The 103,519-nt window shown below is 70.1% G+C and carries 97 protein-coding genes, 1 tRNA gene and 1 pseudogene; 52 read left to right on the top strand and 47 right to left on the bottom strand.

Going from position 1 to position 103,519, the window contains the following annotated elements; translation table 11 throughout:
* The first annotated feature begins 214 nt into the window (after nt 1–214).
* From AB0B86_RS30330 to AB0B86_RS30320, 3 genes are all read left to right on the top strand, one after another.
* Complete coding sequence (locus AB0B86_RS30330) at nt 215–508, top strand: BON domain-containing protein (protein ID WP_357402417.1); 294 nt, start codon at nt 215–217, stop codon at nt 506–508.
* An 82-nt stretch (nt 509–590) separates the two neighbouring features.
* On the top strand, nt 591–1,904 hold the full coding sequence (locus tag AB0B86_RS30325) for a PQQ-dependent sugar dehydrogenase (RefSeq protein WP_357402359.1): 1,314 nt from the start codon (nt 591–593) through the stop codon (nt 1,902–1,904).
* Between the two features lie 221 nt (nt 1,905–2,125).
* A complete protein-coding gene (locus tag AB0B86_RS30320; protein ID WP_357402361.1) occupies nt 2,126–3,337 on the top strand; it encodes a DUF418 domain-containing protein in 1,212 nt (403 codons plus the stop codon).
* 5 nt (nt 3,338–3,342) lie between these two features.
* Here AB0B86_RS30320 and AB0B86_RS30315 read toward each other — a convergent pair whose 3' ends face one another.
* On the bottom strand, nt 3,343–4,131 hold the full coding sequence (locus AB0B86_RS30315) for a GNAT family N-acetyltransferase (RefSeq protein ID WP_357402363.1): 789 nt from the start codon (nt 4,129–4,131) through the stop codon (nt 3,343–3,345).
* Between the two features lie 120 nt (nt 4,132–4,251).
* Here AB0B86_RS30315 and AB0B86_RS30310 point away from each other — a divergent pair, with 120 nt between their 5' ends.
* Nucleotides 4,252–4,818 (top strand): hypothetical protein, encoded by a 567-nt coding sequence (locus AB0B86_RS30310; protein ID WP_357402365.1) that lies wholly within the window; start codon nt 4,252–4,254, stop codon nt 4,816–4,818.
* 115 nt (nt 4,819–4,933) lie between these two features.
* On the opposite strand, the gene AB0B86_RS30305 is transcribed toward AB0B86_RS30310, so the two are convergent.
* Nucleotides 4,934–5,431, bottom strand: a complete 498-nt coding sequence (locus AB0B86_RS30305) for an LURP-one-related family protein (protein WP_357402367.1) — start codon at nt 5,429–5,431, stop codon at nt 4,934–4,936.
* A gap of 337 nt (nt 5,432–5,768) precedes the next feature.
* Here AB0B86_RS30305 and zwf point away from each other — a divergent pair, with 337 nt between their 5' ends.
* The 3 genes from zwf (at nt 5,769) to AB0B86_RS30290 (ending at nt 10,057) form a co-directional block, all read left to right on the top strand.
* The gene (zwf, locus tag AB0B86_RS30300; RefSeq protein WP_357402369.1) at nt 5,769–7,262 is read left to right on the top strand and encodes a glucose-6-phosphate dehydrogenase; all 1,494 of its coding nucleotides are present in this window, start codon (nt 5,769–5,771) and stop codon (nt 7,260–7,262) included.
* 230 nt (nt 7,263–7,492) lie between these two features.
* Nucleotides 7,493–8,428 (top strand): aminoglycoside phosphotransferase family protein, encoded by a 936-nt coding sequence (locus AB0B86_RS30295; protein ID WP_357402419.1) that lies wholly within the window; start codon nt 7,493–7,495, stop codon nt 8,426–8,428.
* A gap of 99 nt (nt 8,429–8,527) precedes the next feature.
* Nucleotides 8,528–10,057 carry a hypothetical protein gene (locus tag AB0B86_RS30290; protein WP_357420274.1) on the top strand — a complete coding sequence of 510 codons (1,530 nt, stop codon included), beginning with the start codon at nt 8,528–8,530 and terminating at the stop codon, nt 10,055–10,057.
* Between the two features lie 121 nt (nt 10,058–10,178).
* On the opposite strand, the gene AB0B86_RS30285 is transcribed toward AB0B86_RS30290, so the two are convergent.
* Complete coding sequence (locus AB0B86_RS30285; protein ID WP_357402373.1) at nt 10,179–10,571, bottom strand: hypothetical protein; 393 nt, start codon at nt 10,569–10,571, stop codon at nt 10,179–10,181.
* A gap of 155 nt (nt 10,572–10,726) precedes the next feature.
* On the bottom strand, nt 10,727–11,461 hold the full coding sequence (locus AB0B86_RS30280) for a hypothetical protein (RefSeq protein WP_357402375.1): 735 nt from the start codon (nt 11,459–11,461) through the stop codon (nt 10,727–10,729).
* Between the two features lie 232 nt (nt 11,462–11,693).
* On the opposite strand from AB0B86_RS30280, the gene AB0B86_RS30275 reads away from it, so the two are divergent.
* From AB0B86_RS30275 to AB0B86_RS30265, 3 genes are all read left to right on the top strand, one after another.
* Nucleotides 11,694–12,080: a hypothetical protein gene (locus AB0B86_RS30275; RefSeq protein WP_357402377.1), complete on the top strand. Its 387-nt coding sequence runs from the start codon at nt 11,694–11,696 to the stop codon at nt 12,078–12,080.
* Nucleotides 12,081–12,088: 8 nt separating this feature from the next.
* Nucleotides 12,089–13,642, top strand: a complete 1,554-nt coding sequence (locus tag AB0B86_RS30270; protein WP_357402379.1) for a hypothetical protein — start codon at nt 12,089–12,091, stop codon at nt 13,640–13,642.
* Nucleotides 13,643–13,887: 245 nt separating this feature from the next.
* Nucleotides 13,888–14,682, top strand: a complete 795-nt coding sequence (locus tag AB0B86_RS30265) for an aminoglycoside adenylyltransferase domain-containing protein (RefSeq protein ID WP_357420273.1) — start codon at nt 13,888–13,890, stop codon at nt 14,680–14,682.
* A 200-nt stretch (nt 14,683–14,882) separates the two neighbouring features.
* Here AB0B86_RS30265 and AB0B86_RS30260 read toward each other — a convergent pair whose 3' ends face one another.
* The gene (locus AB0B86_RS30260; protein WP_357420272.1) at nt 14,883–15,038 is read right to left on the bottom strand and encodes a hypothetical protein; all 156 of its coding nucleotides are present in this window, start codon (nt 15,036–15,038) and stop codon (nt 14,883–14,885) included.
* 559 nt (nt 15,039–15,597) lie between these two features.
* Between AB0B86_RS30260 and AB0B86_RS30255 the strand changes: the two genes are divergently transcribed.
* The 3 genes from AB0B86_RS30255 (at nt 15,598) to AB0B86_RS30245 (ending at nt 19,431) form a co-directional block, all read left to right on the top strand.
* Complete coding sequence (locus AB0B86_RS30255) at nt 15,598–16,086, top strand: hypothetical protein (protein WP_357402385.1); 489 nt, start codon at nt 15,598–15,600, stop codon at nt 16,084–16,086.
* A gap of 1,151 nt (nt 16,087–17,237) precedes the next feature.
* Nucleotides 17,238–17,438, top strand: a complete 201-nt coding sequence (locus AB0B86_RS30250; RefSeq protein ID WP_357412136.1) for a hypothetical protein — start codon at nt 17,238–17,240, stop codon at nt 17,436–17,438.
* A gap of 880 nt (nt 17,439–18,318) precedes the next feature.
* A complete protein-coding gene (locus AB0B86_RS30245) occupies nt 18,319–19,431 on the top strand; it encodes a hypothetical protein (protein ID WP_357412135.1) in 1,113 nt (370 codons plus the stop codon).
* 18 nt (nt 19,432–19,449) lie between these two features.
* Here the strand turns inward: AB0B86_RS30245 and AB0B86_RS30240 are convergent, their stop codons facing one another.
* Entirely contained in the window at nt 19,450–20,292 is an 843-nt protein-coding gene (locus AB0B86_RS30240; RefSeq protein ID WP_357412134.1) for an aldo/keto reductase, read from the bottom strand.
* 587 nt (nt 20,293–20,879) lie between these two features.
* Between AB0B86_RS30240 and AB0B86_RS30235 the strand changes: the two genes are divergently transcribed.
* A complete protein-coding gene (locus AB0B86_RS30235) occupies nt 20,880–21,560 on the top strand; it encodes a TMEM175 family protein (protein WP_357420271.1) in 681 nt (226 codons plus the stop codon).
* 73 nt (nt 21,561–21,633) lie between these two features.
* The gene (locus AB0B86_RS30230) at nt 21,634–22,041 is read left to right on the top strand and encodes a DUF2267 domain-containing protein (protein ID WP_357412132.1); all 408 of its coding nucleotides are present in this window, start codon (nt 21,634–21,636) and stop codon (nt 22,039–22,041) included.
* Nucleotides 22,042–22,121: 80 nt separating this feature from the next.
* Here AB0B86_RS30230 and AB0B86_RS30225 read toward each other — a convergent pair whose 3' ends face one another.
* Complete coding sequence (locus AB0B86_RS30225; RefSeq protein ID WP_357420270.1) at nt 22,122–23,132, bottom strand: mechanosensitive ion channel domain-containing protein; 1,011 nt, start codon at nt 23,130–23,132, stop codon at nt 22,122–22,124.
* A gap of 235 nt (nt 23,133–23,367) precedes the next feature.
* Nucleotides 23,368–25,002, bottom strand: a complete 1,635-nt coding sequence (locus AB0B86_RS30220) for a hypothetical protein (RefSeq protein WP_357420269.1) — start codon at nt 25,000–25,002, stop codon at nt 23,368–23,370.
* Between the two features lie 998 nt (nt 25,003–26,000).
* Here AB0B86_RS30220 and AB0B86_RS30215 point away from each other — a divergent pair.
* Nucleotides 26,001–26,588 carry a hypothetical protein gene (locus tag AB0B86_RS30215; RefSeq protein WP_357420268.1) on the top strand — a complete coding sequence of 196 codons (588 nt, stop codon included), beginning with the start codon at nt 26,001–26,003 and terminating at the stop codon, nt 26,586–26,588.
* Between the two features lie 71 nt (nt 26,589–26,659).
* On the opposite strand, the gene AB0B86_RS30210 is transcribed toward AB0B86_RS30215, so the two are convergent.
* The 9 genes from AB0B86_RS30210 to AB0B86_RS30170 form a co-directional block, all read right to left on the bottom strand.
* Nucleotides 26,660–27,871 (bottom strand): helix-turn-helix domain-containing protein, encoded by a 1,212-nt coding sequence (locus AB0B86_RS30210; RefSeq protein ID WP_357420267.1) that lies wholly within the window; start codon nt 27,869–27,871, stop codon nt 26,660–26,662.
* Nucleotides 27,872–28,096: 225 nt separating this feature from the next.
* Nucleotides 28,097–28,912 (bottom strand): IclR family transcriptional regulator, encoded by an 816-nt coding sequence (locus tag AB0B86_RS30205; protein ID WP_357420266.1) that lies wholly within the window; start codon nt 28,910–28,912, stop codon nt 28,097–28,099.
* A complete protein-coding gene (gene pcaC / locus AB0B86_RS30200) occupies nt 28,909–29,289 on the bottom strand; it encodes a 4-carboxymuconolactone decarboxylase (protein ID WP_357412126.1) in 381 nt (126 codons plus the stop codon). The genes AB0B86_RS30205 and pcaC overlap by 4 nt, the downstream gene beginning before the upstream one ends.
* Nucleotides 29,286–30,065, bottom strand: coding sequence for a 3-oxoadipate enol-lactonase (gene pcaD / locus AB0B86_RS30195; RefSeq protein ID WP_357420265.1), 780 nt, complete (start codon nt 30,063–30,065; stop codon nt 29,286–29,288). The genes pcaC and pcaD overlap by 4 nt, the downstream gene beginning before the upstream one ends.
* Complete coding sequence (gene pcaB / locus AB0B86_RS30190; protein WP_357412124.1) at nt 30,062–31,402, bottom strand: 3-carboxy-cis,cis-muconate cycloisomerase; 1,341 nt, start codon at nt 31,400–31,402, stop codon at nt 30,062–30,064. Before pcaB ends, pcaD begins: the two co-directional genes overlap by 4 nt.
* Entirely contained in the window at nt 31,377–31,949 is a 573-nt protein-coding gene (pcaG, locus tag AB0B86_RS30185; RefSeq protein ID WP_357412123.1) for a protocatechuate 3,4-dioxygenase subunit alpha, read from the bottom strand. The genes pcaB and pcaG overlap by 26 nt, the downstream gene beginning before the upstream one ends.
* Entirely contained in the window at nt 31,942–32,691 is a 750-nt protein-coding gene (gene pcaH / locus AB0B86_RS30180) for a protocatechuate 3,4-dioxygenase subunit beta (RefSeq protein WP_357420264.1), read from the bottom strand. Before pcaH ends, pcaG begins: the two co-directional genes overlap by 8 nt.
* Nucleotides 32,688–33,458 carry a CoA-transferase gene (locus AB0B86_RS30175; RefSeq protein ID WP_357412121.1) on the bottom strand — a complete coding sequence of 257 codons (771 nt, stop codon included), beginning with the start codon at nt 33,456–33,458 and terminating at the stop codon, nt 32,688–32,690. The genes pcaH and AB0B86_RS30175 overlap by 4 nt, the downstream gene beginning before the upstream one ends.
* A gap of 26 nt (nt 33,459–33,484) precedes the next feature.
* Nucleotides 33,485–34,303 (bottom strand): CoA-transferase, encoded by an 819-nt coding sequence (locus AB0B86_RS30170; RefSeq protein WP_357412120.1) that lies wholly within the window; start codon nt 34,301–34,303, stop codon nt 33,485–33,487.
* 280 nt (nt 34,304–34,583) lie between these two features.
* Between AB0B86_RS30170 and AB0B86_RS30165 the strand changes: the two genes are divergently transcribed.
* The 7 genes from AB0B86_RS30165 (at nt 34,584) to AB0B86_RS30135 (ending at nt 41,852) form a co-directional block, all read left to right on the top strand.
* The gene (locus AB0B86_RS30165; protein WP_357420263.1) at nt 34,584–36,044 is read left to right on the top strand and encodes a benzaldehyde dehydrogenase; all 1,461 of its coding nucleotides are present in this window, start codon (nt 34,584–34,586) and stop codon (nt 36,042–36,044) included.
* 18 nt (nt 36,045–36,062) lie between these two features.
* Complete coding sequence (locus tag AB0B86_RS30160) at nt 36,063–37,244, top strand: 4-hydroxybenzoate 3-monooxygenase (RefSeq protein WP_357420262.1); 1,182 nt, start codon at nt 36,063–36,065, stop codon at nt 37,242–37,244.
* A gap of 208 nt (nt 37,245–37,452) precedes the next feature.
* Nucleotides 37,453–38,427, top strand: a complete 975-nt coding sequence (locus AB0B86_RS30155; protein WP_357412117.1) for an ABC transporter substrate-binding protein — start codon at nt 37,453–37,455, stop codon at nt 38,425–38,427.
* Between the two features lie 71 nt (nt 38,428–38,498).
* Entirely contained in the window at nt 38,499–39,299 is an 801-nt protein-coding gene (locus AB0B86_RS30150) for an ABC transporter permease (RefSeq protein ID WP_357412116.1), read from the top strand.
* Entirely contained in the window at nt 39,296–40,120 is an 825-nt protein-coding gene (locus AB0B86_RS30145) for an ABC transporter permease (protein WP_357412115.1), read from the top strand. The genes AB0B86_RS30150 and AB0B86_RS30145 overlap by 4 nt, the downstream gene beginning before the upstream one ends.
* Nucleotides 40,113–40,925 carry an ABC transporter ATP-binding protein gene (locus AB0B86_RS30140; protein ID WP_357420261.1) on the top strand — a complete coding sequence of 271 codons (813 nt, stop codon included), beginning with the start codon at nt 40,113–40,115 and terminating at the stop codon, nt 40,923–40,925. Before AB0B86_RS30145 ends, AB0B86_RS30140 begins: the two co-directional genes overlap by 8 nt.
* A 39-nt stretch (nt 40,926–40,964) precedes the next feature.
* On the top strand, nt 40,965–41,852 hold the full coding sequence (locus AB0B86_RS30135) for a PaaX family transcriptional regulator C-terminal domain-containing protein (RefSeq protein WP_357412113.1): 888 nt from the start codon (nt 40,965–40,967) through the stop codon (nt 41,850–41,852).
* On the opposite strand, the gene AB0B86_RS30130 is transcribed toward AB0B86_RS30135, so the two are convergent.
* The 9 genes from AB0B86_RS30130 to AB0B86_RS30090 all read right to left on the bottom strand — a co-directional run bounded on the left by AB0B86_RS30130 (nt 41,776) and on the right by AB0B86_RS30090 (nt 50,277).
* Nucleotides 41,776–43,305 carry a long-chain fatty acid--CoA ligase gene (locus AB0B86_RS30130; RefSeq protein WP_357420260.1) on the bottom strand — a complete coding sequence of 510 codons (1,530 nt, stop codon included), beginning with the start codon at nt 43,303–43,305 and terminating at the stop codon, nt 41,776–41,778. The genes AB0B86_RS30135 and AB0B86_RS30130 overlap by 77 nt on opposite strands.
* Before the next feature lie 55 nt (nt 43,306–43,360).
* On the bottom strand, nt 43,361–43,813 hold the full coding sequence (locus AB0B86_RS30125) for a MaoC family dehydratase (RefSeq protein WP_357420259.1): 453 nt from the start codon (nt 43,811–43,813) through the stop codon (nt 43,361–43,363).
* 17 nt (nt 43,814–43,830) lie between these two features.
* Nucleotides 43,831–44,712 (bottom strand): amidohydrolase family protein, encoded by an 882-nt coding sequence (locus AB0B86_RS30120; RefSeq protein ID WP_357412110.1) that lies wholly within the window; start codon nt 44,710–44,712, stop codon nt 43,831–43,833.
* Nucleotides 44,713–44,749: 37 nt separating this feature from the next.
* Nucleotides 44,750–45,676 carry an SDR family NAD(P)-dependent oxidoreductase gene (locus AB0B86_RS30115; protein ID WP_357412109.1) on the bottom strand — a complete coding sequence of 309 codons (927 nt, stop codon included), beginning with the start codon at nt 45,674–45,676 and terminating at the stop codon, nt 44,750–44,752.
* A gap of 112 nt (nt 45,677–45,788) precedes the next feature.
* Nucleotides 45,789–46,550: an IclR family transcriptional regulator gene (locus AB0B86_RS30110; protein ID WP_357412108.1), complete on the bottom strand. Its 762-nt coding sequence runs from the start codon at nt 46,548–46,550 to the stop codon at nt 45,789–45,791.
* Between the two features lie 30 nt (nt 46,551–46,580).
* A complete protein-coding gene (locus AB0B86_RS30105; RefSeq protein ID WP_357412107.1) occupies nt 46,581–47,534 on the bottom strand; it encodes a PDR/VanB family oxidoreductase in 954 nt (317 codons plus the stop codon).
* Complete coding sequence (locus AB0B86_RS30100) at nt 47,531–47,749, bottom strand: hypothetical protein (protein ID WP_357412106.1); 219 nt, start codon at nt 47,747–47,749, stop codon at nt 47,531–47,533. The genes AB0B86_RS30105 and AB0B86_RS30100 overlap by 4 nt, the downstream gene beginning before the upstream one ends.
* Complete coding sequence (locus AB0B86_RS30095) at nt 47,746–48,789, bottom strand: aromatic ring-hydroxylating dioxygenase subunit alpha (RefSeq protein ID WP_357412105.1); 1,044 nt, start codon at nt 48,787–48,789, stop codon at nt 47,746–47,748. Before AB0B86_RS30095 ends, AB0B86_RS30100 begins: the two co-directional genes overlap by 4 nt.
* A 444-nt stretch (nt 48,790–49,233) precedes the next feature.
* Nucleotides 49,234–50,277, bottom strand: coding sequence for a PQQ-binding-like beta-propeller repeat protein (locus tag AB0B86_RS30090; RefSeq protein ID WP_357420258.1), 1,044 nt, complete (start codon nt 50,275–50,277; stop codon nt 49,234–49,236).
* A gap of 3 nt (nt 50,278–50,280) precedes the next feature.
* Here AB0B86_RS30090 and AB0B86_RS30085 point away from each other — a divergent pair, with 3 nt between their 5' ends.
* Both AB0B86_RS30085 and AB0B86_RS30080 read left to right on the top strand, forming a co-directional pair.
* Nucleotides 50,281–50,484 (top strand): hypothetical protein, encoded by a 204-nt coding sequence (locus tag AB0B86_RS30085; protein ID WP_357412104.1) that lies wholly within the window; start codon nt 50,281–50,283, stop codon nt 50,482–50,484.
* A 179-nt stretch (nt 50,485–50,663) separates the two neighbouring features.
* Nucleotides 50,664–51,569 carry an FAD-dependent oxidoreductase gene (locus AB0B86_RS30080; protein WP_357420257.1) on the top strand — a complete coding sequence of 302 codons (906 nt, stop codon included), beginning with the start codon at nt 50,664–50,666 and terminating at the stop codon, nt 51,567–51,569.
* 562 nt (nt 51,570–52,131) lie between these two features.
* Here AB0B86_RS30080 and AB0B86_RS30075 read toward each other — a convergent pair.
* Nucleotides 52,132–52,539, bottom strand: a complete 408-nt coding sequence (locus tag AB0B86_RS30075) for a nitroreductase family deazaflavin-dependent oxidoreductase (protein ID WP_357412102.1) — start codon at nt 52,537–52,539, stop codon at nt 52,132–52,134.
* A gap of 223 nt (nt 52,540–52,762) precedes the next feature.
* On the opposite strand from AB0B86_RS30075, the gene AB0B86_RS30070 reads away from it, so the two are divergent.
* A complete protein-coding gene (locus tag AB0B86_RS30070) occupies nt 52,763–53,356 on the top strand; it encodes a DUF4240 domain-containing protein (protein WP_357412101.1) in 594 nt (197 codons plus the stop codon).
* Between the two features lie 219 nt (nt 53,357–53,575).
* Here the strand turns inward: AB0B86_RS30070 and AB0B86_RS30065 are convergent, their stop codons facing one another.
* Nucleotides 53,576–53,731 carry a hypothetical protein gene (locus tag AB0B86_RS30065; RefSeq protein WP_357412100.1) on the bottom strand — a complete coding sequence of 52 codons (156 nt, stop codon included), beginning with the start codon at nt 53,729–53,731 and terminating at the stop codon, nt 53,576–53,578.
* Between the two features lie 61 nt (nt 53,732–53,792).
* Nucleotides 53,793–54,296: a hypothetical protein gene (locus AB0B86_RS30060; RefSeq protein WP_357412099.1), complete on the bottom strand. Its 504-nt coding sequence runs from the start codon at nt 54,294–54,296 to the stop codon at nt 53,793–53,795.
* A gap of 344 nt (nt 54,297–54,640) precedes the next feature.
* Between AB0B86_RS30060 and AB0B86_RS30055 the strand changes: the two genes are divergently transcribed.
* Both AB0B86_RS30055 and AB0B86_RS30050 read left to right on the top strand, forming a co-directional pair.
* Nucleotides 54,641–55,552: a LysR family transcriptional regulator gene (locus AB0B86_RS30055; RefSeq protein ID WP_357412098.1), complete on the top strand. Its 912-nt coding sequence runs from the start codon at nt 54,641–54,643 to the stop codon at nt 55,550–55,552.
* Entirely contained in the window at nt 55,549–56,469 is a 921-nt protein-coding gene (locus AB0B86_RS30050; RefSeq protein ID WP_357412097.1) for a serine hydrolase, read from the top strand. The genes AB0B86_RS30055 and AB0B86_RS30050 overlap by 4 nt, the downstream gene beginning before the upstream one ends.
* Nucleotides 56,470–56,652: 183 nt before the next feature.
* On the opposite strand, the gene bla is transcribed toward AB0B86_RS30050, so the two are convergent.
* The 3 genes from bla to AB0B86_RS30035 form a co-directional block, all read right to left on the bottom strand.
* Entirely contained in the window at nt 56,653–57,558 is a 906-nt protein-coding gene (gene bla, locus AB0B86_RS30045; RefSeq protein WP_357412096.1) for a class A beta-lactamase, read from the bottom strand.
* Nucleotides 57,559–57,817: 259 nt separating this feature from the next.
* A complete protein-coding gene (locus AB0B86_RS30040) occupies nt 57,818–58,420 on the bottom strand; it encodes a response regulator transcription factor (protein ID WP_357412095.1) in 603 nt (200 codons plus the stop codon).
* Nucleotides 58,417–59,559, bottom strand: a complete 1,143-nt coding sequence (locus AB0B86_RS30035; protein WP_357420256.1) for a histidine kinase — start codon at nt 59,557–59,559, stop codon at nt 58,417–58,419. The genes AB0B86_RS30040 and AB0B86_RS30035 overlap by 4 nt, the downstream gene beginning before the upstream one ends.
* A gap of 107 nt (nt 59,560–59,666) precedes the next feature.
* Between AB0B86_RS30035 and AB0B86_RS30030 the strand changes: the two genes are divergently transcribed.
* Both AB0B86_RS30030 and AB0B86_RS30025 read left to right on the top strand, forming a co-directional pair.
* Entirely contained in the window at nt 59,667–60,548 is an 882-nt protein-coding gene (locus AB0B86_RS30030; RefSeq protein ID WP_357420255.1) for an ABC transporter ATP-binding protein, read from the top strand.
* Between the two features lie 27 nt (nt 60,549–60,575).
* Complete coding sequence (locus AB0B86_RS30025) at nt 60,576–61,295, top strand: ABC transporter permease (protein WP_357420254.1); 720 nt, start codon at nt 60,576–60,578, stop codon at nt 61,293–61,295.
* A 345-nt stretch (nt 61,296–61,640) separates the two neighbouring features.
* Here AB0B86_RS30025 and AB0B86_RS30020 read toward each other — a convergent pair whose 3' ends face one another.
* Nucleotides 61,641–62,624, bottom strand: a complete 984-nt coding sequence (locus tag AB0B86_RS30020; protein ID WP_357412091.1) for a YafY family protein — start codon at nt 62,622–62,624, stop codon at nt 61,641–61,643.
* Here AB0B86_RS30020 and AB0B86_RS30015 point away from each other — a divergent pair.
* From AB0B86_RS30015 to AB0B86_RS30005, 3 genes are all read left to right on the top strand, one after another.
* Nucleotides 62,623–62,931: a hypothetical protein gene (locus AB0B86_RS30015; RefSeq protein ID WP_357412090.1), complete on the top strand. Its 309-nt coding sequence runs from the start codon at nt 62,623–62,625 to the stop codon at nt 62,929–62,931. The two genes, AB0B86_RS30020 and AB0B86_RS30015, sit on opposite strands and share 2 nt — an antisense overlap.
* Before the next feature lie 54 nt (nt 62,932–62,985).
* On the top strand, nt 62,986–63,816 hold the full coding sequence (locus AB0B86_RS30010) for an NAD(P)H-binding protein (protein WP_357412089.1): 831 nt from the start codon (nt 62,986–62,988) through the stop codon (nt 63,814–63,816).
* 669 nt (nt 63,817–64,485) lie between these two features.
* Nucleotides 64,486–64,638 (top strand): hypothetical protein, encoded by a 153-nt coding sequence (locus AB0B86_RS30005; RefSeq protein ID WP_357412137.1) that lies wholly within the window; start codon nt 64,486–64,488, stop codon nt 64,636–64,638.
* Between the two features lie 80 nt (nt 64,639–64,718).
* On the opposite strand, the gene AB0B86_RS30000 is transcribed toward AB0B86_RS30005, so the two are convergent.
* Nucleotides 64,719–65,936 (bottom strand): cellulose binding domain-containing protein, encoded by a 1,218-nt coding sequence (locus tag AB0B86_RS30000; protein WP_357420253.1) that lies wholly within the window; start codon nt 65,934–65,936, stop codon nt 64,719–64,721.
* Here AB0B86_RS30000 and AB0B86_RS29995 point away from each other — a divergent pair.
* Complete coding sequence (locus AB0B86_RS29995; RefSeq protein WP_357412087.1) at nt 65,916–66,344, top strand: hypothetical protein; 429 nt, start codon at nt 65,916–65,918, stop codon at nt 66,342–66,344. The two genes, AB0B86_RS30000 and AB0B86_RS29995, sit on opposite strands and share 21 nt — an antisense overlap.
* Before the next feature lie 123 nt (nt 66,345–66,467).
* On the opposite strand, the gene AB0B86_RS29990 is transcribed toward AB0B86_RS29995, so the two are convergent.
* Nucleotides 66,468–66,665, bottom strand: a complete 198-nt coding sequence (locus AB0B86_RS29990; protein ID WP_357420252.1) for a hypothetical protein — start codon at nt 66,663–66,665, stop codon at nt 66,468–66,470.
* Between AB0B86_RS29990 and AB0B86_RS29985 the strand changes: the two genes are divergently transcribed.
* Entirely contained in the window at nt 66,660–67,334 is a 675-nt protein-coding gene (locus AB0B86_RS29985) for a hypothetical protein (RefSeq protein WP_357420251.1), read from the top strand. The two genes, AB0B86_RS29990 and AB0B86_RS29985, sit on opposite strands and share 6 nt — an antisense overlap.
* Before the next feature lie 183 nt (nt 67,335–67,517).
* On the top strand, nt 67,518–67,760 hold the full coding sequence (locus AB0B86_RS29980; RefSeq protein WP_357420250.1) for a hypothetical protein: 243 nt from the start codon (nt 67,518–67,520) through the stop codon (nt 67,758–67,760).
* Between the two features lie 610 nt (nt 67,761–68,370).
* Here AB0B86_RS29980 and AB0B86_RS29975 read toward each other — a convergent pair.
* Together AB0B86_RS29975 and AB0B86_RS29970 are read right to left on the bottom strand one after the other, a co-directional pair.
* Nucleotides 68,371–69,183 (bottom strand): hypothetical protein, encoded by an 813-nt coding sequence (locus AB0B86_RS29975; RefSeq protein ID WP_357420249.1) that lies wholly within the window; start codon nt 69,181–69,183, stop codon nt 68,371–68,373.
* Nucleotides 69,140–69,859: an SDR family oxidoreductase gene (locus AB0B86_RS29970; protein WP_357420248.1), complete on the bottom strand. Its 720-nt coding sequence runs from the start codon at nt 69,857–69,859 to the stop codon at nt 69,140–69,142. The genes AB0B86_RS29975 and AB0B86_RS29970 overlap by 44 nt, the downstream gene beginning before the upstream one ends.
* Nucleotides 69,860–70,030: 171 nt before the next feature.
* Here AB0B86_RS29970 and AB0B86_RS29965 point away from each other — a divergent pair, with 171 nt between their 5' ends.
* The 5 genes from AB0B86_RS29965 to AB0B86_RS29945 all read left to right on the top strand — a co-directional run bounded on the left by AB0B86_RS29965 (nt 70,031) and on the right by AB0B86_RS29945 (nt 74,390).
* Complete coding sequence (locus AB0B86_RS29965; protein WP_357407198.1) at nt 70,031–70,465, top strand: hypothetical protein; 435 nt, start codon at nt 70,031–70,033, stop codon at nt 70,463–70,465.
* A 135-nt stretch (nt 70,466–70,600) separates the two neighbouring features.
* Nucleotides 70,601–71,179 carry a hypothetical protein gene (locus tag AB0B86_RS29960; RefSeq protein ID WP_357407200.1) on the top strand — a complete coding sequence of 193 codons (579 nt, stop codon included), beginning with the start codon at nt 70,601–70,603 and terminating at the stop codon, nt 71,177–71,179.
* Nucleotides 71,180–71,785: 606 nt separating this feature from the next.
* Complete coding sequence (locus AB0B86_RS29955) at nt 71,786–72,658, top strand: SDR family NAD(P)-dependent oxidoreductase (protein WP_357407202.1); 873 nt, start codon at nt 71,786–71,788, stop codon at nt 72,656–72,658.
* 19 nt (nt 72,659–72,677) lie between these two features.
* Entirely contained in the window at nt 72,678–73,151 is a 474-nt protein-coding gene (locus AB0B86_RS29950) for a MerR family transcriptional regulator (RefSeq protein ID WP_357407204.1), read from the top strand.
* A gap of 150 nt (nt 73,152–73,301) precedes the next feature.
* Nucleotides 73,302–74,390: an epoxide hydrolase family protein gene (locus AB0B86_RS29945; protein WP_357420247.1), complete on the top strand. Its 1,089-nt coding sequence runs from the start codon at nt 73,302–73,304 to the stop codon at nt 74,388–74,390.
* A 237-nt stretch (nt 74,391–74,627) separates the two neighbouring features.
* Here AB0B86_RS29945 and AB0B86_RS29940 read toward each other — a convergent pair whose 3' ends face one another.
* Entirely contained in the window at nt 74,628–74,981 is a 354-nt protein-coding gene (locus AB0B86_RS29940; protein ID WP_357420246.1) for a helix-turn-helix domain-containing protein, read from the bottom strand.
* Nucleotides 74,982–75,078: 97 nt separating this feature from the next.
* Here AB0B86_RS29940 and AB0B86_RS29935 point away from each other — a divergent pair.
* Together AB0B86_RS29935 and AB0B86_RS29930 are read left to right on the top strand one after the other, a co-directional pair.
* Nucleotides 75,079–75,857 (top strand): annotated as a pseudogene (locus tag AB0B86_RS29935) (zinc-binding dehydrogenase).
* A 194-nt stretch (nt 75,858–76,051) separates the two neighbouring features.
* Complete coding sequence (locus AB0B86_RS29930; RefSeq protein ID WP_357407210.1) at nt 76,052–77,002, top strand: NADPH:quinone oxidoreductase family protein; 951 nt, start codon at nt 76,052–76,054, stop codon at nt 77,000–77,002.
* Between the two features lie 329 nt (nt 77,003–77,331).
* On the opposite strand, the gene AB0B86_RS29925 is transcribed toward AB0B86_RS29930, so the two are convergent.
* Nucleotides 77,332–77,418: transfer RNA gene (locus tag AB0B86_RS29925), tRNA-Leu, on the bottom strand.
* 232 nt (nt 77,419–77,650) lie between these two features.
* Here AB0B86_RS29925 and AB0B86_RS29920 point away from each other — a divergent pair.
* The 5 genes from AB0B86_RS29920 to AB0B86_RS29900 all read left to right on the top strand — a co-directional run bounded on the left by AB0B86_RS29920 (nt 77,651) and on the right by AB0B86_RS29900 (nt 87,733).
* Nucleotides 77,651–80,404, top strand: a complete 2,754-nt coding sequence (locus AB0B86_RS29920; protein WP_357407212.1) for a tetratricopeptide repeat protein — start codon at nt 77,651–77,653, stop codon at nt 80,402–80,404.
* A gap of 176 nt (nt 80,405–80,580) precedes the next feature.
* Complete coding sequence (locus AB0B86_RS29915) at nt 80,581–83,205, top strand: fibronectin type III domain-containing protein (protein WP_357420245.1); 2,625 nt, start codon at nt 80,581–80,583, stop codon at nt 83,203–83,205.
* A 27-nt stretch (nt 83,206–83,232) separates the two neighbouring features.
* Nucleotides 83,233–84,228, top strand: coding sequence for a MoxR family ATPase (locus tag AB0B86_RS29910; RefSeq protein ID WP_357407216.1), 996 nt, complete (start codon nt 83,233–83,235; stop codon nt 84,226–84,228).
* Between the two features lie 11 nt (nt 84,229–84,239).
* The gene (locus AB0B86_RS29905; protein ID WP_357420244.1) at nt 84,240–85,436 is read left to right on the top strand and encodes a DUF58 domain-containing protein; all 1,197 of its coding nucleotides are present in this window, start codon (nt 84,240–84,242) and stop codon (nt 85,434–85,436) included.
* 8 nt (nt 85,437–85,444) lie between these two features.
* Nucleotides 85,445–87,733 carry a transglutaminaseTgpA domain-containing protein gene (locus tag AB0B86_RS29900; RefSeq protein ID WP_357420275.1) on the top strand — a complete coding sequence of 763 codons (2,289 nt, stop codon included), beginning with the start codon at nt 85,445–85,447 and terminating at the stop codon, nt 87,731–87,733.
* 69 nt (nt 87,734–87,802) lie between these two features.
* Here AB0B86_RS29900 and AB0B86_RS29895 read toward each other — a convergent pair whose 3' ends face one another.
* Nucleotides 87,803–88,594: an SDR family oxidoreductase gene (locus AB0B86_RS29895; protein ID WP_357407220.1), complete on the bottom strand. Its 792-nt coding sequence runs from the start codon at nt 88,592–88,594 to the stop codon at nt 87,803–87,805.
* Complete coding sequence (locus AB0B86_RS29890; protein WP_357407353.1) at nt 88,591–89,574, bottom strand: LLM class F420-dependent oxidoreductase; 984 nt, start codon at nt 89,572–89,574, stop codon at nt 88,591–88,593. The genes AB0B86_RS29895 and AB0B86_RS29890 overlap by 4 nt, the downstream gene beginning before the upstream one ends.
* 154 nt (nt 89,575–89,728) lie before the next feature.
* Here AB0B86_RS29890 and AB0B86_RS29885 point away from each other — a divergent pair, with 154 nt between their 5' ends.
* A complete protein-coding gene (locus AB0B86_RS29885) occupies nt 89,729–90,943 on the top strand; it encodes a low temperature requirement protein A (RefSeq protein ID WP_357420243.1) in 1,215 nt (404 codons plus the stop codon).
* 48 nt (nt 90,944–90,991) lie between these two features.
* Complete coding sequence (locus AB0B86_RS29880) at nt 90,992–91,855, top strand: DUF1028 domain-containing protein (RefSeq protein ID WP_357407223.1); 864 nt, start codon at nt 90,992–90,994, stop codon at nt 91,853–91,855.
* A gap of 24 nt (nt 91,856–91,879) precedes the next feature.
* Here the strand turns inward: AB0B86_RS29880 and AB0B86_RS29875 are convergent, their stop codons facing one another.
* Both AB0B86_RS29875 and AB0B86_RS29870 read right to left on the bottom strand, forming a co-directional pair.
* On the bottom strand, nt 91,880–92,548 hold the full coding sequence (locus AB0B86_RS29875) for a maleylpyruvate isomerase N-terminal domain-containing protein (RefSeq protein WP_357407225.1): 669 nt from the start codon (nt 92,546–92,548) through the stop codon (nt 91,880–91,882).
* An 8-nt stretch (nt 92,549–92,556) separates the two neighbouring features.
* On the bottom strand, nt 92,557–93,444 hold the full coding sequence (locus AB0B86_RS29870; protein ID WP_357407356.1) for a phosphatase PAP2 family protein: 888 nt from the start codon (nt 93,442–93,444) through the stop codon (nt 92,557–92,559).
* Nucleotides 93,445–93,617: 173 nt separating this feature from the next.
* Between AB0B86_RS29870 and AB0B86_RS29865 the strand changes: the two genes are divergently transcribed.
* A complete protein-coding gene (locus AB0B86_RS29865) occupies nt 93,618–94,250 on the top strand; it encodes a DUF3159 domain-containing protein (RefSeq protein ID WP_357407357.1) in 633 nt (210 codons plus the stop codon).
* A 307-nt stretch (nt 94,251–94,557) separates the two neighbouring features.
* On the opposite strand, the gene AB0B86_RS29860 is transcribed toward AB0B86_RS29865, so the two are convergent.
* Entirely contained in the window at nt 94,558–97,464 is a 2,907-nt protein-coding gene (locus tag AB0B86_RS29860; RefSeq protein ID WP_357407227.1) for a glycoside hydrolase family 48 protein, read from the bottom strand.
* Nucleotides 97,465–98,306: 842 nt separating this feature from the next.
* Between AB0B86_RS29860 and AB0B86_RS29855 the strand changes: the two genes are divergently transcribed.
* On the top strand, nt 98,307–99,650 hold the full coding sequence (locus AB0B86_RS29855; RefSeq protein WP_357407229.1) for a GH1 family beta-glucosidase: 1,344 nt from the start codon (nt 98,307–98,309) through the stop codon (nt 99,648–99,650).
* An 80-nt stretch (nt 99,651–99,730) separates the two neighbouring features.
* On the opposite strand, the gene AB0B86_RS29850 is transcribed toward AB0B86_RS29855, so the two are convergent.
* The 3 genes from AB0B86_RS29850 to AB0B86_RS29840 all read right to left on the bottom strand — a co-directional run.
* A complete protein-coding gene (locus AB0B86_RS29850; RefSeq protein WP_357407359.1) occupies nt 99,731–100,144 on the bottom strand; it encodes a roadblock/LC7 domain-containing protein in 414 nt (137 codons plus the stop codon).
* Nucleotides 100,145–100,149: 5 nt separating this feature from the next.
* Complete coding sequence (locus AB0B86_RS29845; RefSeq protein WP_357407231.1) at nt 100,150–102,687, bottom strand: nitrate- and nitrite sensing domain-containing protein; 2,538 nt, start codon at nt 102,685–102,687, stop codon at nt 100,150–100,152.
* A 99-nt stretch (nt 102,688–102,786) separates the two neighbouring features.
* A partial coding sequence (locus AB0B86_RS29840) for an FGGY-family carbohydrate kinase (protein ID WP_357420242.1) occupies nt 102,787–103,519 on the bottom strand: 733 nt, incomplete at its 5' end.

The raw sequence follows: 103,519 nt of genomic DNA, 5'->3' as shown, positions 1-103,519 counted from the left end.
GTTCCCGATCTTCGACAGCCGCGACGATGCCCTCGTTCAGCTGTCCGGGCGGACGCGGTCAGGTTCTCCGGTCTCCGCGGCCGTGACAACCGCCCGTTCCTGGTAGCAGCCCTCAGCGGTGCGCTTGCCGGTGAGATCGACATGGGCTCGGCGCGGCCGTGGAGAGCCCAACAGCGGATTCCGCACCGCCGGACAACCAAGGAGTGCCGTGTCCATGTACTGGCCATCACCAGGCGAGAGCTGGTTCGCCGACGACTCGGACCAGCCCCAACCGGACCGCGAGGATCTGCGGATCGAAGCCCTGGTCGCCCAACGCCTGAGCGGCGATCAGGCCACCCGGCAGCAGCAGATCAGTGTCGCCGTACAGAATCGGGTCGTCATTCTGCTGGGCCTGGTGAACGACACGAACGCGCGGCGGGTCGCCGGCGAGCTCGCCTGGGACGTGCCTGGTGTCTTCGACGTCTGCAACACGCTGCGGCTCATGGGGCAGCGGCGCGGCCGTCGGTAAGGCTGCGGCTTCTCGCCCGGTCACCCCGGCGGGCCTGGGCAGAAGCTGAGGAGGGCAGGGCGGGACGGCAGGTTGGACATTCGTGGAGATCGATGTACCGTGGGAACGCTCCCAGATTGCCACCTCCACCCACCTGCTTGAGGAGCCCACCATGTCGCGACGGCGTTACCGCCCGGCCACCTTTCTGGCCGGGCTGATCGTTCTGGCCCTGTCCGTGTCGCTCATGCCACCGTCGTCGGTGGCCAGCACCGCCGCGGCAGGCCCATCGCACACCCGCGCTGCGCCACTCACCGAGTTGACCGTGAGATCCGAACAGGTGGCGTACGGCCTACAGCGTCCCATCGCGCTCACCGGGCTGCCGGACGGCCGGATGCTGATCGCGGAGAAGAACGGCACCGTCCGCTCCTACCACCCCGACACCGGATTGGCGGCCGCTCCGGTGCTCGACCTGAGCGCCCGGGTCGACACCTCGGACAACGAGCGTGGCCTGCTCGGCATCACTCCCGCGCCGAACTTCGCGCGGACCGGGATCCTCTACGTGGCCTACACCAGCCTACCGGCCGGCGCGTTGACCCTGGCGCGAGTGCCCCTCGGCGCGCCCGACCGGCTACAGGTGCTGCTCACCCAGGAGCACGCCGAATTCGGCAACCACAACGGCGGACAGGTCGCCTTCGGCCGTGACGGCTACCTCTACTGGTCCACCGGCGACGGCGGCAACGCGAACGACCCCTTCAAGAGCGGCCAGAACCTCGGCACCCTGCTCGGCAAGATCGTGCGGATCGACGTCAACCGCAGCTGCGGGGGCAAGCCCTACTGCGTACCCTTCGACAACCCCTTCGTCCGCACCGCTGGCGCACGGCCGGAGATCTGGGTCTACGGGCTGCGCAACCCGTGGAAGTTCTCCATCGACCCGGTCGACAACTCGCTGTGGATCGGCGATGTCGGCCAGGGCCTGATCGAGGAGATCAACCACATCCGCCCGGCGCAGCGCGGCGCGAACCTGGGTTGGTCCTGCAAGGAGGGCACGCCCATCTTCGACCAGACCCAGTGCCGGCCCGGCGTACGCCTCACCGACCCGGTCGTCGAGTACGAGCACTACCTGACGGAGAACTGCTCCATCATCGGCGGCCTGGTGTACCGGGGGTCCGTCACCCCGGAGGCACGGGGCACCTACATCGCCAGCGACTACTGCTCGACCCGCGCGTTCGCGGTACGCCCCACGTCCACGGGCGGCTACGAGTCCGCTGAGATCGGCACCTTCCCCACCCAACCGACGGCGTTCGGCGCCGACGTGAACGGCGAACTGTACGTGCTCAGTGACCTGCCGGGGTGGCTGAGCCGCGTACGGTTCGAGCGGGTCCCGCCAGCCACCGGCGGCGGGGCGGCAAACCGCTGAGCCTCGCCCACCCGCACCACCTCCGGGGACGGTCGCGTCGAGCGGCCGTCCCCGGCTCGCGCCGATGCGGACCCCTGAGCAGGCGACGCCGCTCGGGGGTGCGGTAGGGCTTACCCCACCGGCGAGCTTCCCGCTCACTGGCTGTCCCCCGGACAGGCCGCTTCCTAGGGTCACAGGAGAGCCATCGAAACATCACTCCTGTCCGTGCCGGAGGTGGTCACATGCATCTCTCCACCGATGACCCGCCCGTCGGGAATCGAGCGTCCGGGACGCTCGCCCGGATCGTCGACGTCGACGCCTTACGCGCCGTGGCGCTGCTCCTCATCCTGGTCGTCAACATCGCCTTCTTCGCCTCCGGCTACACCTTCCAACTGGTTCCGGATCCCGCGCACGACTCGTGGAGCGACCAGGCGGTCCGGTGGCTGGTCGAGCTGTTCCTCGCGATGAAGGCGTACCTGCTCTTCTCCTTTCTGTTCGGCTACAGCTTCACGCTCCAGCTCGATTCCGCCGCGCGGCGCGGCGTCGACTTCGCCCCACGGTTCCGACGACGGCTGGCCGGGCTCTTCGTACTCGGCATCCTGCACGCGGTGTTGCTGTTCCAGGGCGACATCCTGACCACGTACGCACTGCTCGGCCTGATCCTGCTCGCCATGCGGCGAGTCGGCGTCGGGACCGCGCTGCGCACTGCCGTACTGGTCACTGGTGGGATCGGCTTCGTCCTCGCGCTCGCCGCCGTCGGCGGGACCCAGCTGGTCACCGATCCGGCGACGGCACTCGCGGCGGGGCAGCGGTCCACCGAGGCCCTACAGGGCGGGCTCGGCTCCGTGATCACCGAGCACGTACGCCAACTGCCGGCGATGGTCGGCGCACTGCTCGTGCAGGGGCCGCTCGCCCTCTCGGCCTTCCTCTTCGGCTACGCGGCCGGACGGCGGCGGCTGCTCACCAACGTCGACGCGAACCGGCAGTTCCTGCGCCGGGTGCAACAGGTGGGCTATCCGGTCGGCCTGGCCGGTGCGGTGGTCTTCGCATCGGGCGGCGGGACCGCCAACCTGACCGGGCTGACGGCTGGCGTGCTCACCGCGCCGCTGCTCGCTGCCGCGTACGCCGCCACTCTGCTGCAGTTCTTCCAGACCGACCGGGGTCGCCGGGTTGCCGCAGTGCTCGCACCGGCCGGACGGATGTCCCTGTCGAACTACCTGGGTCAGTCGCTGCTCTGCGTGCTGGTGTTCACCGGCGTCGGGTTGGGCCTCGCCGGTGCCGTCGCGCCCCCGGTCGTCGTCCTCATCGCTGTCGCGATCTACTGTGTGCAGCTCGCCGCGAGCGCGGCGTGGATGGCCCGGTTCCGGTACGGGCCGATGGAGTGGCTGCTGCGGGCCTGGACCGAACAGCGGTGGCCACGGCTGCGGGCCGGGGTCCGGACGGGTCGCGAGTAGGGCGCTCACCGCTGCCAGTTGTAGGGCGTCGTCGTCGACACCTTGGTCAGACCGTAGCGTTCAAGGATCGGGCGCGAGTACTCGGTCGAGTCGCTGTTGATGAGCGTCTTGCCCATGGCGAGGGCTGAGCGGGCCCGCGCCGCGGTCAACGCGCGGTAGATCCCACGGCCGCGCCACTGCGCACGGGTCGCGCCGCCCCAGATCCCGGCGAAGTCGGTCCCGTGCACCGGCTCCAGCCGGCCGGCGCTGACGATCCGTCCATCCGCCTCCGCGACCCACAGTTCCATTCCGTCATCGCGGGCCAGGCGGCGCAGGAGGGCGTTCGCCATGTCATCGCTCACCGGGTCGTCAAAGGCTTCGTCCTGCATCGCACTCATCGCGCGGACGTCCGCCTCGTCGCTGACCCGACGTAGTGTCACGCCGTCGGGAAGCGGAACGTCGACGGCTAGCAGCCGCGCCTCACCAACCATGATCGACTCAGGCTCGTCCGCGGTGAACCCGTTCTCCAGCAACGCCTCGTGCAACCCCGGCGCATGGTCGTGCCCACGCGCCTTCCACTTGACCCGCTCGATCTCCGGGTCTGCCTGGTAGTGCGCGAGCGCCGCCGGGACGAGCCGACGAATCGTGTCGGCGTCCGCCCCGCCGAGATCGCGGTAGGTGACAAACCCGCGGCCACCCGCGAAGGTCACCAGACGCAGTGGCCCGTGTCGGGTGACGGAGACCGCGCTCGGCGTCTCGGCGTCGGTCCGAAGCTGCTCGTCGTAGGCCGCGAGCAGCCGAGCCGAATTGATCATGCCCGTACGCTGCGACAGCAGGGCCGGAGACGCAACTGGTTTTCAAATCAACCATCGGGTACGTCCAGCAGGCCGCTGTCCTACCGGCCGAGGCCCAACGCCCTCGGAGCGGCGCACACGGTGTCTGTCGGCGACCGGCCGCCCCACTCGTGCCGTTCAGCCTCGCACCTGCGTTCGTGGCTGGGCGTCGCGACGACGCTCGGAGCCGAGCACGAACGCATCGCCCAGGACATCGCCACCACCGACGCGTTCTTCCGGGTCGAAGGTTTCCGATGTCCGCTGCCCGGCCAGTTCGACAGTGCCCGCAAGAAGGGCCTGCCACCGGTGCCACCACTTGTGCGAACACTGCTCTATGCCGAGCTGACCACCGGGGTGCTGCTCGGCGTACAGGACGGGGCGCGGATCGACGGTGATCTGATCTTCGACCTGGCGCAGCAGGACGAGTCCTTCCCGGGCATGCGGGGCACTGTGGTGTGCCGGGCCGGCGAGCCGGTGGTCCGCGACGCCACCGCCATCGTGGCGTCGCTCTTCCAGGGCCCGGACCGACGCACCCAGATCGAGCCCGGGACCACGCGACCGATCTTCTACGCCTTCGGTGTGCCCGGCCTGAGCGAGGGACGGTTCGACTCGGCCATCGCCGCGGTCCGCGCGCTCTTCCCGGCCGGCAGCGCCGGAACCCACGGCTGAGAGGGCAGCACGACGTCGTCACCGCTCCTGCTCGTGATCTGTCCGATGGGCCTCGACGGCCCCGATCGTCCCGACCACGAGCCCGACTCCGAGCGGCGCGGCTGCCGACCGGGGGTCAGTCCTCGTCGTCCTTCTTCTTGTCGCGGTCCATGGCCAGGTCGAGCGCGAGGACGCTGCCGATGATCAGCAGCGGGTCGACGCCGGCGCTGACCTGCACGGCGTAGGTGTCCCGGATCGTCAGCCACCGCTTGGAGACCGTGGCCACCTCGGTGCCGTCGCGTTCGATGACGTACTCGTGGTTGAGCAGGTCACCCTTCATGTCCAGGTCGTCGGGCCCCGGCACGTCGATCGTGAACTTGTCGCGGAACGGCGTGAGCAGCTTCTTGCGGACCTCTGCGGCCTTCTCACCGCCGATCCGGATCTCGTACGTGGGACGCAGCGCCACCAGGTGCCGGTGCAGCGTGGCAACCTCATGCCCGGCGGCGTCCTCGATGACGACCTTGTTGCGGACGCTGAGCACCTTGCCGTCGACGTGGAAGACCTTGGTGCCGTGCTCGTCGAGCACGTCGAAGTCGTCGCCGATTGAGAAGAATCGCTCCCTGATGACAAACATGATTCGATTCTCCCCCACCGCGCGCCGACCCGCCGGCTGTGCTGAGGCGGCTTCGGCCGGTGCGCCACGACGTCACCCTGGTGGTCCACTGTATGGCCGTCGGTGAGCCCCGTTGACCTCCGCGGTCTGCCTGGCCACGATCATCTGTACCACCTCGTACGCCGGCAGGCCGCACCGAAGCGCCTGCCCGTCAGCCCGGCATGCGACGCTCAACCTCCGCGACCAACGGGCCACGCCGCGTGGCCCCCGGACACCACAGCCGTAGCCGCACAATTACCGACGTGACCGCACGACACCCCCGACCCCACACCCCTTGTGCCCGGAGGAACGTAGACATATGGACCACGCAGCCCAGCTCATCCAGGAGCGGAGCGCCCCGCCGGCCACGCTGGTGATCTTCGGTGCCTCCGGTGACCTGACCCGGCGTAAGCTGCTGCCCGCAATCGAGAGCCTGGCTCGGCACGAGCGGCTCCCGGACCAGTTCGCGGTGGTCGGCGTCGCGCGCACGCCGATGACCGACGAGCAGTTCGCCGAGAGCGCCCTCGGCGAACGCACCCTCGCCAGCAAGCGCCAACTGCAGGGCGGTGTGCGGTACGTGGCCGGCGGCTACGACGACCCGGAGACCTACCATCGGCTCGAGAAGACCCTCGACGAGCTGGACGCGCAGCGGGGTACGTCCGGCAACCGGCTCTTCTACCTGTCCACCCCGGCCGGGGCCTTCGAGCCGGTGATCAACGGGCTGGCCGGTGTCGGGCTCAACCAGCCACGCGAAGGTTCCTTCTCCCGCCTGGTCATCGAGAAGCCGTACGGGCGCGACCTGGTCACGGCCCGTGGGCTCGACAGCGTCGTGCACAGCGCGTTCGACGAGCACCAGGTCTTTCGGATCGATCACTATCTGGGCAAGGACACCGTCCAGAACGTGTTGGCGCTGCGCTTCGCGAACTCGATCTTCCAGCCGATCTGGGATCGCTCCTGGGTCGACCACGTGCAGATCACCGTCGCCGAGACCCTCGGCGTCGGCAGCCGCGGCGGATTCTACGAGGACGCCGGTGCGATGCGGGACATCGTGCAGAACCACGTGCTCCAGGTCCTCGCGCTGGCGCTGATGGAGCCACCGGCCTCGTTCGAGGCTGAGGGCCTGCGCAACGAGAAGGTGAAGCTGCTGCAGGCGATCAGGCTCCCCACCGACCGGGACATCGCCGAGGCCGCGGTCCGGGGGCAGTACACCCGGGGCGGCACCCGCGAGGAGCTGATGGCCGGCTACCGCGAGGAGGTCGGCGTCGACCCCCTGTCGCGGACCGAGACGTACGCCGCCATGCGGCTCAACGTGGACAACTGGCGCTGGGCCGGGGTGCCGTTCTACGTACGCACCGGCAAGCGCCTGCCAGCGCGGCTCACCGAGGTGGCGCTGCAGTTCCAGCGGCCGCCGCACCTGCCGATCCCGACCGACCAGCTCACCGGCCTCGATGCCGACGCGCTGATCCTGCGGATCCAGCCAAACGAGGGCATCTCGCTGCGATTCGGTGCCAAAGTGCCGGGCCACTCCTTCCGGGTCCGCACCGCCACGATGGAGTTCTCCTACGACCAGACGTTCGTCGAGGAGTCCCCGGAGGCGTACGAGCGTCTGCTCCTGGACGCGCTGATCGGTGACGCGTCGCTGTTCATCCGCAGTGACGAGGTGCAGCAGTGCTGGCGGATCGTCGACCCGATCATCGACCACTGGGGGAAGGACCACTCGCCGATCCCCACCTACGAGGCCGCCTCCTGGGGCCCGACCGACGCCGACCGGCTCATCGGCCGGCACGGCCGCAAGTGGCGCAACTCCGCGTGACCCGGTCGCAAGAAGCGCGACCACGCAGCTGGGCCCCGGTCACTCGCTCTCACCAGCGACGCGCAGCGCGGTCCTGCCGGTGCGCCGGTCATCAATGTCGATGGCCGGCCCGTCCGGGGGCGTCCGCGCGCATGGCAGAATCCCCTTCCGTGCAGGACAGACCTGTGGGCCTGGACGAGAGCGAACTGGTCGCGGCGCTGCGCGACGGGTGGACTGTCGACGCCGGTTCCCTGGCATACCTCCCGTTAGGTTTCGGCAGCTACCACTGGTCGGTGACCGACCGGTGCGCGGCGGTGTGGTTCGTCAAGGTGGACGATCTCGGCTTCGCGGAGGCGGGCCGGGACGCGGAATTCGACAGGCTGCGGCGCTCCTTCGAGACCGCGCTGGCCCTGCACCGCGAGGCCGGGCTCGACTTCATCCTGGCCCCGGTCCCGGCCGGAAACGAAGCGCCGTTGCGGCGACTCTCGTCGCGTTACGCCCTGTCGGTGTTCTCGATGGTCGACGGCACGGCCGGAGAGTTCGGCCCGTACCCACGCGACACCGTCGTCGAGATGGCGGGCCTGCTGGGGCAGCTGCACCGGGCCACCGCCGTCGTGGCGCACCTCGCTCCCCGAGCCGACCTGCGGCTGCCGGGACGGGACGGGCTGAACGCCGCGCTTGCCGATCTGGAACGGCCGTGGACCGCCGGTCCGTACGCCGAGTCGGCCCGCAAGCTGTTGGCTGTGCACGAGGAGCGGGTCCGGGCCTGGCTCGATGACTTCGACCGGCTCGTCGACGAGGTACGCGAAAGCGGCACCGAGTGGGTGATCACGCATGGCGAGCCGCATCCCGGCAACGTGATGCGTACCGCTGCGGGCACCCGGATGATCGACTGGGCGACCGTGCAGATCGCCCCGCTGGAGCGGGACCTGTGGATGCTCACCGACGCGTTCGGCAGCATGCTCGGTGCGGACACGATCGGCGCTGACGACGAGGTGCTGGCCCACTACACGCGGGTAAGCGGTCGGACCGTGACGCCGGCTGGCCTGGCCCTCTACCGACGGTGGTGGCCGCTCGCCGACGTCGCCGCCTTCGTCGTTGACCTGCGCCGGCCGCACGACGACGGGGAGGACACCGCCGCGGCGCTGGAGTACCTGGCCCTCAACCTCGGAGCCGCGCCGGCCTGATGACAGGGTGCTGCCCGGTTCGGGTCAGTCCTCGCGTCGGGGTGCGGGGTGCCGCTGAGCGGATGCCGCGACGAGAGGCGTGGGCGTAAGGTGCGGCCGATGACTGGTGATGCGTGGTTGGATGGGTCTCCGTCTCCGTCGCCCCTGCTACGAGGGCTGGCGAGGAACCCGGCAGCGCCGGTCGACGTGCTGCTGCGGCTGCTGGATTCGTGGCCGGAGCAGGTGTGCGATGGGCTACTACATCGCCGTGAGCTGCCGCCACCGGTGCGGGATGCGATGCTGCACCACCCCTCGCCCAGGATCCGCGGAGCGCTGGCCGCCCACCCGCAGGTCGACCCGCTGGCGCGTACCACGCTGCTGGCCGACCCGGAATGGCGGGTGCGGATGCGCGCGTTCGGCCGACCCGGCCAGGAACCGCTGCCTGACGACGTGCTGGTCAGGTTGTTGACCGAGCTCGACGGTCCGCCCTCCGACATACCGTTCAGCCGAGAGGAATTGATCGGCGAGTTGTTCGCAGCGACAAGGTATGACCAGCGTCTGTTCCGGCTGGCCGCCGCGCACCCCCGACCGGGTGTACGCCGGTTCGCGGCCGGTTCCTCGTACTGGCTGGACGAGCGGTCGCGCCAGGCGCTGCTGGAGGATGAGGTGCCCGACGTACGGGCGGCCGCCGTGGCGTCCCTCGCGCGCCAGCAGCAGGTGATGGAGCCGGCCGATCTGCCGGACCAGCACAGTCACGCATTCTGGTACGTGCTGCAGCGTCCACTGTCCCGGGCGCTGGTCGATCACGTGCTCGCCAGCGGCGACACGGATGCGCTGCGGGTAATGGGCGAGAACCCGGGCGTCCCGCCGGACGTGGTCGAGACGCTGCTGCGCCACCCCGACCCGTCGGTCCGGCAAGGAGTCACCTGTCGCGTCGACCTGACCGACGACCAGCTCGTCAGGCTCGCCACCGACCCGGCGGTCGAGGTCCGCACCGCGGTCTCCACTCATCCCGGCCTCACCGAGCAGCAGCGGGCGGGCATCGACATCGACGTGACCACCGTGCCGGGCGATGGCCACTTCGGCTCCGTGGACGTCCGCTGCCGTTGGGTCCCGTATCCCAACGATGCCGCGCCGGACATCACCGATGCGCTGCGGTGGGCCCGTTCGGCCAATCCGCTGCTGCGCCGACGAGCGGCCCGCCACGCCGGGTTGCCGGCGGACATCGTCACTGTCCTCGCCGACGACTCCGACCTGGGCGTACGGGTCCTGCTCGCCCAGCACCACCCGGCTGCGCCGCCGGCGTTGCTGCTGCGCTGCTACCTGGAGTACCACTGCTGCGGCCGGGACCGGCTCAGCGAGCTGCCACAGTTCCCCACCGAAGGACTGGCCCGCTTCGCCGACAACCCGGACCCGGCGATACGACGGCTCGTCGCCCTCGACCCACACGCCGACCCCGACCTCGTCGACCGACTCAGCACCGACGCGGACGCCACAGTGCGAGAGGCGATGGCAAGCAGCCCACGCCTTCCGGCACCGCGGGTCACCGCGCTTTTCGACGATCCCGAACTGGCCGAGGCCGCCGCGGCAAACCCGGCCCTGACTGTCGATCACATCCAACAGATCCTGGACCGCAGCGCCCCCGGCTGACACCGGACCACCGGGATGGCGGCGCTGACCGCGAACACTGGCGCATGCCGCCGCTCGCGCGCGCTCTCCGCCGGGGTAGGCGCCGCTGTCCGCAACAGCCGCGTCTGAGCGCTCACGCTTGTCAGCTCTGCTGGTAGTTCACTGCGGCGAACCCGCACGGCTGGTGCAGGTGCAGGTAGTAGGCGCCCTCACCGTAGTCGTCCAGGTCGGCGCCGCCGATCAGACCCACGTAGTCCATCGGCTGGCCGCAGCCGGGGCAGTCGGCGTGCTCGGCGTCCTGGATCCAGTCGGGCCGACCGCCCAATGTCGAGCCGTCCTGATTCCACGCGCTGGCCTGATAGGGACTCTGCCGCGCCTCATCGGCAACTGGCACCAGCGTCGGCGGATCCTCCGCCTCGGCGGACCCGAGGTAGTCCGGGCGAATGTTGCCAGTCCACCAAGCGGTGCCGCCGGCGGGTGTGACCTGGCTGTACAGCGTCGTGTAGCAGGCGCAGAAGTGGCACGTCTCGATCACCAGCCGACCAGACCAGCCCGTGTGCCTCAGCGCCGCGCGGACCGAGGGGTCCGCGGTGTCGAGGTCCGCGGCGGGCGTTCCCGGGCGGCGGTGCGCATGGCCCAACGGATCGCACTGCCGGCAGCCGGAGGTCGGTGAGCGATGCCGGATTGAAGTTAGACGTCTACGGTCCAGGGTTTCCCGACGCTGGCGCGAGCCGCGCTGCCGCCGGGCGGTAGGTCAAGAACGTCGACCAGGCTCGGGTCCTCGTCGACGGCATGGTGCAGGTGCCCCACTTTGCCGTTGCTGCCGCTCGCGTCGGTGGCTCCGGTCAACTGCCAAACTCCGTCGTCCGCGTCGTGGCTGACGAACAGCACAGGCTCACGGCGTTCAAAGACTTCAGGGGTCTGAAGACAGACGGTGCCAAGAAGCCAGTGCCGCATCCACCAGGCTCGCCGATCGCGCTGCATGACGTGGTCGGTGACCCACCAAACGAACGGCAGGTCCTCGTGGGCACGCGACTGGTCTGCGGTCAGATCCGGGCCGCCCTGCGGGACCTGCTCAAACGGCGCGTCGATGAGCGAGAACGCGTGACTGCCCGCGTTGGCGAAGATGACGGCGTGGAAGGTGCCACCCCCAGGGTTGCCGGCACCAATCCCGACGGACAGCCGGGCGACGTGCGGGTCCGAGCCGGTGGACCAGCCGAACGCGTACGAGGCCAACTCACCGCGCGGCCCCACGAACTCACCAAACGCTCGCCGGTCCATGCCGCTGACATCCGCCGTCGGCACCTCCACGAGCGCACCCTCCAACACCTCAATTTCCACGCCGGCAACATACCTGACCGGGAACATCGCCCCGCAGACCCAAACCACCACCACCCAGGCAACCGTGGCGTCGCCGACGTTCACGAGGAGCACAGTGGATCCAATAGAGGCCGTTTGGGCTCGGAATGGCATTGATTGACATAGGTCCGGACTCGTGGGGAGGTGAGCTATTTGCTTGCGCATTTGCAGCGGCCATCCGGTCTGCCCTCTCTGGCGCGATCGACGGCTGTCCGGTTTCAGCATCACGCGCAACGTTCGAATGGATCAGTTGTAATCTTCGTCCCTCCCCCACGCAGCGACTCCACGGAGATGACAGATGGAACCGGTGACGATGGTGGTGGCTGCCATGGCAGCCGGTGTGTCGGCGGGGCTGACAGAGACGACGTCCGGGGCCATTGTCGACGCGTACCGGTACCTCCGTGACGCCCTGCGCCACCGTTCCGAGACACAAAACTGGGACCCGGACGCACTGAGCGCCTACGAGGCCGACCCCCAGGCGAACGAACAGCGTCTGATCCGGCTCGTCGAAGCCACCGACAGCGGACAAGACGATGTGGTTCTTGCCGCCGCGGCACGTGTGCTCCGCCTTGCCGAGCCCGGTGGCACCGTCACCGGGAAATACGTCGTGGACCTCCGCGGTGCCCAGGGTGTGATCGCTGGCGACCGAGGCATCCAGCACAACAACTTTGGGCTGCCGGGGTAAACCGCCTCATGATGCAGCACGACAGCGTCGACGAAGACGACGAAGGCAACCAGCGCGAGCCGCTCGTGGACGCGCGGAACGCAAGCGGCGTCATGTTCGGTCACAGCGGCACGATGATCAACCATTACGGCAGTGAGCCCGGTCTTACCGCCGCCGCACTCGCTGACCTGCGCCCACGTGCGGCCGCAACCCGGATCATGGCCCTGTCGCGCGACCGGGCGCTGGTGCTGCTCACAGCCATGCCCGACACCGCAACCGCGCCGATACTCCAGGCACTGTTCGGGATCAACGAAGACCTGACAATCGCTCTGCTGACAGAACTCAGCACGGACCGGGCTGCTGGGCTCATCGCGCTGGCCCAACTCGCCGACCTTGCGGACCTTCCCGAGGCATCGGAAGCCATGGCGCACTGCCAGGATCGGTGGCGTGAGGTCTTCGATGCGCAACCGCAGGCTATCCAGCGGTGCGGCCCGGCACACGGACGCGGCCACGGCGGATTCAACCAACGGTTTGACCACGGCGCGATCTGCTGGAGTGCCGCCACCGGAGCGCAACCGACGACCTGGGCCATCGCGGCACACCACGACAGCCTTGGCGGGTGCGCTGGTCGGCTCGGCTTCCCACTCGCGCCGCCAGAAAAGGCGGGGCCATCCCCATCGGGCACCTGCGGCACCGTGCAGCGATTCGAGGGTTCCCGCGACTGCGGCGATGGCACCCGTGCCGTGCCGGGCGCGACCACCGGCGCCGCAATCTACTGGTCCTCCCAGCATGGCGCGCACGCCGTCTGGGGCGGAATCGGCGAGTTCTACGAGCAGCGGCGCGGACCCGCGGGAGTGCTGGGCTTTCCGACCACCGACGAAATGGCTGTCGGCCCCTCCCGCTCAGGGGCCGGTGACCGGGGCTGGCGGCAACGTTTCGAAGGCGGGACGGTGTACTTCACCCCCGGGGCCGGTGCTTTCCGCCTCCCAGCGAAAATCGCGGACTACCACGACGGTAAGCACGACGTGTCCGGAGTGCTGGGCTTCCCCCGCAGCCCAGCGACACAGGCCGCGAACTCGCCGCAGGGCACGTCGGGGCGCTTCCAGCGCTTCGAGGGCGCATGGGACTACCCGCCGGACGTGGCTGACCGGCTTTTGGGCCTCGAACACGGCGGCGGAGCGACCGTCTACTGGTCCCGAGAGCACGGAACACACACGGTGCGCGCTGGCAACGGACTCTGCTACGAACAGCTCGGGGGCACGGCCAGCTGGCTCGGGTTCCCGGTGTCCGACGAACAGGTTGTCGGGAGTACCTGGGGCGGCCGGGGGACTGCGCAGGCGTTTCAGGGTGGCATCATCTTCTACACGGATGCGCACGGGTCGCTACCAGTGTCTGACCCGGTTCTTCAGGCAATAGCAGCGTCAATCCCACCCGAGGTGGCGTTGTCGCGGGCGCACCTGATCGTCGACGCCATCGGGTTCCCCGTCTCCGCAGAGCAGTTGGTCGGCCCGAGCCGGGTTCAACTCTTTCAGCGAGGCGTGGTGACCATTGGGGACGACCACATCGAGGTGTGGCGTAAGTAGAGCACCACACGTGCGGCGGTCCCGGACCGCGACCCGTCACATCGACGACGCCCACGCGCCACGGGTGATCTCCGCAAGCTCCGACGATTTCCGTCATCCGGCAGCCGGAAGTTTCCTCGCCACCGTGACGACCGAGCTGGTTACACCCGCGCCTGGCCCACGGCCCGAGCTGGCAGTTCCGGGATGTCGGTCCGCGAGCACGTCGGCCGGGTATCGGCCTCGAATGCGACGAGTAGGGTCACCCCGTGAACCTCCCGGCAGCAGTCCAGGAACTTTGCTACCACTTCCTCTCGCTGGCGCCGAGGGGGCTGATGACCGGCCTCTACCTCACTGGTGGCATCGGGTTCGGGGAGTGGATCGAGGGGAAGTCGGACGTAGACTTCGTCGCCACCCTCACCCACCGGCCAACCGACGGCGAGCTGGAGCAACTGCGGCAGGCACACGCGCAGATGGCGGCGTACTCCCCTATCGATTTCGATGGAATGCACGTCCTCGTCTCCGATCTGGCGTCCGATCCGAGGAACCTGCCATCGGTGCCCGTGATGCTGCACCGCGACTTCCGACTCGGGCAGTTGGACCCCGTCGTCGCCTGGCACGAGTTGGCCCGGCACGGCGTCACGGTCGCCGGCCCGCAGCTGTCGACCCTCGACATCTGGACCGACACGCATGTCCTGAAGCGTTACACCGTCGACAATCTCGACACCTACTGGCGCGCCATCAGTGACCAGCTCGCCGTCTCTTCCGCCGACGAGCCGGGGGCAGAACTTGACTATGCCTGCTGCTGGTGCGTCCTCGGGGTCGCCCGCCTGCATCACCTGATCGTCACCGGGAGGATGACAACCAAGTCAGGCGCCGCCCATTGGGGCCTCGACTACTACGACCCGCGCTGGCACCGGGTCCTTCGGGAAGCACTGCGCCTGCGTGAAGGTGGACGACCCGAGTATGACAACCAGGCATCCCGACTCCAGGACACGACGGATTTCACGGTGTACGTCGTGGAGGCCGGCACGGGCCGCCCGATCACGCCTTCGGCGGATTGACGACGAGAGGTACGGCCAGCAGGACCACCCCGGTCGAGCGGTGCGCTCATTGAACGTCGCTCCGGTCGCCGAATCGTCGTGACCCACCCACCTCGGCACGAGTGGTCGCCGCCCGGCTGACGACAGAAAGCACCATGGCTGACATCTTCGGATTCGGCGAAGCAGCCATCGGCCAGACAGCCCTGGTCAACGCGCTGGCGTCAGCTCAGAGGCCCGACCTTGCGGTTGCCCAGGGCGGAGGTGAGTCGCACCGGGACCACCGACTCCTTGGCGATTGCTGCGCACTCCTTGCCGGCCGCCTCGGGCAGCATTCCGACGCGAATCCGGACGCCCACCGCAGTTTCACTCTCTGTCACTTCCGGCTCGGCGCCGTAACAGTCGGCGGGACCGGCAGTCACGGTGACCTCAAGGGTTCGATCGTCGACACGGCGCCAATCGCGCCACTGAACCACCTGCGCGTCGATCAGGCCGCTCCGGGTTGGCAACGCTCCCGGCCGTGTCGGTCCGGTCGGCGCTCGGACGCCTGACGTGTCGCTGCCGGGCTCGGCTGCGGAGTCGCAGGCGCTCAGTGTGGCCACCACGGCCAGCAGCCCGGCAGCCAGTGGAAGTCGTGGCCGCACCCTCATCGGTTCAACTTACCAATCAGCGCCAGCGGCGTTCACCGTGTCGACGACAGCCTGGCCGATGTACGGCCACTGTTCACCATGGACCCATTCGAGCGGACCGGGCCGAGTCTGCTGTCGATCGTCGTAGCGCCAGGTCCACGGACCGACAGCTGCGAGCACTGCCCGGCACCCCGCCCTTCATCCAGCGTCAGACTCCGGGGCTCGGCGCTCATCGGCCCATTAACCGTTCCCACCCGATCGACCGGGGCTGATAGCGTGCGCCGAACACAAAGATCATGGGGGAACATCGATGAACCGTACTCGACTCGTCCTGACTGGCTTGGCCGTTGCGGCGGCGATCGCAATGTCCGGCTGCGATCCGCAGCCCAAACCTACGGACACCGCGGCCTCGCCGACCCCGGCGGCCTCCAGCGCCGCCCCGGCCACCACCGCGGCCAGCACCGCAGCCAGCAGCGCCGCCAACGACGCGGCCACGGTGAAGGCCTGCGCCGACATCAAGAAGGACATCAAGGACAACGCGACTAAGATCGCCAAGGCCGAGAAGATCGGCCCGCCGGCCGGGCACTTCGCGGTCAGTGCACAGTGGGCCGCCGGGTCGGTAGCGATCCTGGCGCACTCGATGAGCGCCAACGAGGCAGTCAGCGCCGCCTCCGAAAAGATCCAGAACGAGATGATGGCCCTGAGCGACGCGTACAACGAGTCCGCCGACGCCAAGCCCAGCAAGAAGACCCTGGAAGCCGCCATCAAGGAACTGGACACCGCCTGCTCGGCCGCCTGACCGGTTCGACAACGCAATCGGCGGTGACCCTCCCCTGGACGGTCACCGCCGATTCGCATGTCTGTGCGGCCCGGATCAGTGGCCTCTGAGCAACCAGTGATCAGCTATGTGCACGCCAGCAGGCCGGCCTCCGCCCGGAAGCATTCGGTCAACTTCGGCCCCATGTTTAGCCCTCAGCAGTGGATCCGTTCGACCGCGACAGCTCACCGTGACCGGCGGTCGTACCCAGCCAGGCATCGCCCATCGCACCGCCGAGGAGCCGCTGGCGCTCGCAGTGACAGCGCCACTCGTCCGGCTCGACGGTGCGGTGCCGCATTTCGATCACCGCCCGGCCCGGCTCAATGCACCGCTCACCCCCAATTCGCGGAGAACTTGACACAGCATGTAGCCACGTGTTGACTTGCGACTATGGGCCCGGGAAGACAGAAAAGCGGAAGCCCCTCCGCCCGATCGAATGTGACTGACCGTCCGAATGTCGTCACGTGGTGGTACTACGCGATATCCGGCGTGGTCGCGGGCGTTGCAATCGTGGCAGTCGGTCTTCTGCCCCAGCGGATCGTCGGCTTCTTTCTCCTCCCCGCAGCAATGGTTGTGGGAACGGCTAGCCGCATCGCGGCTAAAACCCGGGGAACTCGCCTGTCCATTCCAGCCAGCGCTGCCGGTGTCGGTTATCTGGTAGCTCTGGCGGTGGCCATGATCGGGTCCTTGATCGTTGCATGGACCGTGGTGCGTCCTGACGGTCCTTCCTGGCTCGCCTGGATGCTTGCTGCTGTCGTGTTTGTGGTCGTACTCAGCGGGAGATGGGTGGCGAAGCCGAGGCGTGCGACATAGGAGGCTGCGGCTGCCACCCGGCCTGCGGGGTCATCCACGAGGGCCAGCACCGACGTGTCCTTGGAGACAACCGCGTCGGCGTCGGACGAGACAGCGGCCACGCGCCGACGTACCATCCCGTTATGGGACTGGCTGGAGCGTCAATCGTGCTGGCAGTGGCCGCCGTGGTGGCGGTGGCGATGGTTGTGGCCGGGGCTGTGAGCCGGCACCGTCGCCGACGCCGCTGACCTCCCGCTCCACAGTGGCGAGAGGCGGACGAGTGTCGCCTCGGGCACTCCTGCTCGCACTGACTTTCGCCTGAGCCGCGCTATCATCCGACGATGACCATCATGCTGATTGCAGGAGTGTTTTCCGTGGTGGCGGGCGCATTGCTGGCGTGGCGACCTATTGGAATGGCCCGCCTGGTCGGTCACTTTGGCCTGGTCAAATACGACCCGGCAAGGACCTCGGAATATCGGCTCACCGGAATCGTGATGGCCGCGATCGGGCTCGTGCTGACCGCTGTGGCTCTGCTCCTCTGAGGTGACGACCACGCCCAAGCCGGCCGTAACCCTGCACGGGCCGCACCGATAGCGGCGCCCGGCCGGTCGGCGGTCAGGCCCGACCGGCGTCCGGTCGCGTCGCGGCAGATGGGTACAACGGTGCTAGAACCCCAAGCACCGGTAACGCGACCGCCATCGACGATGGCAACCTGCCCCTGGTAACCCCAGACCAAGGCATGGGAATGCTCGAATCGGCAGGCGCGTCCGCGACTCAATCGATGGCATGGCTACCCGCGGTCGTCAACGACCTCGTGGCGTCCATCGTAACCGTGTCGGTGAACAACTGGCTCCAAAATCGCCGAGTAAAGCAGGCTTGGCGGCGCTCGCAACAGAGGTGGCTGCTTGACCACCGGCTTCAGCACTACGTCGACATTCTGGAATATGTCACCAGCCTGCGTCGCGTCCTGAGAGAGCGGGCTGGAGAAAACTGAGAGCGCCAGTAATGCCATCGCCGCAAGCCGGGACCTCAACCTACGCATTCGCCTGCTGTCCTCTGGCCGCGTTCGAGACAGTTGGAAGCAGCTTTTGGATCTCATCGACACGTGGCGATGGGACGACATTGACATGTCTGCCTGCTCGGGACTCGCCTCGGCACCTGCCTCGTGCACCAGTGCGAGCCACGGGAGCGCCTTCCTCTGAATCCGCTGCACCCATCGGGATGGTCTTTTAGGCTGCGTGGGCGGGGCGCTCGGTTCGACGAGGGCGTCGCGGTGGCGCTGTACGGCTGCTCGGGGCGGTCCGCTCGGCGGCCTGGCTCTACCACCATCTCAGTCGGCACGGGAGCTGCCACGACGGCGCGTGACGCCCCCCGGTGTGTTCGCCGTCCGCGACCGAGCCCGGCTACCGGTGAGGTGCACCGATGACCCACAGCGAACAGCAGCGCCCGGAGATCGTCGTCGGGCTGGTGGCGACCCCGCCGGACCAGCCCGCCCGGGTGGTCGCGCGGCTCAGCGCCGAGTTGGCCGGACGGCTCGCCGAGCGCCTGGGCGCGGATGTGCGGTGGACCGTCCGGGAAGGCTGGGGGGAGGTAGCACCGCGCCGGGACGGTGGAGTTGAGGCACTGCTCGACGATGTCGCGCGACGACGCAGTGGCGACCAGTGGGACATCGCCATCTGCCTGACCGACCTGCCGCTGCACGCCGAGCGGGTGCCGCTGGTCGCGCAGACCTCCGCCCGGCGCCACGTCGCGGTGGTGTCCCTGCCCGCGCTGGGCCTACACCAGCTGCGAGCAGCCCGCGCGGCCGTTCCGGATCTGGTAAGCCGACTGCTGACCGACGCCTCCGACCAGCGGGTGCCACCGGCCGAGATGACACGTCGGATTCCCGCCGTCCGCCGAGTGGTCGGCGAGGCCGACACCGGCGAGCGGCGCTACGTCGCCTCGGGGCTGATCGGCCGGGTGCGGCTGTTGACCGGCATGGTCCGGGCCAACCGCCCTGGCCGCGCTCTGCTGGGGCTGTCCAAGTTGCTGGTCGGTGCGTTCGGCGCTGCCGCATTTGCGCTCACCACGGACACCATCTGGCAGATGGGTGATGCGCTCGGCGGATTCCGGCTCACCGTGATCATGCTGCTTGGGTTGACGGCGTTGGTGGCCTGGCTGATCGTCGCGCACGACCTGTGGGAGAGACCAACCCGCGAGACACCGGCCGAGCTGGCACGGCTTTTCAACCTGGGTACGATCCTCACCCTCACGCTGGCCACGGCGCTGTCCTACGTGGTGCTGTTCGCTGGAACGGTGCTCGTCGGGGCATTGCTGATCGACACATCCGTGCTGGAACAGACCTTGCAGCGACCGGTGAACCTCACCGACTACCTGACGCTCGCCTGGATCACCAGCTCGCTGGCCACCGTGGGTGGCGCGATCGGCTCCGGGTTGGAGAACGAGGAGGCGGTCCGGGCTGCCGCGTACGGCTACCATCCCGAGCCAGGCGGCTGGCGAGACGAGCAGGACGGGCAGCCCCACAGCGGTAGGTGACCGGAACGGCCTCCGGCCCTACAACATCTCCAGCGGTTGCGGGCCGGACGGCGGAGGGAACGCCGTGTCGAGTGCCGCCACGTCCTCCTCGGCCAGCTGCACGTCGCGCGCTTCCGCGTTCTCCCGGGTGTGTTCTGGCCTGGACGATCGAGGGATGGCCGCGACCGTCTCCTGGCGCAGCAGCCAGGCCAGCGCGACCTGAGCGGCAGTGGCCCCGTGCCGGGCGGCGACCTCCTCGACCTGGGGGTGGCCGAGCAGCCGCCCCTGCTCGATCGGCGAGTACGCCATTACCGGAATGTGATGCTCGCGTAGCCACGGCAGGAGGTCGTACTCGGGACCGCGGCGCGTGAGGTTGTACAGGATCTGATTCGTCGCGCAGGCGCTTCCGCCCGCATCGAGAAGATCGGTCATGTCCGAGAGGTCGAAGTTGCTCACACCCCACTGCCCGATGTCGCCAGCGTCAACGAGTTCGGTGAACGCCTCGATCGTCTCCGCGAGTGGATGCGTGCCGCGCCAGTGCAGCAGGTAGAGGTCGATGTGGTCGACGCCGAGTCGTTGGAGGCTGCGGCGGCAGGCCTCTACGGTTCCCCGTCGGCTGGCGTTGGACGGCAGCACCTTGTCGACCAGAAAGACGTCGGCGCGTCGTCCGACGATCGCCTCGCCAACGAGTTCCTCGGAAGCGCCGTCACCGTACATCTCCGCAGTGTCGATCATGGTCATGCCCAGGTCGAGTCCGGTGCGCAAGGCGGCGAGCTCGTCCCGCCGCCTCGTGGAGTGCTCGCCGAGGTACCAGGTCCCCTGACCGAGCACGGGCATGGTCTGGCCGGACGGCATCTCGATCGCTTCGCTGGCGAGGGTCATGTCAACCTTTCCCGGGTAGCGGTGGGTTGGCTGTGTTACCCGCCGCCACAGGCAGCACACCCGCGGAGCGGGGCCTTCTCCGCACCGGCGCTGACTGTGCCGCATCAGACCGGTCCTGAGCCCGTGGCGGCGGCCGTTCCGCCGCCCAAAAGGCTGCCGCTCCCGCCGAGCAGCGGCTGTGAGACTGGCCCGAAGCGACAGTCAGCCCGGTGCCCAACAGCCGGCTGGCCTCCGGCGACTGGCGCACGGTGTACGGGCGTACGGCAGGTGTGCGCCCGACGACCTCGTCGCTTGGCTGGCCGTACCGGTGCTGGTGATCGGCCCCGTGACGTCGTGCTGAGCAACGGGACAGGGATCGCCTGCAGCGCATCGAACGCGGGGAGATCGATCCGACCCGGGTCCAAAAGCAAGCAGGGCCGCTGCGAGAAGGGTCGTCCTCAAACCTTGACCACCGCCCGCATCCGGCCACCGCGGTCCGCCCGGTGGCCGGATACGGCGTATCCGGAGGTAGCGACCTGCGGGCACCGCGCATTCGCAGCCGAACTGCCCAACTGTTTGCCGCAGACGACCCTGGGAAGGCGCACTCGGTGAGCGGACCGGAGACGAACCTGGGCAGCCGGTCGGACACCAGCCGTGCCGTGGCGTTCAGCGATGCGATCTTCGCCATCATCATCACGCTGCTGGTTCTGGACCTCCGGGTGCCGGACGTACCGCCTGGACGCCTCCTGTCCGGCTTGCTGGCCCAGTGGCCATCGTACGTCGCCTATCTCGCGTCCTACTCGTACGTGGCCGTCGTCTGGCTCAACCACAAGGCGGCGTTCAACCGCATTCAGCAGGTCGATCGCGGCCTGCACTGGATGAACCTCCTCGTACTGTTCAGCACGGCGCTGCTGCCGTTTCCGACAATCGTCGTGTCGCACGCGCTGCAGGAACACAACAACACCGACCAGCGCGTGGCCATCGCCTTCTACGCGCTCATCGGCGCGTTGCTGTGCGCGACGTGGCTGGCGTTCTACCACTACCTGGCCCGGAACCCCGACCTGCTGAAGGACCAGGCCAAGGACGGCTTCTTTCCGGTCGAGCGGGTCCGGGCCATCGCCGGGGTCGTCCTGTACGTCCTCGCGGGATTGATCGGCTACCTGCTGGCGCCGCTGGTCGGCCTGGCCATCTTTCTCCTCCTACCCATCTTCTACGCCATCACCAGCGCCGGCCTGTACCAGCTGCGGGTGGCCCATCGGATCACCCATCACCCTCCCCCACCACGCTGAGGGCGGCGCACCACCGTTTCACCCGAGCCGGGGCGGGTACCCGCCGCAATCCGCGTTCGAGGGGGGATCCGAGGTGAACTACAGCGAGTTCATTGAGTCTGTGGCAGCACGACCCGAGGTTCCGCCGGAGCAGGCCGAACCGATCGCCCGCGCCACGCTCGAGATCATGGCAAAACGGATCACTGGTGGCCAGGCAAGGGACCTCGCCGTCCAACTCCCCGAGGAACTACGAGGCCAGGTTGCCAGGCCCACCGAAGATCCGGAACGGTTCGGGCTCACCGAATTCCTCGAGCGGGTGCAGTCTCGGGCAGGGGTGGATCGCCAGGTGGCCACCGACGGAGCGCGAGCCGTACTGGATACCCTCCGTGAGGCTGTCAGCGCAAAGGAGTACGGGGACTTCGTCGACCAATTGCCGCAGGAGTTCTGGCAGCTGACCGGGCCAGGGTCGGGACAGCTCCAGCCCCGCCGGATCGGCACCTAGGCCACGCCCGGGCCGAGGGATTCGCGGATCCGACACCGTCGAGTTGGTCGAGAAGACGCAGGCGGCCCGGACTCGCGCGTTCACTGCTGATACTGACTGCGGGTGCGGGGCAGCCACTGCGGATGACTGTCGCGCAGGTAGGCGACGAGTCCCTCGCGCAGGTCGCAGCGCAGGTCCCAGGCACTCGCGCCGTCGGCGGCCGAGGCCTGCACCTGGATGACCACCGTCTGCGGGGTGGAGTCGACCATCTGGAGCACCCACTGGCCGCGATCCCACAGCGGTGACGACTCGACCAGCCGTCGCGCCTCCCGGCGCAGGTCGTCCAGGTCGGCGGTGTGGTCGACGTGGATCTGGATCTTGCCGATCACCCGGGACTCGTTCCGGGTCCAGTTCTGGAACGGCCGCTCGGTGAAGTACGTCGTCGGCAGGATGAGCATCCGCTCGTCCCAGAGCCGGATCACCACATTGGTCAGCTTCACCTCCTCGACCCGACCCCACTCACCGTCCACCACCAGCACGTCGCCGACATGCAGACCATCAGCGAAAGCGACCTGCACACCGGCGAACGCATTGCCCAGCGCGGTACGGGCCGACAGACCGATCAACGCCCCGACCACCCCCGCCGACGTCAACACGGAGACGCCGAAGAGACGTACCGGCCGAAAGGTGATGAGGATCAGGCCGATCGCGACGATCGTGACCACGGCGACGGTGAGCCGCCGCACGGGACGGATCTGCGTCCGAGCCCGCCGGACTCGCCGGTTGGCCACCGCGTCACCCGGCAGCCGACTGAACGCGACCGCCTCGGCGACGTGCAACGCCCTGATCACCAACCAAGCCCCGGACAGAACCAGTGCCACCAGGACGCCGTGCCGCAGATGACGCTGCCAACCAGCCGGACCCAACGGCAGGGCGTAGTACAGCACCCCGACCAGCAGGACCATCGCCGCCGGACGGCGGCAGGCATGCCGCAGCGGCTCCAGCAACCACTGGTAACGGCCACGGGCCACGCGGCGGACCAGCATTCCAGAGATCAGGTCCACGACCACCGCCGCCGCCAGCGCGGCTACTACGACCAACGCGGTACGCATCAGAGGCCGCTCACCGTAACCCCGATGTCAGCTTCCCCCAGCTCGCTGTCCCGTCCACGTGCTCAGGGTGCCACCCCCTCCAGTGGTAGGCGGCCAACATGGGCGAACAACCGCTGACCACACCTGCGTGAGCCGCCCGTCGATCGCTTACCGGTTGCCGACAGCTGACCAGAGGTCGCCCCGGCGGCCCGAGCGGAAGCGCTTTCGATCATTGGACCAGATGGTGGGGTTGCGGTCAGCGGCGCTGCGCCAGGTGGTCGAGCAGGTGGGCGTGGCGGAACTGGTAGACCGCTCCCGCCTGGCGCAGGACGCCGCGACGGTGAGCGTCCTGCCAGAACGCGAGCATCCGGGTCGGCTGGCGGCGACCGAGAAGTAGCGGCAGCCGGGCGTAGATGAGCCATCGCCCCCAGGCCCGACCGAACAGGGCGTAGGTCAGGCCGTACCCGACGCCGACGAGGAATCCGCGCACGAAGGCGGGGCCGACCGGTGGATCGCCGGGTGCGATGTCGGCAAGGCCCGTGGCGAGGACGCCGATCAACACTCCGGTCATGGCCGTGACAACGAGCGCGTCGGCCACGGTGACCCGGCGGTCGGCGGCGAGGAGCCGGGCGACGCCGGTCCGGCTGCCCCGTCCGCTGACCGGCCGCCGGAGCCGGTCCCGGACCGCGTCGAGCCCGAAGACCCATCCGCCCATGAGTACCGCCAGCAGCGGGTACAGGGCGAGTGGCCGCTGCTGGGGCTCCGTGAGCGGCGTCGGCTTCCCGATTGTGGTCACTATCGCGATGCCGAACCCGATGCCGAGGAGCATGTACAGTCCCACGCCCCAACTGCGGGCGGTTCCGCCGAGGTCACGCAGTCGATGCCCGGGCGGCGTGCCGTACGGCTCGCCCGAGCGCAGATTCATGGTCTGGAGCCCGGCCGCGGCACCGAGCAGGCCGCCGACGCACAGCACGAGGAGGGAGCCGACACTACCGAGCAGATCGCCGAGCAGCAGGACGGGCAGCACCCCTGCCGTCACGGCGAACGCGGCCACCGCGGTCCACGCCCGCACGCCCACCGCGGTGACCGTCTCCAGCCGCCACCACGCGATGTCCGTCGTCCCGGTCCGGTGTAGAAGCCGCGCGAGGTAGCCGAGCCACGAGTCCGCCTTCCTCGCTGTGTACTTGCCGCGCAGCCATCCGGGCCGCGGGCCGTCGTCGCGATAGGCGGCGGCGAGGTAGGAGCGCAGCAGATGCTCCTCGATCGCGCGACGGCCGTCGAGTCGCAGCAGGTCGCCTGGGTCGCCGCCGGGGACGTCGTAGACAGTGCGCGCGAGGTACACCATCAGAGGTGTCTGCAGCAGCGGTGCCACGCCCTCCCAGCGTGTCGCGTCGGTGAAGCGGCCGGCCGCGAGGTACGGGCCGGCGAGCGCTCCCGTGACCGTGCCCAGCGTCACGACAGCCGCCCGTGGTATGGGTGCGCCGGCCGCTGCTACCACCTCGGCGTAGACATCCCTGACGCTCGTCAGCACGAACGGCCGATCCCAGACCTCCTGCTCGAGCGTCTCGACGGCCTTCGTCCGATTCGCGCTGGGCATCTCGTCGAGGCCGTCCAGCAGCGGTACGACATGCCCGCGCTCGACGAGCAGCCGCGCGGCCTGCGGCTGGACCAGGTCCGGATACTGCCCCGCGAGGTCCCCCGCCAGCCACTCGTCGAGCGTCTGGTCGAACGGATCCCACCGGGTGAGCGCGAACGGCACCAGGGAACGGCTGCCCTCGTCCTGACGTGAAGCGAGCATCGTGAGGGCCGCGCTCTTGCCGGCCTCGGGCTCGCCGAGGACGATCAGCCGGCCGGAGGGCAGCGCGCGGTACAACTCCCCGATGTGGGTCACGTCGCGGGGTCTCGGCAGCGAGGCCTTCGACCGGCCTTTGATCTGCGACGACGGTGCAACGAGTTGTCCAGTCTCGTAGACCAGCGGCATCCGGATGGCGTCCGGTGTGGCCAGCCCCAGGCGGTTTGCCTCCCGCTGCCACTGTCGGCGCATCTCCGCGTTGAGCTCGGCCGCGGCGGCCAGCAGATCCGCCGCGGTGACGAGTGCGGTCGGCTGCCGAGCAGCGCGACGCCGATCGTCGCGGCAAGGGCGACGATCGCGGCGACCCAGTCGACCTTGCCGTTGTCGACAACCACGTTGGTGGCAACCCCGCCCAGCACGGTAATCCCGCAGATGACAGGGAGACGCGCAACTCCGCCACCCCAGCGCCGCATGCGCCCATTCTCCACGGCGAGGGGGCACGCCTGTAGACCCCCGTGCGCACTCTCGTCGGCTACTCGTTTCATAGACCTGCGACCGTGGCCCGGCCAGGCTTCGGTCGAGGCACCCGGGCTGTCGCTCTCACCTCGGCTGCCCACGCTGGTCGTGTGGCTCTCGTCGCCCGACCGGCTCCTGGCCGATGGCGAGCAGGTCGTCGACGTCCTGCCGAAGCTGTCCGCCCGGGCGCGGGTCTTCGCCACCGGCCGGGGCCGCAGAACCGACGCCACTGACGCCGATGTCGAGGGGGCGCTACCCGAACGCGGCCTGTTCCAGGATCTCGACGACCAGCCAGATCGTGTCGTCACCACCCAGGTCGTGGTTCACCACAGCGCCCTCATGATCCGCCAACCGAATTGCCACACCAGGTCAACCGCATACCGGGACTCGTCCCTTCGCCAGGGTGCCGACAGGTCAGGGGCCGGTGCGGCCCGTTGCGCGGCATGACAATGACAGGGGTCGGTCGGTGCGCAGGTTTGCGATTGTTCACGAAGACGCCGACGCACTTTTCGCTGAATAGTTTCCTCACCATGTTTTCCGATTCCCCTGCAAATTCGGGGAACGATTTCTAGGAGGGGAAGATGCTCAAACGTCGCGTGTTCGGCATCGGGCTCGCCGCACTGCTGGCGGTCTCCGTGGCCACCGTTGCCACTCCGGCCAGTGCGGCAGAGTCCGCGACAGGTGCCGGGACGATCCCACAGCCGGTGCTCGCAGCGGCACAGGCTCTGGCCGGGGAGCAGGCCGCAGCGACGACGCCCACGTTCAGCCGGAAGCCGACCGCTCGTGGGCCGGCCATGGCGGCCGCCGAGAATGTGATCACCTGCACCGCACGGGCCCAGTACCCACATGCGTCGACCGGCGGCAACGGCATCCCGGGCAGCATCGACGGCAAGGCCGATTCGTGGTGTGACGCGCCAATCCCGTACATCGGTGCTCAGGCCGAGTTGTACCAGTACGTCCCAGGCAGCGGCTTCTTCCTGGTGTCGGTCGGAGGCCTGAACTCCGGTCCTGGCAACAAGACGTACACAGGTGTCGCCTTCACGATCTGCCAGAGTGTGCCGAACTACTACGTCACCAAGGGCATCCACACGTACACCGCTCCCGGCGGCTACTACCCACCGTCACTGACGATGACGACACAGTCGCCCATCGTGCAGGTCACCTGCTGAGGAGGCCGGACTGATCAAGCCGGTCGACCGTCGCGGTGCCAGCGGCGGTCGACCGGCTACGCCCGGCCTCGTCATGCCTCCCGCAGCCGGTCCGCGAACGCCCAGGCGACGGCGGCGGTCAGGATCCGCACGCCGAGGGTCGAGGCCGGACGCAGCCCGATCAACTCCTCCACGCGTCGCAGGCGATAGTCGAGCGTGCGGGTGTGCACACCAAGCGTCCGTGCCGTCGCCGGTCGGGACATGTCGTGCAGGTAGTACGCGTCGAGGGTGCGGATCAGGTCCGGGCCGGCTTCGAGTCGGGTGATGAGCTCCCGCAGCCAACCGTCCATCTGGGGCGAGCGGGCGGCTCCGAGTTCGACGAACCTGTCCGCGACGCTGTAGAGGTGCTGGGGCATTCGCTCCGCCGACGTCAGTCGGCTGATCTGTCGTGCCTGCTCCAGCACACCGGCCAGCTGGCCCACGGGCCCGAGGGCAGCGCCGGCGGCGCACTCACGGCCGGAGTCCATGGCGACGCCGCGGACCAGGTCCAGGGTGCGATCCGCCGCCGGACCGTATACGCCACCGTCGACAAGCCATGCCGACGTGCCCGCCGGCGCGTCGACCGATGCCGGCGTGACAAGTACCAACTCCGCCGGCCCGAGCCAGGACATCGGGATCCGCCAGGACGCCAGAACCGCAGCGACGATGCGCTTCCGAGCCGGCGCGGTCAGGCCCGGCGGGTCGAACCCAACAACAGTCACCAGCCAGTGACTCGCAAGACGTACGCCGGCCGCCCGAGCGATGCCCGTCGGCGGTGGTTCGTCGTCGGCCAGCAGCGATCGCGCGAGCATCTGGACCTGAGCCGACATCGACCAGGCCTGTGCGACGCCGACAACGTACCCGTCCAGGTAGGCACCGCGGGCCCGGTTGCCCTCCCGCCCGAGCCAGTTGGCCATGTGGAGCACGTCCTCGGTGTTGGCCGCAGTAGCGGTCTCCACCACATCGCGCAGCATCAGTGCGGTATGGGTGCTGAGCGCCTGCCGCTGCGACGCCAGCGAGAGCCGGTCCTCGCCGCGTCGTCGGCCGACGTCGCCGATGGCCGCCAGGTCGTCCTCGTCGAGCGGCGTGTCGTCCCGTACGCGCTCCAGACTCACCAGGCGGATGAAACGCGCGAAGTCGAGCATGTGCGTGAGCTGCTCCGGTGACGGTGACGCGTACTCGGGCACCTCTCGCTGGTAGGTATTGACGGCACGCACAGCATTGACGTCAATCCGCCGTTGGAGCGCCACGATCAGGTCCGGCACGACACCTCCTGCAAGGGACGGCGAACGCATTCGATAGACGTTTGCCGATCCTATCGTCGGACCTAGACGCAAACGGCGACGCGGTGACGGCGGTCCAACACGTCCCAACTGACGAGGGCGCCTGGTGGTGCCGTACCCGGAGACCCTGTCCGTGCTTGGGTGATCAACCTTGCGGTGGCCGAGTGGTGCCTACGCCGTCCGGCCCGGGTGCCGGCGCCCCGGCCCTCACGCTGAACTGAGCCCGTGGGCCGCCGGTGTCCGGCTCAGGCCGCCCCGGATGTCCTCCTCGATCCGCTTCGCGGCGGCCAGCAGCGGCGGGAGCAGCTCTCGACGGATCATCTCGAACGACCCCCGGCTGGCGTGCGCGGAGACGTTCACCGCGGCGATCACCGACCCGTTCTCGCCGTGGATCGGCGCGGCCACCGACCGCAGCCCCTCCTCCAACTCCTGGTCCACGATGGCGTACCCCTGGGCGGCGATCTTCGTCAGGATGGCGCGCAGCTTGGCCGGGTCGGTGACGGTGCGCCGGGTCAGCGGTCGCAGCTGCGCGGCGGCGAGGTAGTCGTCCAGCCACTCGACCGGCTGCGCGGCGAGCAGCACCCGGCCCATCGAGGTGGCGTACGCGGGGAACCGGGTGCCGACGCTGATCCCCACCGTCATGATCCGCTTGGTGGGCACGCGGGCGACGTAGACCACCTCGTCACCGTCGAGCACCGACACCGAGCAGGACTCGTGAACCTGCGCGACAAGCGCCTCCATGTGCCGCTGCGCGACCTCGGGCAGGCTCAGGCTGGACAGGTAGGCGTAGCCGAGTTCGAGGATCCGGGCCCGCAGCGAGAAGAGCCGGCCGTCGGTGTGCACGTACCCCAGCTCGACCAGAGTGAGCAGGAAGCGGCGCGCCGCGGCCCGGGTCAGCCCGGTCCGTCTGGCCACCTCGCTGAGCGTGAGCTGCGGATGGTCGCCGTCGAACGCCCGGATCACCGCAAGGCCGCGCTCCAGCGACTGAACGAACTCCGGCGACCTCGTCGCCTCCTCGCTCACCCGGCCTCCTGCCGCAGGGTCTCCCGGGCCACAGTGAACGCCCGGTTCGCCGCCGGTACACCAGCGTAGACGCCGACCTGGAGCAGGACCTCCGCCACCTCCTCGGGGCTGAGCCCGTTGCGCAGCGCGGCCCGGACGTGCATCGCCAACTCCTCGTCGTGGCGCAGGGTGGCGAGCACGGCGAGGGTGACGCAACTACGGGTCCGCCGGTCGAGGCCCGGCCGGTTCCACACCTCCCCCCAGGCGTAGCGGGTGATGAAGTCCTGGAAGTCGGCGGTGAACTCGTCGGTGCCGGCGATCGCCCGGTCCACGTGCGCGTCACCCAGCACCTGTCGACGTACCGTCATGCCGGCGTCGTGCCGCTCGCTGTCGTTCATCCGTCACCACGTCCCTCGTGGAAGTGTTCCAGCAGGAGTCGGCACACCTGCTCGGGTTGTTCGACGTTGGCCAGGTGCGCCGCCGCGTCGACCACCGCCAGCCGGGCCCGTGGGATGCGACCGACGATGTCGCGGGCGTGCTCCACCGGGGTGGCCGGGTCGTCCGCCCCGGCGATGACAAGCGTCGGCGCGGCGACCCGGCCGAGGTCGGGTCGGAGGTCCATCGCGGCTATCGCCTCGCAGCAGGCGGCGTATCCGGCCGGCGACGTCGTGGTCAGCATGGCGCGGTGGGTGGCGACCACCTCCGGCCGCGCCGCCGCGAAGGTCGGGGTGAACCAGCGGGCCACCACCGCGTCGGCGACCGCCGGCAGGCCGTCGGCCCGGACCGTCGCGGCTCGTGCCCGCCACTGCTCGGGTGGACCGAGCGACGCCGACGTGCAGAGCAGCGCCAGCCGCCGCACCCGGTCGGGCGCGTACGTGGCGAGCCACATGCCCACCATGCCCCCGAGGGACAAGCCCGCGTAGTGGACCCACGGCACGTCGAGGTCGTCAAGCGTCCGCAGCAGCTCCCGGCCCAGCAGGTCCAGGGTGTACGGTCCGGGCGGCACCGCCGAGCGCCCGTGGCCCAGGTGGTCGTACCGGATGACCCGGAACCGTTGGGCGAGCGCCGACAGCTGGGGTTCCCACATGGCGGCGGTGGTGCCGAGGGAGCTGCCCAGCAGCAGCACCGGCGCGGCGGCCGGGCCGTCGACGGTGAGATGCAACCGGGTGGTCATCCGCGCGCTCCCCGGACGGCGGCCAGGGCACTGTCGACGAACCGGCCGGCCGAGCCGAGCCAGCGGTACGGGTCGAGCGCCTCGGCCAACTCCGTGTCGGACAGGTGGGCACGGACGTCGGGGTCGGCGAGCAGCGCGGCGCGGAACGAGGGCGCGGCGGCGGCGCGGGTCACCAGATCGTGTGCGACGCGGCGGCCGACGGCGGGCGCCAGTCGGGCGACGACCGCCTCGGCGAGCAGGAGCCCGCCGGTCGCGTCGAGGTTCTCCCGCATCCGCTCCGGGCGGACCTGGAGCCCGGCCAGCATCCGAGCGCACCGGGCGGTCGCGCCACCGGTCACGTGCAGCAGATCGAGCAGCGGCTCCCACTCGGCGTGCCAGCCGCCCGCGGCCCGCTCGTGCTCCTGCACCGCCGTGGCGAACAGTGTGGCGACGAGACCCGGACCGCGTCGTGCCGCGGCGGTGACGAGGATCGAGTCCACCGGGTTGCGCTTGTGCGGCATGGCCGAGGAGCCGCCTCGTCCGGCGCCGCCCTCGGCGACCTCACCCACCTCGTTCTGGGCGAGCAACCCGACGTCGAGCGCGATCTTGCCGGTGGCCACCAGGAGCCCACCGAGGGCGGCGGCCAGATCGAGCCAGGGTTGACGGCGGGTGTGCCAGGGCAGCGGGCTCGGCGGGAGGCCCAGGTGCGCCGCGAACCGTTCGGTGACCTCGGCGCCGGCCGGGCCGAACGCGGCAAGGGTGCCGACCGCGCCGCCGAGTTGCGCGGGCTGCGCGGCGCGGGCCTGACGCAGTCGGTCCCGGGCCTGGGCCAGACCGGTCAACCAGCCGGCGGCCTTGAGCCCGAAGGTGCTGGGTGCCGCCTGCTGCCCGAGTGTCCGGGCGACCATCACGGTGTCCCGGTGCGCGTCGGCCAGCCGGGCGGCGGCCTCCACTGCGACGTCGAGGTGAGTCAGCAGCGGCCCGAGCGCCCGCACCGCCACCAGGACCAGCGCGGTGTCCAGCACATCCTGGCTTGTCGCTCCGGAATGCACCCAGGCCCGGGCGTGCTCCGGCACGGCGGCGGTCAGCTCGCCCACGAGCGGGACGACCGGGTTGCCGGTGGCGTCGGCGGCCCGGCCCAGCGCCGCCGGGTCGTACCGCTCGGCGCGGCACTGCGCGGCGATCGCGTCGGCCGCCGGTACGGGCACGACGCCGGCGTCCGCCGCGGCGCGGGCGAGCGCGGCCTCCACGTCGAGCATCGCCTGGAGCACTGCCGAGTCGCTGAGTTCCGCGTCGACGTCCGGGGTGCCGGAGAGGCCGCCGAGCAGGCCGTCAGAGGGCGAAGAAGACTGTCTCATGGTCGCCCTGAAGGTGGATGTCGAACCGGAGCCCGTCCGGGGCGGGACTCGCCAGCAGGGTGCCACGGCGGTCGGCGTCGACGCTGCGCAGCACGGGGTCGGCGGCGTTCGCCGTCGACTCGTCGGGAAAGTAGAGCCGGGTGACGAGGCGGTGCAGCAGCCCACGCCCGAAGACCGACAGGGTCAGGTGGGGGGCTTCGGTGCCGCCGTCCGGCTCGGGCAGCGCACCGGGTTTGACGGTAAGCAGCCGGTAGCACCCCTGCCCGTCGGTCTCGCTCCGCCCGAATCCGCGAAAACCCGCGAGCGCGGGCGGCCGGGCACCCCGAGGGTCGTCCGGATGGTCGAACCGGCCCTCCGGGTCGGCCTGCCAGCTCTCCACCATCGCGTCGACCACAGGCGTCCCGGTGCCGTCGACGATCCGACCGCTGATCCAGAACGCGCCCGGCGTGCCCTCGGGCACCACGTACGGGCCGTCGGGCCAGTGCAGACCGATGTGCAGGTACGGCCCGACGGTCTGCGCGGGCATGACGCCCAACTGCTCACTCATCGTCGTCCTCGTCCTCGAAAGGAGTGCTCTCCCGGCCGCGCAGCACGATGTCGAATTCGTACGCCAGCGCCCACTCCGGTGTGGTGGCGGCGTGGTCGTACCGGGCGATCATCCGTGCCCGGGCGGCCGGGTCGCGGACCGAGTTGAAGACCGGGTCCTGGAAGAAGAGCGGGTCGCCAGGGAAGTACATCTGCGTCACCAGCCGTTGGGTGAACGCCCGGCCGAAGAGGGAGAAGTGGATGTGCGCCGGCCGCCAGGCGTTGTCGTGGTTACGCCAGGGGTAGGCGCCGGGCTGAACGGTGACGAACCGGTAGCGCCCCTGGTCGTCGGTGAGCGCCCGGCCGACCCCCTCGAAGTGGGGGTCGAGCGGCGCGGGCCAGGTGTCCCGTGCGTGGCGGTACCGACCTGCGGCGTTGGCCTGCCAGATCTCGACAAGCGTGTGGGGTACCGGCCGGCCGTCACCGTCGAGGACCCGCCCGTGCACGATGATCCGCTGTCCCTGCGGCTCGCCGTCGTGCTGGCGGGTCAGGTCGTGGTCGAGCGCACCGACCCGCCCCTCGCCCAGCAACGGCCCGGTGATCTCGGTCAGCCGCTGCGGCAGGTAGACCAGTGGGTGTCTCGGCGCCCGCGCCACTGTCGACTGGTAGCCGGGGCTGAGCAGGGGCGGGTGGGCGTCGACATCGTCGCGCCGGTACCGCGGTAGCACCAGAGCACTGTCCGCCTGGGTGTCCTGGGTGGTCACTGTCGTCTCCCGTCGGACTTCGTCGCCTCCAGCGCCCGCAGCACCGCGAGTTCGCGTGCCGTCGGCGGCGTACCGGTGGCCAGTCCCCGGGCGACGGCGAGGTCCCAGCCGGTGGCCGCCCGCGCCTGGTCCTGGGTCACGCCGGGGTGCAGGTGGGTAAGTGTGAGTTCGCAGGTGACCGGGTCGGGTGCGAGGACGCCGAGGTCGGTGATCACCACTCGGGGGCCTCCGCCGCGCAGACCGAGTCGTTCCCGGTCGCCGGGGCCCGTCCCGTACCCGACCGAGGTGACGAAGTCGACCCGTTCGGTGAACGTCCGGAGGTCCTGCCGGACGATCACCACGACCTCGCCGCAGGAGGCGGCGATCTCCGGGGCGCCACCGGCGCCGGGCAGCCGGACCGTCGGGGCGTCGTAGTCGCCGCCGACGACGGTGGTGTTGATGTTGCCGTAGCGGTCGATCTGCGCGGCGCCGAGGAAGCCCACGTCGATCCGACCGGGCTGGAGCCAGTAGTTGAACACCTCGGGCACCGAGACGACCGCGTCAGCGGTGTCGGCGAGGATCCCGTCTCCGATGGAGAGCGGAAGCCGGTCCGGTTTCGCGCCGAGGCACCCGGATTCGTAGATGAGCACCAGGTTCGGGGCGTGGGTCGCGCGGGCGAGGTTCGCCGCGGTGCTGGGCAGCCCGATCCCGACGAAGCAGGCGGTGCCGTCGCGTAGTTGCCGTGCGGCGGCGACTGTCATCATCTCGTCCGCGGTCCAGTCCGTCATCGCGTTCCCTCGCTCGCTGCGCTGGCTCACGCCGCCGCGCCGGCCCTGTGCACGTGCTCGTCCAGCCAGGCCCGGAAGGTGTCGCGGTGCCGGCTGACCGCGTCCCAGTCCCGGTAGAAGTCGTTGTCCCGCACCGAGTAGCCGTGGGCGTAGGAGGGGTGCGCGCCTCCGGGCACCTCGGCCACCGCGGTGACCGCCCAGCCGGGCAGGATCACCTGCCCGGGTACGGGTTCCCACTCGTCCACGATCTCCTCGACTGTGACAAGTGAGCGGTGGGCGGCGAGCACCGCCTCCTTCTGCACCCCGGTGATGCCCCACATCTGCACGTTGCCGTTCCGGTCGGCGCGCTGGGCGTGCACCACCGTCACGTCCGGACGCAGGGCGGGGACGGCGGTCAGCGTCTCGCCGGTGAACGGGCAGGTGATGGGCCGGATGTTTGTGGTGTGCCCGGGCAGGTCGGTGCCGGTGTAGCCGCGCAGGACGGCGAACGGCAGCCCGGACGCCCCGGCGACGTACCGGTTGGCCATGCCCGCGTGACTGTGCTCCTCCAGGTCGAGTGGGCGTGGCCAGGCGTGCTGCACGGCGTCCCGGAAGCGGTGCAGCGACCCGACGCCCGGGTTGCCACCCCACGAGAAGACCAGGCGACGGGCACAGCCCGCCCCGATGAGCTGGTCGTAGATGACGTCGGGGGTCATCCGCACGAGGGTCAGATCCTGCCGCCCCTGGCGGATGATCTCGTGACCGGCGGCGAACGGAATGAGGTGGGTGAACCCTTCCAGGGCCACCACGTCGCCGTCGCGGACCAGGTCCGCCACGCCTTCTGCCAGCGAGACGAGCTTCGCCATGGGCCTCCCCGCCTCCCGCCCGAACCGTGCCGCGGCAGCCGTTCGCTATGCGGACTGCCGTACTCATCTCGAACGTACGACGGAGAACGACATCCGTCAACGACAGGCCGGACCGCCGTCCACAATGCACCGCAGTCATGCCGGGCGATGCGTTGACGCGAGCCGGGCCACGTGCCAACGTTCATGAAGAGAACGGCCGTTCGGTCAGCGAACACCTTCGGGCCCTTCGTGAGCGGAAGTCCGCCCAGCCCACCGGCCCCACGCTCCGAGGAGGACCGCCATGACACTGCTTGACGTCACGACCTGGCAGGGCACCCTGCACAGCGACGGCTGGGTGGAACCGGCCGGCGGCACGGCACCCGTGCGATCCCCCGCCACCGGCGAGGAGATCGGCCAGGTCGGCGTGGCGAACGCCGAGGACGTGACGCGCGCCTGCGCCCGCGCCGCCGCCGCCCAGCGCGCCTGGGCCGCCACCAGCTACACCGAGCGGGCCGCTGTGCTGCGCCGGGCCGGGCAGCTGTTCGAGCGGCACGCCGCCGAGATCGGCGACTGGATCGTGCGGGAGGCCGGGTCCGTCCCACCCAAGGCCGGCGTCGAGACCGACACCGCGGCGCAGGAATGCTACGAGGCGGCGGCGCTGGCCTCGCACCCGCTCGGCGAGATCATCCCCAGCGCGCAACCGCGGCTGAGCCTTGCTCGCCGGTTGCCCGTCGGCGTCGTCGGGGTCATCGCGCCGTTCAACTTCCCGCTCATCCTGGCCACCCGGTCCGTCGCCCCGGCCCTGGCGCTGGGAAACGCCGTGGTGCTCAAGCCCGATCCGCGCACCGCGGTCTGCGGCGGAGTCTCGATCGCCCGGGTCTTCGAGGAGGCCGGCCTGCCCGCCGGGCTGCTGCACGTCCTTCCCGGCGGCGTCGAGGTCGGCGAGGCGCTGGTGGCCGACCCGAACGTACGGGTGGTCAGCTTCACCGGGTCCACCGCCGCCGGTCGCAAGGTCGGCGAGGCGGCGGCACGTCACCTCAAACGCGCACACCTCGAACTCGGCGGCAACTCGGCGCTGATCGTGCTCGACGACGCCGATCTGGACCTCGCGGTCTCCGCCGGCGCCTGGGGGTCGTTCCTGCACCAGGGCCAGATCTGCATGACCACCGGACGGCACCTGGTGCACGAGAGCCTGTCCGAACGGTACGTCGAGCGGCTGGCGGAGAAGGCGAACCACCTGCCGGTCGGCGATCCGGCGAAGGAGCAGGTGGCACTGGGGCCGATCATCGACGAGCGCCAGCGCGACAAGGTCCACGCACTGGTCACGGCGAGCGTCGACGCGGGCGCCCGACTGGCGGCCGGGGGCACGTACGAGGGGCTGTTCTACCGGCCGACGGTGCTCACCGACGTCACCCCCACGACCCCGGCGTACGCCCAGGAGGTCTTCGGCCCGGTCGCGCCGGTGATCACCTTCGCCGACCAGGACGAGGCAGTGCAGTTGGCCCGGCAGACCGAGTACGGCCTGTCGCTGGGGATCCTGGGCCGCGACGTGATGAGGGCGATGGCCCTCGCCGACCGGATCCCCAGCGGGATCGTGCACATCAACGATCAGACGGTGAGCGACGAAGCAGTGGCGCCGTTCGGTGGGGTGGGGGCGTCCGGCACCGGCTCCCGGTTCGGTGGGGCCGCGGCGAACGTCGAGGCGTTCACCGAGACCCAGTGGCTCACCGTGCAGGGCACCATCACGCGGTACCCGTTCTGACGCCGGGAGGAGAGGAGCATGCCGGGAATGCGTACCCAGGTCGGCATCGTCGGCGCCGGGCCGGCGGGACTCATGTTGTCGCACCTGCTGCACCTGCGCGGAATCGAGTCCGTGGTGCTGGAGAGCCGCAGCCGCGACCACGTCGAGCACCGGCTCCGGGCCGGGGTCCTCGAACAGGGCTCTGTCGATCTGCTCTGCCGCAGCGGCGTCGGTGAGCGGCTGCAACGGGAGGGACTGCGCCACGAGGGCATCGAGCTGCGCTTCGCCGGGGAGTCGCACCGGGTGCCGATGGCAGACCTGACCGGGCGGGCGATCACCGTCTACGGGCAGCAGGAGGTGGTCAAGGACCTGATCGCCGCCCGACTCGCGGCCGGTGGCGCGATCCTCTTCGAGGCCGAGGCGGTACGCCTGGACGGTCTCGACTCGGACGCGCCGGTCGTCCACTTTCGACGGGACGGGCGCGACGAGGAGTTGCACTGCGATTTCGTGGTCGGCTGCGACGGGTTCCACGGGGTGAGCCGCGGCGCGGTGCCCGAGGGGGTGCTGACCACCTACGAGCGGGCGTACCCCTTTGCCTGGTTGGGCGTCCTCGCCGCCGCGGCGCCGGCGGTGGACGAACTCATCTACGCCAACCACGAGCGGGGCTTCGCCCTCTACAGCATGCGCTCGCCCGAGATCTCTCGGCTGTACCTACAGGTCGCGCCGGACGAGGACATCGCCGCGTGGCCGGACGAGCGGATCTGGGCGGAGCTGCGGGCCCGGTTGGAGACGGTGCCGGGGTGGTCGCTCAACGAGGGACCGATCCTGGAGAAGTCCATCACCGGAATGCGCAGTTTCGTGGTCGAGCCGATGCAGTGGCGGCGGCTGTTCCTGGCCGGGGACGCCGTGCACATCGTCCCACCCACCGGCGCGAAGGGCATGAACCTCGCCCTCGCCGACGTCGCGCTGCTCGGGGACGCCTTCGCCGCGTGGTACGACGGGGGCCGCACCGATCTGCTGGATGGCTACTCGGCCACGGCGTTGCGCCGGGTCTGGCGGGCCCAGCACTTCTCCTGGTGGATGACCTCGATGCTGCACCGGTTGGAGCGCGACGACCCGTACGAGACGAAGCTGCAGACCGCCACGCTGCGGTACGTCGCCACCTCCGAGGCGTACGCCAGGAGCCTGTCCGAGAACTACGTGGGCCTGCCCGAGGTGTGAGCGCGAGCTGGTGCGACGTCGCCACAGCAGAGCGTTGTTCAACTTATTCATGACGGGCGTCAGAAATTCTTGACTTTCAATGCCGGGGTGACTGACCATGGCCAACACAGCGGCGTGCGCCCCCACGCAGCGGTAGTTCGCCTGCAGATCCGAGGCATCCGCCGACTTCCGACGCACCCACCACCCCCGCCCAGGAAGGGCCTCGTCAATGAAGAAGGTAATGGCTCTCGGGCTGATCGCCGCCACCGCGATCGCCCTCACCGGATGCACCGACTCCGACGCGTCCAACCCGTCCGACCAGACCTCGGGCGACCTGCGCAAGGTTCGGGTCGCGGCGCTGCCCATCACCGAGACCGCCGCGCTCTGGGGCGGCATCAAGGCGGGTATCTTCGCCGAGCGCGGGCTCCAGGTCGAGGTGCTGCCCGCCCAGGGCGGCGCGCAGGCCATTCCCGCGCTCATGAACGGCGACATCGACTTCGCTATCGGCCAGCCCTTCGGCCCGTTCCGGGCCGACCTGCGGGATCTCGGCGTCGTCATCATCGGCAACTACGCCTCCTCGTACGCCGACGGCGACGACATCAACGCCGTGGTGGCCTCGGCGAGGTCCGGCATCAAGCGACCGGCCGACCTCGCGGGCAAGCGGGTAGCGGTCAACAGCCTGGGCGCCGCCGGCGACGTGACGATCATGGCAGCGGTCGAGAAGGACGGCGGCGACCCGTCGAAAATCAACTTCGTCGAGGTCGCCTTCCCGGACACCCCGGCCCAACTCCAATCCGGCAACATCGACGCCGCCTGGGTGCCGGAGCCGTTCGTCACCCAACTGAAGAGCCGCGGCGACACCTTCATCGTCGCGCCCTACCAGGCGGTGGTGCCCGGCCTGGCCACGCTCACCACCATCACCACAAAGGAACGCACCGAGAAGGACGCCAAACTGGTCGAGGACTTCACCGCGGCGATGAAGAAGACGTTGGAATGGGCCAAGGACCCTGCCAACGAGGCGGCGCTGCGGCAGGCCATCAAGGACAACCTGGAGCTGCCGCCGCCGGTGGCCGAGTCGGTGCGGCTGCCGGCGTTCGGTTGGGAGGTCGACAGGTCGAGCCTGCAGACGCTCGCCGAACTCGCGCAGAAGTACAAGGTTCTCGACAAGCAACCCAACCTCGACCGTCTCATCCAGCAGCAGTAGCTGGCGCGGTCCCGCCCTCCCCGCCCCCGGACCGGGGAGGGCTTCGCCGCCCGCCTGACGACGGGAGTGACATGCGCGTGTTCCCCACCCGACGCCTGCGCGCCTTACGCAAAGCGATGCTGGGCGTCGTCGGCCTTACCGGGTTCCTCGTCGTCTGGCAGCTGATCCCGACGCTGGGCCTGATCAACCCGCTGTACCTGCCGTACGTGACGGACGTGCTGGCGCGGCTGTTCGAGCAGCTCGTCGACCTCGCGTTCTGGCGACGGCTGGGCAGCACCATGACGTCCTGGGCGATCGGCCTGACGGTGGCGACCGTCGCCGCCGTCGTCCTCGGCACTGTGGTCGGGTTGGTGCCGTTCCTGCGGCGCGCGACGCACACGATTGTCGAGTTCCTGCGACCGATCCCGTCGGTCGCCCTCATCCCACTCGCCGTCCTGATGTTCGGCATCCAGCGGCAGGCCGCCCTCGTCATCATCGTCTACGCGTCGTTCTGGCAGGTGTTCGTGCAGGTGATCTACGGCGTCGCCGACGTCGACGCGGTGGCTCGCGACACCGCCCGCAGTTTCGGTCTGACCCGGCGGGAGCAGTTGTCGCACCTCGTCCTGCCCACCACCCTGCCGTACCTCATGACGGGCCTGCGCCTAGCGGCCGCTGTCGCGCTCATCCTCGCCATCACCGCGGAGATGGTGATCGGTAACCCCGGTCTCGGGCGCATGATCGAGCTGTCCCGGTCCGCCGGGGACGCCACCGGCCTGTACGCGCTGGTAGTGGTCACCGGCCTGCTCGGGCTCACTGTGAACATCGTCTTCCGGTTCATCGAGCGTCGGTTGCTGTCGTGGCACCAGTCGGTACGAGGAGAGGAGCCGTTGTGACCGCGTACACCGGGCGGATCGCCACCCCGGCACGCCGCCGGAGGGTCGGATCCCGGATCGCGGCGAGCCTGCTCTACCCGCTGGGGCTGCCGACGCTGCTGCTGGTGCTCTGGGGTCTGGTGGCGACGAGGACGACGAGTCGGTTCTTCCCCGACCCGTTGACCATCGCCGAAGCCTTCCGGGAAACCTGGGTCGGCCCGGCGTTCGTCGAGGACGTGCTGCCCAGCCTCGCCCGCCTCGGCCTCGGTGTCGCCGGGTCGATAGTGCTCGGCATCGCCGCCGGCACCGTCATCGGCCTGACCCGCTGGTTGCGCGAACTCCTCGAACCGCTGCTGGAGTTCCTCCGGGCCATCCCGCCGCCGGTGCTGATCCCGGTGGTGATGCTCCTGCTCGGGATCACCGACACCATGAAGGTCGTCGTGATCGCCTCCGGCGCGGTCTGGCCGATCCTGCTGAACACGATCGAGGGTGTCCGGGGGACGGACAGCGTCATGACGGAGACCGCGGAATCGTTCCAGGTCACCTGGTGGGAGCGGCTCTGGTTCCTCGTGCTCCCGGCCGCCAGCCCACGGATCATGGCCGGGGTCCGGCAGGCCCTCTCGGTAGCGCTGATCCTGATGGTCATCTCCGAGATGTTCGCCTCCTCCTCCGGCCTCGGCTACCGGATCGCCTACTTCCAGCGCAACTACCTGATCGCCGAGATGTGGAGCGGCATCCTCCTGCTCGGGCTCGTCGGCGTCCTCCTCGCCGTAGCTTTCGGTCTCGTCGAACGGCGCGTGCTGCGCTGGTACCACGGAATCAGGGAGGTCAACCGTGCCTGATCGGAGCGCCCTGCTGCGGGTGGAGCACCTACGGAAGGTCTACGAGTCACCGACGGGGGACGTCGAGGCGATCGGGGACATCAGCTTCACCATGGACGCCGGTGAGCTCGTCTGCATCGTCGGGCCGTCCGGTTGTGGCAAGACCACACTGCTGAAGTGCCTCGCCGGCCTGCTGCGGCCCACCGGCGGCGTGGTCGAGATGGACGGCTCGCCGGTGACCGGGCCCAGCCCGGCGATGGCCGTCGTGTTCCAGGAGTACGGTCGCAGCCTCTACCCCTGGCTGACGGTGCGCGGGAACGTCGAGTTGCCACTGCGGCACAAGAAACTCACCCACGCGGCCCGGAACAAGCTGGTCGTCGACGCTCTTGAAGCGGTGGGCCTCGCGCACGCCGCGCGAAGCCACCCGTGGCAGCTCTCCGGGGGGATGCAACAGCGGGTGGCGATCGCGCGGGCGATCGCGTACCAGCCCGACGTCCTGATCATGGACGAACCGTTCGCCGCCGTGGACGCGCAGACCCGGGCCGACCTGGAGGACCTGGTCCGCGAGCTGCACGCCAGCCGCACCATCTCGGTTGTCTTCGTCACCCACGACATCGACGAGTCGGTGTATCTCGGTCAGCGGGTTCTAGTATTGTCCACGTCGCCGACCTGGGTCCAGGAGGACCTCGCGATCGACCTGCCGCCGGAGCGCGATCAGATCACGACCCGCGCTCTGCCCCGTTTCACGGAACTGCGGACGCACGTCTACGACCAGATCCAGCGGGCCAAGCGCGGGCAGGCTGTGGCCCCGCGATCCGCGCGGTGATCGGCGGGCAGGCCAGCGAGTTCGCCGAAGGGAAGCACTGTGGGTAGTCGTCAGCCGAAGCAGTTGTTGCTCGCCTTCTTCGGCGAGCACGTCGTCGACGCCGCCACGGGACCCATCCGGGCGAGCGCCCTGATCAACGTGCTGGAAGGCGCCGACGTCGCCGCGCCGGCCACCCGCGCGACCCTCGACCGTCTCGTACACAGCGGCATCCTCGCCCGCAGGAGGAGCGGCCGGGAGACGCTCTTCTCACTCACCGAGCACGGGGCCGCGGTGTTGCGCGAGGCGACGTGCCGCGTTCGCGGGCCGCGGCCGTTCGACCCGCAGGGCAGCGGGTGGACCCTTGTCACCTTCTCGATCCCGGAGGGCCAGCGGATGCTGCGGCACCGGCTGCGTTCGACCCTCACCTGGGAGGGCTTCGCGCCGCTGCGGGACGGGCTCTGGCTGGCGCCCGGCGAGGTCGACCTCGCCGGGTCGTTGGAGCGGCTGCGGCAGGACCTCGCGCCCAACACAGTGGTCGCCTTCCACGCCCGCGAACTCGCCGGCTTCCCGATCGGCGAGAGCGTGCGCGCTGCCTGGGACATCGAGGCGATCCGACGCGCGCACCTCGCCTTCATCGAGGTGTGGGACGACCCGTCCGCACTGACGATGGCGCCGAGCGCGCTGACCGTACGAACCATGCTCGTGGCGGACTGGCTCGCGCTGCTGCGCGCCGACCCGAGGCTGCCGGCCGAGTTCATGGACGCGGAATGGCCCGCCGCGAGATCGGTGCGGACCTACCGCCGGATGCACGACGAGCTGGCCGAGGCGTCCGCTGCGGAATTCGCCGAACTCGTCGCGGCCCGGCCGGCGACTAGGCGCCGAACCGGGTCCGCAGATCGGCCTTCCGCACCTTCCCCGACGCCGTCCGCGGCAACTCGTCCACGATGACGACGTTCTTCGGGAGCTTGTAGCGCGCGATCCTGCCGTCCAGGCGGGCCCGCACGGTGGCGGTGTCCACGGACGCCCCCTCCCGGACTGTCACGATCGCCCACGGCACCTCCCCCCAACGCTCGTCCGGCACGCCGATGACCGCCGCCGAGGTCACCCCGTCGACCTCGGTGAGCAGCTGCTCGACTTCGAGCGGGTAGATGTTCTCGCCCCCCGAAATGATCATGTCTTTGAGGCGGCCGGAGATGTAGAGGTACCCGTCGGCGTCCAGGTGGCCGAGGTCGCCGGAGCGGAACCACCCGTCGGCAGTGAACGCCTCGGCGGTCGCCTCGGGCAACCCGTGGTAGCCGGGGAAGACGTTGGGACCGGCCACCTCGATCTCACCGACAGCGCCCGCGGGCAGCACCGCACCTGCCGCATCGGTGATCCGCACGTCGGTGAAGAAGTGCGGCAGGCCGACACTGCCCTGCTTGACGCGGGTCATCGTGGGCGGCAGCGCGGTGGCGCCCGGCGCGGCCTCGGTCATTCCGTAACCCTGGGAGAACGACAGGCCCCGCGCCTCGTACGCGTTGAGGATGCGGGCCGGCACCGCCGAACCTCCGCAGGTGAGCTTCGTCAACGTCGACAGGTCGGTCGACGCCCAGGCAGGATGGTCGGCCAGCAGCTGGTAGGTGGTCGGCACGCCGCTGAGCATGGTGACCCCGTGCCGCTCGATCTGCGCGAGCGCGCGGCCCGGCTCGAAGCCCCTCTCGATGACCATCGTGGCGCCCTTGAGGATGACGGGCAGGGCGCCCATCCCGAGCGAGGCGACGTGGAACAGCGGCGAGATCATCAGGGCGACGTCGGTGGAGACGACGTCATAGTCGACAACACAGTTGAGCGCCACCCAGGTGAGGTTGCCGTGGGTCAGCACCGCGCCCTTGGCCCGGCCGGTCGTACCCGAGGTGTAGATGATCGCCGCCGGATCCTCGTGGGCGGTGTCGGCGTGGTCGGTGAACGGGGTGACGGCGGCCCGGGCCAGGTGGGCCAGCCCGGGCCGGTCCGCGCTGCCCGCACCGTTGACGATGACGTACGGGGTCCCGGCGGTCGCCGCGGCGGAGGCCACCGGCACCGCGAAGTCCGGGTCGTGGATCAGCACCCGCGCGGCACAGTCGGCGAGAACGTAGCCGATCTCGGGTGCGGCGAGCCGGGTGTTGACCGGCACGAAGACCGCCCCGAGCTGCGCCGCCCCGAACATCACCTGGAGGAGTTCCGGGCTGTTCTCGCCCAGGTAGGCAACGGAGTCGCCGTTGCCGACACCCCGCTCCCGCAGGACCGTCGAGATCCGGTCCGCGGCGTCGGCGAACTGGCGGTACGTCATGGGCGACCGGTCGCCGTGGATGATCGCGATCTGGTCCGGGGACTTGAGCCGGCGCTTGGCCAACCAGGCGCCAATTCCGTGCTGGTGCATCATCAATCTCCTGGGGTGGAGGTGGTGTGCTCACCCGGCTCGACGGATGCCCCCGGGATCAGGCGTAGAAGCGGTACAGCCCGCGCGCGACGACCGCCGGCTTGGCCCCTCCCTCGATCTCGATCGTCTGGTCGACGGCGAGCTGGTAGCCGCCGCGGACCTCGACGACCTCGACGACAGTGGCCCGCATCCGCACCCGCGCTCCGACCACTACCGGGGCGGGGAAGCGCACCTTGTCGAGGCCGTAGTTCACCTTCGTGGTCACGCCCTTGACCTCGAGCAGTTCGGTCCAGAAGGGAACCGCCAGGGAGAGGGTGAGGAAGCCGTGCGCGATCGGTGCGCCGAACGGGCCGGTCTTCGCCCGCTCCGGGTCGACGTGGATCCACTGGTGGTCGTCCGTGGCGTCCGCGAACAGGTCCACCTGGTCCTGGGTGACAGTGCGGTACCCGGTGTGGCCGAGATCGGTGCCGGCGAGGTCACCGAGCTGGTCGTAGGTGATGGTCGTCGTCATGGCGTTTCCTCTCGTCGTCACCGGGCCAGGCCCAGCAGTCGGGCCGCGTTGTCCTTCAGGATGCCCGGGAGCACGTCCGGCTTGAGGTCGGTGGCCTGCACGTCGCGAAGCCACCGGTCCGGGGTGAGCATCGGGAAGTCGGTGCCGAAGAGCACCCGCCGCTTCAGCAGCGAGTTCGCGTAGCGCACCAGCTCGGCCGGGAAGTACTTCGGGCTCCAGCCGGACAGGTCGATCCAGGTGTTGTGCTTGTGCGTGGCCACCGACAACGCCTCGTCCTGCCAGGGCACCGACGGGTGGGCCATGATGATCTGGAGGTCGGGGAAGTCGGCAGCGATCGGGTCGAGCAGGATCGGGTTCGACAGGCCGAGGCGCAGGCCGTAGCCGCCCGGCGTACCCGCGCCGATGCCGGTCTGCCCCGTGTGGAAGAGCGCCGGGAGGCCGGCCCGTTCCAGCAGGCCCCACAGCGGCGCGTACTCGTCGTGGCTGGGGTCGAAGCCCTGCACCGTGGGGTGGAACTTGAAGCCGCGTACGCCCTCCTCCCGGATCAACCGGTCGGCGAGTTCGACCGCCGCTCCCCCGGTGCGCGGGTCGACCGACCCGAACGGGATGAGCACGTCGGCGTGCTCGGCCGCCGCGCGGGCAATGTCGCTGCTCGACAGCGGCTGATGCTTCAGTTGGGTACGCGCGTCCACTGTGAAGACGACCGCCGCCATGTGCCGCTCGCGGTAGTACCGCGCCACGGCGTCGACCGCGGGCCGTGGGCCGTCGGTCTTGAAGTACGCCGACGCCGCTGCCACCAGCGGTTCGGGCAGTGAGGTGTGACCGTGGTCGTCGACCTCGATGTGCACGTGCATGTCGATCGCCGTGACGTCGTCGAGGTCGATCGCGGGCTGGTACATGGGGGCCAACCTCCGTCGGGCGGTCGGGGCGGGCGGGTCAGGACGGCGCTGTCTCGAACTCCTCGGGGAGTTTCGGGAATCGTTCACCGACACTCTGCGCGGCACCGGCGAACGTCGTCGGCCAGGCCTCCACCAGCGCGTCGTACGTCCAGCCGCCTTCGCGGTGCGCGGTCAGCGCCGCCTCCGGGTGGGTCCAGATCTGCAGGCGGTCCCCGCCGACACCGATCACCTGACCGGTCACCGAGGCCGCCGCGTCGGAACCGAGGAACGCGACAAGCCCGGCCACGTCGTCCGCCGTGCCGAATCCCAGTTCGTGTCGGAAGAACGCGGGCATCGGCTCGCCGTTCGCCTCGGCCCGCACCGCCGCCGCGAAGTAGGGAACGGTGGCGGTCATCGCGGTCGCGGCGACCGGGACGACGGCGTTGGCGGTGATGCCGGCCCGCTTCAGCTCCAGCGCCCAGGTCCGGACCATGCCGACGATGCCCGCCTTGGCGGCCGCGTAGTTGGTCTGGCCGAAGGTGCCCCGCTGCCCGGTGGGCGATCCGACGCAGATGATCCGACCACCCTCGCCGGCCTGCCGCATGTGCTGCACCGCCTCGCGCACCGTGGTGAACGTGCCACGCAGGTGCACGTTGATGACGGTGTCGAAGTCGTCGTCGCTCATCTTCCACAGCACCGTGTCGCGCAGCACGCCGGCGTTGGTGACGAGGATGTCCAGCCGTCCGAAGTGCTCGACAGCCGTGCTGACGAGTTCCTTCGCGGTCTCGGTCGGGCCGACCGGTGCGACCACCGCGACGGCCCGACCTCCCGACGTTTCGATAGTCGCCACGGCGTCGGCGGTGGCCTCGGCGTCGACGTCGTTGAGCACTACCGAGGCGCCCCGCCGCGCCAACTCCTGCGCGTAGGCGAGGCCGAGACCCCGCGCGGCGCCGGTGACGATGGCGACTTTGCCGTCCAGTGACATGAGTGCTCCCGTTCGTCGATGCCGGTCCGCGCACGAGGGTGGGGAGTAACACGCGCACCAGCAACGTAATGCAGAATTTGATCGGGCGTCAACGATCCGCAGTCTGTCTACATCAGACGGCTGGGCGGGTGGAGTTGCTCAGCGCCCGGGAGACCACCCGGCCGGCGGCCTGGACCAGCGGCGCCAACGCCACCGGGTCCGCCCGGTCGTGGGCAACCACAAGCGAGATCGCCGCCACCACACCCTCCGGTACGCGGATCGGCGCGGCCACCGAGAGGGCGTCCATGGTGACCTGACGGTCGCTCACCGCGTAGCCGACCCGTCGTACCTCGGCGAGGCAGCGACGCAGCCGTTTCGGGTCGGTGATGGTCAGTTCGGTGTACCGCTCCAGCGGCGCGGCCAGCACCTGCTCTTGGACCTCGGCGGGTGCGTGGGCGAGCAGGACCAGCCCGACGCCGGTCGCGTGCAGCGCGAAGCGACCCCCCACCCGGGTGAGCACGGGCACCGCGTGTCGCCCGGCGATCCGTTCGATGAAGACGAGTTCGAGATCCTGCCGGACCGCGAGCTGGACGTTCTCGTGGGTCACCTCGTACAGGTCCTCCATCACCGGCAGGGCCAGCTCCCGCAGCCCCAGGCCCCTGGGTGCGAGCGAGCCCACCTCCCACAGCCGCAGACCGATCCGGTACCGCCCGTCGTCGCCACGCTCCAGTGCCCCCCACGCGACCAGCTCCGCGGCCCGCCGGTACACGGTGGGCAGTGGCATTCCGGTGCGACGCGCCAGCTCGCTCAGGGTCAACGCCGGGGTGGCCGGGCTGAACGCGTCGAGCAACGCCAGCACCTTGCTCGTCACCGACCGTCCCGCTTCTGCGCGCACCCCGTCATCATCCCCGCTTACGCCGGGCGCTCACAGCTCCAGCACGAGTCGGGGCGTACGGGCCCGGGAGACGCAGATCATCATGGTGTCCCCGGCGGCCCGCTCCTCGGCGGTGAGCAGGCTGTCGCGATGCTCCGGCACACCGGCGAGCACCGGCGTCTCGCAGGTGCCGCAGGTGCCCTCCCGGCAGGACGAGAGGACCTGGACCCCGGCCTCCTCCACCGCTTGCAGGATCGGCGTGCCCGGCGGCACTGTCACCGTCCGCCCGGAGAGCGTGAGTTCGACCTCGATCGTCGTCTCCGGCGCGCCGGTGTCGCCACTGGCGGTGAAACGCTCGACGTGCAGGCAGCCCGTTGGCCAGTCGCGGCAGTGCTCCTCGACCGCCGTGATCAGTGGTTCCGGGCCGCAGCAGTAGACGAGCCCGGTGCCGGGCCGGCCCAGCAACCCGGCCAGGTCGAGCAGGCCGGTCTCGTCCTGCGGGTGCAGGCTCACCCGGTCGCCGTACCTTTCCCGCAGGGCGGTGGCGAAGGCCATTGTGGCGTGGCTGCGTCCGCCGTACACCAGCCGCCAGTCGGCGCCCGCGGCGTCGGCCGCGGCGACCATCGGTGCGATGGGGGTGATACCGATGCCGCCGGCGATGAAGAGGTAGCGGCGTGCCGCGAGCAGCGGGAAGGTGTTGCGTGGCCCGCTCACCCGGACGGTCGCGCCGACGGTGAGCCGCTCGTGCGCCAGCCGGGAGCCGCCACGCCCGTTCGGTTCGCGCTGCACCGCGATCCGCAGGACGGACCGCTCCGCCGGGTCACCGCAGAGGGAGTACTGACGGGCCAGCCCGGCGTCCAACTCCAGGTCGATGTGCGCGCCCGGGGTCCACTCGGGCAGCTCACCGCCGTCCGCGCGACAGAGGCGGATCGCCACCACCTCCGCCGCCACCTGATCACGACCGGCGACCACCAGCTCGACACCGGTCAGCACGTCCACAGTCACTCGCGCATCGCCAGCCGCCTCGCCGGTCCGGGCACCGGCCCGGCCGCACCCTTGTGGTCCTGCGGGTGGCCGAGCAGCCACTCCCACAACTCGACAGGCTCCTCGGTGCGACGCTCGGCCCCGCAGTGACAGATCCCGCGCAGAATGTCGGTGCCCGGCACCCAGTGGATCCGGTAGACCCGGTCCCCGGTGCGGGAGCCTGCCCCGGAGCTCATCGCGCCGCTCCCACCGTCCCCGACCCGACCATCCGCGCCAGCAGCCGCCGGGCGGCCAGGCCACCGGTGTCGATGTTGATGCTCAACTCCTGATACCGGTCCGGCTCGGTCGCGATCACCTGCTCCAGGATGTTGAGGGCTGTCACGTCCTGCATGACAACTGTGTGATTACTGTGGTGGAGGTACTCGCTGACCGACTCGTCGTCGATCGCGAAGTCCCGCGCCACCGCCCAGAAGTCATAGGTGGTGTGCTCCGTCGACGGGGTGATGGCGTACACGATCTCGGCGTGGAACGCTTCGCGGTCCTCACCCTCGGCGGGCGGGTAGACACCCTGCGGCGCGATCCGGCTGTGCAGCAGGTAGAGGCAGGGCGGGTGGTACTCGATGTCCTGCCACCGGGTGATCCGGCCCTGGATCCCGGTCGAGCGCGCGTAGAACGGCGGGCACTCGGCGTCGTCCATGTGCCGACTGACGTAGACGATCCCCCGGTCCTCGTCCACAGCGGTGGTGATCGGGGTGTTCGCCACCTCCGGCGTGCCGATGTAACCGCCGTGCAGATAGGTCTCGTGGGACAGATCCAGAAGGTTGTCGACCAGCAGGCCGTACCGTGCGTTCAGTGGCGCCATGCCCCGCACCACCGCGTAGCGCGGGTCGGCCAGCCACGGTGCGCGGGGAATCGCAGCCGGATCGGCCCGGTCCAGGTCGCCGATCCAGACCCAGATGAAGGAGTCCTGTTCGACCACCGGGAAGGAGACCACCCGCGCGGTGCGCGGGATGCGTTGTTGACCGGGTACGAAGACGCAGGCGCCGGTCGGATCGTACGTGAAGCCGTGGTAGCCGCAGACGATCGTGTCGCCGTCGAGCCGGCTCTCCGACAGCGGGAAGCGCCGGTGTACGCACCGGTCAGCGAGCGCCACCGCCTGCCCGGCGTTGGTGCGGTACAGCACCAGCGGCTCACCGAGCACCGTCCGGGCGAGCAGGTTCCGGCCCACCTCACCGCCGTAGGCGGCCACATACCACTGGTTACGCGCGAATGCCATGCGACCGGACCTCCATGCCGACGGACGTCGATGGAGCCGGATCGTCCCGTGCGGTGTCCCCACTGGGGAACCGGAGCTTTCACTGAGTGAAAGGCCGGGCTGTCGCACGTGACGGTGTGGCTGCCGTACCGGCGGCACGGCAGCCACACCGGGGCGTCTGGGGGCACACGAGCCATAGCCGGGGCAGCCCGTCAGCCAATCCCGAGGTGAATCGGTGGGGTTATCGTGTCGGACGTGAACCTCGGCAGTGCTCCGCACAGGTAGCAACGGCAGCGCAACCAGGAATTTGCCGGACAGCGGCAAAAGCAGACGGTGATCACGACTGCCTCATCGTCGCCGCCGACCGACCCAGAGGGCATCGAACCTCACAAGCACATGTGACTCGCCTCGCGTGCGGTGTCGACGGCACCTCCGTGCGACGCTCGTCTGCCGCATTCGGTGCGGTCAGCCAGGAACCGAGAGGGCTGTCGTCGGCGTGGTCGAGATGTCGATCGTGGTGAGGTGGCCTTTGCCGATGGTGTGTACCAGAAATCGACCGTCAGGAAGTAGCCGATCGATGCGTGCTGGCAGTCGCACGCAAGCGGCGATCTCCCCGGCCCGGTTCACCATGATGAGTTGGTTCCCGGCGCGGGCGAAGAGTGCGCCGCCGGAGACGGGGACGCCCCCACTGGTAGCACCGTGCGGGAGATGCGTCACCTCTGTACAGGCACTGCGGTCGAGGTCGATGATCGTGACGCCGGTGTCGTCGGCCAGCCAGAGCGTCCGGCCGGTGAGGAGCGGTGGCAGCGGTGGCAGGTCACGGTCGTGGCGCCACAGGATCTCCATGCCGCTGGCGGGATGCAGGGCCATGACGGTGCGCCTACCGCTGAGGAAGACGATGCGGCCGTCCTGGCTGGGGCTGAAGGCGACGCCGGAGTCGGGAAAGCGCACCGGCGCTGGCAGCGACCACTCACGTTTGGTAACGCCGGTCCGAGCGTCCAACAGCAGCAGTGCTGCCTGTTTGGCAGTCGCGATGAGCATCGCGTCGGCCGTGCCGCCCCGATCCGGGTCCATTCGGACGGGCAGCGGCCAGGCCAGGCTGCTGTCCGACGCGGGTCCCGGGAACGGGCCCGGAAGAAGCTCGCCGTTCGCCAGATCCACCCGCATCAGCGGACGGTAGCCGCGCCACCCGCCCAGGAAAGCGACGGATCCGCTAACGCTGACGTAGTGGCGCAGGCGCAGTTTCGGTGCCGACCACGTCCGCTGCCCGCTGTGCAGGTCGAAGCAATGTAGGACACCAGCCTGACTCAGGTAGAGACAGCGGTCCCCCGCGACAACAGTGGTGCCCCAGCAGTCCTCAACGTTCTGCGCCCATAACGGCGCTCCGGTTTGAGGGTCCAGGCGAACCAACCGCGAGTGTCGCTCCGCTACGACGAGCGCACCGGACGCGACGGCCAACGCCCCCGGGCTCGAACGCAGGTGCAGAAGCCGTGACCACAGCACCTTCATCGGTTGATCCACGAGCCTAGTGTCGCGCACGAGCCCACGATCGAGATCCGGCAGCTGATCATCGACCACATCACCCGCCGGCAGGGTGAAACCGAAGACGTCACCCGCGAGGGCCTGGCCCGCGCGCTGGCCGGGCTGTTCTGGTCGACCATCGAGAAGGTCGCACCCGGGCAGCGGGATCTAGGGCTACCGCATACGCATCCGTGATAGCCCAACGACCCGCTGGCACGCTGCCCTCCAGCCGACCCGTGAGGAGTCCGCGGGTCGAGCCTCGCCCTGTGAAGTGGTTTACCTCACATCCTGTCAGCGCCGTCGGTGACGCGGTGTCTTGAGGCCGAACCCCTTGAGACGGAGGAGCGGCGATGAGTGGGAAGACTGATGTGGTCGTGATCGGCGGCGGGTACGCCGGTGTCATGGCAGCCAATCGCCTGACGCAGCGCGACGATGTGGCCGTCACGTTGATCAATCCTCGCCCGACGTTCGTCGAACGGATTCGCCTGCACCAGGTGGTGGGCGGGTCCGACGGCGCGGTCGTCGACTACCGGGAGGTCCTGGCCGGGGGCGTCCGGCTGGTGGTCGACACGGTGACCCGGATCGACGCGGCCGGGCGCAGCGTGACGTTGGCGGCCGGCGGCACGGTCGCCTACGACTACCTGGTGTATGCGGTGGGCAGTGGCAGCACCGGCCCGGACGTGCCCGGAGCGGCCGAGTTCGCCTACCCGATTGCCAGCCTGGAGCAGGCGCAGCGGCTGCGGTCGGTCGTCGCCGCCGCGTCGACGACGGCCCCGGTGACGGTGGTCGGCGCGGGTCCGACCGGCATCGAGACCGCCGCGGAGTTGGCGGAGGCGGGCCGTACCGTGACCCTGGTCTGCGGCGAGGTGCTGGGCCCGTATCTGCACGCGCGGGGCCGGCGCTCGGTCGCCAAGCGGCTGGCCAGGCTTGGTGTGACAGTGCTCGACGTGCCAGCCATCTCTCGCTTCTTCCCGAGCGGGGGAGGTCTCTACAAGAGCCGGGGCGGCTCAACCAGCCGATGGTGGCCCGATCCTTCACCACGGCCCCATACGACCGAGCAGCCCCGCTTCGGCTGGGGCGGGCAGTGTCTGCCCCCCAGCCGCCGTACCCGGGGATGTCAGGCAGCAGCGTCCCGGTCAGCGGAAGTGCGGCCCCGCCTCACCACGACATCGCGCAGCGCCCTCACAAATAACCAGAGAACAGCCAGGAGCACCGGCAGGACGGCCCACGATCGCCAGCTTCTTTCGGCGAGAACGTCGGGCGTGCGGATACCGGTGTAGAGAAGCATCAGACCGGCGATGAGCAGTCGCCTCCACGGGTTGGACTGTTTCACCATGCCCAGCTCCGTCGGTAGGAGACGCCGCGACACGAGGACCGCGACAGCCCGCGGGTCCACTGGTTGAGCTTGGCGCACATGCCGTTGTATCTTCTCGCTCCCCAGTCGTGGGTACGGTCACGCCAGAATCGGCCTGCCTGCCGTCTTGAGATTGTCACAGTCGCCGCCGATGGTAGCGGCGAAGTCGGCCTTGTAGCCTTCGCTACCAATTCACGAGCCGCACTTGCGCCAGTTGCTCCGGCATCTCTTCCAGCCGATCCTGGCCACCCGCCTGCTGACCTTCCAGCCGGCCTTCCCCAGGCAAACCCCATAGCGGTCACCTTCGCACAAGGAGCCCCTCCACCCACTCTGACCTGCGAGAGCGTGGAGCCGCCGGCAGGGTGGGGGCAGTAACACGCCAACGGACCCCAGGACGTCCGCTCATCGGTATGAGCGGACGCCGCCCTACTGCCTGTGGATCAGCGGCGCGGCTCGCACCGGCGACCAATAAGGTGTGCCATCTCTGCCTACGGCACAGGTTCCAGTACGACGACTGGGATCTGGCGGGTGGTCTTCTGCTCGTAGTCGGCGAAGCCTGGATACGCGGCCTTCTGGGCGCTCCAGATCCGTTCCCGCTCGTTGCCGGTGGCAACTCTGGCGACCAACTCGACCTTGTCCGTGCCGATTTCCGCCTGTGCCTGCGGGTGAGCGAGCAGGTTGTAGTACCAGTCGGGATTGGCGGGCGCACCGCCCTTGGACGCGAACACGGCGTAGCCGTGGTCCAGCTTCTGGTACATCATCGGGTTCACGCGAGGCTGGCCGCTCTTGGCACCGACAGTGTGCAACAGCAGCAGCGGCGCGCCAGCGAACTGACCGCCGACCTGCCCACCGTTAGCGCGAAACTCAGTGATGATCTTGTCGTTCCAGTCGCTCATGCCTTCTCCTTGCCTCCGCGCACCGACTCAAACGTGATTCTGACAGTCTCAACCGGGGCGTGACACCGCGAGCACCACGTACCAACAATCCACCTGTGGCAGCGCGTGACGCTCGGCGGCATGAGCCGATGCCAGGGTCAGGAATGCCTTGGCGCTGCTCGCGACTGGTGCCCGGGTCGACAGGCATGAGTTGTGTCGGTCCTCAGTGGGAGACTCTCGCGCCGTGGACGTTGACGAGTTTTGGGCGGTCGTGGAGTCGGCCGGGGCGGGTCTCGACGGGCGGACCGGCGACGACGGTGAGGCCGTTGCCGCAGCGCTGGTGACGCGATTGGCCGCAACATCACCGGAGGGCATCCTCGAGTTCCAGGAGCTGTTCGATCAGCTCCATGACGCCCTCTATCGCTGGGACGTGTGGGCGGCTGCGTACCTGATCGGCGGAGGATGCTCGGACGACAGCTTCATCGATTTCCGGGCGGGAGTCATCGCGCTCGGGCGCGAGTGGTACGAACGAGTCCTAGCTTCTCCCGACGGACTGGCTGACCATCCCGTGGTACGACAAGCGGCGGCCGAGGAAGACGACGGCGCGCTGTTCGCCGAGTCGGTGAACTACGTCGCCAGCGAGGCCTACGAGCAGGCCACGGGTGGCGACGACGATGCCTTCTACGACGCGATGAAGGCCCGCCAACACGTCACGGTCAGCATCGACGAAGCGCACGTTCCCGACATGGGTGAGGACTTCGACTTCGACAACGATGACGAGATGCGGCGTCGGCTACCCCGACTGGCTGAGCTGTTCCTCGACCCTGGCGAGAATTGATCTCGGCAGCTGCGCCACGGTGCTTGGAGACGGCGCGGCCAAGCCAGGACAGGATCCTTTCGTGGTAAGCCCTTACCTCTGTCGTCGGTGGAACAAATCGCGGGGCGACGGGTTCGGCATCTGGGGGCTACGCGACGTACTACCTCGGGACCGTGGAGGACGGCCGGCCGGTGCGCCAGCTTGAGGTGTACGACCCGGGGCCCAATCCTCATCCTAGGGCTACCTCAGAAAGTGGAAGCGCTGGTATCCGTAGACGCGGACCTGTCCGACGAGGACGCCGAAGGCGACGGTGTCGGCAACGGCGGGATCGTCGGGGCGGGCCGGCCGGACCTGGGGGTGATACTCGCGGGCGCAGCCGCTCAGCGCGACGGTCACGATGGCCGTCCAGGAGCGAGCCGCCGTCGGCGGCGAGTCGGGTGAGGCGTGTTCGGTGGTGTCATGACCGGACGCTGGGCCAGTGCGGCCAGGCCTGCCGGAGCTGCGGCGGCGTGTCGGCGGTGCGCAGCCATATCCGTAGCCGGTACACGTCGGCGGAGTCGTCGTCGCCAGCCTCCGGGAAACGGGCGGACACCCGCAGCCGGCACGGGCCGGCCTTGGTGAGGCGGACGCTGCCGTCTTCTATCTCGCCGGTCGTGATGAATAGCTCCAGCTTCCCGCTCGGCACGTCGATGTCGATGTCGACTTCGTGATCCCAGTCGTGTCGGTCGTCCGGCGGCTCGTCGGCCCATTCCTCGACGGTGAATGGTGTGCCGCTGCTGTCCGCGCGGGGAGTCACGATGTTCACGATGCCGTCGGCGGCGCCCACGAAGCGCCCGAATTCGACTGCGTCGTCCCACGAGTCGTCGAGGCCTGCCAGGTCGCCGCCTCCTGCGTCGCTGACCAGCACCTGGCCGTGTTGCACGCAGACCAACGCGCGATGTACCGCGAGTGGCACTGCCATGCCGGTCAATGTACCTCCGTGATCATTTCTGATGCTCACCCGCCCCGAGATTGTGGTTTCGGTACGGCCGCGTCCACCATCCCAACCACGCCGTCCTGACCCGTCGGCTGCAGGCCTACCTACGCTGGCGCAACGCCAACGCCCGCCACCCCGACGTTTTGGCCGCCCAACGCCGCGAACGCGCCCGCATCGAACGCCAACGACACTGAGGCCACCCCGCCACCCGAGCAGCCTGACCCCGACACCGTCAACGTTCGTGGTCATGGCACTAGGACCGACCGACGAACGATGCCCATCTTGATCCCTGTGGCCCTGTCCATGTGTTCCGTGTATAGATTCGGTGGATGGACATCGTCGCCGCGTGTCGGGCCTTCGTCGCCGTCAGCGGCCACGGCAGCTTCACCTCCGGTGCCGCCGCAGCGAGGATCCCCCAGTCGGTGGCCAGCCGCCGCATCGCCGCCCTGGAGGAGCACTTCGGGTCGCGGCTGTTCGATCGGACCTCCCGCGCGGTCCGGCTGACCCCCTTCGGGCAGGACATGCTGCCGACGGCGCGACGCCTTGTCGACCTCGCCGACGCCATGGCCGACGACGCCGAGCGGGCCCGATTACGGCCGCTGCGGGTCGCCGTACCCGAGATCTGCCCGCCGCACCGCCTCGCCGCCCTGGTGGTCGCGGCCCGACGGCAGCGGATCCACCTGGAGGTGCGGCCGGCCGGCCCTCAGGAGCGCGAACGGCTCTGCCAGACGCTTGAGGTCGGCGCCGGGATCGTGGCGGTGCCGGAGGCGATGGCGCCCTGGCGGGTGCCGCTCGGGCTGGCCGCCCGGACTCCCTTCCCGGCGCCGACGGTGTTCCTGGAGACGTTGCGCAGCGGCCGGGCCCGCGCCCAGGCGCGCCGACGGATCCTGATTCAGCCCGAGGACGACGTCGCGCACCTACGGGACCCGCTGACCCGCGCCGGCCAGTCGGCCGGTCTGGCACCGGCCCAGGTGTCGGTCGCGCCATCCCTGGTCGACGCCGCCGCGGCGGCCCTCGGCTCCCCCGACCTGCTGCTCTGCTCCCGTCAGCAGGCCGAGGACTTCTCCCTGCACTGGTGCCCTCTCGCCGACCCACAGCTCCTGCGGGGTTACGACGTCGCCGCCGGCGTACGCGAGGATCTCGCCCACCTCCGCACCGTCCTGCACGCGGAGGTCGCGCGATGCCTGGGCGCGATCGGGTACGCCGCACCCGGCGCCCGCCCGACAGGAGATGCCGGATGAGCGCCACCGCCGTCGTACGCAACGCGCGTGACCTGCTGGATGAGGCAGGACTGCGGGGTGCCTTCCTCGTCCGCGACCTCGACACCGGCCAGGAGATCGGCTTCGACGCCGACACCCCGTACCCGTCGGCGTCGCTGGTCAAGGTGCCGCTGGCGGTCGCCGTCCTGGAGCGGGTCGGGCGCGGGGAACTCGACCCGGCGACGCCGGTCGACGTCGCGCCCGGTCGGATCACCACGCCCGGCCCGACCGGGCTCAGTCGCTTCCGCCATCCCGCGCGGGTCTCCGTGGACGACCTGCTCTACCTGAGCACCGCGGTCAGCGACGGGGTCGCCGCCGACGCCCTGTTCGACCTCGTCCCGCCGGCCGCGGTCGCCGCGGAGCTGCGGCGACTGCGGATCGAGGGCATCACCGTGCGGGGCCGGGTCGGCGACCTCGCCGAGACGCCGGCGGAACGCCTCGGCCCCGACGACGTGCACCTGGCGCATTCCCTCGCCATCGGCGCGGCGACCCCCGGGCAGGGCCATCCGGTCGCCCAGCTCGACGTCACCCGCGCCAACGCCGGGCCGGCGCGGGCCTTCGTCGACCTCCTGCACGCCCTGTGGCGGCCCTCGACGATCCACGAGAGCACCGCCGCCCGCGTACGCGCGCTGATGGCCGACAACCTGCACCGGCAGCGACTCGCACCCGACTTCACCTCCGACGCGTCCCGCTGGTCGTCCAAGACCGGCACCCTGCTGCACCTGCGACACGAGATGGGAGTGGTGGATCATGCCGACGGGCAGTCGTACGCGATAGTCGCCCTCACCGCCTCCCGGGTGCCCGCCGTCGCACAGCCCGGCAGCGAGGCGACGATGGCCCAGGTCGCCCGGAGCCTGCACGACCACCTGCGGACGGGCACCCTGCCCTGGTGGAGTTAGCGGGCGTAGCTGATGGTCCGGGCTCGCCGCTCGCACCTGGTGGCGAGCGCGGTCTTGCCGTCGACCGCGAGCAGGTAGCTCAGCTGCGGCGGTCCTCGTGCCTACGCAGGGGCATTCTGGGCAACCTCGATCCACACTGGTGCAGGAGGCGAGCCCGCCGCCTGAGGGCGGGTCGACAGGCCGTCACAACGCGGTGATGGCGACCTCGGCCGCCTGGGCGATCAGGGCGTCGTCGTAGTCGGCGTCCTTCTGGTCGCGGCTGGACAGCACCGCGAGGACGATCGGCGCACGGTCCGGGGGCCAGATCACCGCGATGTCGTTGCGGGTGCCGTAGCCACCGGCGCCGGTCTTGTCCCCCACGACCCAGCCGTCGGGCACACCGGCGCGGATCAGCTCACCGCCTGTGGTGTTGCCCTTCAACCAACCGGTGAGCACGTCGCGGTCCGCCGGTTCGAGGGCGTCTCCCACTGCGTACGCCCGCAGATCCTCGGCCAGGGCCGCCGCGGTGCTGGTGTCCCGCCGATCACCCGGCCTCGCCTCGTTGAGCTCGGTCTCGTAGCGCGCCGGATCGGTGACCTTGTCCCCCACCTCGCGCAGTTCCTTCTCGAACTTCTGCGGTCCGCCGAGCTGGCGCAACAGCAGGTTGCCGGCGGTGTTGTCGCTGTACCGCACCGCCGCGTCGGCGATGGCGCGCAGTGTCATGCCCTCGGCGACGTGCTGCTCCGTGATCGGCGAGTAGGTCACCAGGTCGTCCGCCGAGTACCGGACCACCCGGTCCATCTCGGCGTCGGTGGTCTCGTCGAGAACTTCGGCAGCGGCCAACGCCTTGAACGTCGACGTGTACGCGAACCGCTCGTCGGCCCGGTACCGCACGGTGCGACCGGTCCCGGTGTCGATCGCGTAGACCCCCAGCCGCGCATCGAACCTCTGCTCCAGTCGCCGGAACTCGGGGTTCGCGTCGGCGGTGGTGGACGCGGTGGCCGTCGCCGTACGGTCGGGTGTCGGTGGTTCGGCGGCGTCGGCGGGGCCGCAGGCGGCCACTGACACCACTGTCGCCACCGCCACCAGACGTCGTGTCGCCCAAATCATGATCGCTCCCTGTCGGTGCCGTGGGTCCGACGCCGGGCGGCGCCGGTCGGACAGGACTCCAACCTGGCAGCGATCCGGCATGCGATCGAAGACAGAAGCCGCCGCCTTCATGCCGATCCGGCATCGCCCTCCAGTGCCCGCCACACCGGTCAACCCGACCCGGTCCCGCGAAGGGACCGTCGGCGCGGAACGCGTCATCCTCTCGGTCCATCGGATCGGTGTGGGTGGTCGCGCCCGGAGCGGACCGGCCGGCCGCCGATCACAGCCAGTCGTGTTCGCGGGCGTAGCGGGCCGCCTCGTGGCGGGTCCGGGTCTGGGTCTTGCGCATGGCGTTGGAGAGGTAGTTGCGGACGGTGCCCGGGGCGAGGTGGAGGCGGGCGGCGATGTCGACGACCGAGTAGCCCTGGCCGGTCACCCGCAGCACGTCTGCCTCGCGGTCGGTGAGGGGGTTGTCCTCGGTGACGGCGAGCGCCGACACGTCCGGGTCGATCCAGCGTTTCCCGGCATGCAGGGTGGCGATCACCGAGGTGATGTGGGCCGGTTCGGCCGACTTGCTGACGAAGCCCTGGACACCGAGCTTCAACGCCTTGCGCAGCACGCCGGGGCGGGCGTGCCGGGTCAGCATGAGGACCACCTGCTCGGGTCGTACGCGGCGGATCTCGGCGACGGCGCCGAGGCCGTCCACGCCCGGCATCTCCAGGTCGATGACCAGCACGTCGGGCTCGTGCCGCAGGGTGGCCTCGACGGCCGTCCGGCCGTCCTGCGCCTCGGCGAGAACGGTGACGTCGCCCTCCATCGGCAACAACGCGGCCAGGGCCGTACGCAGCAGCGCCTCGTCGTCGGCGAGCACGATGGTGGTCATCGGCCGTCACTCCGGTCCGCGCCGGCACGCGTGACAGGGAACGTCGCCGCCGTCCGGAACCGTCCCTGCTGCTGTTCCACGATCAGCTCCCCTCCGTCGCCCGTCACCCGCTGCCGGAGTGCCGCCAGTCCCCTCAGCTCAGGGGGCGAGGCGGCGGACACGCCGTCGTTGACGACTGTGATGCCCGACGCGGCGAGCGTGATCTGCACCTGGGTGGCCTGCGCGTGGCGCAGGATGTTGGTGGTGGTCTCGCGGAGCACCTGCCCGAGCAGTTCGCTGACGCGGGCGTCGACCTCGCCCTCCCGGGTCACCCGGACCCGGATGCCGGCGGCCTCGAACAGGTTCTTCGCGTTCTCGATCTCCGCGGTGAGGTTCAGCCGCCGCTGGCCGTACGCCAACTCCTTGGTCTGCGCGATGGTGTCGCTGACCAGCGCGTACGTCTCCCCCAGCTCCTTCTCCGCCCGAGCGGTGTCACCGCTCAGCAGGCGCTGCGCCAGGGCGATCTTCAGCTTGACGACGTGCAGGGTGTGCCCCTGGATGTCGTGCAGGTCGCTGGCGAACCGGACACGTTCCCGCATCACCGCGAGTTCGGCCTCGCGTTCCCGGGTCTGTTCGAGTTCCCGGATGAGGTCGAAGAACCGCTCGCCCACGATGGTGAAGATCGTCACGACGATGGTGAGGACGGTCGGGACGAGGACGTAGGTGAGCAGGACGTGACCAATGTCGTCCCGCTGCACCAGCAGCCGCGCCGCGCCGACGGCGGCGACGTAGGTGAAGAGCCCGGCCAGCGCCCACTTCCGGTGCCGTCGCACCTCGCGCATGGCGAGGGAGCCCACCGCGCAGAACCCCCAGTAGGCGTTGGGGCTGCCGCTCACCAGGACCCCCAGTGGCCACACCACTGCGGCCACGACCAGGCAGGGCAGCACGACCCTGGCAAGGTCGTTCGCCGTCCATCGTTCGAAGGCCACCAGCGCCGCCGCGGCGCCCGGCGCCAGGATGACCAGGTGCCACCAGCTACGCACGTCGGCGTAGAGCAGGACCACCGCGGCGAACACCACAGGGGGTAGCGACGTGGCGAGGTTGAGCCGGCGCAGCCTGCCCTGCGTCGACTCGGTGAAGCGCTGTGAGCTGGCGGTCACCAGACCAGTATCGGGCAGCGGGAGGCCGCTACCAGTGACACCACGTCACCTGCGGTGATGACATGGTGCCACTGACGGAACCGCCGCGCCCGCGCTGTCATTGGCGCATGTCCACCACACCCGTCATCGACGTAGAACGGCTGAACCTCACCTACGGCGACTTCCACGCCGTGAAGGACCTCACCTTCGCGGTCCGGCCCGGAGAGCTCTACGCACTGCTCGGCACCAACGGAGCCGGAAAGACCTCGACCCTGGAAGTTGTCGAGGGACACCGGAAACCCACCTCGGGCACCGTACGCGTCTTCGGGCACAGCCCCACCGACCGACGGTCGGTTCGTCCCCGGATGGGCGTCATGCTCCAGGAGAGCGGATTCTCCCCGGACCTCACCGTCCGCGAGTCCGTCGGTCTGGTCGGTCGGCTCACCCGCCGCGCCGACGACGTCGACCGGGTACTCGACCTGGTCGACCTCACCGACCGCGCCGGCCGCAGGGTGTCGCAGTTGTCCGGCGGGGAGAAGCGGCGGCTCGACTTCGCCACCGCGGCCTACGGCACCCCGGAGCTGATCTTCCTGGACGAGCCGACCACCGGCCTCGACATCCAGTCCCGCGACGCCGTCTGGGCAACAGTTGACCGGCTCCGGGAGAACGGTTCCACGATCGTTCTCACCACGCACTACCTGGAGGAGGCACAGCAGCGCGCCGACCGGATCGGGCTCATGCACCAGGGCACCCTCCACCGCGAGGGCACCGTCTCCGAGCTGACCCGCACCCTCCCCGGCGTGATCCGCTTCTCCCTCGCCACGCCGGTGCCGCCGGTTCCGCTGAAGGCCGACGTGAACGCCGACGGGAAGGTCACCGTCGAGTCCTTCGAGCTGCAGAAGGACCTACACCTCCTGCTCGGCTGGGCGCAGGACCACGCAGTGGAACTGCACGACCTGACGGCCGGGCCGACCCGGCTCGACGACGTCTTCCGCGCCATCAGCACCTGATCCGCTCATCCCGAAGGAGCCTCACCCGTGTTGTCCATCGCGTCCAGCGAGCTGATCCAGATCTTCCGCAACCGACTGATACTGATCACCAGCCTCATCATCCCGGTCGCGGTCAGCGTGTTCTTCGTGCGTCAGCACGAGACGTACGCCGCCCTCGGGAGCCTCGGCTACATCGCCGCGATCGTCACGTTCACAGTGGCCGCGTTCGGCCTCTACGCCACGGCCGTCACCACGCTGGCGTCCCGGCGGCAGAACCTCTTCCTCAAGCGGCTGCGCTCCACCACCGCGAGCGACCCCGGCATCCTCGCCGGCCTGCTGCTGCCCGTACTCGTCATCGCGGCGGTGCAGGTGACCGCGATCCTGACCGCCCTGGCCGTGGTCGCCGGCGGACCGTCGAACGTCGCCCTGCTGGTGGTGGCGATCCTCGCGACACTGGCCATGCTGATCGGCCTGGCGCTGGCCACGGCCGGGCTGACGAGCTCCCCGGAGCACGCGCAGGTCACCACCCTGCCCGTTACTCTCGGTCTGATCGCCGTGACCACCTGGGTGGGCATCTCCGGCACCGAGAACCTCGCCTGGCTCAAACGGCTGCTGCCCGGCGGCTCGGCCACCGAACTCATCATGAACGCCTGGAACGGCGGCGTCGCCGTGACCGACTCCCTGCTCCTGCTCGCGCCCACGCTCGGCTGGGTCGTCATCGCCGTCAACCTCGCCACCCGACTCTTCCGTTGGGAGCCCCGCCGATGACCAGCGACCCCACGCACGCCCCGACCCTCGCCGAAGATCTCCTCCTGCTTCTGTTCCAACCCGAATCCGGGACGACCGATCGCCGGGTAGAACACCCTCTTCTACGTCCTGGGTGGAGCCGTCCTCGCGGACCTCGCCCTCGGCGAGCACCTGACCACGACGGACCGAGGGCGGGTCGGCAGCGTCGCGGGCCACCCGTCGTCGGACAGTCTCCTGCGCCCGACTGGCGGTGGGTGTTCGGCCCGCACGTCCTCGGATCGGGGTCGCCAATCTAGCTCGGCGCGGATCTTGGTGGTGCTGCCCGGAGCGCGTTGTCCCGGCTCGAACCGTGGTCGGTGCAGGGGGTCAGTCGGCACGGGTGGTGCTCGGTGTGTCGCCGGCGGCGCGTCGATACCTGTCGGCCAGCGTCCTGAGGTGATTGAGGAGCTCCGGCGGCTCAATGACCTCGAAGTCGGCGCCGAGCAGACCGAACCAGACAGCGAGTTGCTCGAGGTTGTCAGATCCTGTGCGCACCCTGCAGCGATCTCTACCGATAAATTCGACGGGCCCTACTGCTGGTGGGAGTCTTTCAACGACGACTTCGGCGGGCAAGTGCACGATGATTGTCGCCCGGTGTCGCCACACGGCTCGACCGATCCCGCGCATGACGTATGCGCCAACATCCGGGTCCGGCAGCGGCCGGGCGAGAAACCGAGGTCCGTGCGGTAGACGCAAGGTCATACGGTCGACGCGGTAGGTACGCCAATCTTCCCTCTGGATGTCCCAACCGACGAGGTACCAGCGTCTCCCCCAGTTGACCAGGCGGTAGGGCTCGGCCTCACGGCGAGACTCTGAGGAGTCGTGGGAGCGGTAGTCAAAGCGCAGTCGTTGCCGGTCTCGGCACGCTGCGGCGATCTCGCTGAGCGCCGTCGCGGCAACCCGGTGATCGTCGTCGCCTGCCGAGACGGCGACACTGTAGGTCTGCAGCGCGTTGACTCGGTTACGCAGCCGGGCTGGCAGCACTTGTTCGAGTTTCGCCAAGGCCCGTGTGGAGGATTCCTCGATGCCGGCTACGGACGGCGTGCCGGTACGCAGTCTGATGGCGATGGCGACGGCTTCCTCGTCATCGAGCAGTAGCGGCGGGAGGACTGCGCCAGCGGCGAGGCGGTAGCCGCCGTCGGTGCCGAACGTGGCGTGCACCGGGTAGCCGAGAGCGCGGAGACGCTCGACGTCGTTGCGCACGGTTCTGGTGGTCACGTTCAGCCGCTCGGCCAGCTCGGTGCTGCTCCACCTGCGTGGGGTTTGCAGCAGGGACAGCAGCCGGAGCAACCGCGCCGATGTTTCCAACATGCCGGAAGTTTTCCACCCCAGTAGGAAACGGATGTTCCTACTTCGCTGCCAGAGTCTGCGACATGGACAACACGAAGGCACCACCGGGGCGCTGGCTCGGACTCGTTACTTTCCTCGCGGCCATGGTCATGAACCTGCTCGATGCCACTGCGCGAGCCTCGGCGTCGCGGCCCTCGGCACCATTTTCTTCGCCGTCGCCGGACCCGGGCTTCGGGTGACGGATTTCGTCGCGGCCTCACAAGAGTTCACCGTTGTCACGCTCGGGGTCACCATTTACGCCTTCATCCTGGCCTTCGTGAGCATCTGACAGCAGGCCCGAAACCTAATCCCACTCAGACCTCACCATTTTCTGGAGTAATCAATGATCCTCGTGACTGCGGCTACGGCACCCGTGGGCCGGTCCATCGTCGAGCAACTGGTGTCGGTCGGTAAGCCTGCACGGGCCCTGACTCGTGATCCGCAGCAGGCGGATCTTCCTGCCGGCGCTGACATCGTCGCCGGCGACATGAAGGACCCTGCGACCCTGCCGGCTGCGGTGAGGGACGTCGACGGGATCTTCGTCCTCGCCATGGGCCCTGGGGTGCCGGAGCTCATCGAGGCCGCGAAGAACGCCGGTGTCAAGCGCGTGGTGTTCCAGTCCACGGCGGAGATCGACGACAACGCGGAGCAGCAGCCCAACGACGTCGCGGCGTTCCACCACGGCATCGAGCAGGCGATCATCGACTCCGGGATGCAGTGGACCTTCCTGCGACTGGACATCAACTCCGCCGACGCGCTGCACTGGGCATTCGACGTCCCTGGGCAGCTCGCGGCCGGTGACGTCGTTCGAGGCCCCTACGCCGACGCCGCAGGCTCCCCGATTCACCCCGCTGACCTCGCCGGGATCGCTGTGGCAGCGCTGACCCAGGACGGGCACAGCCAGCAGCGTTACCACGTCACCGGACCGCAGTCGCTCACCCACCGGGAGCAGATCGAGCTAATCGGCAAGACGCACGGCCGTGAGCTGCGATACGAGGAGATCGATCCCGCGACCGCGCGGGCGGAGATCGCCCCGCACGCGCCTGCCGACCTGTTGTTCGCCACTTGGGAGACGCACGTCAACAAGCCGGCGCCGGTCACGGACACCATCGAGCGCGTGACCGGCCGGGCGCCGCGCAGCATGCGCGAGTGGGCCGAAGCGCACCCGGCCTAGCCTGATCCGAACCGGGCGACGGCGAAGCGCCGCCGCCCGGTCGAGCGGCCGCTACCACCAGCCGTGTGCCGGCGGCACGGGACCCGGTGCTCGCTGTCCAGCTCGGTGGCTACTCAGTCTGCGGTTCCGCTGGGTAGAAGCTGAGACATTCCTCGTACGATGCGAGGTCGCCGTCAGCCATGACCTGTTCCAACGAGCGGCTGGCGGCGTCCTTAGCGGACATAACGAGCCCATCGATGTACGGCCACGGCACGCGCAGGTCGCCCTGGACATGATCGACGCGGCGGTCCGGGCCGGGGTCCCGGCCGGCTGGGTCGCCGGCGACGAGGTCTATGGCGCCGACCCGGACCTGCGTGCCGGGATCTCTGCGACAACAGACCAGTCACGGACGCGCGCGCGGCAAGCCGCGGTTTCCGCCGGGTGAACCGTCCCGCGATCCGCTGTACGGCATCCTCGAACACCACCTGCCACCCGGCAAGGTCTACGCTATGACCTACGGCCACTGCACGATCTTCGGTTGTCTTCACAGACCATCGAGGATCACACGGTGGCTGCGCTCCACTTGCGGCGGCCCATGATGATGGACGTCCTCCCGGAGACCTCAGGTCCCCCTGATCTTGGACGTCCGTCAAACCTGGGCAGGCCCACGAACCATCCGGTGCCGCCCGGCTGCTGGTCGAGTTTAGAGACATCACCCGGTTCCCGAACCGGGCCTACTTCGCCTCCTGGAACGGCACCGCCCCCATCGAGTCCTTTGGCGACCGCCGCAGGTTCACCCACCACGACGGTGACCGCCAACCCCCGATGGCCTGGTCGAATTGACCCTGAGCGCCGTGCCGATTCGCAAACGTATCGACGGCCAGTGGAAGGACCTTGTCAGCCCTTAACGGATGGCAGAGGCGCTAACCGATGGTCAAGGTCAGCGGGTTCGAGATGCCGAGGCCGCCGTGGGAATCGTGGACCCGCACGGTGAAGGTGGACGACGTGCCGGCCGACAGGGCCGTCTGGAACTGGTAGCGCTGTCCGCTGTTGGTCGGCGTCGCGGCCAGCCGGGTTGCGCCGAGGTAAAACTCCACCCGGCTGACGAGGTCCCCGGGATCGGTGTCGGCGACGTCGGCGACCAGCGTGACGGTCGTCGGCTCGAGGAAGTAGGTCTGCCCGCCGGGGGTGCTCAACGCCACCGCCGGCGGGTGGTTGGTGCCGGTGGACGCCGGCGTCACCACCGTGACCAGCAACGGCGGCGCAGCGCCAGACAGCGACTGGTCGGTGCCGGCCGAGACGTACAGCACGAAGGTGGTGCTGGTGCCGGGCTCCCCGATCGGTGGTGTCCACAGCGCCTCGAACCGGTCACCGGTCGTCCTCACCCCCCGGGCCACCGTGACGCCGTCCACCCGGAACGACACCGAGGTGATGCTGTGTCCGCCTCCCACGGTCGCGGTCGCCGCCAGCGGGACGGTTCCCGGCGTGGTGTACACCGCGCCGGCGGTCGGGCTGAGCCAGGTGACGATCGCCGGATAGTCAGCGACCGGCGGTGTGGTCGTCCGGGTCGGCGTCACGCTGGGCAGGACGCCGCCGGTGCACGTGACGCCGTTGAGCGTGAACGACGCCGGTATGGGGTTGCTGCCCGACCAGGCGCCAACGAAACCGATGTTCGCGGAGCCATTGGTGCCCAGGGTCGCGTTCCAGCCCAGATTGGTCGCGCTGACCTGCTGGCCCGCCTGGGCCCAGGTGGCGCTCCAGGTTTGCGTGAGCCGCTGGTCGACTGCAGGGAACGCGAACCGCAGCGTCCACCCATTGACCAGGTCACCCAAGTTGGTGACCGCGATGTCGGCCTGGAAGCCACCGGTCCACTGGCTGGTGACGACGTAGTTCACCCGACACCCGGCCGCCGCGTTCGCCGCACTCGCGTGTGAGATCGCGGCCATCATCGCGACCACGGCAACAGCGATGGCGGCCACAGCAGTCAGCGACTTCCGCATGGCACACCTCGCCGTAGATAGCGAATCGTCTATGAATACGTCGACTGTCCTGCCGCTCCGCTTTCCTGTCAAGGCACGCACGGCAGTCCTGCCGCCGGCCGGACAACGGACAGCCCGCCCATGCTGATCGGCAGCGGCCACAGCGCCGAGCAGGCAGCAGAGTGGATAGCGCAGCTTCCCGCCTGGACCGCGACTGACCGCCAGGCCCTGGACGACTTCGCGTCAAAGAACGCAAGGAAGTGGGTGGACACGTCCCGGCAGAGACCCGAGTGCCGGGTACGCGACCCCTCAATCTGGACCGGCGAGTTAGCAGATCACCAGACCGACGGCCATCAGTCAGCCCTGATCCACAGCGCGGGGCACCCTCGTGATGTGGGCGCCGGTGCCGCTCTCCTGCCAAAGTGGAAGCTGGCCGACACCGGCTACCACGTGACGACGACCTACCGGGCCGATTCCGACGCAACTCCTCCATTGTCGTACACCGCGCGGCTTCTGACCTCCGGCGATGATGTCACCGCTATCGTCTCCAGGTGGGATGACACTGCGTAGCAACCGATCGGCGGCAGATCCGGATGGCCGGAACCGGTGAGCCCGCGAGGACGATGTAGTGGTGGCGCGTAGCGCGGTCCGGCAGAGCTCAAGCAATGCGGCACGTCGCGATGCTGCGGCCGGCTATGAGCCCAGGGCTACGCGGGTCGTGGCGAGGAAGGCGCCGCGCACTTCGTCGAGCTCGGCGTAAAGTCCATCCAAATTGGGCACGCCATCCCAAACGGCCCGATTGAGCCGCTCGAAGTAGACACGCGCGGCGGTATACACATCAACGGAGTACAGCACCTGAAGCATGCGTTCGGCGATCCAGAGCCGGTGCATTACCTCCTGGGCGGCAGTGCGCCGGAGGGCGGAACGGACGCCGACCTGGCCCGGGAGCACGCGGCCCGCTACCGGACCGCGATCGGCGGAGGCTCGGTCGCCTTCACCGATCCGAAGGCTACCGGCGTCCGAGCCGGACTCGCCGTCCAACCACACTCGGAAGGGTTGAGCCAACGGATCTGGTGGGGCTCATCCACCCGCTCCAGTGCCCGATGGGCTGGCGAACAGGGAATGAACCTGATGAGCAGCACCCTGCTGTCCGAGGACACCGGCATTCCGTTCGCCGAAGCCCAGGCAGAACAGATCGACGTCTTTCGCAGCGCCTGGCGGCATGCGGGACACACTGGTGAGCCTCGGGTCTCCGTAGCCCGCTCGGTCCTGCCCATCACCACGGAGCGCGACCGTCAGATGTTCGGCGCCGACATGGTCCACAGTGCGCAGGAACAGGTGGGTGTGCTCGGCGGTGCTGTTTCACGATTCGGCAAGAGCTTCATCGGCGAACCCGACAGAATCGCCCAGGAGTTGAGCGACGACGCAGCCGTGCGGGCTGCCGACACGCTGCTGCTCACGATCCCCAACCAACTCGGAGTCGACGAAAACCTGCGACTACTCACCACCATCGCCCAGACCATCGCTCCGGCCATCGGATGGCAGCCCTCTACCAAGTGACCTGAGCTCCACCCCCAGTTCAAAGGCCGTCTCCGCTAGTCGGAGACGGCCTTTCCCAATCTTGCCCGGCAGTGGACCCGGCCGAGAGATACTCGCCAATCCGCGCTACACGGGCCGGCAGGTCTGGAACCGGCAACCCGCGCACAACGGCACCGACGCCGCTGCGGACCCTGCGGACGAAGGATGGAATCTCACTGGATCAATCAACGCCCCGGCTACCGATGCCGCCACGGCCACACCAGCGCCCAAGCGCCCACCAACCGCCGACGCAAGATCCTCTACCTCAGGGAGGACCACATCATCGCCCGATTCGCCGCCCACCCCCGCCTCCCCGGCGGCATCGAGACTCCACACGACCTGGTCGCACTCCTGCGCAGGAGGAAGATCACCATCGTCTGCGACCAGGAGCACTGCACACCACCATAAAAGAATCCGCGCAGGTCAATCTGCGCGGATCATCATCAATTTGTGGTAATTATGTGTCCGAGGGCGACCCGACCCATTGCCCCACCGCCGATGACGCTCACCGCAACTCTAAAGCTCACGCAAGTCTAGCTGTGGTGGTGACTTCTTCGGCCGAAGAGGTCACCGTTCAGGAGGCCCTACTCAGAGTTTCGCCGTTGGTATCTGGGTCTCAGCTCGCGGGATCCATACCGACGCCACCGCGACGACAGCAGAGCCATGCATCGATGCGGTCTGGCCCCTGATTGGCGCCGGCAGGGCTTCAGTTCAACAGCCGGCACCAGTGAGGGTGGTCTAGTCGGACTGCTCGGCGGTCCGGCCCGCCTCGACGTACCGACCGTGCTCAACGAAGTCTGTAACGTCGGCGGCCGTCACCTCGTGGAGCAGCCAGCACTCGCGGTCCAAGGCGACGTGTCCGCCGTCCGGGGTGGGCACATCCGCAGCGATCTCCCGCCCGCACCGGTCGCAGTGGATCCGCGGCCGAAACCGGGGGCCCGGCTGAAGACGAACACCGGCTTCGCGGCGGCCCGCGTCATCGGCCGCACGGTCATCGCCAACGTCGCCGTGTCGATGGTCAGGTCGTGATCGCACCGCAGGCAGGTCCACCGGGCCTGCCGGACGCCGTCGCCGCTGGTGAGGTCGAACGGCACACCACAGTGGGGGCACTCCAGCCGGCACTGCCACGGCGCGGACGTCCCGTCCCCCGCGCGGGGAGCCGGCAGGAACAGCAGGGCCGTGCCGACGCCGACGACCGACTCCGGTGGGGTGTCCGGGGTGCCGTCACCGTGCCGTCGATGAGCCTGCGGCGGACGTTACGCCACCCCGGCTCGTCGATCGGCTGGCCGGCGAGTTGCCGCTCGGCGAGGTTCCGCAACACGGCCCGCCGCTCGTCGTCCGGATACGCGTCCCACAGTCGAACCCACAGCGGTGCGATCGCGTCGGGTGTCTCGTCCGACAGCAACGCCAGGGACACCTGCCCGCCATGGTCATCCGGGGCGACCGACAGCAGCCGGCGCCACACGACCCGCCACGCCGGGGTGGCGTCGACGGCGGCCAGCAGCCGGCGCATCGGTCCGGCCTCGTCGGGTCGGGTCCGCAGCAGCTCTTCCAGGTCGTCGGCGAAGCCGCACGCGCTGTGCAACGGGATCCCGCCGGTCAGGACCGCGCGCAGCGGTTCGGGGTCGGCGGGGTCGGCGGCGACCAGGCTGAGGGTGATCGGGCGCCACGCGGCGGTGCCACCACCGCGGGCCAACCAGCCGACCGCCACCGCGCGGAACGACGGGTCGCGGACCAGCGCGGCGCACGGCCCCTCCTCGACAGCGACTGCTTCGCGCAGTGAGCGGTCAGGGTGTGGACGCCTGCCGAACCTGCTCGAAGCGGAACTCACGAATGAAACAGTCTCGTGGTTGGCCGACCGCGAAAAGCACGCAGTCGATGACCGATCGCGCGGTGAGCTCGCTGTTTACCTGTCGGGGCCCGTCCTGAACGAAGTCCGGCGGAAAAAGTGAGATTACCCGGATCCCTTCTGGCCGGAGCCGGTGAGACAGGATCTCAGCAAATCCGGCGTGGGCATGCTTAGCCGCGTAGAACGCAGGATGTGCACCCGAGCGGCGGTGCCCCACCTCGCCGCACGCGGAGATCATGTTAACGATGTCGGGCCGCGACGATGCCCGTAGCAGCGGCAGTAGATTTTTGGTCAACAACATGGTGCCGGTCCCGCCCGCAGCCATCACGCTTTCGATCTTGTCGTCCGAGACGTCTCCCAGGTCGTCACCCTCGACGTATGGGGCACCATTGTTGATCAGCACATCGAGGTGCTTTGTCCGTTCGGTTACGGCACCGGCGAACGCGCGCACCGACTCCGGTACGGCGAGGTCGCAGTGAAATGCATCAGCCCGACCTCGTCCCCGCTGGCTGATCGCATCCGCAACATGCTCGGCCGCAGCCAGGTCGCGGGCCGAGAGGAAGACCTGTGCACCGCGCTCGGCGAACGCTTCAGCCAGTAGTCGTCCGGTGTCACGTGCGGCACCGGTGATGGCGACGCGCAGGCCGTCATGATTCATGGCCGAAGTGAAGCATCTGAACTCCGGTTGAGGTCAACAGAAACTTGCCAAGATCGGGCATCCGCTCTTCGGCTACCGGACCGGACGGCTTCGGCACCACTGCCGATTACTCACCGCGACGCCCCATTCGGCATGATCGAGTCTGTCAGCTCATCCACTACCGTCCGGGCTGTGGCAGCCACAGCAGCGGGACCGTTTCGTCGGACGCCGATCGAGCGGTCAGACCAACGGGTCGCATGGGACCGGACAGACCAGGCCTTCTTCGCCGCGGGAGCCTGTCACATCCTCGCCTGGGTTTGCCGGCAGACCTATTCAAACAGGCCCATCGAAATAGCTGGGGTGCGCCTCCCGGGTCAGCGGCAGGTCTTCCACACCTACGCCGCCTGGGGCGGCTGGGCGTTCGACCACTCAGGCTGGAATCCCGAGCCACAACTGCTGGCGGTCAACACGGACTTCGAAGGCCAACCGCTCACGCGCCTCAAGATCGCAGAGGATCTCGCTGATTTCTGCCAGAAGCACCACCACCGCATGCCGAACCAGTACTGGCGTGACCCGCTCCCCCGTGCGCGGGACTACATCGGCCGATACATCCCACCCTGGGCATAGCCCCTACCCGCACTCGCCCCGGCGACGCACATCTGCCGAGCGGGCACCGGCTGTTGACACGCCCGATCAGCGACAGGCCGGTGCGCCGGTGGGAGCCGTCGCGCTGATCCTGCGGCGACGGTGAAGAATCTGCGCGTGGATGTTGCCGAACTGCTCCGTCGAGCTGCGGCCATGGTCCCGGCGGACGTCGTGAACGAGGCCGGCGTGACGGTGGTGGACGTACGCGAGTACCTCGACCACGACGAGTGGGAGATCGCGCTCGACCTCCTTGCAGACCTCCACACGGGTTGGCGACCGCCGACCGCTTGGTGGGATCTACTGATCGACAGTGCCGAGCTGATGTGGCTGCCCGACGCCGCCGCGTGGTGCCACTGGGCCCGCTGGGAGAGCATCCACGGAACTGTCCGCGCCGAGTTGCGGCTCCTGTCGGCCACCGAGGGTGGCCGGCGAACACCGATCCCGGGCAAGGGCATCCTCCGACCGCTGTGGAACCTCGGCCGGTGTACAGCCGCGGGCGATCCCGATCTGCTCGTGGCACGTGTCTGGGTGGAGTCCGCGCCAGCGTTGCCACCAGGTGCCACAGGGTCGGTCCGCCTGGGCCCACTGTCCCCCGCCCTCTGGCGTCACCTGCAGCCGGGCATGACGATCACCATGTACGAGGGCCGACCCGCGGTAGGAACGGCCACCATCATCGAGGTGTCGATCGCGCGTTGACATCGGCAATGAGCGGACGCTGCCTCCTGCCATCACCGGCAAGATCCGGTCCGTCGCCGTTCCAAGCAGAACAGGTCACCGCCGAGGGCAAGCTACGCCGCCTCACCGGACGCCAGACAATGAGCCCCGACGAGATCCGCCACATCGCGGAAACCCTGGGAAATATCACCGCAGTGCTCCACGACGCCGACCCCGCCGACAAGGCCCTGATCTACCGCGAACTGGGGCTGAACCTGACCTACCGGCCGACAGCCCGCACGGTATCCGCTCAGGTAAACCCAAGTGGATCATGTACTAAATTGTGGCCGAGGGGCGACACGGTCCTTTACCCCACCGCCGTTGGCGCTCGGCGCAACTCTGAAGCTCACGCAAGCTCAGCTACGGTGGTGACCTCTTCGGATCCGCCAAAGAGGTCATCACAGAGGATGCGCTGTCACGGTGCCTCGCCCACGGCGACCACCTGCACCGGTACGACGCGCTCCCCGGCTTGCACGCCTCGAAATCGAGATCGTCGCGCGAAGGATCAAGCGGACGGGACCGCTGGTCGCCTCCGGAGACTGAGCGCGGCTTGCTTTCAAGCGCGCTCGAAGCTCTAGCGTCGGCGCCATGACCACGGCGAACGAGACGAAGACATGGATCATCACGGGAGCGAGTTCGGGCCTCGGTCTGGGGCTCGCCGAGGCGGCACTCGAGGCTGGCGAGCATGTGATCGGGACCGCGCGACGGGTTGACCGCTTCGACGGGCTCAAGGCGCGGTACGGGGATGGGCTCCTCGCTGTCGAGCACGATGTGCGCGACACTGCCGGAGCGGCCGGGGTCGTGCAGCGGGCGCTGGAGTTGTTCGGGCGCGTCGACGTACTCGTCAACAATGCCGGCGCCGGACAGGTCGGTGCCGCCGAAGAGATCACGGACGCCGCGCTGCGGGCCATGCTCGAGCAGCATCTGTTCGGCCCGGCCGCCTATGTGCGTGCCGTTCTGCCCCACCTACGGGAGCGTCGCTCTGGTGCGATCGTGCAGATGAGCAGCCAGGGTGGGCGGATGTCGTTCCCCGCCGTCGGCAGCTACTCGGCCGGCAAGTTCGCCCTCGAGGGCTGGTCGGAAGCGCTGGCGGGCGAGGTCGCACCGTTCGGCATCCGTGTCCTCATCGTCGAACCCAGTCGCTTCCGCACCGCGTTCAACGCCGCGGGTGTGCTCAACACAGCGCGGCGGAGCTCGATCTACGACGGGGTCACCGGTGCGGTGCGCGGGAACATGGAGGGGGCCGACGGCATCCAGGAGGGCGACCCGGCACGCGCCGCCCGGGTGATCCGGGACATGCTTGACACACCCGAGGCGCCGCTGCGGCTCCCGCTCGGTGCCGAGGCGGTTCGCAACCTCACCCGCGTCTACCGTGGGGCGCTCGACGACGTCGAGAAGTGGGCGTCGGTGAGCGAGTCGGCGGACTTCCCAGGCATACCGCCCGCGGTTCGCGCGTTCTGATCGCCGTACGCTGACGGCCATGGCCACCGAAGCGCTGATCGAACGCATCCTCGCTGCCAGCGACGGGCCGTCCTCCTCGACGATCGACGCGCTGCACGAGTTGCTCGACGACGCCCCCATCGAGGCCTCGACGGTACCCAGGAGTGTCGCCGAGGCGGCCCGGCTTGTCGGCCTGTCGACGCACACCCTCCGGTACTACGAGCAGGAGGGACTCGTGCGTCCCGCCCGCAACGCCTCCGGGTACCGCGAATACTCCGCAGCCGACCTGCGCCGCCTCGTCTTCCTCACCCGGATGCGCCTGTCCGGCATGACCATGACCGATCTCAAACGCTACATCTCGCTCGTCGAGCAGGGCCCGAGCACCGTCACGGAACGCCGACGCATCATGCGCGACCAGCACGACCGGATCACGCGGCAGATCCGTGAGCTCAGGCTGGCGCTGGAGACCACCGAGTACAAGATCCGCGTCTACGACGGGCACCCGGAAGGCTGACCCACTCGAGCCGTGACGGTCCCCGAGCGTCCGCACGCCTCGGCGATTCACTCGGTCACTGACTCCGTTGCTGTACACAAGCAGAGAAGGCCACCGGCCTGCCCATTCGGGCGGCTGCCAAGTGACTCCTTGCGATGAAATCATGATCGGGTGACGCCCTTCCACATCGATGTGCCCGAAGCCGTCCTGGACGACCTGCGGGCTCGGCTTTCGCGGACAAGGCTCGCGCCAGCCGCCCCAGGAGAGCCGTGGGCCGCCGGCACCGACCCTGGGTACCTGGCAGATCTGGTGCGGTACTGGCTCGATGGATTCGACTGGCGTGCGGTCGAGCGTGCCCTCAATCGGTACCCTCAGTTCGTCACCACGGTCCGAGGCTCGCCGGTCCACTTCGTTCATGTTCGCTCAGCATCGCCCGACGCTACGGCGTTGGCCCTGACCCATGGCTGGCCCAGCACCTACACGGAGATGCTGCCCCTGGTGTCCCGGCTCGCAGACTTCGACCTCGTCATACCGAGCCTGCCCGGCTTCGTCTTCTCCGGTCCACTCGCCGAGGGCCCGACGACCGAGGCGGCTGTCGCGGACGTGTGGGCTGAGCTGATGACCCGTTTGGGCTACGACCGCTTCGGCGCCTACGGTGGCGATATCGGGTCCGGCGTGTCGACGTGGCTCGGCGCCCGCCACGCAGATCGGGTCATCGGGGTCTTCTCGCAGCACATCAAGTTCCCACCAGCGGACCGCAGGGGCGACCTCAGCCCAGCCGAGGAGGCGTTCATCGCCATGCTCGACGCGAAGGCCCAAGATGACTGGGGCTACGGAATCCTCCAGGAAACACGGCCCGACACCCTTGCGGCCGCGCTGAGCGACTCGCCGTCCGGACTGGCCGCATGGATCATCGAGAAGTACCAGCGCTGGAGCGACTGTGGCGGCGACATCTCCCGCCGGTTCGGCTTCGACGAGCTGCTGACCACCGTGATGCTCTACTGGGTCACCAACTGCATCGGCACGTCCTTCCGGCCCTACCGTGACGACCGCCAGGCCCCACATCTGCCAATGGTCACCGCGCCCGCCGGCATCACGGTCAGCGTGGAGGACGCCGGCCTGCCCCGGTCGTTCGCCGAACGCACCTACGCCAACCTCACCCACTGGCACGAGCCCAGGATCGGCGGCCACTTCTTCGCCCAGGAAGAGCCCGATCTGCTCGCTGCCGACCTGCGCGCCTTCTTCAGCCCGCTGCGATAATCCAGGAGCTCAACCGGCGGCACTGCTGCTGGTTCTGGTCAGGGTGCAAGGCCGGCCTGGATCGCCAGGATGGCGGCTCGTTCCTTGCGACCTGCGGGTTCGTCTAGTACCGGTAGTCCTTGCTCCGGGCCGTCAGCCGGTAAACGCCCCTTCCTGCCAGCGTGCTCCGACACGGCGTTCGTTGCCGTAGTTGCAGGCCACGACGGGACCCGCCATTAACCTTCCCCGGTTCACGTGTCATGCGGTTGAGGAGGGTGCCTTCGCGGCGCCACGGGTAGGGCCGTGTTCGCGGAGCATGGTCAGCAGGCCGGGAAAGCGTTGTTCCACCTCGGCGTAACGTAGCGTGACGAGTCGGCGGGTGCCGTTGACGCGCGTGCGGATCAGGCCGGCATCGCGCAGGACCTTGATGTGGTGCGACAGCGTTGACTTGCCGATGGTGACGCCAGTGTCCTTCAGGACGTCGCTGCCGCAGGTCCAGTCCCCAGCGGCGACGAAGGCGCGCACGAGCGTAAGCCGCACCGGGTCGGCAAGCGTGCTGAGCACGACGTCGATCGTCACGGTCTCGATGGCGGGTTCGATCACCTCGGTCACGAGACGAAGCCTAGCCAGACGTTGCGAAAGTTCGACTCCCATCGTACTGTTCGACGCGCCTCGAACAGTACGATGCAGATCGAACATTGGATGGATCATGAAGGCGATTATCTACCGCGACAACGGCGGCCCCGACGTTCTCCAACTCGTCGAACGTGACCGGCCCACGCCGGCACCCGGCGAAGTCCGCGTCCGGGTTGCCGTGTCCGGGTCAACCCGACCGACTGGCAGGCCCGCTCCGGCGTCGCCCACCGCAAGCTGTTCTCCGAGATCACCCCGCACCTCGACGGTGCCGGTGTGATCGACGCCGTCGGTGACGGCGTCGACCCGAGCCGGGTCGGTCAGCGGGTGTGGCTGTTCATGGCCGCCGCGGGGCGGCCCACCGGCACCGCCGCCGAGTTCACCGTCGTACCCGCCGATCAGGCCGTGCCGCTGCCAGACGAGGCCGGCTTCGACGCCGGCGCCCACCACGTCATCAACTATCGCGAGGGCGACCCGGCCGCCGCCATCCGTGCGATCGCCCCGGACGGCGTCGACATCGTCGCCGAGGTGGCGCTGGGCGCGAACCTAACTCTGGATCTGGCCGTGCTGCGTACCCGCGGCACGATCGCGACGTACGCCAACCAGGGCGGACAGGCGGTCGAACTGAACGTGGGGCAGAACATGGTGCTGAACACGCGCCTACAGTTCCTGGTGCTCTATACGGCTGGCCCGCAGGCGCGCGCCGCAGCCGTCGAGGATGTCGCCGTCGCGATCCGCGACGGCGCCCTGCCGGTCGGCAAAGAACATGGCCTGCCACTGCACCGCACCGCCGACGCTCACCGAGCGGTGGAGACCGGCGCGGTCGGCAAGGTGCTGGTAGACGTCACGCCCTGACGTTCAACCAGCTACCGCATCTCCGACTCGCATCGGCTGCCGGTCCGCTCATCGGCTCCGCGTGCCACAGGATGTCGGGAGGAACTACGGTACGTGATGGCACATCGCTTGGCGGCCCACGATCGGCAGCAAAGCGGATGATCGATCATGCTGCGGTCGCCGGCTACTGCCGGCGGGGGGGTACGTTGCTGATCATGCGAGCTGTGCAGTGCGTCCGTTTCGGCGGTCCCGAAGTTCTGGAGATCGTCGATGTGTCGGAGCCGATGGCGGTCCATGGGCAACTGCTCGTCGACGTGAGTGCGGCAGGGGTTAACTTTGCCGACACCAGCCGCATTGCCGGGTCGTACCGTCCGGTGCCGGAGCTGCCATTCATCCCGGGCACTGAGGTGGTTGGGCGAGTGAGCGACGGTCGTCGGGTGCTCGCACCGATTTTCGGCGGTGGTGGCTTTGCCGAGCAAGCGGTCGTGGAAGACGCGGACGCCGTTGTGGTGCCCGACGGGGTGGGCGACGCCGAGGCGCTCGCGCTTCTCGTTCAGGGCCTGACCGCCTGGCATGTATTGAGAAGCTGTGCGCGGATGCGTCCCGGTGAGAGCGTTGTCGTCAACGCCGCGGCCGGTGGTGTCGGCTCGCTTGCTGTGCAGCTCGCCAAGCACTTCGGTGCCGGGCGTGTGATCGCGACAGCCTCTACGGACGCTCGACGTGACCTGGCCCTCTCCTTGGGTGCGGACGTCGCCGTGTCCAGCGACCCGGACTGTTACGCCGAGCGGGTCCTGGAGGCCAACGATGGCATGCCGGTGGACGTTGTCCTCGAGTCGATTGGCGGCCGCGTGTTCAGCGCCGGCCTCGAAATCCTGGGGAACTTCGGACGTCTGGTCACCTTCGGGAATGCCTCCCGCGAGGGCTGTCCACCTGTCGATCCGAGCGCCCTCGCGGACCGCAACACCGCCGTGATGGGCTTCTGGCTACGCCCGGCCCTCACCGTTCCCGGCGCCTATGCGGAGCCGTTGGCCGAGATGTTCGCGCTCACGGCTGCCGGAGTGCTGAAGCCGATGGTCCATGCGGCATATCCCCTGGAGGACGCCCGCCGCGCTTTCGAGGACCTCATCGCCCGCAGAACCACCGGCAAGGTAACCCTGCGTCCCTGAGACTTGAGCCCGATAATCCGTCGGCGATGCGGCGAAGCACCGCGAGCCTCGGCCGCCAAACCGATGCACTCCTTTTGGCATGAGCGAGGGTGCATCGCGGCGTGATGAGCTGAACCTTCCGAAGGTCGATGGCTTCGGGTGTGTTGAAGAGGTCGCCAGAGAGCATGCACTGGCCACGGCATCGCGAGTGGGATCGACGTCTCACCTAACGGAACCAGCTACTGGTGCCGAGGTCTACCGACAACTCGGCCTCCGGCTGAGCTACCAGCCAGACAACGCAAACGGTGCGCGTTGATGTCGATCTCGACACGCACCGTGAAGCAAATCTTTGGTGTCCGAGGGGGGACTTGAACCCCCACGCCCTATACGGGCACTAGCACCTCAAGCTAGCGCGTCTGCCATTCCGCCACCCGGACTTGCTCGTACAGCCTACCTTGCCGACCAGATGATCTTGCCACCCGATGGTCGGTACGGCGGGCCGCACGGGGAGTTACTGTACACGCCGCTCGTGGATCATGCACATCGCCTTCCGCCGCCTCTCTCCTGGCACTTCCGCCGCTGCTCAAAGGGCCTCGTTGTCCGTCATGACTCGCCGTCCGGGGCGTGTCCGGGTAGCGTCCGGCACCCCTCGGACGGCAGCATTGCCACGTGTCCCATCCCTCCCCCCTGGCCGCCGCCCAACACCGCGCCCTCGCCCTGCGTGCCACGGGCGACGTCAGGGCCGCCCGGCAGCTACTCGCGGAGGCGGTCGGATCCGCTGCCCCGTCGTACGGCGAGGATCATCCTGAGCTGCTGCACACCGCGCACCTGCTGGCGCGGCTGCACCGTGAGGCGGACGATCCGCTCGGCGCCCGTCGGGTGCTGGAGGAGGCGTTCGCGGCGGGCGAGCGGCGGTGGGAGCATTCGGACCCGGTGATGCTCGCGCTCGCCTTCGAACTGGCCGAGGTCGCGGAGGAGTTGGGCAACCGGCACGAGGCCCGCCGCAACTACACCCGCGTCGCCACCGCCGGCCCGGCCACCCTCGGGGAGCACCACCCGGCGGTACGCGCCGCCCGCGCCTACCTCGGTCCGTCCGCGTCGACGCCCACCGAGCAGCACGATCCGGACCCGGTCGCCGCGGCGGCGGACTCTGGCATCCGGTCGGCACTGGCCGGCCCGACCCTGTCCATGGCGACCCTGGCCGCGATGCGGCCCACTGCTGACGGCCCGGCGTCCACCAACTCGCGCTGGGCTCCGCCGCCGCCGGCCGCACCGCAGGCAACCCCTCCAGGGGTACGCGGCCCCGCCGCAACCCACCCACCCGGGCCCGCCGCCGCAGCGCCGGCTCCGATCCCTCGGCGTGCACCCGCCCCTCCCCCGAGCACGCCGGCGCAGCCCAGCGCGCCGTCCGCCGCGTCCGGGGTGGCGCCCCGCCAACGCGGCGACGAGCATGTGTCCGGCTCCGCCCGGTCAGTGGTCAGCCAGCCCTCCCGGCCGGCGCCGGAGAGCCAGCCGCTCCGACCGAGCGCGGAGCGCCCGCCAGCCCAGCCGGACACCCAGGGCCAGCCACCCCGGCCAAGGACCGAAGGCCAGCCACCCCAGCCAAGGGCCGACAGCCAGCCACCTCGACCAAGAGCCGACAGCCAGCCACCGCCGTCCGATCAGCGGCCACCACAGCGACCGACGGCCGGGACCACCACGCCGCCCCGTCAGCGGGCCGGCGACCACGCGTCCCACCCGCCGGTCGACGTGCCGCACCAGCCGTCGAACCCACCCGCCCCGGCACCGGCCGTCACCGCACCGGTGTCCGGGCCTCCGGCACCTCCGTGGGACAACCCCACGATCCAGGTACGACAGATCGAACCGCTCCTCGCCGAGGAGGCTGCCCGAGCCGCTGCCGGATCAGCCGAGGCGACTGGTCCGGTCAACGCCTCCGCCGTCGACGCGCAGCCGTCGGGCCGCCCATTCCCGGCCCCTGGGCAGCCGGTGCCGACGCATCCGGTGAGCGGACCCCCAACCCACCCGGTCAGCGGGCCGCCCGCCGCCGCACCACCGTTCGCGACGCCGCCCGGCCACCCGCAGCCGGTCTCCGCGCCGCCAGCGCACCCGTCCCCGACATCAGCACCACCCGTCCGCCCCCATCCCGTCTCCGCACCACCCGGGCACTCCTACCCCGTCTCCGCACCACCTGGCTTCGGACACCCCGTCTCTGCACCACCCGGACACACCCACCCCGTCTCCGCACCACCTGGCTTCGGACACCCCGTCTCCGCACCACCCGGGCACTCGTACCCGGTCTCCGCACCACCCGGCTTTGGGCACCCCGTCTCCGCGCCTCCGGTGAGTGCGCCGCCCGTACCCCCGTGGGGGTTGACCGCACCGCCGTGGAGCCGCAACGCCCCACCGCAACCCCTGCCGACTGCCGGTGCCGCGTCCGCCGAGGCCGCCGAGGAATCCCCGACGGACGAGGACGACGGTGGCGCGGACGGTGGGTTCGGGTTGGTAGGCGGTGCTGCCGTGGTGGTGCCGACGCAGCGGACCTCGGCCACGTTGTCCGACCAGACCGAGGTGATCCCGTCCGTCCAGCCGGACAGTGACCCGACCAGGGGTGGCACCGTGGCCGGCGCCGTTCCGCCGGCTTCGACAGTCGCCCAGTCGAGCGCGGTCGTGCCGTCGACCGAGCCGGCTCCGGCAACGTGGCTGGCGGCCCCTGGCACCGACCTGGCGGGGTCACCGCCGGCGGCACCTCGGGCGACGCCGCAGCACCACCCCGAGCAGTACCCGGCCCACGATGCGTATCCGACTCACAACCAGTACCCGACTCACGACCAGTACCAAGGCCGGGACCAGTACCCACCCCGGGAGCACCAGCCGATGCAGGTGCCGTACCCGGGTCAGCACTACCACCCGGTGCCGGACGGGTACCGGCCGTCGTACACCGATGAGGGTGGGTCGGCGGGGCGCAACCGGGCGACGCTGATCGGCGCGGCGGTGGCCGCCGGGGTGGCCGTCGTGGCGGTGGTCGGCCTGGGGGCGGTGGTGCTGACCCGTGACGATCCGCCGCCCCCGGGGACCTCGCCGACCGCAACGGCACAGGCACCGGTCGGGCCACCTCCCGGGGACCTGCGACTGCGGGACGACGCGACCACGATCACGCTGACCTGGACGGACCCGTCCGGCGGGGCGGTGCCGTTCATGGTTGCCGCCGGTCGGGCCGGGCAGCCGTTGGGGGTGATGGCCACCGTGGACCCGGGTAAGACGAGCTACACGGTGAACGGGTTGAACTCGCGGGTGGATCACTGCTTCACCGTGTTGGCGGTCTACTCCACCGACAGCTTCGCGACCTCCGGACAGGTCTGTACGACGCGGGAGCGCACCACATCTTCGAGCGGCGGGCCCTCGGGCCGACCGTCGCCGAGCTGAGAAGGGCCGAGCTCAACCGGCCTGAGCTGGGCGTCCATTGCGCACACGCTCGGTATCCACAGGGGTGACGGTGCGGGTTCCCCCGTCACCAGCAGCGCCATATGATGGCACCCGGCTCAGGGGAGGGGTGGTCGCGTTGCGCGCCACCTGCCACGACTCACGGGAGGCAGCCGGCTGTGGCCAGCATCGAAGACGCCGTACGGACCGACGCCCCTCGCTCCCGGTCCCGGCTGCGCGGCGGGCTGGTGACCGTTGGCACGGTGACCGCGCTGTTGGCGGCCATGGGACTGACCGTTCTCGGGCTCGGTGCCGCCGACAACGCGGTGGCGAACTACGACGCGAGTTCGTGGCTGTGGAGCGCGGCGCGTAGCGAACTGGCCCGGGTCAACGGGGTCACCGCGCGGGTGGACACCCGCACCGAGATCCCCGGTGCCGTGCGACACCCGATGCAGATCACCCAGACCGACCGGCTGCTGGTCCTGCGTGACCTGCACACCGGGCAGGTCAGCTCGCTGGACCTGGCCACCCTGCAGCTCACCGCGACCACCCGGACCACCCCCGGCCTGGGTGTGAGTGTCGCTCTGCACGAGGATTCGGCTTTCGTCGTCGACGCCGTGCAGGGCATCGTGCGGCAGCTCGACCCGCGGTCGCTGACCCCGGTCGGCGAGCCGGTGCACTATCCGCCGGGCATCACCGGCGGCACCTTCGACGGTGAGGGGCGGCTGTGGATCGCGGTGCCGAGCCAGGGCACCGTCTCGGCGATCACCGCCGCCACGCTGCCGTCCGCGCCGGCCTCGGCCGCGCCGGCCGGCGCCGGGCTGAGTCCGAAGCAGATCGAGTCGTACGAGGTCGCCGAGGCCAGCCACGAGCTTGTGGTGTCCACCCTGGACGAGGGGGTGGCGGTGCTCGACCGTACGGCCGGGAAGCTGGTGCGGGTCCAGCAGGGCAAGGTCCACCCGACGCCGTTGACGCTCTCCGGTGCGGCGGCGATGCCGACGCGCACCAGCGGGCAGCGGGTCCCGGTCACCGTGCCCGCCGAGCGGCGGGTGCTGGTGGTGGGTGACGGTGGACAGGAGCGGGCGTTCACGGTGCCGGGTGAGGGCGACCGGCTCAGCGCGGCGGTGGCCTGGGCGGACCGGTTCTACTGCGCCGACGAGGCCACCGGCGAGATCTACGCCTTCGACGCGGGTGGCCAGTTGGTCGAGACCATCGCCGGGCGGGCGAACGGGCCGCTTGAGCTTGAGGTGCGGGAAAATCACCTGTTCATCAACTCGCCCGACACGGCGACCGCCCGCGTGGTGGACGACAAGCACCAGGTGCGCGAGGTCGACAAGTACGCAAACGACGTGCTCGGCGGCGACCCGCCGCCGGTCGCCCCGCCGCCGCCCCCGCCGAAGAAGCCCCGGGTGGGCAAGCCGAGCGCGCCGCGCAGTGTCACCGCCGCCGCCGGCAACGCCCAGGCGCGGGTGAGCTGGCGGCCGGCCGCCGCGAACGGCGCCGAGATCATCAAGTACGTGGTGGAGGGTGCCGGTCAGCGTCTCGAGGTGGGCGCCAACCAGCGTGCGGTGGAGGTCAAGGGTCTGACCAACGGTGAGACGTACCGGTTCGCGGTGCACGCCGTCAACGCCAAGGGCGACGGCCCGCCGCGCAGCAGCAACCCGGTGGTCCCGACGGCTGCGGTGCCCGACCCGCCGGCGAGCGTGACCGCCCAGGAGCGGCCGGACGGCACGGTGCTGGTGAAGTGGCCGGCGGCGAACGGGCAGGGCAACACCATCGCGAAGTACGCGGTGACGGCCAGTTCGGCGGGGACGAACGCGCCGGTCGGCGAGTCGACGAAGACGGAGCTGGTGGTGCCCGCCGGTGAGTTGGAGTTCGGCACCCAGTACGCGTTCACCGTCGTGGCGGTGAACGACAAGGGCGCCGGTTCGGCGGCGTCGCCGGTCAGCAACACTGTGGTGCCGTTCGCGGCGCCCGGTGCGCCGCTCGAGCTGCGGGCCGGCACCGTCGCCAACCAGCCGGGTGCGGTGACGGTGCAGTGGGCGCCGGCCGAGGACAACGGCCGCCCGGTGACGAAGTACGTGGTGGACGTCGGTGGGCGGGTCAGCGAGGTTTCCGAAACCCGCACGACCGTCACCGGGCTGGGCAACGGGCAGAACGTGACGGTGAAGGTGAAGGCGGTGAACGAGGCGGGTCCGGGGCCGGAGGCCACCGCCACCGCGCGTACGGTCGCCGAGCCACGGGTCACGGTGACCGGCTCGTCCGCGACGGCGACCGGGGCGACTGTGACGTTCACGGTGGACGCCGGCGGCGGTCAGGCCACCTGCTCGTTGAGCACCACTGGTGAGCCGGCGAAGGCCGGGGCGTGTTCAAGCATCACGATGACGGGTCTGACGCCGGGCACGGCGTACACGTTCACTGTGACGGCCACCAACGCGGCCGGCCAGGGCACGGCCACGAAGGCGCAGGCCACTCCCGCGCTGTACGGGATCGCGACCTGCAACAACGGGACCGGCGCCGACCAGCGCACCTACTGCGACAAGGAGGTCGACGGCCGCAACGGCAACGAGGTCTTCAAGGTCACCAAGCAGGACAACGACCAGCAGGCCGGCTGGGCGAAGCCCGGCACCCGGCTGAAGGCGTACTGCAAGAAGACCGGCGAGGACGTCGACTCCTATGTCTACAACGACCACAAGCGCAGCACCTGGTGGGTGCAGGTCGAGTTCAGCGGAAAGAACTACATTCCCTGGGCCTGGCTCAACCTGGAGGGCGGCGACAACATCAACGTCCTGCCCACCTGCTGAACCACCAGGCAAGGAGCACCGCCGACCGTGAACACCCACGAGCCGCTCACCCAGCCGGAGGTGCAGGGTTTCGCCGCCCTGGCCGCCCGGCTGGCCGAGAACGTCAACGCGGTGGTGCTCGGCAAACCGCAGGTGGTGCGGCTGGCGCTCACCGCGCTCTTCGCGCAGGGTCACGTGCTGCTGGAGGACGTGCCGGGGGTCGGTAAGACGACACTGGCGCGGGCCATCGCGGCCACGGTGAAGGGTCAGTGGCGGCGCATCCAGTTCACGCCCGACCTGCTCCCGTCGGACGTGTCCGGGGTGACCATCTTCAACCAGGCCAGCCGGGACTTCGAGTTTCATCCGGGGCCGGTCTTCGCCAACATCGTCATCGCCGACGAGATCAACCGGGCGTCACCGAAGACCCAGTCGGCGCTGCTGGAGGTGATGGAGGAACGCACCGTCACAGTGGACGGGGTCCGGCATCCGGTGCCGTCGCCGTTCCTGGTGGTGGCCACCCAGAACCCGGTGGAGATGGACGGCACCTACCGGCTGCCCGAGGCGCAACTGGACCGGTTCCTGGTGAAGTTGTCAGTCGGCTACCCGGACGAGGCGGTGGAGGTGGAGGTGCTGCGGGGCGCGACGGTGCGTTCCCCGGAGGCGCTCGCCCCGGTCACCGACACCGCCACCGTCGGGGAGATGGTCCGGATGGCCCGTCGGGTGCACATCGCCGAGCCGCTCTACGCGTACGCGGTCCGGTTGGCCGCCGCGACCCGCACCCACCCGCAGGTGCGGGTCGGGGTCAGTCCTCGGGGTGTGATCGCGTTGACCCGTGCGGCGTGCGCGTACGCGCTCATCGACGGGCGGGGTTGGATCATGCCGGAGGATCTGAAGGCGCTCGTCGAGGCGGTGTTCGCCCACCGGTTGCTGCTGACACCGGATGCCCAGGTGCGTGGGATGACCGCCGCCGAGGTGCTGCGTCAGGCCGTCGCCTCGGTGCCGGTGCCGCTGCCGTCGGGGCAGCCCGCTCCGGTGCAGGGCTGACCGGCAGCTCGATGGGGATCACCGCCCGTGGGATCGGGCTGCTCGTCGCCGCCGTGGTGCTGCTGGGGTCGGGTTTCCGGTTCGCGTACCCCGAGTTGACGTTGCTCGGCGCGGCGGCCGGCGCGGCCGTCGGCTACGCCGCGCTTGTCGCGGCCTGGCGGCCCCGGCTGACGGTGACCCGCCACGCCAATCCGGATCGGGTGGCGCGGGGCGAGCCGGCGAGCATGACGTTGACAGTGCGCAACGCGGGCCGGCTGCGGTCGGCGAACCTGCTGGCCGAGGATCGGTGCGGGGATCGCGGCGTGCCGGTGCCGGTGTTGCGCCTGCGGCCCGGCCGGGACACCGAGGTCCGCTACGACGTGCCGACCCACCGGCGTGGGGTGGTGCCGGTGGGGCCGCTGCGGGTGACCCGGCGTGATCCGCTGGGGTTGGTGGCGTTGGCCCGCCCGTACGGCGCGACGGTGCCGGTCTGGGTGTACCCCAGGGTGCACCCGTTGACGGCGGTCCCGCGCGGCGCGGGGCGCAGCCTGGACGGCCGGGTGGACGGGGTGCCGCACGGCTCGATCACGTTCGACTCGCTGCGGGAGTACGTGGTGGGCGACGAGTTGCGCCGGGTGCACTGGCGGACCAGCGCCCGGGTGGGTGAGCTGATGGTGCGGGAGAACGTGGACACCAGCCTGCCGCACCTGGTCGTGCTGCTGGACAACCGCGCCGCCGCGCACCCGCAGCGGGTGGGTCGGGTGGCGGAGTCGTTCGAGTCGGCGTGCGAGGCGGCGGCGTCGATCGTCACCGCCGCACACCGCGCCGACCTGCCGGTGGTGTTGCTGTTCGCCTGTCCGGAGCCGGCCACGCCGGCCGGGGCGGCCGGGGCAGCCGGGGTGGCCGGGGTGCCGGACGTCGGTTCGGCGCTCGGCCCGTTGGACCGGCTCGCCGCCGCCGAGCTCGCGGATGCCGACGAGGCGGTTCGCGCGGCAACCACCCGGCTGCGCCAGGACCGGCTCGGTGACACGTTGATCTTCCTGACCGGGCCGGGTGGGCGCGACGATCTGGGGCATGTCGGGGCGCTCCGGGGCGCGTACCCGTCGGTGGTGGTGGGGGTGTTCGGCGCGGCCGAGCCGACGCCGCCGGGCGCGGCCGGCCTGGTGGTGGTCGACGCGGCCGACGGCGCACAGTTCGCCGCCGAGTGGGACGGGGTACGCCGGTGGTGACGGACGTCGTGCGGGTGCTGCGGGCGGCGGTGGTCCCGCTGACGCTGATCGGGTTGACCGCGCTCGCCGGGGTGGTGCTGGGCCGGGTGTACGCGGGCAACCTGCTCACCGGGCTGGTCATCGGCGCGGCGGCCGGTTCGGTGCTGGTGAGCGTGGCCGCCCGGCGACTGCCGTCCTGGCTGGTGGCGCCGGTGTCGGTGACCGCGATGGCCGGTTGGACACTGTGGTCGCTGCGGTTGGCCGCCAACCGCGCGGAGCTTCCGGGCGGTCTGCTGGAGGTCACCAGCGACGCCGCGCGCAACGGCATTCCACGGCTGCTGACCGCGATGATCCCGGTGGAGCCCACCCCGGACACGGTGCTGGTTCCGGTGGTCGCCGCCTGGCTGGCCGGGCTGGCCGGCGCGGAGGTAGCGCTGCGCACGGGCAGGGTGCTGCTGGGCTACCTGCCGGCCGCGGGGCTGTATGCCGCCGCCCTCTACGTGGTGGGTCCGAATGCCGCCCCGGCGGTCGGGGCGACAGTGGCGTTCGTCGCGGTCGCGGCGGTTGGCCTGGCGGCCCGCACCGGCGCGACGCCGGCCGCCGCCGATCCGACCACCGAGCTGGCCCCCCGGGTACGCGCGGCGGTGCGGCTGCGGCTGGCCGCCAGCGCGGCGTTCGGGGTGGCGCTTGTGGTCGGACTTGTCGCGCTACTCGGCCCGGTCGTCGCCGCCCAGGTCGACGGGCGGCCGGTGGACCCACGCCGGTACGTGGAGCCGCCGCAGGTGCAGACGCTCGACGAGAACCCGTTGATCCGGATCTCCGGCTGGGCGCTGCACCCGGAGCAGAAGCTGCTCGACGTGAGCACGGAACGCGCCGCTGTCGCCGCGCCGGGGGCCGAGCCGGCCGGTGACGCCGCTGACGTTGTGCGGATCCGGTTGGCGGTGCTCAGCGACTACGACGGGGTGACCTGGCGGGTCGGCGCGACGTACCGCAACGCGGGGCGGATCCTGCCGGCCGCCGCCCCGTCCCGCGACAGCACCGTGCAGACGGTCCGCCAACAGATCACCGTCGCGGAGCTGACCGGTCGGCTGCTGCCCGCGGTGGCGACGCCGCGGGAGGTAAGCGGCGCCCGGGTGGCGTACGACCCGGCGAGCGGGACGTTGATCCGGCCGGAGGGGTTGACGCCGGGGCTGCGGTACGCGGTGACCTCCGCCGAGGAGCGGCCGGACGAGAACCTGTTGGCAAGTGCGAACGTGCCCGCCGGCGAGGAGGTGGCCCGGGTGTTGCGGGTGGCCGACGGGGTGCCCGATCCGATGCGTCGGCTGGCCACGCAGCTCGCCGAGCAGAATGGCGCCCCCTACACCCGGGCGCTGGCGATCGAGCAGTTCCTGGCCGAGCACTACCGGGTGGTGGCGGACGCGCCGAGCGGGCACGCGTACCCGAATCTGGGTTTCTTTCTCTTCGGGCCCCGCGGTGGCGGTGGTCAGGAGGGCACGTCGGAGCAGTTCGCTGCCGCGTTCGCGGTGCTCGGCCGGTTGTCCGGGCTGCCGACCCGGGTGGTGGTGGGTTTTCGGGCTGGCGGGCAGGGGCCGGTGCTTGCCGGTGACGCGTTCGCCTGGCCGGAGGTGCTCTTCGACGGGCTGGGGTGGGTGCCGTTCAACCCGCTGCCGCGCCCGAACGAGGAGCCGAGGCCGGTGGAGGAGGATTTCCGCCCGACACCTGAGGACCCCCCGCCGTCGGAGGCGCCGGCGCCCACAGTGGAGCCGACCGGGTCACCCGAGCCGGTCGCCGCCGGGGAGGGGCCGCCCGGCCGGGGCGGCGTGTCCACTCCGCTGCTCGTCGCCGGGGGCAGCGGTGGGTTGCTGGTGCTGGTGGGGGCGCTGCTGCTGACCCTGTGGGCGATGCGCCGGGCACTCACCCGTGCCCGGCTCGTTGAGGGTGATCCCGGTCAGCGCATCGCCGGTGCGTGGCAGGAGGTCACCGACGCGCTCCGGCTGGCCGGCCGACCGGTCGGGGACGACCTGGCCGCCACCGAGGTGGCCGGGCACGCCCGGGTGGCCCTCGCCGAGGCCCGCGCGAGCGGCGGCACGAGCGGCGACGGTGACGGCCCGTCCGTCGACGAGTTGGCGGCTCTGCTCAACCAGGTGGGGTTCGCCCCCGACGCCGCGGCGGCCGACCAGGCGGCCCGCGCCGCCGAGGTGGCCACCGGTTACGTCGCCAGCCTTCGCTCCGCCCGGCCCTGGTGGCGGCGGCTGCTCTGGTCCGTCCACCCGGCTCCGCTGCGCCGGTCCCGCCGGTCCCCCCGGCCGCCGCGCTGATCAGGAGGCTTGCCTCGCCTTCCGGCTCGTCAGTGACGCAACCGTCCTGAGCACGGCGGACCGGGCGGGTCAGGTGGTCAGGCGGCGGATGAGTTTGCGCATGCCGGCCTGCCAGCCGTCCGGGTCCTCGGCGCGACGGCGGGCGTAGTCGGCGACCTCCGGGTGCGGCAGGATCAGGAAACGTTCCTCGGCCAGCCCGGCGATGGCCGCCTCGGCGACCTGGTCGGGCGTGAGCACCACCCCGGACGCGGCGACCACCCGGGCACCGAGATGACCCTCGACGAGCCCGTCGGCGAGCATCGGAGTGTCCACGCCCTGCGGGCAGAGTGCGCTGACCCGGATGCCCCGGTCCCGGTAGGTGATGGCGAGCCACTCGGCGAACCCCACCGAGGCGTGCTTCGTCGCGGTGTACGCGGCGTCGCCCACCGCGGTGAGGACGCCCGCCGCGGAGCAGGTGTGCAGCAGGTGCCCACCTCCCCGGGCCAGCATCCCGGGCAACACCGCGCGGGCCGAGTAGACGTGCGCGAGCACGTTCACCCGCCACGCCCGGTCCCAGTCGACGTCGTCGACCTCCACTCCCCCGCCGGTGGTCACTCCCGCGTTGGCACAGAACAGGTCGATCCGGCCGTAGCGTTCCTCGGTGTCGGCGACCAGGTCGCGCACCTGCTGTTCGTCGGTGACGTCGAGGGCGATCGGGTGCGCGACCGGGCCGATGCCGTCGGCCACCGCGTCCGCCCCGTCGGCGTCCAGGTCGGCGATCACCACGGCGGCTGCCCCCTCGGCGGCGAAGCGGCGGGACAGTGCCGCCCCGATGCCGCCGGCCCCGCCGGTGACCACCACGATCCGGTCGGTGAGGTTCACGCGGACGCTCCCACCGGCTCGACCCCCAGCTGGGCGATGAGGCTGAGCAGCGCGGGCGCGCCGCCGGCGGTGACCTCCGGGGTGGGCAGCAGCGCCAGGATCGGCACGTCGACGCCGGCGTCGGCGTAGCGGTGCACCTCGGCGCGGCACCGCTGTGGTGTGCCGTGCAGCACCAACGCGTCGACCACGTCGTCGGGCACCGCCGCGTTGGCGCCGCGCCGGTCACCGGCGGCCCACGCCGCCCACATCGGCGCGAGCGCCTCGTCCCGGCCGAGCCAGCGGTGAAACTCGGCGTACGCGCCGACGGTGAGGTAGCTGGTGATGAGCCGGCGGCCCAACGCTCGGGCGTACGCGACGTCCTCGGTGGGACAGACGAAGATCCGGGCGGCGACCTCGAAGCCGGCGCGCCGCTCGCCCAGCTCGGCGAGGGCCCGCGGCACGTCCTCGGCGCTGAGCCAGTTGAGGATGACACCGTCGGCCTCCGCACCGGCAAGCCGGAGCATCCCCGGACGCAGCGCGGCCAGCAGGATCGGTGGCGGCACCGCCGGCGGTTGTTCGAGCGTGAACCGGCGGATGGTGAACGTGTCGTAGGCCTCGTCGACGGTCTTGCCACTGAGCGCGGCGCGCAGGAAGCGCAGCACGTCGCGGGTGCGGCGGAACGGCTCGTCGAACGGCACGGCGTTCCAGTCCCGCACGAGCACCGGTGAGGACGCGCCGATGCCGAGGGTGAACCGGCCCGGTGCGGCCTCGGCCAGCGCCGCCGCGCTCATCGCCAGCAACCCGGGACCCCGGGTGAAGACCGGCGCGATGGCGGTGCCCAGCCGCAACCGCGGTTGCCAGGCCGCGGCGAGCGCCAGCGGGGTGAACGCGTCGGTCCCGGCGACCTCGGACGACCAGACGTCGGTGAACCCGGCCCGGTCGAGGGCCGCGTAGGCCGCGTCGTGGTGCGCCAGGGCGATCCCACCCAACGGCACCGTCATGCCCCATCGATTCGTCACCGACCGATCGTGCCCGTTGACGGGGGCCCCGGGCAAGATCTCCGGCTTGGGCAGAATCGCCGGTTCCCGGCCGCCCGTAACGGCGCGGATGCTACGACTTCGAGGTGGACCGGACCGACGGCGCAGGCCGCTGACCATGGCTTCCAGGGCAGCGGGGCACCTGGAGCCGGCCAAACGCGACCCGGTCCGGGCCACCTTCCTCGAACTCTTCTTCGACCTGGTGTACGTCTTCGCGCTCACCCGGATCTCGGCCCGCGCGTTCGAGGATCTGACCGACGGGCCGGCCCGGGAGCACGCCATGGCGGTGGTCACCGGCTGCGGCAAGACGTTGCTGCTGCTGCTCGCGCTCTGGTCGGTCTGGCAGGGCACCGCCTGGACGACAAGCCGCTACGACCCGTACAAGGTGCCCCTGCAGACCGTGGTGATCACCGCGTTGGTGGGCAGCATGCTGATGGGGGTGGCGATCCCCCGGGCGTTCAGCGAGACCGCGCTGATGTTCGCGGTGGCGTACGTGGTCGCGCAGCTGACCCGGCCGTTGATCCTGTCGATCGCGTTGGGAGCGCATCCGTACCGCCGGTTGAAGGTGCGCATGGCTGTGGTGTTCGCGTTCAGCGGGGTGTTCTGGATCGGTGGCGCACTGCTGGGAACCAACAAGCAGGTGGTGCTCTGGTCGACGGCGCTGGTCATCGAGTACCTGGCCGCCCGCTGCGGCTGGCCGGTGCCGGGGCTGGGTCGCTCGACGGTCTCCAAGTGGGAGATCGCCGGGGAGCACCTGGCCGAGCGGTACCAGCAGTTCTTCCTCGTCGCGCTGGGCGAAACGATCCTGGTGGCGGGTTTCGCGTACAGCATGGGGCCGTACGAGTCGGGGCACGTGTGGGCGTTCGCGCTGGCCCTGGCCACCTCGATCGTGTTGTGGCGGATCTACGTCCAGCGGGCCGGGCGGATCCTGGGCGAGGCGGTGACGAAGGCCCGCCATCCGGCGAACATCGGCCGGTCGGCGGCCGACACCCACCTGCTGATGGTGATCGGCCTCGCCGCCACCGCTATCGGGTACGAGCTGATCATCGAGCATCCGTTGGAGAAGATTCCCGGCGCCTGGTTGGCCATGGTGCTCGGCGGGCCGGCGCTGTTCCTGATCGGCCGGGCCCGCCTGGAGTACGAGGTGTTCGGGCGGATCTCCCCGTCCCGGTGGATCGCGCTCACCGTGCTGGTGGCGGCGTCGGTGCCGCTGCTGTACCTGCCCGGTGTGATCGCGACCGCGGTCGGGGTGGTGGTGTTGGCCGCGGTCGCGGTCGCCGACGCCCGCCGGGCGCGCGGTGCCCCACCGGAGGCCGCCGCGCCGCCGTTCTGAGCAGCCCGGCCCGGCGGTGTCCGGCCCGGTCGGGTCTACTCTCGGCGGGTGACCTTCTCGCTTGTCGCCCGCTCCGCCGACGGTCGTCGGCACGGCGTCGTCGTCGCCAGCAAGTTCCTCGCCGCCGGGGCGTTGGTGCCGGCCGCCGCCGCCGAGGTCGGCGCCCTGGCCACCCAGGCGCACGTCAACCTCGCGTACCGTCCGCAGGGCCTCACCCTGCTGCGTACCGGGGTGGCCCCGGCCGACGTGGTGGCCGGGCTGATCGCCGCGGATCCCGAGCGGGACCACCGCCAGCTCGGCGTGGTGGGCGTCAACGGTTCGGGTGCCAGCTGGACCGGGCCGGCCTGCCACCCGTGGGCGGGCGGGCGTGCCGGCGACGGCTGGGCCGCGCAGGGCAACGTGCTCACCGGCCCGGAGGTCGTCGACGCACTTGGCGAGGCCTGGTTGGCCGGGGCCGCGCTGCCGTTCGCCGAACGGCTGGTCGCCGCGTTGCGGGCCGGCGACGAGGCCGGCGGTGACCGGCGGGGCCGGCAGAGCGCCGGGCTGCTTGTGGTCGAGCGCGGCGGTGGGTACGGCGGCACCAGCGACGTGCTCGTCGACCTCCGGGTGGACGACCACCCGGACCCGGTCGCCGAGCTGGGTCGTCTGCTCGCGGTGCACACCATGCTGTTCAGCCGGCCCGACCCGGCCACCCTGCTCGACCTGAGCGGCGCGGTCGCCGACGAGGTGGCGGCGTTGCTCACCGCGCTGGGCCATCCGGTGACCGACGGCGGCACCGAAGCGGCGTTGGTCTCCTGGGCGGGGTTGGAGAACCTGGAGGAGCGGCTGGTGCCGGGCCGGATCGACCCGGTGGTGCTGACCCACCTGCGCGGCGTCGCCCCGCACGTCCCCGCGCCCCGCGCCGCGAGCTGACCTCCACCGACCAGCGGCGCGCGGTCAGCTGCCGAAGGCGAGCCAGCGGAAGCCGGCGGCGTCGATCGCGGACCGTTCCGCGGCGGTGAGCGCCGCCCGTCCGGTGGTCTTGCGGATCACTGTCAGCCGGTCCCAGCGCAACCCGACCGGCGTCGGTCGTCCCCCGCTGAGCAGGTCGGCGATCACCTCGGCCGCCGGCGGGGTGAGCCAGGGCGGCCGGCCCAGCGCGGCGGCCAGGTCCAGGCCGTGCACGCCCACCTCGACGACCCGGGTCCGCAGGAACTCGGTGACGGTCATCGCGTCGCCGTGTCGGGTCCGGACGACGCGATCGGGTGGCGCGGCGTCGACCGCGGCGTCGGTGGCCCGCCAGGCGCGGTCCAACTCGGTCGCCAGAGCCGCCCGGTCCACCTGCGACGCGTCGCGGCGGCCTCCGGCGATCCGGTCGGCGTCGACAGGCGGGGTGAACTTCGCCCGGCCGAAGTAACCGGCGGCGTCGACCTCGGCGCGGGGTGGGGCCGGCGCGGCGAGCATGTCGGCAAGCCGGCCGACTCCGGTCCGCACGTGCGCGATCAACTCTTCGACCGTCCACGGTGGGCAACCGGTGGGCCGGTCCAGGTCGGCGTCGACGAGGTCGGCGAGGATCTCGGTGAGCTGCGCGCACTCCGCGGCGAACGCCGCGCGGACCGCGTCCATCGGCCGGGTCAGCCCTTGACCCTGGGCACCAGCCGGTGCACGACGGTGAGCACCAACGCCATCACCACCGCCATCGTGCCGGCGATCCCGGCGGCGCTGCCCGCGTACCCGACGAACAGGGGCTGACGGCTCAGCTCGTCCGGGCCGGTGTCGCGCAGGTCGACAAGCCAGGTGAGGGAGAACCCGCAGACCACCAGTGCGAGCACCCCGCCGACTCCGAGCACCAACGCGGCGGTCCGGTGCGCGTCGCCGCGGGCGACCTCGGCCTGCTCCCGCTGGGTGATCAACAGGACCAGCCCGGCCACCGCGGCCCAGACACCCACCACCAGGTACGCGGCGATCGCGTCGCTGGGCCGGTGCCAGCCCGCGGAGAGCGTGGCGACTCCGGCGATGGCGGCGTAGGCCGCGGCGAGGTAGGCGCCGACGGCCCGCACCTTGGCCGGCAACACGAGCACCAGTGCGACAGCCACCGCGGCGGCCACAGTGGTGTGCCCGCTGGGCAGGCTGTTGCCCACCGCCGCGCGCTCGGGATCGACACCGTAGTCGGGCCGGATCAGCGCGTACTTCAGGAGTTGGGTCGACACGTTCGCCCCGGCGATCAGGAGGGTCGCGGTGATCGCCAGGGCGATCCGGCCCCGGATCAGCGCGATGAACCCGATCATCGCGGTGGCGACCAACAGCGAGACCACCGACATCGCGTTGAGGATCCGGTCGACGGGACCCTCGATGGTGTCCTGCCCGATCCGGTTGCCGGTGAGGGCGACGGTGTCCACCCACTGGCCGATCTCGGTGTGCACGGCCACCCGCCACACGGCGAGGAAGGCAGCCGCCTGGACAAGGGCCAGTACGACCAACCAGACCGCGGTCCAACCCCGTGCCGTCGCGCGCATCCGCACACCGTAGCGGCCGGTGCCGGCCGGCCGAGCGGTGGCCCGCCGCCCGCCGGGGGTTACGTTGTGCCGGAGGTGAGGAGGCGGCGGTGGGCGGAGCATCGGCGTACGACAGGGACCCGGCCGCACCCGCGCCGGACCAGCGCGGGGACCCGAACGGGCGGGCCCGAACCGAGTCGCTGGCAGACCTGTTGGGCGGGCGGGGCGGTGCCGTCGACGCCACCCTGCCACCGCTCGCGTTCGCGGCGGGTTGGTTGCTCGGCGGCGAGTCGCTGTGGGGTGGGATCGGCGCGGCGCTGGCCGTGGGCGCGCTGGTGGCCGGCGTACGGCTGCGTCGGGGTGACCGGCCGCGTTCGGTGCTTGTCGGTCTGCTGGCCGTCTGCGTCGCGGCGCTGATCGCGGTGCGCACCGGCCGGGCCGAGGACTTCTTCCTCATTCAGGTGCTGTCCAACGCCGCGAGTGCGCTCGCCTGGGCGGTCAGCATCGTGGTGCGCTGGCCACTGCTCGGCGTGTTGGTCGGCGGGGTGTTGGGCCAGCGCACCCGGTGGCGGCGCGATCGGGCGCTGCTGCGCGGCTACGGCCGGGCCAGTTGGGTGTGGACCGCTACCTACCTGCTGCGGCTTGCGGTGTTCGTGCCGCTCTACCTGGGTGGGCAGGTGCTCGCGCTTGTGGTGGCCCGGGTGGCGCTGACCTGGCCGCTCGTCGCCGCGGCGCTGGCGCTGAGTTGGGTGGTGTTGCGGCGGTCGTTGCCGGCCGGGCACCCGGGTCTGCGTCATCCGCTGGGCGGAGAGCCGTCGCGACCGCCGGGATGAATCGGGGCGGTGGCGGCCAAGAAAGTGGAGAGGCCGCCACGGGGGGAGCGGCCTCTCCGGTGACGTACGTTACTCCGTTGCGGACCTCTGCGTGATCCCGTGACGGCCCGAATTTCTGGGCTTTTTCGCGGTGGGCTCCAGTCCGGGCGGTGGGGTGGGCCAGCCGATCCGCTGCGTCGGCCAGATGGCCAGCCCACCCCGGCCTGACCGTGGGTGTCAGGCCGTCCGCCGGCCAGGGTCCGACGTTCCGCGGACCCTGGGCCGGATCCCGGGGTGGGCGGTCCACGCCACCCACCCCGGGTCGTCGTCAGCCGTTCGGGAACAGGCTGCCGTAGTCGGCGTACGCCATCGCGACGTCCGCCTGTGCCCAGAACCGGTGGTAGTTGAACTCGGGCTCCGCACCACCGTTGAGGTACGCCTGGACCTTGGGCCAGTCCGGGTCGTTCTTGTAGAAGGAACGGATGTCGAGGAAGCTCTTGCCGGCGGCGATGGCGTCGCCGTTCGGCATCTTCCCGGTCCAGCCCGACGGCACGTAGAGGCCCTGGCCGGTGGACGCGTTGTAGACGTCGTCGAAGCGCCGGTAGTCGCCACGCTTCTCGGTGGTGGAGACACCCTTGGCGTCGCTGGCGGCCGACAGCGCGTCGAGCAGACCCTTGGCGGTGGTCTTGGCCGCCGCGTTGCCCGACTTGGCCGCGTAGGCGATAAGGGTCCGGGCGTAGGCGGCGGCGACGCCGACGTCCTGGCCCTTGCTGATCACCTCGACGTGCAGGTTGGTGTTGGGTTGCGGGCTGGACGGGTTCCAGGTGGTCGGCTGACCGGTCCACGCCATGTCCGACGGGATCGACCAGTTGGTGCCGACAGTGGTGTTGGCGATGGCCCACGGCACCCACTTGTCCAGCAGCGCCTTGGCCTTCGCGTTACCGGTCTGCAGGTACAGCTCGGCGATCCGCTGCATCGACCAGGCCTGCATGCCGAACCACTGGTTCGACGGCGGGTCGTTGTAGACCGGGTCGACGTCGTAGAACATGCCGTAGAAGGTGCTGGTGCCCGACGGCGGCTGGGCGTAACTGCCGTCCCAGCTGTTGGTGGCGCCACCGGCGATGCCACCCTCGGACGACTGGAGCCAGGTGTAGAACTCCAGCTGCCGTTCGAAGCTCTTGGTCCAGTCGGAGACCGCTGTCGCCGACTGCGGCTTGAGCTCCGGGGTGTTGGTGAGCGCCCAGGCCGCGAACGGGTTCTGGTAGCCGAAGTGGTTGTGGCTGGAGCCGATCCGCCAGGACCAGTTCTGGCTGGTGTCGTACGCGCCACCCCAGGCGTAGTACCAGGACAGCAGGTAGTGCGCGGAGTCCCGGCCGCTGCCGGCGGGGCAGGTGCTGGCCCCGACGCAGTTGCCGATCTTCTTGAAGTACTTGTCGAACATCGCGTACCGCAGGTAGTCGCCCATCTTGGCGGCCTTGGTGATGGTGGCCGCGACGTCGGCCTGCTTGTTCTGCGCCTTGGCCCAGGTCAGCGCCCAGTACGCGGCCTGCACGGCGCGGGCGTCGGCGTCCGGGGCGTTCGTGTACTTCCACTGCTTGGCGGGGGCGCCGGTGTCCTTGACGAACAGGTCGAGGTAGCCGTACTGACCGCCGTGCTTGAAGGTGTCGCAGGAGGGCTGCGGGATGGTCTCCCACACCGACTCCTGGGTGCCCCGCTGGAAGGTGTTGATGTACGCCGGCTTGGTGGTGCCGTCACCGCAGTGACCGAAGCCGTAGGTGTTGTCGACGTCCATCAGCCAGTGCATGCCGTAGATGTCGCCGGTGCCGTAGGTGGACTGCAGCTCCGAGCGGAGCGGGTCCTGCCCGACCGAGATGTTCGGGTTCAACGCCGAGGGGTACTGGCTGGGCAGGTTGTACTCCGCGGCGTACTGCGGGGTGCCGGCGGAGGCCGCGGTGGGCTGGTCGGCGTGCGACGGGATGATGTACTTCTCCATCACCGTCCAGGCGTTGTTGAACGGCGCCCAGTTCTGGGTGACCCGCCCGTAGTTGGCCTCCAGCCAGAGCCAGAAGCTGAACGCCTCCGAGGTGGTCTCGTGCCCGTGGTCGGGCGCCTCGACGATGAGCGTCTCCACCGAGTGGTACGGCACGCCCTCGGGGCTGAAGTAGCCCGAGTTCTTGATCTTGCCGTACTGCTCCAGGAACTTCGCGATGTAGGTGTTGTCGCCGCCGGGGGTGTCGTTGTCGATCTCGGTGGCGGTGACCGCCAGCGAGGCGAGGCCGGTGGCGGCGGCGGTGATGGTGGCGGCGCCACCGACGGTGTCGGTGTCCTCAGCCGCGGCGACAGTGACGGTGACCCCGGTGCTCCAGTTGCTCGGGGTCAGCGTGGTGCTGGTCGGCGAGACCGTGATGTCCGGGTCGCCGCTGGGGGTGAGGGTGACCGGCACGCTTGCCGTCGGCGCGGCGCTGAGCTTGAGGTTGAACGTGGAGCTGCCACCCTCGCTGACGCTCACCGCGGACGGCGTGGCGACAAGTGTCGGGCCGCTGGCGGCGCCGACGGTGAACGCCTTCTCGGCGACCCCGATGCCGTTGGCGTTGTCGTACGCCTTGGCCTGGACGGTGTAGTTGCCGGCCGGCAGGTCCTCCTGGGTGTACGCGTACGGGGCGGAGGTGTCGGTGTTGATCAGCAGGCCGTTGCGGTAGAACTCGACCTTGCTGATCGTCCCGTCCGGGTCACTGGCGGTGGCGGTCAGCGGTACGTCTGCCGGCGCGGTGAACGGCCCACTCGGCAGGTCGAGGGAGACCGTCGGCGGCTGGTTGGCCGGGGTGCCGTTGCAGGGGGTGCCGTTGAGCGTGAACGAGGTGGGCTTCGGGTTGCTGCCCGTGTGGGAGCCGTTGAAGCCGATGGTGGTGGAGGCGCCGGTGCCGAGGTTGCCGTTGTACGACTCGTTTGTCGCGGTGACCTCACTGCCGGACTGGCTGAACCGGGCCGACCAGCCCTGGGTGACCCGCTGGCCACTGTTCGGGAAGGTCCACTTGAGTGTCCAGTTGCTCACCGCGTCGCCCAGGTTCTTGATCGTCACGTTGGCGGTGAAGCCGGTGTTCCAGTCGTTGGTCGCGTAGACCACGTCGCAGGCGGGCGCGGCCTGTGCGGCGCCGGCGGGCAGGGTCACCCCGCCAGCGGCGAGCGCGGCGGCAGCGATGATCGCCACTCGACGGCGTCTTGCCAGTTGTCTCATGTGCGCGGTGTCTCCTCGGACCAGGCCGGGACGGTCCCCGGCGAAGGCGCCTGCCCGCGAGGGTGGTGGTCCGCGGGAGATTCGAGGCGCCGGGAAGGTGGTCTCCCCCGGGCCCGGCCGGGGTAGGGCGGTGCGGCCCGCACGGGAGGGGGTCCCGCCGGCTGCGTTCGGGTGACCGTGACCGGAATCGTGCTGCCGGCTGCCCTCGGTGAACCCGCGCTCACGCGATGTGGCTCCTGTCGCGTTGAATCGACAGTCTGCCATGGAAGCGCTCCCACAACAAGCGCAGACGCCGCTCGTTCAGCTCGTTGTTTCGATCTCGTTTTGGGTCTTTCACAAAGCCGTGACGGGCGTTACAGTCGCAACATCGGTCGATGGGAGCGCTTCCATCGACAAGGTTCCAACAAGAAGATCGCTGGGGTCGTTCCTGACGGGCCCGGCGAGCCAACCCGAGGGCCGACGACGGGCCAGCCCGGACGCCGTCGTCAGCCATCGTCCCGCCTTACGGAGGGAGGTGGAACCAGAGCCACTCGCGTGGCCCGGCTCCCGCGCGACACGCACGGCAGGACCCAAATTCCGCCCGTGTGTGTGCAGTTACGGTGGGGACGGGGGTTGCCCTCCCCCGTCCCCACACTAAACCCCCGTACACGATGGGAAAAGAGGCCGACGGGACAGGCGCACCGCGCCGCCCGGCGGCCTCGTTCGCTGTCTGGGGCCCTCACCCGCCTCGACCCGCCATCGCCGGCCGCCGTGTCGGTCGAAGGACCGGGTCGGCCGCCCCTGGCCTATTCTGGGAGCGCTCCCGAATCTCGGCGGTGGCCCCGTATCCATGAGGAGAATCCATGTCGATACCTACCGGGCCTACCGGCCCACTGCGCTTCCCCGACAACTTCGGTTGGGGCGCGGCCACCTCGGCCTACCAGATCGAGGGCGCCGCGAAGGAGGACGGGCGCGGTGAGTCCGTCTGGGACACCTTCAGCCGCGTGCCGGGCAGCACCCGCAACGGCGACACCGGCGACGTGGCCGCCGACCACTACCACCGCTACGCCGAGGACCTCGACCTCATGCGCGACCTCGGGCTGCGCAGCTACCGCTTCTCCATCTCCTGGCCACGCATCCAGCCCGACGGCAGCGGCCTGCCCAACCAGCGCGGGCTCGACTTCTACCGCCGACTCATCGACGGCCTGCACGAGCGCGGCATCGCCCCGATGGCCACCCTGTTCCACTGGGACCTCCCGCAGGCGCTGCAGGACGACGGCGGCTGGGAGTCGCGCGACACCGCCCACCGCTTCGCCGACTACGCCGACGTGGTCTTCCGCGCCCTCGGCGACCGGGTGCCGGCGTGGCTCACCATCAACGAGCCGAAGACCGTGGTGCAGAACGGCTACCTCACCGGCCACCACGCCCCGGGCCGGCAGGACCCGGACGCCGCCTACCTGGTCGCCCACCACCTGCAGCTCGCGCACGGGCTCGCCGTCGCGACGCTGCGGGCCAGCGGCAGCGACAGCCGGATCGGCCCCGCGCTCAACCTGCACCCCTGCTACCCCGCCGACGACTCCGCGCAGGCCGCCGCCGCCGCCCACCTCTACGACGGCTACGAGAACCGCCTCTACCTCGACTCCCTGCTCAGGGGCAGCTACCCGGAGGACCTGCTGGCCGACCTGGGGCCGCAGAGCCGGATGGTCCAGGGCATCCGCGACGGCGACCTGAAGATCATCTCAGCGCCGGTCGACCTGCTGGCCGTGCAGTACTACACCCCGATCTACGTCACCGGCGACGGCGGCACCGTCCGCCGCTGGTCGACCTCGGTGGCCGAGTGGCAGCAGATCTACCCCGAGGGGATGTACGACCTGCTGACCCGGGTCACCCGCGACTACGGCCCGATCCCGCTCACCATCACCGAGAACGGCCTGCCCACCCCGGACACGCTGGCGGCGGACGACACAGTCCACGACGCAGGCCGGATCAGCTTCCTGCGCGACCACCTCACCGCCGTGCACCGGGCCATCGCCGCCGGGGTGCCCCTGGAGAGCTTCCACGTCTGGTCGCTGCTTGACAACTTCGAGTGGGACGCGGGATACGACCAGCGCTGGGGGCTCGTCTACGTGGACTACCCGACCCAGCGGCGGGTGCTCAAGAGCAGCGCCACCTGGTACCGCTCCGTCATCACCGACGGCGGCTTCTGAACGGGCCGCCACCCGGAATGCCGGGCCCGGACGGCTCGGCTCGGGTGAGCTGCGGACCGTCCGGGTCCCGGTCAGGCGGGTCAGCGGGGCAGCGCCTGCTGCAACTCCGCGCGCAGCGCCGGGGTGAGCATCTCCCCCGCCTGCTTGGCCAGCCGGGCCATCTCGTAGCCGACCACGCCGATGTCCGCGTCCCCCGCGGCGAGCGTGGCCAGGATCGAACCGTCGCGGATCTGCATCACCAGGAAGTAGCCGCGGCCCATCTCGACAACGGTCTGCTTGACGACATCCCCGTCGAACATCTGCGCCGCGCCAGCCGTGATGCTCATCAGCCCGGAGGTCACCGCCGCGAGCTTGTCCGCGTTGTCACGGGGCAGGTGATCGGAGATCGCCACCAGCAGCCCGTCCGAGGAGACCACCACCGCGTGTGCCACGCCCGGCACCCGGTCCGCGAACGCGCTCACCAGCCAGCTCAGGTCACGCGCCTCCTGGCTCAACGTCGTCACTGTCGTCGTCCCCTTTCGTCGTACCCCCCGGACGGTGGCACGGGTATCTCGGTGGTGTCCTCGGCCTCGGCCCGCCGCACCCCGCTGTAGAGCCGGGTGAGCATGCCGCCGACCGCTTCCGGGTCCGGGTCGACGCGGTTCGGCGGTGAGGTCGGTTGTGCCGTGCGGGTGACCGCACTCAACTGCGCCATCGGCACCCGCACCGGCAGACCCCGCTCGGTCGTGCCGCCGGTCACCGGCACGGTCGGGGGCATCGCCGGTGCGGGCGCCGCCGGCCCGGACGGACCCTGACGCGACCACCAGCCCCCACCGTTGCCGCGGGCGGCGGCCGGGGTGAGCACATCCTCGGCGCGCATCGGCGTCGGCCGGCCCTGACGCGGCACCGTCACCTCCGGCCGTCGGCCCGCCACCGGCAGGTCCCTGGCGCCGAAGCCCGGCCCCGGGGCACCTGCCTCCCGGGCGTCCCCGAGTTGTGCGGCCATTGCCCGCACGGCGCTCGTCGCCAGCATCCGGGCCGGCGCGGGTGGGTCCAGCTCCACAGCGCCCGCCGGAGCCAGCAGCATCGCCGGCAACGCGAGCCGGGCGACCAGGCCGCCGTGGCCGCCGTCGAGGCGCACGGCGACGCCCAGCCGGGCGGCCAGGTGGCTGACCACGAACAGGCCCATCCGTTCCACCGCGGCGACATCCGCGGCCGGGGGGCTGGCCAGCACCGCGTTCGCCTCGGCCAGCGCGGCCGGGCTCATGCCGAGACCACTGTCGACGATCTCGATGAGCGCGGTCGCGGCGTCGACCCGGGCGGTCACCACCACCATTGTCTCCGGGCGGGAGAAGGCAGTGGCGTTCTCCAGCAGCTCGGCCAACAGGTGTACCAGTTCGCCGACGGCGTGGCCCACCACGTACACGTCGGCCACCGACTCGATGCGAATGCGCTGGTACTGCTCGATCTCCGCGGCGGCGGCGAGCAGCATCGAACCGATGCCGACCGGCCGGTTCCACCGCCGGGTCGAATCGGTGCCGGCGAGCACCAGCAGACTCTCGTCGTTACGACGCATGCGAGCGGCCAGGTGATCCAGCTTGAACAGGTTCTCCAACTGGTCCGGGTCGCTCTCCTCACGCTCCAGGTCGTCAAGCAGCTCCAGTTGGCGCTCCACGAGCACCTGGCTGCGCCGGGCCAGGTTGACGAACATCGCGTTGACGTTGCGCCGCATGAGCGCCTGCTCGACGGCGACGGTGACCGCGCTGCGGTGCACCGCCACGAACGCCTCGGCCAGCTCACCGATCTCGTCGAGCGAGCGGACCACCGCCGGGGGGACGTCGATGCTGGGCACCCCACCGGTGACGGACTTCAGGCGGTCCAGTGCGTCCGGCAGCTCGACCTGCGCGATCCGCAGCGCCTGACTACGCAGCAAACGCATCGAACGGGCCACCGACCGCCCGACGAGCAACGAGATCAGCAGCGCGACGAGCAGCACCGCGACGACTCCGCCGACGACCAGCAGCGTGGTCCGTAGCTGACCGTTGCTGGCGTCTTCGGCCTGCCGCACGGCGTCGTCAAGCACCCCCGCCTCAAGCTGGCGCAGCAGGTCCTGGCGCTGCTGGCTGGCCGCCCACCACTGCTCCGACGGCAGCACCTCCGGCGCCGCGTCGCCACTCGGCAGGCTGCGTTCCTCAAGCCGCGTGGCGACCAGGAACGCCGGGATCACCGTCGTCTCGTCGTAGCGGCGGATCTGGTCGTTTGTCGCGGCCACCCGGAACGCACCGAGCGCGGTCAGCTGTTGGGTACGCAGATCCGCGAGGAGCACCCGGTCCTCGGTGCCGTATCCGCCGGCCCGGCCGGCGGCGTAGAGCTGGGCCCGGATCCGGGAGGACAGCTCCTTGACCCGGGCCAACTGCACGTAGCGCAGGACCGCGTCGTTCAACGCGGGCTGACCCTGACCAGGGGTGGGCTCGGCGAGCAGGTCGAGCATCGCGCCGACCGCCCGGAAGTAGTTGCTCAGGATCGTGTCGCTGCTGAGCACCGCCGGGGGGATCGCCGGCCGGATGTCGACGACCTGGTCGTACGCCTCCAACGCCTCCGAGTAGGCGAATCGCCAGGACGCGTCAGCGTCCGCGAGCGGGTCGGCGGCCCGACGCAGAGCCTCGACGGCCCGGTCGGTCGCCGCCTGCAACGGCCGCAGGTTGTTCACCGCGGTCTCCCGGTCGCCGCCCCTGCGCAGCTCACCCAGCTCCCCCGCCGAGCGGTCCCGCTCCTGCTGGAGCTGGTGCACCACAGTGGTGATCTGCCGGCCGATGCCGACCTGGCGGGAGAAGTCGTTCAACGCTGTCGTCCGCCCCACCAGAGCGCTGGTCTGCACGCCGGCGAGCACCAGGAACGCCAGCGACGGCACCATCAGCACTGTCGCGAGCTTGGTGTTGATCCGCCAGTCCCGCATCCGCAACGGTGACCGGCGTCGATGCGGCACAACTCGGACGTCGAAGCGACGTCGGCGGTGGTTCGACACCGCGCCGTTCGACGGGTCGGAACCCACCGCCACCCTGCCTCCTCGGTCGTGCCGCGTCCACCGCGGCCCGGGGAGCGCGGTCCATCCAACCAGGCTCGGGAGCGCTGTCAACGGCCCGGGCGACGCGAAGGTTCAGGAAGGATACTGCGGGTGGGAACGTCCTGCCGTGGTCGGCATGACCAGCTCATCCGTCCGGCCGATGTCGGCGAGCTCGATCGCGTGTCCGAAGCGACCCAACGCCACGAGGGCCGCACCGGTGGCCCCGATCTCCGGGTTGCGCTGGTGCGACACCGGTCGCGGTGCCAGCGCGGCGGCGAAGGCCTGCCGCCACCACACCGAGGCGGCCACCGCACCCCCGCCAAGCACCACACCGACAGGTTTGTCGATTGTGGACTCCAGCACCGTGAGGTCCTCGGCGACCAGCTCGCACAGCCCCTGCATCAGCCCGGCCAGGATGTCGACGGCGGTGGTGCTGAAGCTGAGGTTACGCAGCTGCCCGCTGCCCGCCGGGGCCAGACCGGGCGGCCGGTCGCCACCGAAGCGGGGGTCGGCCGGTCGCCCACCGCCCACCGGCACCAGCGCCAACGCCGCGTCCAGCTCAGCCCCCTGGGGCAACCGCAGCTCCCGGTTCGCCCAGGCGAACAGGTTGCCGCCGCAGGCGTACGCCGCGCCGGTGACCACGTGGTCGTGGTCGACCCGGTAGCGCCAGAGTCGCTCGGGAAGCCGGGGCATCGGTTCGCCGGCCGGGATCCGCTGCATCAACCGCACGGCCGCCGAGGTGCCCACGGTGACCGCGGCGCGGCTCGGATCGACGCAACCCGAGCCGACGTTCGACGCCCCACCGTCGCCCACCGGTGGTGACCAC

Origin of the sequence: Micromonospora sp. NPDC049047 (genome assembly GCF_040649135.1) — a bacterium.
GTDB lineage: Bacteria > Actinomycetota > Actinomycetes > Mycobacteriales > Micromonosporaceae > Micromonospora.
The sequence above is the reverse complement of the archived record's forward strand: the minus strand, read 5'-3'. Positions and strand labels throughout refer to the sequence as shown.

Excerpts from the sequence above, each read along its gene's own strand:
- AB0B86_RS30330 (WP_357402417.1), top strand. The coding sequence starts at position 215 with ATGTACTGGCCATCACCAGGCGAGAGCTGGTTCGCCGACGACTCGGAC.
- AB0B86_RS30320 (WP_357402361.1), top strand. The coding sequence starts at position 2,126 with ATGCATCTCTCCACCGATGACCCGCCCGTCGGGAATCGAGCGTCCGGG.
- AB0B86_RS30315 (WP_357402363.1), bottom strand. The coding sequence starts at position 4,131 with ATGATCAATTCGGCTCGGCTGCTCGCGGCCTACGACGAGCAGCTTCGG.
- AB0B86_RS30305 (WP_357402367.1), bottom strand. The coding sequence starts at position 5,431 with ATGTTTGTCATCAGGGAGCGATTCTTCTCAATCGGCGACGACTTCGAC.
- zwf (WP_357402369.1), top strand. The coding sequence starts at position 5,769 with ATGGACCACGCAGCCCAGCTCATCCAGGAGCGGAGCGCCCCGCCGGCC.
- AB0B86_RS30290 (WP_357420274.1), top strand. The coding sequence starts at position 8,528 with ATGACTGGTGATGCGTGGTTGGATGGGTCTCCGTCTCCGTCGCCCCTG.
- AB0B86_RS30275 (WP_357402377.1), top strand. The coding sequence starts at position 11,694 with ATGGAACCGGTGACGATGGTGGTGGCTGCCATGGCAGCCGGTGTGTCG.
- AB0B86_RS30270 (WP_357402379.1), top strand. The coding sequence starts at position 12,089 with ATGATGCAGCACGACAGCGTCGACGAAGACGACGAAGGCAACCAGCGC.
- AB0B86_RS30255 (WP_357402385.1), top strand. The coding sequence starts at position 15,598 with ATGAACCGTACTCGACTCGTCCTGACTGGCTTGGCCGTTGCGGCGGCG.
- AB0B86_RS30250 (WP_357412136.1), top strand. The coding sequence starts at position 17,238 with ATGACCATCATGCTGATTGCAGGAGTGTTTTCCGTGGTGGCGGGCGCA.
- AB0B86_RS30245 (WP_357412135.1), top strand. The coding sequence starts at position 18,319 with ATGACCCACAGCGAACAGCAGCGCCCGGAGATCGTCGTCGGGCTGGTG.
- AB0B86_RS30240 (WP_357412134.1), bottom strand. The coding sequence starts at position 20,292 with ATGACCCTCGCCAGCGAAGCGATCGAGATGCCGTCCGGCCAGACCATG.
- AB0B86_RS30225 (WP_357420270.1), bottom strand. The coding sequence starts at position 23,132 with ATGCGTACCGCGTTGGTCGTAGTAGCCGCGCTGGCGGCGGCGGTGGTC.
- AB0B86_RS30215 (WP_357420268.1), top strand. The coding sequence starts at position 26,001 with ATGCTCAAACGTCGCGTGTTCGGCATCGGGCTCGCCGCACTGCTGGCG.
- pcaC (WP_357412126.1), bottom strand. The coding sequence starts at position 29,289 with ATGAACGACAGCGAGCGGCACGACGCCGGCATGACGGTACGTCGACAG.
- pcaD (WP_357420265.1), bottom strand. The coding sequence starts at position 30,065 with ATGACCACCCGGTTGCATCTCACCGTCGACGGCCCGGCCGCCGCGCCG.
- pcaB (WP_357412124.1), bottom strand. The coding sequence starts at position 31,402 with ATGAGACAGTCTTCTTCGCCCTCTGACGGCCTGCTCGGCGGCCTCTCC.
- pcaG (WP_357412123.1), bottom strand. The coding sequence starts at position 31,949 with ATGAGTGAGCAGTTGGGCGTCATGCCCGCGCAGACCGTCGGGCCGTAC.
- AB0B86_RS30175 (WP_357412121.1), bottom strand. The coding sequence starts at position 33,458 with ATGACGGACTGGACCGCGGACGAGATGATGACAGTCGCCGCCGCACGG.
- AB0B86_RS30170 (WP_357412120.1), bottom strand. The coding sequence starts at position 34,303 with ATGGCGAAGCTCGTCTCGCTGGCAGAAGGCGTGGCGGACCTGGTCCGC.
- AB0B86_RS30165 (WP_357420263.1), top strand. The coding sequence starts at position 34,584 with ATGACACTGCTTGACGTCACGACCTGGCAGGGCACCCTGCACAGCGAC.
- AB0B86_RS30160 (WP_357420262.1), top strand. The coding sequence starts at position 36,063 with ATGCCGGGAATGCGTACCCAGGTCGGCATCGTCGGCGCCGGGCCGGCG.
- AB0B86_RS30155 (WP_357412117.1), top strand. The coding sequence starts at position 37,453 with ATGAAGAAGGTAATGGCTCTCGGGCTGATCGCCGCCACCGCGATCGCC.
- AB0B86_RS30150 (WP_357412116.1), top strand. The coding sequence starts at position 38,499 with ATGCGCGTGTTCCCCACCCGACGCCTGCGCGCCTTACGCAAAGCGATG.
- AB0B86_RS30130 (WP_357420260.1), bottom strand. The coding sequence starts at position 43,305 with ATGATGCACCAGCACGGAATTGGCGCCTGGTTGGCCAAGCGCCGGCTC.
- AB0B86_RS30125 (WP_357420259.1), bottom strand. The coding sequence starts at position 43,813 with ATGACGACGACCATCACCTACGACCAGCTCGGTGACCTCGCCGGCACC.
- AB0B86_RS30120 (WP_357412110.1), bottom strand. The coding sequence starts at position 44,712 with ATGTACCAGCCCGCGATCGACCTCGACGACGTCACGGCGATCGACATG.
- AB0B86_RS30115 (WP_357412109.1), bottom strand. The coding sequence starts at position 45,676 with ATGTCACTGGACGGCAAAGTCGCCATCGTCACCGGCGCCGCGCGGGGT.
- AB0B86_RS30100 (WP_357412106.1), bottom strand. The coding sequence starts at position 47,749 with ATGAGCTCCGGGGCAGGCTCCCGCACCGGGGACCGGGTCTACCGGATC.
- AB0B86_RS30095 (WP_357412105.1), bottom strand. The coding sequence starts at position 48,789 with ATGGCATTCGCGCGTAACCAGTGGTATGTGGCCGCCTACGGCGGTGAG.
- AB0B86_RS30090 (WP_357420258.1), bottom strand. The coding sequence starts at position 50,277 with ATGAAGGTGCTGTGGTCACGGCTTCTGCACCTGCGTTCGAGCCCGGGG.
- AB0B86_RS30075 (WP_357412102.1), bottom strand. The coding sequence starts at position 52,539 with ATGAGCGACTGGAACGACAAGATCATCACTGAGTTTCGCGCTAACGGT.
- AB0B86_RS30060 (WP_357412099.1), bottom strand. The coding sequence starts at position 54,296 with ATGGCAGTGCCACTCGCGGTACATCGCGCGTTGGTCTGCGTGCAACAC.
- AB0B86_RS30055 (WP_357412098.1), top strand. The coding sequence starts at position 54,641 with ATGGACATCGTCGCCGCGTGTCGGGCCTTCGTCGCCGTCAGCGGCCAC.
- AB0B86_RS30050 (WP_357412097.1), top strand. The coding sequence starts at position 55,549 with ATGAGCGCCACCGCCGTCGTACGCAACGCGCGTGACCTGCTGGATGAG.
- bla (WP_357412096.1), bottom strand. The coding sequence starts at position 57,558 with ATGATTTGGGCGACACGACGTCTGGTGGCGGTGGCGACAGTGGTGTCA.
- AB0B86_RS30040 (WP_357412095.1), bottom strand. The coding sequence starts at position 58,420 with ATGACCACCATCGTGCTCGCCGACGACGAGGCGCTGCTGCGTACGGCC.
- AB0B86_RS30030 (WP_357420255.1), top strand. The coding sequence starts at position 59,667 with ATGTCCACCACACCCGTCATCGACGTAGAACGGCTGAACCTCACCTAC.
- AB0B86_RS30015 (WP_357412090.1), top strand. The coding sequence starts at position 62,623 with ATGCCGGAAGTTTTCCACCCCAGTAGGAAACGGATGTTCCTACTTCGC.
- AB0B86_RS30020 (WP_357412091.1), bottom strand. The coding sequence starts at position 62,624 with ATGTTGGAAACATCGGCGCGGTTGCTCCGGCTGCTGTCCCTGCTGCAA.
- AB0B86_RS30010 (WP_357412089.1), top strand. The coding sequence starts at position 62,986 with ATGATCCTCGTGACTGCGGCTACGGCACCCGTGGGCCGGTCCATCGTC.
- AB0B86_RS29995 (WP_357412087.1), top strand. The coding sequence starts at position 65,916 with ATGCTGATCGGCAGCGGCCACAGCGCCGAGCAGGCAGCAGAGTGGATA.
- AB0B86_RS29990 (WP_357420252.1), bottom strand. The coding sequence starts at position 66,665 with ATGCACCGGCTCTGGATCGCCGAACGCATGCTTCAGGTGCTGTACTCC.
- AB0B86_RS29980 (WP_357420250.1), top strand. The coding sequence starts at position 67,518 with ATGGAATCTCACTGGATCAATCAACGCCCCGGCTACCGATGCCGCCAC.
- AB0B86_RS29970 (WP_357420248.1), bottom strand. The coding sequence starts at position 69,859 with ATGAATCATGACGGCCTGCGCGTCGCCATCACCGGTGCCGCACGTGAC.
- AB0B86_RS29955 (WP_357407202.1), top strand. The coding sequence starts at position 71,786 with ATGACCACGGCGAACGAGACGAAGACATGGATCATCACGGGAGCGAGT.
- AB0B86_RS29950 (WP_357407204.1), top strand. The coding sequence starts at position 72,678 with ATGGCCACCGAAGCGCTGATCGAACGCATCCTCGCTGCCAGCGACGGG.
- AB0B86_RS29930 (WP_357407210.1), top strand. The coding sequence starts at position 76,052 with ATGCGAGCTGTGCAGTGCGTCCGTTTCGGCGGTCCCGAAGTTCTGGAG.
- AB0B86_RS29905 (WP_357420244.1), top strand. The coding sequence starts at position 84,240 with ATGGGGATCACCGCCCGTGGGATCGGGCTGCTCGTCGCCGCCGTGGTG.
- AB0B86_RS29890 (WP_357407353.1), bottom strand. The coding sequence starts at position 89,574 with ATGACGGTGCCGTTGGGTGGGATCGCCCTGGCGCACCACGACGCGGCC.
- AB0B86_RS29885 (WP_357420243.1), top strand. The coding sequence starts at position 89,729 with ATGGCTTCCAGGGCAGCGGGGCACCTGGAGCCGGCCAAACGCGACCCG.
- AB0B86_RS29875 (WP_357407225.1), bottom strand. The coding sequence starts at position 92,548 with ATGGACGCGGTCCGCGCGGCGTTCGCCGCGGAGTGCGCGCAGCTCACC.
- AB0B86_RS29860 (WP_357407227.1), bottom strand. The coding sequence starts at position 97,464 with ATGAGACAACTGGCAAGACGCCGTCGAGTGGCGATCATCGCTGCCGCC.
- AB0B86_RS29855 (WP_357407229.1), top strand. The coding sequence starts at position 98,307 with ATGTCGATACCTACCGGGCCTACCGGCCCACTGCGCTTCCCCGACAAC.